Genomic DNA, 115,343 nt, shown 5'->3' on the forward strand with positions numbered 1-115,343 from the left:
ACGCCCGTCTAACGGGCGTGTTTTTACGGGCATACCTTGTGCTACACCAGTTGCTCTAATCCGCCCAGCGAGAGCCCCAGCACCATCACAGCAGCAATAATGAACGCCATCTGCACCGCCATCGAGACCCCTGCCAGTACAAGCCCGACGATCGCGTTGACACCAAAAACAAAGGTATAAACCGCCCCTGTCACGAAAAAGGAAACGACCGCGGCGATCACGCCCGCCCCTGAAAACACAATCAGTACCACACTCAATACAATGGATAATATCGTCGCCAGCACACACAGCCCCGCGCTTGGGCTATCAACGTCCAGCAGCTTTGCCGACAACTTGATCGACAACACGGTAAAAACAAGCATCGCTAATATCACTAGAATGGTATCCATACCTCACCCATCAGCCATAATTACATCAAGCTCTAGTAGAACAAAAAATACACAGATGCACATACATTAACGTGCTGATTGTTCTCAATCATGGAGGTATCCTGATGATATTTTGTACTAACATGCAACGATTACACGCCATCATGCTCTCTGCATCCCAGCATTGACCTTATATCAAATGTGATTGGCATCACATAATATCCCTGTATGATGGCTCTCTTTTTCATCCAAGAGGTTGTTACGATGAAACAACTCATTGACTTCATCCCCCTCATTATTTTCTTCGTGTTGTATAAAACCCATGACATTTTCGTTGCGACAGGCGCCTTAATTGCCGCCACCATTGTGCAAGTGATTGTGACATGGTTTTTGTATAAGAAAGTCGAGAAGATGCAACTGGTCACCCTGGTCATGGTCACCGTGTTCGGGGGATTGACGCTCTATCTGCACGACGACAATTTCATTAAATGGAAAGTCACCATCATTTATGCATTGTTTGCGATTGGGCTTTTAGTCAGCCAATACCTGGGTAAGCCGTTGATCAAACGTATGTTAAACCATGAGATACAACTGCCAGAATACGTTTGGCAGCGCATAAATACCGCTTGGGCGCTGTTTTTCATTGTATGTGCATGCGTGAATGTCTATATTGCTTTTCGCCTGCCACTCGATGTCTGGGTAAACTTCAAAGTCTTTGGCTTATTAGGTCTGACCTTGGTGTTCACCCTTGCCACTGGCGGCTATATCTACCACCATTTGCCTAAAGAATCCGATTCAGAATAAGACAGAGTCGTCCCATGACTGCAGAAAATACTATCCCGCGTGGGCAACTATTGCTACGTACCCTTGCTATGCCAGCTGATACCAACGCCAATGGTGATATTTTTGGTGGGTGGATCATGTCCCAACTCGATTTAGCCGGTGCGATTTTGGCTAAAGAAATTTCTGGCGGCCGTGTCGTCACCGTTTCCGTCGACAGCATTGCATTCAAAGCGCCTGTCAAAGTGGGTGATGTTGTGTGCTGTTACGGTGAGTGCAACCGCATCGGCAACACCTCAATGAGTGTGTCCTTGGAAGTGTGGGTAAAACCTGTTGCCATCGACGGTGTGGGTGATCGTTACCGAGTCTGTGAAGCAACCTTCAACTATGTTGCAATCGACAGCAATGGTCGTCCCCGTCCGGTTAAAAAAGACTAACAAATACAGGCCAAACGCCCTAACCGCTAGTTAGGGCGTTTTTTTTGAATTAGTATGTAACCCTTCTAATCCCTTATTGATTTTGCATTCGCAGCGCCCTTTTCTTGAACCATCATGGCCTGCGAGTACCAAGGAGACATGTCACATGTGGTACGTTATTTTTTCTCAGGATGTTGAAAATAGCCTTGAGCGCCGCTTAAGTGTCCGTGATAAACACTTGGCTCGTCTAAGTGCCCTACAAGAAGAAGGGCGTCTGTTGGTTGCCGGTCCAATGCCAGCCATCGACAGTGACAACCCAGGTGAAGCAGGTTTCACCGGTTCAACCGTGATCGCGGAGTTCAACACCTTGGCCGACGCGCAAGCTTGGGCCGATGCCGATCCGTACATCGACGCCGGTGTTTACGAGAAGGTGATCGTGAAGCCGTTCAAAAAAGTGCTGCCGTAAGCCTTGCTTCGGGAACACCTTGAACATAACACGGTCTATTCAACGACTTTTATCGTAACCATCCACTGAGATACCCGCATGCTAAAACGAACACTCGCTCTTTTGGCCGTCACCTTGTTGGCCGGCTGTGCGTCCAATGGTGACGAAGATGCTGTGCTTAACCTGGCGAAGATGCGCGCGACAGCCATTAACAGTAAAGCCCCGTATGAGAAAATCGACCAATACCAGATCATGAAAGCGAAAGCGCGTGAGAACGTGGTCGAAATCACCATTTTATACGGCGGTGGCGGAAATACCCCACCGACCACAGCGGCCAAAAATGCCGCCATCAACTACTGTAACAATGACGAACTCACCCCGCTCGTTAGCGAAGGCGTGAATTACAATATTGTGATCATGGACATGCGTGGCCGCCCAATGGTAAGCCAGCCAGTCAATACAGAAGTGTGTAGCACCCTGACAAATTGATGGTGCCTATTCCGGTTACGTGAATACATGATCGGCAACACTGAAACAGCACAAACAAAAACGCCAGCATGCATTGCTGGCGTTTTTTTATGGGTCGACAAACGACTCACTGGCGATCGAAGATCAATACCTTCAAGCCACCTTCCGGATCGATGTCTTTAAATTCAGGTGGATTATCCAGGCGGTACTGGTAATGCAGTTCTGGGGCTTCTGTGGCCATCCCTTCAATTAGGAACGACGACGATACACCCGGATCATTCACACACGCTACCACTTGCCCTTCGGCTGTCAGCAACTCAGGCAAACGACGCAGAATTTTCTGGTAGTCTTTCGTCAGCGCAAAACTGCCCTTCTGGAACGATGGCGGGTCGATAATGATCATGTCATACGGACCCAACTTGCGCACTTTGCCCCACGACTTGAACAGCTCATGGCCCAAAAAGCTCACTTTCGACAGATCATGCTGATTCAAGTGGTGGTTGTCACGGCCACGGCTCAGTGCCGCTTTTGCCATGTCCAAGTTCACCACATGCTCGGCACCACCGGCAATCGCTGCGACGGAAAAACCACAGGTGTAAGCAAACAGGTTTAAGACGCGTTTGCCTTCGGCGTGCTTCATCACCCACTCACGGCCTAAGCGCATATCCAAGAACAAACCGTTGTTTTGCTTACGGCCCAAATCCAGCTTGAACGTCAGGCCGTTTTCTACCACGTCCTGATAATCACGGCTCTCGCCCCACAACACCTCTAGCGGTGAGCCTTCACGGTCACGGTGTTGTAGCAACAACGCCGAGGCACCCGACTGTTGCCATACTTCCGATGCGGTCAGGGTGGTCAACACACGGTGCAGCTCGGCCAAAAAATCGTCTGAGGGTTCTTTAAACAAAGACACCAACACTTGACCGGATAACCAGTCAACGGTCAATTGCTCCAAACCCGGCCAACAACGACCACGGCCATGAAAAAGTCGGCGTACTTCCGTTGGCGGTGTCGCCAACGCAGCCATCAAGTGTTGCTCAAGAGTAGGTAGTGCACTAATTTCCATCACGATACTGCATTTAGTTAATGTGGATAGGATGACGCACGCATTCACGCGATCAATTTTAGCTGTTCTTGCTCAGGAAGACGGTGGCTAGCTAGCAGCACATATTCGGCTTGCATGCGCGCCTGATGCTGGCGGCGCGCACGTTGTTTAACCAGTTTACGATGTCGACGAAATGACGCCAGCCCCCAAAAACGCGTTTTATTCTTTTTTTTCTTTAATCGCATACGTAGCGATACAGAACGGGTAAGGCGCATGGTTTTCCTCGATCTAGGTGGTATCCTAGACCGGCATTATAGGTGATCTTCATCTATGGGTTAATGCCTTCTGGCCAATAAAAACGCGATTAATCAAAAATAAGTCAGAGAAAAACCACGTTTACCGCGATTATTATCAGTAAGGCTTGTTTTCACACGCTAACAACACAAAAACCGGTGTTTTTATCACCATAAAACAAACCGTGTGGTTATTTATCACCCAGCACCGTTTTGTCGGCACTGTCGCAACCCGCCTTTTATTTCTCGCTATTGGTTTAACCTTGTTTGCCCTTCCCCGGCACAGCTGGCCAATTGAGCGCCCACGGCGTTTGCCACTCGGCTAAACCGGCTTTCACTGCATCGCCTTGCCACAGTTCACCGCGTGTCGGCGGACAAACAAACTGCCACTGCTCACCCAAATACGGAAAACGCAGTGCGTAGGCATGCAAATACCCTCGATCGGCCGCTTCACAGCCGTAAATGTCATCGCCCGTGATCCCCGACCCGACACTGCGTAACGCCACGCGAATTTGGTGGGTTTTCCCCGTGTGGGGTTTACACAAGAAGAGACGGCGTCCGTCGCCACCCGTCGTCGAGAAAAACTGCGTAATGGCCGGATTGTCACGGCTCGTTTCCAGCTTCCAGCTACTGCGGCGTGAACGCGTCATGTCACCCACCACAATGCCTTGTTTTTTCTTTGGCTTCTTGGTGCCAATCGCCAAGTAATATTTTTCGACAACCCGCTGCGCGAAGTTAGCGGACAATAAGGATGCCGCCTCATGGTGCCGCCCCAGCAACAACAACCCTGAGGTCATTTTGTCTAAGCGGTGGATCAAGTACAGCTTTTCATCCCCGGTGTGACGGGCCACTTCCGCCAATAGCGGTTGTTCGTTGTCGTCTTTATGGACACTGATCCCCGGATGCTTATCGATCACGAGAAAATCAGGGTGCTGGAAAACCAAAGTAAACATAGGGGGATCTCTATTTTTCAAAAAACGTTTAGCGAAAACACGCGCAGTATATACCCAACCGTCACCTTCACAAAACGGCCAACCCAATGAGAATTCATTGGTATTCCTACCATTTCAATGCAAAATAGATAGATATGTCACCAAAATAGCAAACGTGAATGGAACAGTTTTATCAAGTACTGACTTGGGTCGGCGTGTTTCTCTACTGGTTACTGATTGCAGCGGTCACAATGCGTGTCGTGTTCAAGCGGCGAGTCGTTGGGGTCTCTCTTGCGTGGCTGATGATCATTTACATCATTCCCATCGGCGGTGTCTTCGCCTATATCTTGTTTGGTGAATTGAACCTTGGTAAGAAACGGGCCGAACGCGCCAAAGACATGTTTCAGCCCTATGAAGACTGGTTCCAAGGTCTAACGGACTGCCCGGGGCACCAACCCCACTTGATGAGCGAACATGCGCGTCCCATCAATGATCTGTGTGAAAATCGGCTCGGCATTCCTGCGCTGAGTGGTAATACCCTGTCCCTGCAAGATTCGCCACAAACCATTTTACGCGCCATGGTAGACGATATTCACGAAGCACACTCCGCTATTCATATGGAGTTTTACATTTGGCACCCTGGCGGGTTGGCCGATGAAGTGGCCACGGCCTTGATCATGGCCGCTAAACGGGGCGTCACCGTCCGCATTTTATTGGATGCGGCAGGCAGTATGCGCTTCTTTCGTTCCCACTGGCCGAAACTGATGCGCCATTCAGGTATCCATATTACGGAAGCCTTGGCGGTCAGCCCGATGCGGATGTTTTTACGCCGCCTTGATTTACGCCAGCACCGCAAAATTGTCGTGATCGACAGCCACATTGCCTACACCGGCTCCATGAACATGGTCGACCCGGCCTATTTCAAAACCGATGCCGGTGTCGGTCAATGGATTGATGTGATGGTGCGGGTGACGGGCCCGACGGTGCAAGTACTGAATGCAATCCAAGCATGGGACTGGGAAGTGGAGACTGGCGAGCGTCACCTGCCAACGATACCGGATTGCCCCTACCCTAGCGCCGTGGATGCCACCGATATGATCCAAGTGATCCCCTCTGGCCCCGGCATGCCGGATGAAATTATTCACCAAACCTTGCTGCTGAGCATTTATCAGGCGCGTGAAAGCGTGGTGATCACCACCCCGTATTTCATTCCCAGTGAGAACTTGCTGCATGCGATGAAAGGCGCAGCACAGCGTGGGGTTTTGGTCGACATCGTGATCCCCGATAAGAACGATTCCTTGATGGTGGAATGGGCCAGCCGCTCTTTCTTCTCAGAATTGCTGACTGCTGGCGTGCGTATTCACCGCTTCCAAGGGGGCTTGCTGCACACCAAATCGGTGGTGATTGATGGGAATCACTGTTTGATTGGCACGGTCAATTTGGATATGCGCAGCTTGTGGCTCAACTTTGAAGTCACGCTCGCCGTGGATAACGCCGAATTTACCCAGCAACTCAGCTGGCTTCAGCAGCAGTACATCGCCGATTCCCACCAAGTGGATGGCACCACTTGGCATGATCGTTCTATCACCAATAAACTGTTTGAACAGTTCTTCTATATGTTCAGCCCGTTGCTGTAAGTATCTATGCCTATTTTCCGGCACACCTCGAGATACACACGACGATATACACATATACACAGTGATGGATGCGCCCATCTAATGATGGGCGCACATTATCAACTCGTGACGAGATCACCTTAACGTCATAAACCATGCGCTTTACGGCAAGAAACACTGAAGCAATACGATGGAAAATAACCCTAAACTGAGCAACCGCCAGAAGGTCAGTGATGCCGTCAGGGGTCGTGGCCGAGCCGTTGCCTGCTCTCGCACGGCGGTGCTGGGGTGGGTGAAATCTGCAATACATTCTGACAACGCGATGTACCGATATTCAGCGTGAGGATGACAAGCTTTGCGCAACACCACATCCACCCACATTGGCAGATCATGCCGATAATGGCTAATAGGACAGTACTCCCGACTGTCTTTCGGCCGCTTGATCGCCGCTTTTTCTGCGGTACCGCCATACGGGTAATGCCCTGATAACATCTCGTACCATATCACTGCGATAGAAAAGAGATCCGACTGCACCGTGGCTTTCTGCCCTATGCCGCATTCGGGGGCGAGGTATTTTTTATCCCCGACCGGCACACTTTCACTGAGCAGTACACCCGCATCATCGTTAAAACTGTCGGCCTGTACCGTGCCTAAATCAATGATTATCACCGTCTCATCAGCCGTGATCATGATATTTTCTGGCTTCAAATCCCGATGGACGATGCCTTGGCGTTGCAACGCTCTGGTCGCTTTGATCATTCCTTGCGCCAACCGCTGCACTGCCGCCAAAGGCGGATCTGGGTGTGCCGCCATCCATTGGCGCAACGTGATCCCCTCGACCCACTGGCAGGCATGGTATAAAAACGCGGACGTACGCGAATACGGATAAATACGCAGAATTTGCGGGTGCCGGATCTGCGCCCCCACCCACCCCTCACGGATGAAGCCTTGCAGATACAAGTAATCCTCTGCGAAATGCAGTGAGGGGACTTTTAAGGCATACCGTTGACCATCCTTGTCACTGACTGCCTGATAAATATGGCTTCTCGCCCCGCTGTGTACTACCCCCGTGATGGTGTAATGATCTAACCGCTGCCCCACGTTCAGTACCGGCGGGATCACCCGCTGCAATAAGGCATTGAGCATTTCATCCGTCCCCCACTCAGGCAATGCCTCCACGTTCACAATCACGCAGGTGGCGTTATCCTGATCCGTCGACGGCGACTTTTTCTTCGCCGTTTTAACCGCATGTTCACTGGCATAGGCACCATCGGCTTCCCCCTTCAAGGCTGCATTCACCACGTACTGCGCCTGCTTTTCGGCTCGGTTATTTACCGCGGCGGTGTTTACTTGTGCCGCGTTTAGCACCGCGGCGAACTGCGCCTCGTTGGCGAACGCATCATGCACGCCGTCGGTGGTAAAAATCAGCTGATCACCCACGTCCAATGACAGTTGTTGATAATCCACCTCTAAATGCGAATCCATGCCTAATCCACGCGTCAGCAAGTGCTGTCCGCCGTATTGCCGACGGCGGTGATCTTGGGTTAAACAACGCAGTTGACGCTTCCCTTGCGATCCCTCTTGCCGATACAAATACACCCGACTGTCACCAGCGTGCATGATGTGGGCCGTATTGGATTTGATCACTGCTGCGCAAAATGTCGTAACCGACCCTTCATAGGCAAAATCACGCTGTTGGCCTTGGTGATAAAACCATTGATTCAGGCCATGCAAAATTTTACTGACCGATGCCCGTACCCCCCACGTTGCAGGCGCCGCGTAATAGTCTTCAATGAACTGCGTTACGGTGATCTGACTGGCTTGCTGGGCATGTTCACTCCCACTGACACCATCTGCGATACAGGCGACCACGCCTTTTTGCGTGTACTCCCGCGCTTGCCGCGGGATTTTCACTGCAAATGCATCCTGATTCACGGCGCGTTTACCCGCGCAAGAATGCCCCCCAGCCGACACCACTAAGCCATATCGATTATTGACCAGCACTTCTTCAATGATCACTGCCGTTCCCTCCTGCGTTATCGTGTTACGTCACTCTCGACAAGAACGCGATTCCCGCCTCCCCCACACACCGTAATGGTGCGAGGAGGGAGGCGTCCGCACTTAGGACTTGGCGACATCGATCAACGTGATACTGCCGTCATCATTCATTTCGGCGATTTGCCCGGTCGGCTCCTCCATCATCAGCAAGGTCATAAAGCCCAAAACGGCGGTGCCGGCGATAACATAGAAGAACGTCTGGTACTCCACCAGCGATAAAAGGGTGAGGTAACACACCGCCCCCACGTTACCGTAAGCCCCTGTCATACCCGCAATTTGTCCGGTCATACGGCGTTTAATCAGGGGGACGGTGGCAAACACCGCCCCTTCGCCGGACTGAACAAAGAACGAGCATACCATCGCCGCGACGACCGCAAGCCACACCGGCCACTGACCATCAACTTGCCCCATCAAGAAGTACCCTGCCGCCAACCCTGCCGTTAAGATCAATAGCGTCGGTTTACGGCCAAACTTATCAGACAACCAGCCGCCACCCGGACGCGACATCAGGTTCATGAACGCGTAAGCCGACGCGACCATTCCCGCCACGACAGGCGATAACGTGAAGGTTTCTGCAAAGAACAACGGCAGCATCGACACAACGGCCAATTCGGAACCAAAGGTGGCGAAATACAGCACATTTAAAATGGCCACTTGCTTGAACGAATAACGGTGGATTTTCGCCACAGGGGCAGAAAAAACCGTTTTATTCACCCGCCAGGCCTGACGCACTTCATACAAATAAACAACGACCAAGCCTGCATATAACGCCATTTCAACGGTCTCGCTGAGTAACCCCACCCCGCTCGGTGACAGCTTCCATGTCAGTAACGCCAACGCGCCGTACATCGGAATTTTCATCAAAAGCAGCAAGAAGAAATCGCCTTTTGACGTCACTTCCATCGCCCCTACTGCTTTGGGCTTGAAATACGTCGCGCCTTGTGGCGTATCTTGCACATTGCGATAAAAGATCACCGAAAACAGCAGACTCATGGCACCGGTGATCGCCATGGCATAACGCCAACCATCCTCGCCGCCTAACCACACTGCCAAAGTGGGCAAGGTAAAAGCTGCCGCTGCCGAGCCAAAGTTACCCCATCCCCCGTAAATACCTTCGGCGGTGCCCAGTTCGTTGTGCGGGAACCATTCCGAGACCAGTCGGATCCCCACCACAAACCCGGCTCCGATCAACCCCAACGCAAAACGGGCAATCGCCGCTTGAACAAAGCTGTCCGAGAAGGCGAACACCCAACACGGGATCGCACAAATCGCTAGCAGCGCCGTGTATACCAGTCTGGGGCCGTATCGGTCCGTTAGCATGCCAATCACCACCCGTGCAGGGATAGTAAAAGCTACGTTGAGGATCAACAGGGTTTTGATTTCTGCCGTGGTCAGCCCCAAGGAGGCCTTCACCGACTGCAACAAGGGCGCAAAGTTAAACCACACGAAAAAGGTAATGAAAAATGCGAACCAGCTTAAATGCAGGATTTTCATTTTCCCCGAAAAAGAAAACAGATTGAATGTGTCCTTCTCTGACACCGCACTTCTCTCTGACATAAACTTCAGCCTCCTTATTGATAGCTAACGTAGTTAATGCAGGTTACATGCCAGATTGGAGCAACCAAAAATATTCACTTTTTATCAAAGGCTTAAATGAGAGTGAGCCGTTCTTCTCTGACATTAAGTAAGGGATGAATTAACAGTGATGGTGCACGGACGCACCATCACTGTTAAGGCGCGCCAATACCTACCGACAGATCAAAAAAAGCCCTCCTTATCAGAGGGCAAATCGATCACTAATTACGAATTACGAATTACGAAGAGACAAGCTCAAAAAAACACACCAAGATACACAATGCGTCCTTAGGACATTGCGTTTATACCGCCACTTGTACCCACCCTTGCTGGCAGCGGATCGGATAGGTTTTTAGTAGGATATCCGGCTGCTCAATACACTGGCCGGTTTTCAAATTAAAATGCTGTTTAAACAAAGGGGATGCCACCACCGCGACGTCTCCCATCGAGCCAATAATGCCCCGCGATAACACGCTGGCTTTCCCTATCGGATCAAAGTTATCGACCGCATACAGCGAGTCGGTACGGGCACAGAAAAAAATCGCCACATGCTGTTCATTCAGCAGCACGCATACGCCGGCATGGGACGGCAGATCCCCCTTGGCACAAATGGTTTGCCACATACGCGTGGGCGAAGGTAAGGGAAAATCATCTAAAGGATAAGTTTTCATCGGTTCACCTCATCGGTTATATCGACCACATTGATGTGTTGAGGACGCGGATGTCGTTGCCCACGCTCAACCACATAGTGCAAATGGGTATTCGCCTGTTCACTGTTGAAGAAATGACGGAATCGCTTGAGCTTTTCGGGGGAGGCTAAGGTGGTTTGCCATTCGCACTGATACTGATCCAAGGTACGGGCGATGTCCGCTTCCAGCGCGTCAGCAATCCCCAGGCTATCTTCAATCACCACCTCTTTGAGGTAGGCCAGTCCCCCGTCCAAATTATCGAGCCACACCGACGTACGTTGCAGACGATCGGCGGTACGGATGTAATACATCAACAAACGGTCGACATACTTGATCAAGGTGGCGTCATCCAAATCCACCGCGAACAGATCCGCATGGCGAGGACGCATACCGCCATTGCCACACACATACAGATTCCACCCTTTTTCGGTGGCAATCACGCCAATGTCTTTCGACTGTGCTTCAGCGCATTCCCGCGTACAGCCTGACACCGCGAACTTCAATTTGTGCGGCGCGCGCAATCCCTTGTAACGGTTTTCAAGCGCAATAGCGAACCCAACGCTGTCCTGTACCCCATAACGACACCATGTATTGCCAACACACGATTTCACCGTCCGCACCGCTTTACCGTAGGCATGGCCGGTTTCAAACCCTGCATCAATCAGGCGTTGCCAGATCTGTGGCAGTTCATGCAATTGCGCGCCGAATAAATCGATCCGCTGCCCCCCGGTGATTTTGGTATACAAGTTAAAGTGTTTGGCCACTTCCCCCAGCACAATCAATTTATCGGGCGTGATCTCGCCGCCCGCGACCCGTGGCACCACCGAATAGGTGCCGTCTTTTTGCATGTTACCGAGGTAAATATCGTTGGTGTCTTGCAGCTCAAGGTGGGCATCATCCAAGACATAGTCATTCCAAAATGACGCCAGCATCGACCCCACGGCCGGTTTGCATATATCACACCCTAAGCCCGTGCCATACCCGTCGATCAGCGCGCCGAACGTTTTAATTTGCTTGACCCGCACAATGTCAGCCAGCGCTTGTCGGGTATAGGCGAAATGCTCACACAGGTTGTGATTCACCGTTTCACCCTGTGCTTCCAAGGTGGCATGCAGGATCTGCTGTGTCAGCGCGGCACACCCACCACACCCGGTGGAGGCTTGGGTGGCCGATTTAATGTCAGCCATGGTGCAACACCCGGCCATCACCGCTTCAGTAATATCACCTTTTGTCACGTCATAACACGAGCACACTTGTGCGCTATCGGGCAACCCTTGCGACCCCGCAGCCTCACTGCCATTCTCTGCCCATTGCGGCAAAATTAAAGCGGCGGGATTGTCAGGCAAAGACAGATCATTGCGGGTAATTTGCAACAGTTGCTCATAAGGGCTGACATCCCCCACTAACACCGCACCGATGATTTTATCCCCCTCTGGCGAGACAATCAGGCGCTTGTAGATCTGCTCAATGTCATCACTGTAGGTGTAAGACTGTGCGCCGGGGGTTTGCCCATGCACATCACCAATACTGGCCACATCGACTCCCAACAGTTTCAGTTTTGTGCTCATGTCAGCCCCAGCAAAGCGTTCTCGAACCGGCTCGTTTTGCGGTCTATCGCCCTGATTGTCGTTATGTTCGACCGCGTGAATAAACCCGTGTGCTAGCACCTTGGCCATTTGATAACCCGGCGCCACCAAACCGAAGATCTTGCCCTGCCATAACGCACACTCTCCAATGGCATACACATTGGGGTGATCGGTTTGGCAATAATCATCGATGACGATCCCACCGCGTTCGCCCACGGCAATCCCACTGTTTCGCGCCAAGCTGTCCTGTGGGCGGATCCCCGCAGAAAACACAATCATGTCCGTTTCGAGGTGCGAGCCATCGGCAAACACCATGCGATAACGGCAATGAGTACCGGATTCAATCGCGGTCGTGGCTTTGTCGGTGTGCACCTGCACGCCCAAGGCCGTAATTTGTTGCGCCAACCGCTGACCGCCACCCTCATCCAACTGCACCGCCATGAGGCGCGGTGCGAACTCCACCACATGGGTCGTTAAGCCCATCGACGTGAGGGCATTAGCCGCTTCTAAACCAAGCAAACCGCCCCCCACCACCACACCGACTTCACTGCCCATGCCGGACGCTTCAATGGCATGCAGGTCATCAATGGTACGGTACACATGGCAATGCGGCTGATCATTGCCGGGGATAGGCGGTACAAACGGGTAAGAGCCGGTCGCAAGCACCAATTTGTCATAACACACTCCCAAGCCTGACGCCGTCACCACTTGCTGATGCGCATGATCAATGTCAACCACCTTTTCATTTAGATGAAACGTCACGCCTTGCTCTTGATAAGCCAACTCGTCAGCCAGCGCCAGATCGGTCGCCGTTTTCCCGCTGAAAAATTGGCTCAATTGCACCCTGTCGTATGCCAAGCGTGGCTCTTCGCTGAACGTGACGATGTCAAACCGACGTGCTTTGTCATGCTGCAGCATATCTTGAATAAACTTATGGCCAACCATGCCATTTCCGACCACTACAATCCGCTGTTTTTGCATGCTTCTTTCCCCTTTCCCCTGAACGGCCACCCTGACGCGGCACTCTCTTTGCTATGCCGATAACGGCACGGGCTGCACGGCTGCCATCCATGATTGGCTTGTTTCTGATAGGCTCTGTTGCAATAAGCCTTGCTGCGATAACGCCACCACATCCCCCACCACAATCAGCGCCGGCGAGATCACACGGTGATGAGCGACCAGCACGGGTAAAGCCGACAAGGTGCCAGCGATCACCCGTTGATTCGGACAACAGCCATTTTCTATCACCGCAACGGGGGTCAACGCCGACATCCCTGCCGTTTGCAATTGCGTGGCAATGTCATCGGCCTTGGTCAGCCCCATATAAAACACCAAGGTATGATTAAGCTGCGCTAACGCTGTCCAGTTTAACGTCCGTTGTTTTTCAGCATTTCTTTCGGTATTTTTTTCGGCATGAGCAGTCACAAACGTACAGCCTTGCGATATCCCACGGTGGGTTAATGGAATACCCGCATAACTTGTACAACCGGCGGCGGCAGTAATGCCCGGCACCACGTCAACCGGTATGTCGTGAGCAACCAAGACCTGCAACTCTTCACTACCACGGCCGAAAATGAAGGCATCGCCGCCTTTCAATCGGCATACACGGTGCCCCTGCAGCGCTAAATCCACTAACCGTTGGTTAATCGCCTCTTGCGACAAACTCACACGGCCTTTGGCTTTGCCGACATCAATCAAACGCGCAGAAGACGGAAAAGTGGCACGAATCGCATCACTGACCAATCGGTCATACACAATCACATCGGCCTGTGCGATACATTGGGTAGCTTTCACAGTCAGCAACGCCGGATCCCCGGGTCCCGCCCCCACAAGGGCAACCTGACCGACATCTTGTTCCTGAATAGGACTCTTGCCTTGCAGCATCGACCGTACTTTCGTCTGCTGACTGACCGCTGGTTTACTCGCTTCATTCATTGCGTCACCCTGTCCTTGCGCTTTTTTGCTCATAACAAGGATTGAGCAAAGACAGTGCCAACTTCGTCAATGAGCCCTTCCCATTCACCTTCAGCCGCCGTCCTATTGGGCATGATTTATTAACCTTTCAGCCACTTATCACACGCTTTTTATTTCCCTTTCAGCACACTACCGGCCGTCATCGTCGGTACTCTCAGCGCACAGCCATCCCACACTGTCCCCACCGCTGCACAGTTATCGTGCAATGCAGCCAAGGGTTGCACCATGTTAATAACGCGGTAAACAGTAAAGGAAGACTGCCGCGTTTCATCCGGTGAACGCACCTGCTCTCTCTGGCTACGCACCCAAAAGCCAAAGACAAACAAATAACACCAATAATATCAATACGATAACTCAGGTTATCTTCGTCAAACACATCCCATCAAGCGCTCGTAAACACAGAGAACGAGCGCCTTAATGACGCCTTTTATTGCAACTGGTGCGAATATTGCTCCTCTCATTTATCAAACCGGTGAAGGAGATCGCCCTCACCAGCCCCCGTCAAGGAGCACAGATGATGACAGCGAGCAGCAATATCCAGCATCAAGACAACGAACAGGGAAAAACGCAAAACGGCTGGATAAAATCAACCTGTGCGTTCTGTGGGGTGGGCTGTGGTATTGAAGCTAAACCCAATGCACAAGGCGGATTGACGGTTCGGGGCGATCACAGCCACCCTGCCAATAAAGGGAAACTCTGCACCAAAGGCATGGCACTGGGCGATACGGTCTCTCACCAAGGCCGGTTGCTTCAACCGCAGGTGAATGGGCAACCTCAAACGTGGTCACACGCGTTGGACTACGTCGCCCAACAGTTTACGCAAATCATTGCGCAGCATGGGCGTGAAGCGATCGCGTTTTATGTTTCTGGCCAACTGCTGACAGAAGATTACTACGTCGCCAACAAGTTAATGAAAGGCTTCATTGGCAGCAGCCATATCGACACTAATTCGCGCCTGTGTATGTCATCCAGCGTAGCGGGACATACCCGTGCTTTTGGGGAAGATGTAGTGCCCAATTGCTATGAAGACATCGAACTGGCCGATATGGTGATTCTGGTGGGGAGTAATTTGGCATGGTGCCATCCAGTGTTGTATCAACGCCTGCGCGCTGCCAAAGCCAAACGCCATACCCATGTGGTGGTGATTGATCCGCGCACAACCGCCACCTGCGAATTGGCTGATCAGCATTTGGCGCTGCATCCCGACACCGACGTGGCACTGTTTAATGGCTTGTTGGCGTACCTGCATCAACATGGCCACACAGACAATACCTATATTCAGGCGCACACCGAAGGCTTTACCGAGGCCTTAGCGGCCACCGCGCCTTACGGGGATATCTCGCAAGTTGCCGCGATCACTGGCTTAGCCAAGACAGACATACTTGCGTTTTACCAGCGCGTGGCACAAACGCCCCGCACAGTGACGGTGTATTCACAAGGGGTCAATCAATCGACCGCTGGCACCGATAAGGTCAATAGCATCCTCAATACCCATCTGTCCACTGGGCGTATCGGCCTACCGGGCAGCGGCCCATTTTCAGTCACCGGCCAACCCAATGCCATGGGCGGGCGTGAAGTGGGCGGGTTAGCAACCATGCTCGCGGCCCACATGCAGTTTGATAACCCCGAACACTGCGCCCAGATCCGTGATTTTTGGCAAACCGATCACCTCGCCACCGCCCCCGGCCTCAAAGCCATAGACATGTTTGATGCCATCGGCGATGGTAAGATCAAAGCCATTTGGATCATGGCAACTAACCCTGCCGTCAGCTTGCCGGACAGTGCGCGCATTAACGCGATACTGGCGGCATGCCCACTGGTGGTGGTGTCCGATTGCATGGCAGACACTGATACGCTGCGTCACGCCCATGTCGCGCTGCCCGCCCAAGGGTGGAGTGAAAAGTCCGGCACCGTCACGAACTCTGAACGCCGAATTTCCCGTCAACGCCGCCTGTTGCCCACGCCGGGCGAAGGCAAACCCGATTGGTGGATCATATGTGAAGTAGCGAAACGCATGGGGTTTCAGCATGCATTTAATTACCGCCATGAAGCCGATATTTTCAATGAATACACCAGTATGACGACCCTCGCAAATTCGGCTGACCCTCACACAACACAACCGCATAACGAAGCACCTCGGCAATTGAACTTGGGGGGATTAACCCACCTCACCCCAACGGAATATCACCATTTGTCGCCGCAGCAATGGCCTGTGACTGTGCGAGATCAATCCACACCCCGCCTGTTTCATGATGGCCTTTTTTCCACTCCATCAGGCCGTGCGCACTGCATAGCCACGCCTTCTCATCCCCCTGCTAAGGTAAACAGCCATGCAGACAAGCATACATATAAAGACGCATATAGAAAGACATGCAGCGATGCATACCCGCTGATCCTGAATACCGGACGGGTGCGCGATCACTGGCATACCTTAACCCGTACAGGGCTGTCGCCGCGCTTATCCGCCCATACCGCCGAACCCACACTGACGGTGCATCCCAATGACGCCAACCGGTACGGACTTCAGTCACAGCACATGGTGCGGATCACCAGCCAACAGGGACACACCGATGCACGTCTGCATATCAGTACGGATTGCCAACCCGGCAGTGTGTTCGCCCCGTTTCATTGGAGCCGCAGTAACAGCAGTTTTGGCCACATCGACACCGTCATTGCCCCCCTCTGCGATGCCCTTTCCGGTCAACCGGCCTTTAAATACACGCCAGTGTACTTGTCGCCTATTTCGCTGTGCAGTGAAGCGCTGTTCATCACCCGATCCCCAATCCCGACCATGCTCTGGGCGAAGCATGGCATCGCGTATTGGGTGGAGCAAGCCATCCCCAACGGCTACCTGTATCGGCAGTATGCCACCGAACCGGCCACACTCTTAACCGGAGAAAATGAACGAATAGGTAAAACAGGACAGGTTCCATTAGCGGAACGGGCGCAGGCGTTATTCGACAGCCTGCAAGACACGACTCACACGCAATACATCACGGCGCACAGCGGCGGTACCTTACGAATGGCCATGCTGAATCAGCAACAGGTATCGGCCGCGTTGGTCTGTGCACCTCAGTTGTTACCCTTTCATCACGACACCCTGCCCGCGCTGCTCAACCGCCCCGTAACCGACTCGGCGGTACAAGCCGTCTTCGGTGATATGTCCTCTCACGCAATCACATCACACCCACCACAAGGGACGCTGCTTTGTGCCTGTCACAACATGGGACGGGCGACACTGGTTAACACAATACAGCAGCACGCCGTGACCTCTTTGCAGACACTGCGCCAGTGCACCCCGGCAGGGAGTGGTTGCGGCAGTTGCTTGCCCGAGCTACAAGGGCTAATCGATGCGCATAGTCACACTTCCTTGTAATGCGGTGTACAGTCGTCATCGTCGCGGTTCCGAGATAACATTTTTAGATCCCTGCCACACCCCCCTCGCTGGCAGCACATAAACCAGAAAAAATCTGCCAGCGTCAGCACAAAACCTGTTCTTTTCATCCTTGATGGTTGCTGTTTACCCCGCAAAATCACACGCAGCATTTCGCTCGGTACATCCAAAATTGTCGCGTAGCGGGGTTCCTCCCGCGCAAACCGACGCACTTTTCACATTCAGTGTTTTTTTATCTTCGTTATTGCGTCAATGATGGCATCGATAAGCTATTTTCTTTTTCGTTTCCATTGTTCCACGCGAACCGTTCTGGATGAACACAGGAGAGAAACCGATGAACAAAATCACGTTAATGGCCGCTTTGGTCGGGATGTCTGTCTCTGGATGGACACACGCCGCAACCGACGTCGACAAGATGTCGCAGTTGACCATTATCCCTAACCACAATCCGACCTTGGTGCGTAACTTCAACCCTTACCTGCCTGGCCGTTTGCACACGGCACGTGACTTCATCTATGAGCAATTGGTGATATTCAATGAGCTCAAAGGCAACACACCTGAGTTTCGCTTAGCCACCGATTATCACTTCAGTGACGATCTAAAACGCATCACCTTTGACATTCGTGAAGGGGTGAAGTGGTCTGATGGCAAGCCATTCAGCGCTAAAGACGTGGCGTTCACCTTTAACAACTTGAAGAAGACCCCCGCGTTGGATGACCGTGGCGTCAACAAGTTAATCGACAAAGTCACCGCTGACGGCGACACCGTCACCTTCCATCTGACGGAAATCAACACCAACGCGGCGTATGAAATTTCATTGATCCCTGTCGTGCCTGAGCACATCTGGTCAAAAGTCAAAGATCCAACAACCTTCGTCAACGAAAACCCCGTGGGTACCGGTCCATTCACCGAAGTACCGCGCTTTACGCCAAGCCTGTTCTTACAGTGTCGTAACCCGAATTACTGGGACAACGACAACCTTGACGTCGACTGCTTACGCGTACCGCAGTACAACCACAACGACCAAGTATTAGCGGCGTTAGTGAATTCAGAAGTGGATTGGGGCGGCTCATTTGTACCTGACATCGAGAGTACCTTCTTAAAAGCCTCGAAAAACCACGGCTATTGGTACACCGCAGCGGGTACGCAATCATTCATGTTCAACTTTGACAACAGCGATCCGGTGAAGCGTGAAGCACTGAATAATGTCGATTTCCGCCGCGCGTTCTCCATGGCGCTGGACCGTCAAACCGTCATTGATGTGGCCAACTACGGCAACGGCACCCTGAACGATTTTGCGTCTGGTTTGGGCTACGCGTTTGAAGCGTGGTCAGACAAAGCCGTGCACAAGCAATACAGCCCGTACATGACCTACAACCCGAAAGACGCGAAAGCCTTGCTCAAAAAAGCCGGCTTTGTGGATCGCAATGGCGATGGACTGGTTGAAACCCCATCCGGCAAGACGCTGACGCTAGAGATTCAATCGCCAGGTGGCTGGACTGACTTCAATAACGTGGTGATTTTGGCGGCGGAACAATTAGAAGAAGTTGGGATTGATATTAAAGTCCGTACCCCTGACTTTGCGGTGTACAACACCAACATGCAAAAAGCCGGTTACGACATTGCCTTCACCAACTACTTCCACGGTCCAACACCGCACAAGTACTGGAGCAGCGCTTACCACTCTAAACTTCAGAAAGGGGAAAGCATGCCGCGCTTCGCGATGCACTTCTGGAGTGATCCTAAGCTAGACACGCTATTGGATAATTTCTACAAGACGGACAAGCGCGATGAGCAAATGAAAATCGCTCACCAAATCCAGAAAATGATTGCCGAAAACCAAGTGACCGTGCCGGTAATTTCGGGCTCTAATTTCTACCAATACAACACCCAACGCTTTACGGGTTGGTGGAATAAAGACAACGCCAAAGGTCGCCCAATGCCATGGGAAGGTACTCCAGAGCGCTTGCTACACGTGTTGGATCTGAAGCCCGTTAAGAGCTAAGCGCCCCATCGCGAAAACACATCGGTTGATAAAACCAATACACTGATAAAACACAAAGCCCAGCAATCGCTGGGCTTTCATTTTTACTGCGTGTTGACGTTCACTGCCTGCTTACAGGGCGCGAATACGGGCAATTTCGTCCGCATCAATACCCAAAGATTCCAGGAACTTCTGGTGCTCTTCTGGCTCCATCGCTTCAAATTTCTGGTGCCATTTCACCATTGCCGCTTCATCAAAACCGGCTGCGATCATAATTTCTACCCAACGTGCTTTAGTAACCATTTGTGACTCCACTGATATCGGTTCTTCCAACAGGCCAATAATGGCTTTTTGCTGTTGGCGTAATTTGGCGATCTCCGCTTCTAACTGATTGAAATGATCTTTCAGTAAATCCGCTTGCGATCGTGGGGTTGTGTCATTTAACAGGTTAAGAATGTTGGCTACAGACATCCCGTAAGCCCGGTACGACACAATCTTTTCCAGCCGCTTTACTTCGGCCTCGCCATACCAGCGATAGCCGTTGTCAGCTCGCAGTGTCGGTAGCAGCAACCCTTCACGCTCGTAATACAACAAGGTGGTGCGGGAAAGTTGAAATCGTTGGGCTAATTGGGAAACGGTATATATACAAAAGACCTTCTTCTTAACGGCGGCCTGTATCAAGGTGACACTGGTAGACGGGTCAACACCCAATCAGAGAAAAAATGGAAAATTTATCACAACCTAAATTAATGCACTGTTTAATAAAGCATTTATAGCAGAAGCCATACGCATGAAACAAAAACGCCTTCACTGTGGGTATCAGGAAGGCGTTTGGCTATTTTAGCGGTTTATCGCAGGACGCGTCGAGCATTACGGGCGTTCACCCGCTGCCAGTCGACGTTCCACATCGGCCACTACCTCTGGCAAATCATTGATGGTATCAATCAGATAATGCGGCGCGCTTTTTATCAAGGTCGCACGGGCTTTTTCACGGGCAGCGTCTAATGTGGCCTCATCAGCGGCAAGGAATTCCGCTTCTGTCAGACCGGCTTCGTTGCCCGACAGCAATAAACCTACCGTCCACATGCCCGCATTATGGCCTTCATAAATCCCCGGCGCGGAATCATCCACTTTGATACACGCATTCACATTCGTCACGCCCAGTTCAATCACGTTTTTCAGGGCCATGAAAGGCGCAGGACGGCCACCTTGCGGCAAATCATCGGTCGCCACAATGTAATCCGGCTGGTAACCATAATCCGCCGCCACCGGGATCAACACATCCATCACTTCACGCGGGTAGCCCGAACAAGAGCCAATTTTGATCCCTTGTGCTTTCAGATCGTTCACCACAGCAATGGCATTCAAAATCGGCGCCGCGTAATCCGCCACTTTGGCTTTTTGCAATGGCATAAATGCCGCGTAAATCGCATCGATATCTTCCGACGTCATAGCACGGCCAAACTGGGCCAACCAACGTTTTTCGACCTCCGGCAAACGGCCGACTGCTTGGATGTGATCCCGCTTAGCCACGCCCATCGGTACGCGGGATTCTTCCAGCGAAATGTCAAAATCAAAACCTTGCTTAAAGGCTTCCACGAAAATCGTGGTCGGAGCAAACGAGCCGAAATCCACAATGGTGCCGGCCCAGTCAAAAATCACCGCTTGTACAGAAGATGTCGTCGTCATGGTATTGCTCATAGTACTGATCCCTTGTTTCGTCAATGTGTGTTATGCCAGTACGGCGGTGTCAATGTCTTGTGTCTGCCAGTACATCGCGCCACGAATCGCCACTAACAGGCGTTCAATATCAGCGGGATACACCTCACCAATGTTGCCGATACGGAAACAATCCGCACTCGAGACTTTGCCCGGATAAATGACAAAGCCTTGCGCTTTCAAACGCGCATAAAAATCACTGAACTGATAATCGCTGTCTGTCGGCGAATAAAACGAGGTAATGATCGGTGAATGTAACGCCTCATCCAGCAACGGCGTGAAACCCAATTTACGCATACCCGCCACCAAGGTGCGCTGGTTGGTTTGATAACGTGTATGACGCGCAGCAATGCCGCCTTCTTGTTCCAACTCCAACAGCGCCTGATAAAACGCGCGTACGGTATGCGTCGGTGAGGTAAAACGCCATTTGCCGTGGTTCGCTTCCATGCACGCCCACTGTGCGTACAAATCTAAACTCAATGAGCGCGCTTGGCCTTCACATGCCGCCAGCGCCTCGCGCTTGGCAATCACAAAGCCAAAACCCGGTACGCCCTGAATGCATTTGTTGGCGGAGCTGATCATAAAATCGATATCCAACTCGCCAATGTCCATCGGGATCCCACCAAAGCTCGACATCGCATCCAGAATCATCACTTTGCCGTGTTGTTTAGCCAATGCCGCTACGTCAGCGATGGGATTGAGCATGCCGGTGGTTGTTTCACAGTGCACCATCGCCACATGGGTGATGCTTGGGTCTGCCGCCAGTGCCGCAGCCACGTCCTCTACGTTCGGCTGTGCCGTTTCGCCCGAGGCCACGGTCTGGCATGGAATACGCAGGTACTGGGCTATTTCTGCCATACGCGCACCGTAAACGCCGTTATCGACCACCAGCAGTTTGCCGTTTTCGCCAATGGCACTGCCCAACGTTGCTTCCACTGACGCGGTGCCGCTGCCTTGCATTAACACGCTGGTATAACCCGGTTGCTGCGTCGCTAACGCCACCAACTTGTCGCGGATCACTTCCACAATCGCTTTGTTGTAATCGTCATCCCACGTACACCAGTCTTTCAGCATCGCACTCCGTACGGTTTCAGACGTCGATAGCGGGCCAGGCGTTAACAGCAAATAAGCATTTTTCATCATGTCATCCATCAAGAAAATTAAATTGGTCTACACCAGAGACACATTTACTCTACCAGCAGAAAATTCACGCCGTAAATGGGGGCACAGTGAAATTCACAAAAGCTTCATTTTTGGCCATCTCATGGGTTAATCGCCCACTAACACCGATTTATTCATCGTCAAATTGCCATTTTTCGTTCACGGAATCGTCACAGTCACGCTTTAGGGTAATCAGCATATTTGGTACATACCAATATGAATAATTCTGGAGAAGATGATGAAAAACCGTGTAATGAAAGGATCACTGGTAACGCTACTTTCCCTGATGACCTCGCAGGCCTTTGCGGCACAGGAAGTGACGGTTTACACCGCGTTTGAAACAGACCTTCTGGCCAAATACAAAACGGCCTTTGAGCGTGCCAATCCAGATGTCAGCATTAAATGGGTGCGTGATTCTACGGGTATCATGACCGCGAAATTACTGGCGGAAAAAAACAACCCGCGCGCGGAAGTGGTGTGGGGACTGGCCGGCTCCTCCATGGCGTTATTAAAAGAAGAAGGGGTACTGTTCCCCTACACCCCGGCAGGCGTTGAAGACTTGCGTCCTACCTTGAACGACCCGCTCACCAACCCGGCATGGTTCGGCAACGAGGCGGTGTTTAACGCGATTTGCTTTAATGAGGCCGTCGCAAAACAACGCAATCTGCCAACCCCGACCTCATGGGACGATTTGACCAACCCGATCTATCGCGGCCACATTGCGATGCCTAACCCAGCCTCTTCCGGCACTGGCTACATGCAGGTGTCTGCCTGGTTAAATACTTTTGGCGAAGCACAAGGCTGGCAATACATGGCGGAACTGGACAAGAACATGGCACATTACACCCATTCCGGTTCAAAGCCCTGTGTACAGGCCGCAATGGGTGAAGTGGCCATCGGCATTTCAATGGCAGTGCGTGGCGCGAAGCTGAAAACCCAAGGCGCACCACTGGCGATCATCACCCCGAAAGGCATTGGCTGGGAATCGGAAGCGGTCGGCTTGGTGAAAGCCTCTGACGCGGCCAAGCGCGTGGTCGATTGGTCTGTCTCACAAGCCGCCAATGAATTGTATGTCGAGTCTTACCCGGTGGTGGCTCACAAGGCGGTATCGTCGAGCGTCTCCCATTACCCGAATGTGGAAGCGGCGATGGCAACCATGGATTTTGCCAAGATGGGCACCGAACGCGCGGCGATCCTCGCGACCTGGTCTGCCAAGTTTGATGGCAAATCCGAGCCGCAATCTTGAGTGTGACTGACGTCCCTCCCCTCTTTTTTATTTCCTCTTTACTCTCTCGTTATGCTGCATCGATATCAAGGAGTGCTTCGGCGCTCCTTGTTTCGTTTTTCATGACCACCATGCTCACGGCTCACGGTTCACGCGCTTTGCTATTTGGCCCTCATTGGCGACGGAAATGTCATCGACGCGCTATAAATGTGTCATTGCGCTGAAACATAGCGACTCTACATTTGGTCTATACCATTTGGAGTATCGAACATGCACACCCCACATCCTTATTTGCACATTGAGCAAGTCGTTAAACAGTTTGGTTCATTCACCGCGTTAAAGCAGATCTCACTGGCGATCGAAAAAGGCGAGTTTGTTTGTTTTCTTGGCCCTTCCGGCTGCGGAAAAACCACCCTGTTACGTGCCATTGCCGGTTTGGATTTACCGACCTCTGGGGCGATTTACCAGAACGGACAAGAGACTACCTTCCTGCCACCGGAAAAACGCGACTTTGGCATTGTCTTTCAGTCCTATGCCCTGTTGCCCAACCTGACGGTGGAAGAGAACATTGCCATTGGCCTGAAAAACCAAGGCATGTCGACGCAAGACGCGCTGCAAAAAGTGGCACACTGGCTGGACATGATTGCCCTGCCGACCTCGGGCAACAAGTACCCGAATCAACTGTCTGGCGGTCAGCAGCAACGTGTGGCACTGGCGCGCGCCTTGGCGTTATCACCGGGACTGTTACTGCTGGACGAACCGTTGTCGGCACTGGATGCCAAAGTGCGCATCCACCTACGTAACGAGATCTGCCGCTTACAACGCCAACTGGGGATCACCACCATCATGGTGACCCACGATCAGGACGAGGCTCTGTCGATGGCCGATCGCATTGTAGTCATGAACCACGGTGTGATTGAGCAAGTCGGTACCCCGCAAGAGATTTACCAACAACCGGCAACCCGTTTTGTGGCCGAGTTTGTCGGCAGCATGAATTTCATCACCGCCTCTGCCACCAGCGATCAGCAAATCCGCATTGCCGAGTCCCTGCTACCAGCACCGACGTTAGCCAACCGTAGTATTGCTCGCGGTGACCATTTTGATTTGGCCGTCCGTCCGGAAAATCTTCGCTTTGTCGACAGCTTTAATCGCTCGCTGCCGGTACGCATTCTGGCCACCGAATTTCTGGGGGCGTTCTACCGGGTTGACTGCCAACTGCACAACGACAATCGCGCCAAGCCGATCTGTGTGGATGTCAGTATCGACACCGTACAGGCCCTAAACCTACAACCGGGCGATATCCGCTATATCCAGTTCGCCGAACAAGGCCTGCGTGGCTATGACATCCCTGCCCATGTTGCTGCCCGCGCCGCGTAAGGAAAAACCATGAATACTCGAACTGCTAACATGAGAAGTGTGATGATGTCGACAGCCCGTTTACAGCAACAGACACAGTCTCTGTTTCACCGCATCAGTCGCGATAATCTGGTGCTGTTTGTTTTGCTGACGGGGTTATCCGCCCTGATGATCCTGTTTATCGTGATGCCACTGTGGGCCATGCTCACCAAAAGTGTGCAAAACGCACAGGGGGAATTTGTCGGTCTGGCGAACTTTGCCCACTATTTTTCGTCAGCCAGTTTATGGCACTCCCTTGCTAACACGTTCACCGTGGGGCTACTGGTAACCACCGTGGTCGGTGTGCTGGCGTTTGGTTATGCCTATGCCCTTACCCGCTCCTGCATGCCGTGCAAAGGGCTGTTTCAGATCCTTGGTACCGCACCGATATTAGCGCCTTCCTTGTTGCCGGCGATCAGTTTGATCTTCCTGTTTGGGAACCAAGGGGTCGCGAAACACCTCCTCGGGGAGCAGTCTGTTTACGGAATGATGGGGATTACGCTGGGCTTGATTTTTTGGACCTTTCCACACGCGCTGATGATTCTGACGACGGCTATGCGCACCTCGGATGCCCGATTGTATGAAGCGGCACGCGCCCTGAAAACCTCGCCGATAAAGACCTTTTTTCTGGTCACACTGCCTGCCGCGAAATACGGCCTCATCAGTACCCTGATTGTGGTGTTTACTTTGGTGATCACCGATTTTGGCGTGCCTAAAGTCATTGGCGGCAGTTACAACGTACTGGCGACCGACATTTTTAAACAGGTCGTGGGGCAGCAAAACTTTGCCATGGGGGCGGTCACCAGTTTGATTCTGCTGTTCCCGGCGCTGCTGGCCTTCACCGCTAATCGCTGGGTTCAAAGCAAACAAAAAAGCCTGTTTGATACCCGCTCAGTCCCTTACCAGCCCGAACCGCACCCTGTGCGTGATGGCTTGTGTCTGCTGTACTGTTCTGTGATGTCTATTGCGGTGCTGGCGGTACTGGGCATGGCGGTGTACGGCTCGCTGGTAACGTTCTGGCCATGGAACAAAGCCCTGACCCTGAATAACTACAACTTTGCTGAAATCAGTACCTACGGCTGGCTGCCCTACGTGAACTCCCTGACCATGGCGGGCTGGACGGCTCTGATCGGTACGGTGGTGATTTTCATCGGTGCCTACAGCATGGAAAAAGGCCGTGCATTTGCCCCTATTCGCCAAGTGATGCAGGTGATCAGCGTGATCCCAATGGCCGTACCGGGCATGGTGCTGGGCTTAGGCTATATCTTCTATTTCAACGATGCCAATAACCCGCTCAATGTGCTCTATGGCACCATGGCCTTTTTGGTGGTGAACACCGTGGTGCATTACTACACTGTCGGCCACATGACGGCACTGACCGCCCTGAAACAATTGCCGGCTGAAATTGAAGCCACCGCCGCCGCCATCAAACTGCCGCAATACAAACTGTTTGTTAAAGTGACGGTACCGGTGTGTTTACCGGCTATTTTAGATATCGCTACTTATTTGTTTGTTAATGCATTAACCACCACATCTGCGGTAGTATTTCTCTATTCTACCGATACCATTCCCGCCTCAGTATCTGTCCTGAATATGGACGATGCCGGCCAGACCGGTGCCGCAGCGGCCATGGCCGTCATGATCATGATTTCGGCGGCGACCGCGAAAATAGTGCAACTGACCCTCGGCAAACTGTTAGAAAACCGTACCCAAGCGTGGCGAAAGAAATAAGGACACCGTGTGCAATACGTAAAAATTAAAGATGCGATTGTCGAGCAAATTGAATCAGGCCAATTGTCGCCACGGGAAAAGCTGCCTGCCGAACGCAAGTTAGCCGAATCGTTCGACACCACACGGGTGACGCTGCGTGAAGCCCTCTCGCTACTGGAAGCGGAAGGCCGTATTTACCGCGAAGATCGCCGGGGCTGGTTTATCTCGCCATCCCCCCTGCGGTATGACCCAAGTCAAACGTTAAATTTCACCAACATGGCCTTGGCGCAGCAGCGCACGCCAAACACCGTACTGCTGTCGGCGCAAAGCACGGTCGCCAACAAGCACGCGGCACAACTGCTGGATCTCCAGCCGTTTTCTAATGTGTATCAAGTTGATCGCGTGCGCTATTTGGAAAACCGACCGGTGGTGTACGTCACCCACTACATTCGCCCGGAATTTGTGCCGGATTTACTGCGTCACGATCTCACCACGTCGCTGACCGACATTTACCGCGAGCACTACGGCATGGTGTATCAATCCATCCGTTACCGTATCACCACCAGCACCTTACTGGGGGATACCGCCCAAGCCTTGCGCGCCACATCGGGCACACCGGCCATGGTGGTTGAGCGTATCAATTACAACCAACACGGTGAGCTGATTGACTGTGACATTGAATACTGGCGCCACGATGCCATCAGTATTGAATCGTTCGCGACGCTCGTGCGGTGATCCACGTAACGCACGCGCCACGCATGAAACTACACCAGGAATCACACCATCATCACACACAATAAGAAAAATAGGCCTCACTCAGTCAGGGATGCTGTATGACACTGTTGGCGATTGTTTTAGTGCTCCTCTCCGCCGTGATCCACGCCAGTTGGAACTTGCTCGGCAAACGTAATACGGGCTCTGGCGTGGCCTTTTCACTGGCCGCCAGTGGCTCAGCGGCGTTGCTGCTCTCGCCTTTTTTGCTGTGGTATTTGTTGACTATTGGTTGGGACACCTTATCGCCTGCGTTCTGGCAATTATTGCTGATCAGCGGTATTTGCCAGTTGATCTACTTGGTAGGGTTACTGGTCGCCTATCAACACGGAGACATCGGCTTAATCTACCCCATCGCCCGCGCATTACCGGTGTTGATGGTCGGCGGGATCACCCGCTGGCTCGGCTTGCCATTAGACGCCCTGCAATGGCTGGGGTTTATTCTGATCACGCTGGGTTGTCTCATCGTGCCCCTCAGCAGCTTTCGCCAACTCTCCCGCGCCGCCTACTGCAACTTAGGAGTCGGCTGGGCCTTGATTGCCGCGCTGGGGACGACCGGCTATTCGGTGGTCGACAAAGCGGCCATTGCGTTACTGACTGAGCAGGTACACGCCATTATGAGCGATCCCTTGTCAGCCCTGTTCTATTTGGGCATGCAGTTTTGGGCAATGGTGCTGCCCTTGCTGCTGGGTATTGCGGTTTATGCTGGTATGAAGCGGGCACGCGGCCAGCATACGGCGATACTGGCCCAAACCTGGCAACTTCGGCGCAATGCCACCCTCGCTGGCAGCATGATGGCCATGACGTACGGCTTGGTGCTCTTTGCCATGACCATGACCGACAATGTCAGCCTCATTGTGGCCCTGCGCCAATTCAGTATTGTGGTCGGCTTGGTGATGGGTACCCTGTTCCTCAAAGAAAAGTGGTACGTTACACGGGGTGTCGGTGTCGCCGCGATTCTGGGTGGCATCCTGCTGACGCTATAACGCGCTAACGTTATAACGCGCTAACGTTATAACGCACGAGTGCTATGCCCTTGATTTGCTTTCTCCTCACAAGCCGGCGGCAAGCGATTAAAGGGGATTGCCCCCGCCGTACAAGGTATCAAACGCCGGTATATAACTGTCCCATACCGGCGTATCCTGCCCGACAATCTCTTTCAGTGTGTCCAAAAACAATTTGGTTTTGATCGGCGCATCGCGATGCGGGTACACCGCGTACACCGTGCCAAAGTCATCCAGCGTCAAATCCGTCATGATCGGCACCAGTTGCCCATCCAGAATTTCATTTTGCATCATCTGTGCGGTGACCACGGCCAGCGTATTGCCCGCCACTGCACTTTTGATCACCATTTCCACATCGTTAACCTGATAGGCCGCATTGAGCTGAAACGTCTGTGGCTGATTATCGCCATCCAGATACCCGAACTTGTCGACCCGCAACCCCGGCGCGGCATAAATGGTTGCGGGCAGGGATTCCAACTGCGCCAGTGTCGTAATGTCACCATGCCGAGCAATAAACGCCGGAGACGCCACAATCAACATGCGACAACGGGCGATTTTGCGGGAAATCAGCGTCGAGTTTTTCGGCTTCCCGATGCGAAAACCGATATCGACCGCCTCTTTCACCATGTCCACCACCCGATCTTCCAGCCGCAGTTCAATCTCCACCTCCGGATAGTGCTGCTGAAAACGGGCAATGGCCGCCTGCACATACTGACGCCCGAACATGGTATGGCTGCTGATCCGCAATCTGCCTCGCGGCTCGGCATGGTAATTCTGTGCCAAGCGGTGGGTATCATTGAGCAGGGTTCGCAATTGTTGCGCCTGATGCACCATTTCTTTGCCCGCCGCCGTTAACGAAAGCGAACGCGTAGTACGGTTAAGCAAGCGCACGCCCAACTCCGCTTCCAACCGGCCAATGTGCTTGGAGATCACCGAACGATCCACATGCCGTTGCTCTGCCACTTGCGTGAACGAGCCCTGCTCTACCACGTCTAACAGCAGTAATAATCGACTGGAAAAATCCATCCCACGCCTCTCTCTTTCGTCTGTCTTTTCATTTGTTGCATTTACAGCACCAATAATGTGCCGATTCGTTCATTTATCTTAACGTATTCCACGCCTATAGTAATCACACACAACGAGGACACGGCCTTTTACTGATGTCCCATCCCATAAGGAATACGACGATGAACGCTCAATCAAACTTGCTTGCTATCACTCACCACAACGGCATTGCGACAGTGGCGATCAACAACCCACCCGTGAATGTGATCACCAGTGATTTAATCAACGCCATTAATGCCTTTGTGTTGTCACTGAAAGATGACCGTGATACCAAAGTGGTGGTCTTCAAATCCCTGCATGAGACCTTCTTCTTGGCGCATTTGGATTTGAACGTGATCAACGGGACACAAGGCGGCCAAGCGGCATCGATTGAGTTCAACCACATGATTGCCAATATCAAAGCGATGAAACAACTGTCTGTTGCGCTGGTAGACGGTGTGGCGCGTGGGGGCGGTAACGAATTTGTGATGGCGTGTGATTTGGCCTACGGCACTGAAAACGCTGCATTTGCGCAGCCAGAAATTCACGTCAACATTCCAACCGGTGGTCAGGGTGCGGTGCAATTTGCCCGTCGCATGGGGAAAAACAAAGCACTACAGGCATTGCTACTGGGCAACGACTTCACCGCACAACAAGCGGAGCAGTTGAACATCATTACCCAATTTGTGCCTAAGGCAGAGATGGAGGCTTTCCTTGCGGCCACACTGGGCGTGATCAGCACATTAGAAGTGCGCGATATCGTGATGTACAAGGAGATTGTCGCCACCTCCATCGTCGATGAAGACGCCGGTGCCGAATTAGAACTGCGTTACTTCTTAGAACGCGCTAAAGAGCAGAAGACAGCCAGCATCATTGCGGCGTTCTTAAAACACGGCGGCCAAACCGAACGTGAAGCCAAAGATATTCAAGGGATTTTTGTGGATACAGCGGCCGAATTATCAAAATAAGCGGTAGTAATAAACACGGCTAACCGCACTAAGCCAACCGAAAAAACCGCTGATAGCGATAAACGCCATCAGCGGTTTTTCTGTTTAAGAGGCCAATGTCAGCGGCTTATTGTGCGCCTGTTCGCCCTTTCATCACCCACAAATACAGCGATGGGATCACGGTCAATGTCACTACCCAGGAAATCACACATCCCCACCCGACCACAAGCGCCATCGGCGACATGTAGTTATCATAACCACCTAAGCCATACGCCAATGGGATCAGCCCCGCGACCGTGGTGATGGTTGTCAGGCTAATGGCGCGCACGCGGCTTTGCGTGCCTTTGATGACATACGCCACCCAACCTAAGGCCGCACGCTCGTGCACCGTGTCTTTCAAATGCCAGATCAGCACCAAGCTGTTGTTCACCATGATCCCGATGAGCGCAATCATGCCGATGATCGAAAAGAAACTCAGCACTTGGTTATGCAGGAACAAAATAAATAGCGCACCACCAATACCAAACGGGATCACCGCCAGCACAATCAGTGACTCCAGCACATTGTCAAACAACAACAACAGGATCAGTGCAATGCCGATCAACGCCACCGCAATCGCAACCGTAAAACCGGACTGCGCTTCTTGAGTTTCCAAAATTTGTCCCATCGGCACAATACGCGCACCCGCATAATCTTTCCCTTCGGCCAGATTGTCACGGGCAAAGGCCGTCTGCACCTGTTCAAACACCGTCAACGGATCGGTCACGCTGGCATCTAACCCTGCCGACACACGAATCACTCGCTCACCGTTAAAGTGGTCAACTTGCGCGACCGTGTCACGCCACGTCCAGCGCACCAGTTTGTTCAGGGGGACAAGTTGCCCGTCTTTCGCCCTGACGCGGATCTGATCCAACTCGGCCAGTGACTTGTCGTTCTCTTCCAAGGTGACACGGAAATGGACTTCTTCCTTACCATTGAAAATACGCGTCACACGCTGCCCTTCAATGGCGTATTGAATAATGTCACCCACTTGCGTGGCACTGATCCCGTAATACGTCAGCCAGCGATGTTGCAACGCCACTTCAATCTGCGGGGCCGGTTCATTCACATCCCGTTTGACGCGCGTGGTGCCCGGCAAGGTACGCAACGTGGCTGCGACGTCATCTGCCAGTTGTTCACGCCCCGCATCAGTCCCTCCGACAATGCGCAAGTCAATCGGACGCCCTACCGGCGGGCCACCGCCATCGATATCAAACTCGACTTGGCTTAATCCCGCCATGCCTTCCATGCGCGCTTCCCAGTCCGCCACTATCGCTTCAGCGCTGCGGGTACGATCATTAGCAGGCGTTAACGACAGCACCCATGTGCTATTGGGGGAGCCAACCTCCCCGAACCAGTACGCCACTTCTGGCGTCTGTGCAAACAGCGTTTCTAACGCTTGGGTTTGTTGCCACACATCATCCAACGCCAGCTCTGGGTTCGCCTCGGCACTGACTTCAATCAGGTACGCGCCGTCGGTGGGATAAAACAGGTAGCTGATGTTTTTCAGCGATACCGCTCCCATCGCCACCACCGCAATAATGGCGCCTGGCAACACCCATTTGTATTGCCCAATCGCAGCGGCAATGCCTCGGTTGATCAGCGTAAACTGACCGCCTTGGCCTGACTTTGAATCAGATTTTGAATCAGGCTTTGCTTTTAGGCCGTGGCCTTTTTTCAACACGCCTTTGAGATGAGCCGGAATAAAAATCAAGGCATCAATGAATGAGAAGCACAGTGCGATGATCACCGTCAGCGGGATCACGTACATCATTTTGCCGCTGTTACCCGGAAAGAACAGCAACGGAATAAAGGCCACCATGGTCGACACAATACTCGCCACCACGGCCGGGAACACGCTTTTCACCCCATCAATCACCGCACGGTCAAGTTCGTAGCCTTCTTCCACCAGCGAGACAATTTTGTCACTCACCACCACCGCATCATCAACGATGATCCCGATGATCAAAATCAGGGCAGACAAGGTAAACACATCGAGGATCTGACCAAAATGCGGCAATACTGCCAAGGTGCCAAAAATACACACCGGGATCGAAATCGCCACCCAAAACGCAATACGTTTGTTTAAGAACAAAGCCAACGTCGCCAACACCAAGACCAACCCCATCAAGCCGTTGCTCTGCACAATATTGGCTTTTTCTTGAATGTCCGCCGACAAATCAGAGCCTATGGCTAGCGTATAAGTATCCCCTAACTGGGCTTCTTGCTGTGACAATAAGGCTTTCACCGCCTTTGAGGTGGCAATCACATCGGCACTTTCATTGGTGCGCAAATCAAACAAAATGCTTTGCTTGCCGTTAATCGAACCGTAAGACGCCCCTTTTTCAAACCCTGCGGTGATCTCACCGGCGACGTCTTGCAGTTGCAGATTCGGACTGAACGCAATGAACATCTCACGCAGCGCCTGCAAGCTATTCAACTCAGCAGCGGTGATCAATTCCGGATTGTCTTTCAACGCTTCCAAGCGGCCACCACTGATCAGCGCATTGCGCTCGGCAATAATGCTGGCCACTTCATCCAGCGTAAAGCCATAACGCTTGAGTGAAATCGGTTCTAACTGGATCAAAAACTCCGGATCACGTAAATCAATCGGATGCACTTCGCCAATCCCGGGCACGCGGCGTAATGCCAACTCGAGATTTTTCGCTTTATCACGCAAGGTGGCATACGGTACATCTCCGGCGATACCCACTACCATAAAATCCAGACTGTAGGATTTTTTGATGGACAAGGTTGGCGCATCGGTCACGCCACTGGGTAGATCCGAAACGCGGGTGATGGCATCTCGCACATCCTGATAAACCGCATTCGGATCGGAAACCTGGCTGTCCAACTCAAAAGCAATATCCGAACGGCCGTTTTCCGAAGTTGAGGTAAATTGTTTGATACCGGAAATCGACAGCAGCTCTTTTTCCAGCTTACTGGTGACGTTACTTTCCACATCCAACGCCGTCGCCCCCGGATACTGGGTCACGATGTTACCTTCACGCATATCGAAACGGGGCTTTTCCGCCAATGGCAGGTGGTAAGCTGTCCAAGCACCGATACCGATAATTAACAGTGTCAGCAGCTTGGCGGCATATTTTCGGGTAAACAGTAGGTTTAATAAGGTATTCATTGACCCGCCTCTGCCGTTGGCGTGTGCTCATTCACATGCACGTAAGCTTCCATACCCGGTAGCCACTGCTGCTGGGCATTATCAATGGTCACTTCCACTAAAAAGCCCGGATCATTATCGGCCATTACCGGTGAAAACAATGAGACCGTCCCTGCCACGGTTTGCGCATCAGCTGGAATGGTCACCTGCACCGTATCGCCTTTATGGAACTGATCAAAATCACTTTCCAGTACGTGAAAACGCACTTTCAATGTATGAATGTCGGCAAGGGTATAAAGGGCATCACCCACCGAAATAAACTGCCCGACCTCCACTGCGCGCAAGGCCACCACACCGTCAAACGGCGCATTCGGCGTGGCTTTGGTGAGCGTACGCTGCGCAATCGCATACTGGGTTTGACTGCGCTGTTGTTCGGCCCGGCTGATATGAGTCAGGCGCAATTGGTTTTCATAATCCCCTTCCGAGATCCCGTGCTTTTTAAACAGGGATTGATAGCGGATTAGCTGTTTTTCCTGCATATCGCGCTCGGCCTTTTTGACCGCCAGATCATACTTGGCCAAGTCGGCTTCCAAGGTGTAATCCTGCTGTGAAATCGACAGCAATGGTGCGCCCTGTTTAATGGCATCACCACTGTCCACCTGATAGCTATCCACAATGCCGCTGACTTCACTGCGCACTTCCACCTGCTTTTCTGGCGCTAACTTGCCAACAATATAATTATCTGCAAACGCCCCTGCCGAGAGCAGGCATAACGTCAGCAGCGACAATGCTTTTTTCATTGGATATTCCTTGCTTGTGATACGTTGTTATCAGGAAAAGACGACAGGCTATTGGTGGTCAATAGGCCAGCCACCGACAACCAGTGTAAACAAGGAAAAGTGGATAAAATGTCGAAGGGAGAGAGGAGGGATACGTGGGAAATCTAAAACATAAGATAAAAAACCGCCGAGAGATCGGCGGTATATCATTCATTATCTCAAGTAGCTATTACGACTAATCAAGAAACGTTTTATCAATCTTAATGATCACTTTTTCAATCTTATCCGGCAAGACAGAAGCAATCATTGGACGGTGCCATTCCCCCGGAAAGAAGATGGCATATTGATGAGGATGAAGTGTGACAAATTGCTCATCATTCACACTGGTATTCAATTGTGCATCATTGTCAAAACGTTGATCAGACATACATGCCGCATCCGCTGGTTGAATGCCATACCCAATTGTCTCTTGGCCGGTTAAGACAATATGGACATCAATATATTGGCGATGCACCTCAGACAGTGAATCTCGCATCAGGCGCGTTTCACCACTGACTCGATTAAAAAACACAAATCGTCCTTCAATGACATGCTCACCGGTCGACAGGTGAAGAGGATCCGTCGCCATGACTTGTTGAATGATGGCGTCAATTTGCCTGTGTTGACCACAGTGCGCAATATCAGAAATAATCATATTCGTTACTCACTAAATTACCAAAACAAGGCGTGGTGATCTTCTAATCTCAACACGGCTTCAAAGAAAAAATAATCGCCATAAGGGAGCATTGCACGATCGGCACCGCGTTGAACAAAATAGGCTCCAAAATCCAACATCCCTTGCGCCTCATCGTTATCCAATAAAGAGCAATGTGTTAACAGGCCTTCCATCATGCGCACTGCCGCATCGCGGTAATATTCGCGATTAACCTCATCGCATTCCGCCAATGCCGCTAAACCTGCACAAGCAATTGCCGTTGCCGATGAATCCCAAATCACGCCTCGATCATCGATCGGCGCGGTAAAGTCCCAAGGACATAGCCCTTCTGGCGAAAGATTGTCAATGCAATATGTCGCCACTTTATTTGCAGCGATGAGAAAATCTGCGTCTTGTGTATAACGATATATTTGCGACAACCCATGAATAGCCCACGCTTGTCCTCTCGACCAACAAGACTCATCACTAAAACCTTGAAGCGTTTCTCCTCTAATTGGCTCTTGAGTCGCCGGATCGAACTTATACGTATGGTAAGTACTACCATCTTCACGAATAAGGTGTTTTACCGCTGTATTCGCATGCGCATAAGCCACATCATAAAAACTTTGTATGCCCGTTTGTTGATGGGCCCAAAACAGTAAGGCCATATTTTCAAAACTGTCAATCAACATACGTCCAGCGGCTAGTTCATTCCGGTTTTCAGTATTGATTTTTGTGAGTGGCCAAGCCTGAATAAATTCGCCCACCTGCTGATACTGTGCTCGCAGAGACTCAGCCGCCCGAAGTGCCAATTGCTTCGCTGAGGCATCCGCAGTCAACTTATATTGCGCAACCTCCGTTAAAGAAAATAGAAAACCCAAATCATGATTAATGAGTGATGGCTGATTTAACAGGTGCTCAAAAAACGGCCTCCTCATACGCGCTTGATTGGCAAATTTTTCGTCTCCGGTAAGCATGTATGCCAGCCAGAGCTCGCCGACATAAAAGCCTGCAACCCAATACCCCGACTCACACATCACCCAAGTTAAATCCTGACGCCCGATTTTCGGATTATCGTTGCCGATATTCAGAAGTTGCAGGGACAACTTCTGAATAATTTTCTGCTTAATGGCATGCATATTAAATCAACCCAAATAACCGAGGCAGCGCCAAACTGATCGCCGGCACATAGGTCACTAACATGAGAATAATGAACAGTGCGATGAAGTAAGGGATAAGTTTTTTTATTACCGGTTCAACAGATACGCCTGCCACGGCCGAGCCCGCAAAGAGCAAGGTACCCACAGGAGGTGTACAAATACCTAACGCCAAGTTCATCACCACAATCACACAAAAGTGCACAGGATCCACACCAATCGAAGTGGCAACAGGCATTAAAATAGGAGTAAAAATCAATACCGCTGGCGTTGCGTCCATGAAAGTGCCGATCACCAACAACATAATGTTGATCACTAACAGCACCATAATCGGATTTGGTATACCGCCGAGGAAGTCTTTCACTAAATCAGGAATCCCTGTAAAAGCAAACGACCAAGACATAATGCCGGAGGCCGCAATCATAAATAGCACCGGTACAGAACCGCGTACTGTCTCAATCACAACCGTCCAATATTCTTGCTTCGGTGTGCGATAAACCACGGCTAATATGATGGCATATAGCGATGCCACCGCACTGGCTTCTGTTGCAGTGAAAATACCCGATAGGATCCCCCCCATCACAATGATCACCAATAACAAAACAGGGATCGCTTCTAACGTGATACGTACCGCTTCTTTAAACGCAGGAATTTTGGTGACAGGGTACTGGTTTTTCTTGGCGTAAAACACAGCAACGACCATACAAGCGATACCCATTAAGATACCCGGCAAATACCCCGCCATGAACAGAGCCGAAATTGAACTCCCCGTTACCAGTGAAATAATAATGAAAAGACCACTAGGCGGGATCAGCATCCCTGTTGGCGCCGATGCTATATTCGTAGCAGCAATGAATGCCGGATCATACCCTTCTTTCTTCTGGGCATTCGTCAGGGTTGAACCCATTGCGGTTGCAGAGGCAATCGCCGAACCTGAAATAGCACCAAAAATCATGTTACCGAGGATATTTGTTAACGCCAGTGCACCAGGAATAAAACCGATCATCAATTGCGAAAACGCAATCAGTTTATTAGCCACACCGGAACGATTCATCATGTTACCGGCAAAGATAAAGAAAGGGAGTGCAATCAATGCAAAGCTATCCAATCCCGCAAACATTTTCTGCGTTGCAATGAAGACGGAGCTTTCTAGTGGGATAAAGGGAGCGATAGAGACTAATGCCGCCAGTACCATCGTAATACCAATGGGTACACCGGATACCAACAATAATACAAACGTCACTAACAACATGAGAACAGATAGTTGTGATATATCCATTATGCGGTCTCTCCTTGACTGAATGTTTCTTTTATTTTAATAATACTGATAATTGAACATAGAAAACCAGACACAACGAAAGCCGAATAAATAACACCAAGAGGTATCCCTAACACTGGGGATGTTTGATCCATATTGGATGATGCAGCTATATATCCACCGTAGATAAATACAGAGATATTAAACACCAATGATATAATATGATTAAACAAAACAATAAAACGTTTTTTTGTTCCTTTCAATGAATTGCTTAATAATGCCATACCAAAGTGCATATCATTTAATGTTGCATATCCTGATCCTAAAATAACCATAAGGATAATCATGAAGCGTAAAGCTTCTTCTGTAAAGGTACTTGGATCATTAAATATGAATCGTGATGCCACCTGCCAGATAGTTAATATTAACATCAATACAAACATGGAACCCAATGCGTATTCAAATATTTTATTTATTTTTTCTTTCATGATTTAAAAACTCTAAAACAGAAAAGGGCTTACGACTATATAAGCCCCTTATAGTGAGTAATTATATAGCGCTGTTGATTTGTTCAATGATCAACTTAGATTCAGGATTTGAATCGGTAACTTCTTTATAAAGCGGTTGTACTTTCGCTTGGAATAACGCTTTATCGACTTCATTAAATTGAATCTTACCTTTGGATTCAGCAATAGCCTGATCAATCGCTTTCTTGGCTAGTGTAATTTCATAGACTGTCGCATCTTTTGCTGCACGCTCAATAATATCCAGTTCTTCTTTACTTAATCGTTTTTTGGTTTTTTCTGAAATCAAGATAAATTCTGGATAATTGAAGTGCTCATCAAATGAAAAATACTTCGACACGTTACCATGACCGTGTTCGATCAGTGCTTGAGGGGCATTTTCGGCACCATCAATCACCCCTTGCTGAAGTGCTGCGTACACATCCCCCATCGGCAATGGCGTTGGCGATGCGCCTAACAGTTCCATTGTTTTAATCGCCATCTGAGAGGGCATAACGCGTACTTTCATCCCCTTGAGATCGTCAGGGGTATGGATAGGTTTGCTCTTGGTGTAGAAAGAACGAGCACCAACAACAAAATAATTCAAGGGATGAATACCGTCCTTTTCCATTTCGGTAAACAACGTTTTCCCTGCATCACCATCCATAGATCGAATAAGGTGATCGGTATTATTGAAAATATAGGGCAACGTTACAGGTTTAACAGAATCAGTAAAACTGTCAAGTGTTGCTGCACCGATACGCGCCATATCAATGACACCTTGTTTTAGGTGTTCAACATTTTCACGTTCGTTACCAAGAATACCATTTGAAAACACTTTTACCGTAAGTTCACCATTTGAATACTCTTCAACCTTATCTGCAAAATAATAAACACCATCAGAATTTGGTACACCTGTTGGCATCGTATCAGCCAAACGTAGCGTGGTGGCATTTACGCCTAATGATAGAAATGTTGCAATAATTGTAGATAGGCTAACAATACCTGTTTTCAGTTTCATTCTTATCATTCCTTAAATGAAATTCAATTTATGCCGATATATATCGGCATAATGTTTTACTATTTCGAAATTTTGCCTTTCATTAATGGGAGCATGGCTGCGCCAATAACACCACTTGAATCACCGTGTTTCGCCTTCACCACCTTTGTCGTTATTGACTTAGTGAAGGTATACATTCCAATGCTATTTTCAATTTGTTGGTAAATAATATCTTGATTAGATAGTCCCCCCCCTAATACGATAATATCGGGGTCAATAACATTAACAAGTGAGCCAATAACTCGTGCTAATTGGTCACAGAACAATTCAATATGCGCACATGCCTGCGTATCCCCGCGCTGTGCACTATCAAATATCTGTTTTGCTTTCAGTGGTGGATACTTCAGCGCATAGCTTCTTTCAAACCCAGTACCAGAAACAAAGGATTCATTACAGTTAGTTGAACCGCAATAACACGTTACCGACTCACCGTCTTTTTCTACCGAATAACCGGGTAATGGATTATGACCGATCTCACCCGCAAGCCCATGTTTCCCTTCAACGATTCCACTATTGATAATGACGCCACCGCCACACCCAGTTCCGATGATGATCGCAACACAAGAAGAAGCGGCATCACTTGCAGCACCGGTTTTAAATTCTGAAATAGCCAAACAATTTGCATCATTCGACATTTCAACAGGTACGGGATAAGTCGCCTGTATATCTCGCAGAAAAGGTTGGCCATTCAGATACAAAATATTTGCACCTTTCATCAACCCTGAATCTGACGATACCGACCCGCAGCACCCAATACCAATAGACATGATTGACGTTTCTACCAATGCATCAATCACGCCTTTCACCGCACAGAGGAAATCAGCATAATTCGTTTTAGGTGTGGGAACGCGAATCTTTTTCGCCACTTCCAGAGTGTTAGGTTCAACTAACACTCCTTCAATTTTCGTCCCACCAATATCTAAACCGATTAACATAACCCTTTCTCGATCAATGCCTCCAGTTTCGCTTTATTTTCAGCGCTGACAGCATTCATTGGGCGACGACATGTCTCATTTTGAATAATACCCTTCGCTTTCAGTACATACTTCAAAGATGGGATAACGCCACCTTCTACCAAAGTATCAATCACAATGTTAGCGTCGCGCTGTAATGCCGTTGCTGTTGCCACATCATTGTTACGAATCGCATTGTAGATATTCGAGATACGTTGAGCTTGAACGTTATAAGTAGAACCGATACCGCCCTTCGCACCAACGGCCAAACCCGACACTAAAATTTCATCAAACCCGTTGTACACCGTCATATCAGGGTTACGGCGAGTAATTTGTTCCATTTGGTATAAGTTTGCCGATGTCTGTTTAAGCGCAACTACGCCATCAATATTAAGCAATTCTTCAATTTGATCGCCAGATAAATTCACGCCAGCAAAAGCAGGGAAATTATAAACAATCATTGGCTTACCCGATGCCTGAATAATGTCTTGATAATGTTGTTTCAATTGCGCAAATCCGACTGGGTAATAGAACGGAGTAACTGCTGAAATCGCATCATAACGCAGATCGCGTACCGCTTTTGCCAACGTTTCACTCTTACGCGTTGAAATATCACCAATGTGCGCAATCAATTTTTTATCAGCAGATGCTTTATCAGCCGTAATTTCAAGTACCTGAATACGCTCTTCTGTTGAGCACATAAACGCTTCAGCGGTTGAACCGCCAACATAAAGCCCCTCTAGTTCTGATTGGCAGTTGAATTCAACCAGTTTCGCTAAATCTTCAGTGTTGATGGTTTCATCAGCATTAAAAGGCGTCAGAGTTGCTACATATAAGCCGGATAAGTTCATGGATTTATTCTCTTGTGTGTTGTTCTAAGTTGATAAGACTAGTATGCTGTCATACCAGTATACTGTCTGTGAGTATGATCACAGATGGTATAATAGGATCCTTTTCTGTATACTAGGATCATCGCCTGAACGGCAACCAAGCTCATCGTTGTGAATTGCAATAGCCTTTAACTTCATACATTTAAAATGCAACTTTGCGGCGTTACTAACGGAATCATTCGTAAATTAGAGGACGCGATGTCACCTTTTGGAAATGGCTCTTTGAAGCCTCTGAAAAAGAAGAAGCTCTCAGATCACGTCAGTGATGAGCTAGAGCGATTAATCATTAACCACACGCTAAAAGAAGGTGACACACTGCCTTCTGAGCGAGATTTAATGGAAGCCTTCAATGTGGGCAGACCTTCTGTGCGTGAAGCTTTGCAAAAGCTCGCACAAAAAGGCTTAGTCGAGATCAAAAGCGGAGAAAAGACACGAGTAACCCGCCCTTGTGTTGAAACCGTCATCAGCAATGTCTCAGGCATTGCAATCGGCGTGCTGGCCCAGCAAGCAGAACGCGTTCAATTTGAACAGATTCGTCAATTATTTGAAGTGGCCGTTGTCCGAGAGGCCGCGCGGGTACGAACAGAGAATGATTTAGAAAAACTAAAAATCGCACTCGCAAACAATAAAGCGAAGTTAGGTGATTACGAAGGCTTTGTGGAAACCGATGTGCAGTTTCATATTACGATCATCGAGTGCTTAAATAACCCTATGGCATCCAGCATGTACAGTGCATTCATCGACTGGCTGATCAAAGCGCGACAAAAAGAGAGCTTCTTTGAATTGCATGAACAAAGCTATGTGCATCACTGTAATATCTATCAAGCCATTGAAGACAGCGATCCTGACAAGGCTGAACAATGTATGCTTCAACATATACAATATGTGATAAACCAAGCAGATCAGTAACAAACAGCCATCATCAATGTAATACGCCCACATTGAATTCATCTTCGCATGTGGGTATCTGCTGGAATATCACGCCACAAAATAAAAAGCCTCTACGGGGGAACGTAGAGGCTTGTGATTCCATCACTGATTGTGACGATTAACGGTAATTAACGCGAACCGGCTGGCAGTGCATCCGTGTGTAGGAACTCACCGATACCCAAATCCGGTGGTGTGTCGGTGTCCATATTGGCACCCCAACGGTGGTTTGGCTTATCGCCCATCAAGAATTCAATGTCGCCACCCTGCATGATTTCCGCATGCGTCAGGTACGTGCGGTTGAAGTCTTTACCATTCAACGTCGCTGATTGGATAAAGATGTTTTCACGGCTCACGTTCTTCGCTTTCACAGTGAATCGCTGGCCGTTATCCACGGCGATAGAGGCCGTTTCAAACATTGGCGTACCGATTTCGTAAATGCCCGATGAAGAGTTCACCGGGAAGAAACCGAGCGCACGGAACACGAACCATGATGACAAGGTACCGAAGTCATCGTTACCACAGATACCGTCAGCGGTGTTGTCGTAACACACGTTAGTCGCGGCTGTGACTGCTGCTTGGGTTTTCCATGGCTGTGCCACGTAGTTGTACAGGTAAGGCACATGAATATCCGGCTCATTACCTTGAACGTGCTGACCGAGATTACCCGTATTAAATACCGGGAACTGGTTATCACCGGCGTTACGGTCTGGGTACGTACTGAAGTACTCATCCAAACGTGCGGCAAACAAGGCACCGCGCTCCGCCACTTCATCGCCCGCTAGCGTAGACTGTTCAAACTCGGTCATCAGATCCACCAAGCCGTTAATGTCGTGCTGAACGCTGAAGGAATACTGCCAGCCATTCGACTCAGAGAACGCCCAGTTAAACATATCTGGACGCCAGTCTTTACCGACCGCCTTGCCCGTCTTAGGGTCTACCCAACCCGCATCAATGAACTCACCATCGTTATCACGCGCTTTAAACCAACCTTGGTACTTCTCGCCACCAAAGTCGAACTGGGCCTGCCAGTTATTTGAACGGTCCGCAAACTCTTTGTATTCCGGTGCATCTTCACCCATCACAAGAGCGATGGATTTTGCGATGTTCCAGTCATTCATCGAGTACTCTAGCGAGTAAGATGCGGTCCATGAATCTTTAAACGGTGAGTGGCCGCCGTATGAGTCAGGCGGTGTATCATGCAATTGTGCTGGCACGTAGCCTTGTGCTTCATATTCCTTAATCCATGCGACACCTTGGCTAGACACGGCACGGGCATCAGTGATCATTGCGTTCACCAGACGCACTTTCACGTCTTGACGATCTGCATCAGAGAAGCCTAAGTCGATCATGCGATCATCAAGGTAGCCTTTCGACAGCGCATCATAAATGATTGGGGTGGAGTGCATCCCCATCATCATGCCCGTTTCGTTACCTTTGAAGGTCCACTCTGGTAAACGGCCGCGCTTGATTTCTCCCTTGTCGTTCGTCCACTCTTCTTCCGCATAAGAGAGCATCGACAGCACCATGTCAGCAATACGCGCAGGCTCGGTGATAGAGGCTAACGGCTGAACCGCACGGTAGGTATCCCACAGTGAGAACGTATCGTAACGGGTGTAATCGGCTTTACCGTCTTTGTTAGCATCCGCAGTACGGATCGACTCTTTTAGCGTGTCGATCTTGTCACCCCATGGGGTATTACCATCTGGGTAGGCGTTACGGCCTTGGTGTGTTTGACGGTAACGACCATCCAAATCAGACAGCATGGTTTGGCCTGAGTACGAGCGGTACAAAGCAGTATAGAAGGTTTGCTTGTAATCCAAATCGCCTTCTACACGGATTTTGCCTAACTCATCTTCCCACAACTTGGTCGCGGCCTGACGCACTTCATCGAAGTTCATGCCGGCCACTTCCGTCATGTTCAGTGACGCACCGGTCTTTCCCTCTTTACCGATTTCAACGTTGGACAACGCCAATTTCGCTTCTACCGTCAAACCGGCTTTTGCGGTATCAAACTCGACGTAGGCACGAGCGTATTGGTATTTACCCAGTGTTTCGCCACCGATTTCCAACGTGCCAGCTGGCGCATCAGTGTACTGTTTACCGTCTTTGTCATAATAAGCAAAACGGATGTTTTTGATCGGCTGGTCGAATTCCATCACAAAGAATTCTTTCTGGTTCGCTGCCCAACCATCCGAGAAGCGGTGACCTTCTAATCGGTTATTTTCTTTATCCCATTTCAGGTATGAATCTGACGTGTAGTCCCAGTTAATTTTAAAGCCGGTGTTAACGATGATTTCGGATTTATTATCACGCGGGAAGGTATAACGGTGTACACCGACACGATCAGATGCTGTCAATTCAGCAGTAATATCGTAGTCAATCAAGTCAACTTTGTAATAACCCGCAGTGGCTTGTTCATCTTTATGCTGGAAACGGGACGCTTCAAGGTTCAGCGTGGCCGAGCCTTCATTGAGCATATAATTTGAGCGGCTGTTGATTGGCATCACCAAAATATCATTCAGATCGCCTGCGCCCGCACCGGATAAATGGGTATGTGAGAAACCAGACACGCGCGCATCATGGTAATAATAACCGGAAATATATTCCCAACCGTTTGCACCGTTATTCGGTGATAATTGCACCATGCCGTGAGGAGTAGTGGCACCTGGGTAGTTATTGCCTAAGTTACCCGTACCAATAAAAGGATTCACATGGCGAGTCACATCCATATCGGCAAATTCAACTGGCGTATGCACGCCCATATCAATAACCGGCTTTTCAGTGCTTGGCTTATCGTCACACTCTTCATCACCCGTCGGCGGACAAACCGGTTTGCCCGTTTCTGGTGTGACCGTTGGCGGTGCAACATCGACATCACCATTATAATTAATCGTTTCATCATTACAGCCAGTTAAACCGACTAATCCCATAAATACAGCAATAGATAAGATGTTCTGTTTAAATTCCATTTTCTGCCTTATTTATAATTAAACGTTTTCTTGTCGATAACGTTGTACTTGTTGATAAACGTGCTTGTAGGAAAAGAGAGGAGATAAAACACCTCCTCTTTCTTATGAGTTAATAATATGGATATAAATTACTGAGCTTTTAACGCTTGCTGTTTATCGTTGGTCATTTCAAAGTGCAGCACACCACCGTCTTTTAATTCACGGTGATGGAACGATAAATTCTCCCCAAGCGGTTTGCCGTTAATCGTCGCATTTTTCACGTAGATATTTTCTTCCGAATTATTATCCGACGTGATCGTAAACTGACCGCCATCTCCCACCGGGATCACCGCTTTATCGAAGATCGGGCGACCAATGGTGTAGGTTGGCTCCCCTGGTGTGACTTGGTAGAAGCCCAGCGCCGACATGATGTACCACGCAGACATCTGGCCCACGTCTTCGTTACCGATCAAACCTTCATGGGTCGGGTGGTAGAAGTCGTTCATTGCCTGATTAACGATTTCCTGTGTTTTCCACGGCTCTGCCGTCCAGTTGTACAGGTAAGGCACGTGATGATCCGGCTCGTTACCCATCACGAACTGGCCGATGAAGCCTGACATATCATGCGATTGCGTCGTATCCGCCTTGGAATCGGCATTAAACAGTGCGTCAAGGTTCGCCAAAAATGCCGCTTTGCCCTGCGCAGTCATGACTTCTGGCGCGGAATAATCCGTCCGTTCTTGTTTATCACCACCCATGATGTTCGCCAGGCCATTGAGGTTTTGTGGCGCAAACCAGGTCCACTGCCACGCGTTACCTTCGGTGAAGTCTTCACCACGGTGCTCCGCACGGTATGGCCAGAAGTGATCGCCTTGCACCAAGTTCTTGCGGTCTTTACACCAGTTGTAATCTTTGTCACCTGGAATATCCAACTTGAAGTTGTCATCCAGACACTGGCTGCTCAGGTTATTGGCAAACTCCGGTGTTGCTGAACCTGTCACCTGATACACCGGACGCATAAAACCGGTCGCCCCTAGGCTTTCGTTATTTTTGCCCAGCAGTTTGCCGTAATAGTCCGGGTTATAGTCAAAATACGCCTTGAAGGTTTCAGAACGCTTCATGTAACGGGCGAACATTTCATCATTGCCAGCCAATTTGGCGATCTGTGCAATGGTCCAGTCGTAATACGCATTTTCCAGACCGTACGCGACCGATTCATTCACCAGTTCATCGTATTTATCTTGTTTTAGGCCTTCGACATACGCGGGCTTATTTTTATCCTCGTCTGGGTTCCATTTCACATTGGCCGGCACATAGCCCAACTCTTCCGCGTATTGGCCGTGACGGGTCATGACAGTGAAACGCTTATCTCCGTTCCATGCATCGCGGTAAGGCACCCAGCTTTCAGTAATGGACTCATCAAAGTTGGCCGAGACATCCGCCGCCTGTAAAGCCAATTCAAAATCAGTTTGGGTAAAGGCTTCAGGGTGTTTCACCATGGTATCGGCAATCACGGATACCGCTGGGTAACCCACCATTTCACCGGTGTAATCAGAGTGCAGTTCCCACTTTGGCAGTACCCCGCCGGTCTTGAATTTGTTGATCAAATCATGGACGTAATCAATCGCACGATCTTTGTCGATAATGGTTTTCAGTGGGTGAGAGGCACGGAAGGTATCCCACATGGAGTACACAGACAGGTTAGTGAAACCGTCTTCGGCTTGATGCACTTTGCCGTCCATGCCACGGTATTTACCGTCCACATCCTGGTAAACAAACGGCGCGACAAAAGTGCGGTACAGCGAGGTGTAGAACATGGTCTTGTCAGCGGTTTTTGCGCCTTCCAGCTCAAACTCACCCAAGACATCAATCCAGGCGTTGCGGTTTTTCGCCACCACCGCATCAAAGTCAAAGTCGTTGGTATCAGCGTCGAGGTTTTTCATTGCCCCTTCCACGCTGGTACCAGAAATGGCCACTTTCACCGTGATTGGCTCATCGCCCGCACCAAAGTTCAAGTGGGTCATGATATCGTTGGCACGCTTAGCTAAACGGTCGGCATCTGGCGCGGGCTCGTTCGGCATCTGCTTATGTTCAGCGTAACCACGGTAGTCGGCGAGGCCAACTTCAGTGGCATCAACCGGTGATAATTGGCTTTCAGATGCCAGCTTGGCGTAGAGGTTTTCTTCCACAATCGGCGCAGAGAATTCAGCGACGAAGAAGACGGTTTGCCACTGTCCCCATTCATTCGAGGTACGCGCACCCACTACGGTGGTATCATTAATACGCTTATAATAAATATTACGTGAGTGGTTGCCGTATTGTTCTAATAGCTCATGCTGTAAATCAATACGAACTTTACGATCGCCACCTTTATTAAACGTGAAACGTTGGAACGCAACGCGATCGGTCGCGGAGAGTTCGGCTTTAACGCCGGTCTCAATCAATTCAACAGAATAATAACCGACTTCCGCCGTTTCTGTTTCTTTGTTCATGGTTGGCGCATCGGTATTAAAATCAGAGTACGGCAGGAATGCGAAATCATTTAAATCGCCTTTACCCGCACCTGAAATATGTGTCATGGTAAAACCAGACAGGTATTTATTTGACGGATCGTATTCAGACGGTGAACCTTTGCCATTCCAACCATTAGGATCATAGTTATCAGGTGACGGTTGGATCATGCCTTCAGGCATAACAGGAGACGGGTTAACATTTCCCAGTCCTTTGGTGCCAATGAGGGTATCTACATATTTCAGAACCGTATTTTTCGACAGCCCAGGTTCTAACGTATTGCCGTCATTATTATTTGATGAATCGCTATTACAGCCCGTCAACGCCACCATGCCCAATAGCACGGCAATGGATAATACATTCCGTTTAAATGTCATTTTGATATTCCAAACAAATTAATTCTTAAAAAAGGGGCGAGCGCCCCTTTTATGCAATATTCATTACTGTGCAAGATTGGCTTTCATGGCCTGTGATTTATCGCCCGTCATGACGAAACGCAATTCACCACCGGCTTTGAACTCTTCATGCTCAAAGGTATTAAACGAGTTCAGTGGCTTATTATTGATAGTCACCGATTTCACATACATATTTTCAGGGCTGTTATTTTCTGCAATCACAGTAAATAAACCGGAACCAATATGAACCGTTGCTTTGTTGAAAATAGGACGACCGACGGTGTACGTTGGATCGGTCGGTGAAATCTGATAGAAGCCCAGTGCCGACATGATGTACCACGCTGACATCTGACCCACATCTTCATTACCGATAATGCCGTCCGGTGTTGGGGTATAGAATGTCTTGTACACCTGATCCAAATATTCCTGCGTCTTATACGCTTCTTCTGTGCGCTGGTACAAGTAAATCACGTGGTGTGACGGCTCATTCCCGTGGATGTACTGGCCAATGTAGCCCGTCATATCCTGATGCTGATCACCTTGGTCTGAGTCTGCCGTAAACAAATTGTTCAGCTTCTCATTTAAGCCACTGGTGCCGCCCATGACTTCGGTCAGCTTGTCCAGATCCTGCATGAAGGCCCATTGCCACTGCCACGCATTACCTTCGGTGAAATACAGTGGATCCGCTTTATATGGACTAAATGTCTCCGTTGAGTATTTAAATGCACATGGGTCACCGTCTTTCAATTCTGTCGGTACGAAGAAACCAACACTATCATCCCAATGCATTAAAGAGTTATAAGAGCGCGCTTTAAACTCATCATAGGTATGCATGTCACCGGCGGCTTTGGCCATTTCAGCAATGGTCCAGTCGTAGAACGAGAATTCCAGTGAGTAAGAGACGGAGTTCCAGTTTGGCGCTCGCACACACTGCTCTTTGACATGGTAATTTAACTGACCCGCCATCAGAGACGTTAAGATCCCATCATTGATTTGTGGAAAATCGTGCGGGCGGTAACGGGCCGATTTCACCGAAGCATCCAGTGCGGTTTGCGCATCCACCAGCCCTTTCGTCACCGCATCACCCAGAATCGCCGTCGACGGGTAACCAATCATGGTGCCGGTTTCAGAACCGTGGCCTTCCCACTTCGGCAGCATGCCAAACTCATCGTTCGATTTACGGATCAAATCTTTGACGTACAGCGTCGCTTGCTTCGGATCGATAATGGTCCACAGCGGGTGTACCGCACGGAACGTATCCCATGTGGAGTAAATGGAATAGTTTGGCGTATCGCCCTTCTCTAGCGTGCGCACCGTACCCAGCATGTCAACGTACTTACCATCAACATCATAGAACTCAATCGGCGCAATCATCATGTGATACAGGCCGGTGTAGAAATTGGTTTTTTCAGCGTCCGTGCCGCCTTCCACTTTCACCTTAGACAGTTTCTCTGCCCACGCGTATTCCGCCTGATCTTTCACCTTGGCAAAGTCATAGGTCATGGCTTCGGCTTCCAGGTTTTTCTGTGCGCCATGCCAGTTCACAGGCGAAATCGCTACGCGCACTTCAATGGCTTTATCACCCGGGCCAAAGTTTAGGTACGCCGTCATATCATCGCCCTGATACACGTAATTTTGGCGCATCTCCTTATCATCCGGCGCACTTTCTCCGGTACCTAATAGTGCTTTCGCTACTGGCTCATTAAATTTGGCATAGAAGAAAATATCTTGGCCCTGATGGTCTTGCCCCTGGAACCAACCGGTAGAGGTTTTACGGCCACGAATAGTGTAGTCATCCAAAATTTCGATTTTGGTCTTTAGCGTTTCGCCGTTGTTGTTCAGCAGTGTATGGCCGAGATCGAATTTAATATTACGGTCAGCGCCTTTTTCAAAGGTATAACGGTGCAAACCCACACGCTTGGTGGTGGTCAGTTCAACGTCAATGTTGCCTTCATTCAGCCTGGTTTTGTAGTAACCCACACTGGCGTGCTCGTTGGACTTATCAAAGGCATTAATCAGGGTATCTTTCATGTCGCTGTAAGGCAGGACTAAGATATCACCCAGATCCGTTGCCCCCGTCCCCGACAAGTGGGTGTGAGAGAAACCGTAAATTGGGACATCTTTATCAACGATAATGCCGTTCTCTGAGTAATCTGACGAATCCCAGTAACCTGACGCAGAGTGCCAAGGGTTTTTGTCCGATTCATGATCAATTTCAGACCCGACAAAGGTATCTGGCGACAACTGCACCATACCCGCAGGCACCACGGCACCCGGGAAGGTATGGCCGCTGGCAGCGGTACCGATCATGGGATCCACAAAGCGCGTTAATGAACGATCCACTTCAACCGGTGACACTGGTGTGCTCGGCTCCAGCGGCGTCGTTGGGATAGATGGCTCGGGTGTGATATTGGTAATATGTGTGGTCTCGTCATTACACCCCGTCAAACCAACGATACCAACAAACACCGCAAGAGAAAGTACATTACGTTGAAATTTCATTACTATACCTTTTATTGTATTTTTTAGATGGAAAGTAAAACTGCCCATAGGATAATTCGTTATTCACATTCTCAAATGCAAATAACGAATTACCATTTAAAATAACAAAAACAATATTTACAGATAGACATACCATTAATCAGACAAACATAGCATCAATATTTATCGAAGCTATTTATTGTCGTTTTTTTAATTAACGACAGGCATACCTGACACTGGGAATGGAGAAATCATAGGGATTAAATTTCCGCTTGGTAAGTTGACTTTTTTAGCATTCACTGGACTTTTGTACCTGCGCCATTAAAGTGTGACGCCAGTGACAATTGCGAACGATAAATAATCACAGCGCATCACGCAAAGCCACAAAATACAATAAAAACAATTAGTTAAACCCAAATCAAAAATCATCAAATGACATGATAAAATGTCATTTGATGTCAATTTGTGACATGCGTTCGGAAAATACAGAGAATAACAACTTCACTATTCATCCAAGCTCATAGTTTTCCCTTTGTGCAGAATTGTCCTATTGCTTGTGCATGATGCGAAACCGCACTTTCCTGTATTTCCAATAAATAGAAGCAACATCACATATTCAGCCTGTAACTATTTATGCCAAAATGTGTCAGACTGAAATATATTTCAATATTGTCATATTTACCGCCATCCACAGAGCATAAAAAATAATCAACGGCGAATCAAATACAGGTGATTTATACAAAAAACAATAAAAGGAAGATGTAAAAAATGAGAAGAGAAAGAATGATGTTAGAAAGAAAAAAGAAAAAAGAAAAAAGAAAAAAGAAAAAAGAAAAAACACATAAAAAATAGGCCTGCAGATGCAAGCCTATTTGTCATGTAAAATAGCAATATGTATTACTGGGCGCCCATCGCTTGGGTTTTATCACCCGTCATTACGAACTTCAGCTCACCGCCCGGTTTGAACTCGGTGTGATTGAAGAACAAGCCGTCATCCAGTGCTTTGCCATTAATGGTAACGGACTTGACGTACATGTTGTTGTCAGCGTTGTTTTCTGTGGTGATGGTGAACGTACCGCCATCAACCGGGATCACCGCTTTATCAAACAGTGGACGGCCAATGGTATAAGTTGGATCCGCCGCATTGACCTGATAGAAGCCCAACGCCGACATCACATACCACGCTGACATCGCACCCACATCTTCGTTACCGATCACCCCTTCCGGTGCAGCGAAGTACATGTCATCCAGAATATAGTCGACCACTTCCTGAGTCTTCCATGGCTCTGCTGTCCAGTTGTACAAGTACGGAATATGGTGGGATGGTTCATTACCGAAGGCCACCTGACCGATCAGACCGGACATATCGGCCGTTTCATCACCGGTGATCTTGGCGGTAAATGTCGCTTCCAAGTTTTTCTGGAAAGCCGTCTCACCACCCATGATGTTTTTCAAACCCGCAATGTCGTGCGGCACAAACCATGTCCACTGCCACGCATTCCCTTCGGTATAGTTACCCGTCTCATGCGCGGTGCCGTACGGATCAAACGGCGTCATGAAGCTTTCATCAATCATCACCGGACGCATAAAGCCTGTCACGCCATGCTCAGCGTACTCACTCGGGTTATGATCGAAATACTTCTGATAACCCTTCGAACGTTTCAGGTATGTCGCTTCAGCCTCGGTATCCCCAGCGGCTTTGGCAATTTGGGCAATCGCCCAGTCATAGAAAGCATTTTCTAGGCCGTATGACACGGACTCAATGGTATGGTCTGGCTCAATCGGGTCACCATCGGCATCACGTTGGATAGCAGGCGCAAAGCCATTCTTCTCAATGTAATCGATGTGCTTGGTCAGAGTACGATTCAACACAGGTACATCCCACTCAGTAGCAAGCGCGGCATAATTGTCGTACGTCGATGAATCAATTGCCGCTTTCAATGCAAGGGCTTTCTCTTCTTGGGTAAACGCATCCGGGAACTTGGTGATCGCATCGGCAATCACAGCCACAGCGGGGTAGCCCACCATGGTGCCGGTTTCATCCCCTAAGTGTTCCCACTTCGGCAACAAACCACTTTCGGTGTACTTCTGCACCAAGTTCTTCGCATACTGAACAGCACGTGTCGGCTCGGTAATGGTTTTTAGCGGGTGCAGGGCTTTGTGGGTATCCCACAATGAATACACCGAGAAGTTCGGCAGCTCTTCTGTCGCTTGGCCATACGCGATGGAATACTCGCCCTCGCCTTCACGGATTGAGCCTTTGCCCATGCCACGGAAGCTTCCATCAACATCTTGGTGAACCTGCGGCGCAATTTTGGTGTGATACAGCGCGGTATAGAAGATTTCCTTCTGCGCTTCCGTACCGCCTTCAATCGTGAAATTCAGCGCCTTGGCCCACTTCTCACGCGCTTGCGTGCGCGCGGTATCAAACGACATATCGGCTTCTGCTGCGTGGTTATTCAATGCCCCGTCGGCATCGACCGCCGACAATGCCACTTGTGCGTTCAACTGCTGTGAACCGCCATCTTCAAACTCAATGTAGGCAGTGACATCAGCCTTAATACGCTTAGTCGGTTTACCCGCGTCATCATAGATCAACGATGTAACGTGCTCGGCGGTCAGACCGTCCACCGGCTTGCCGTTTGCCAGGATATACACCTCTTTGATTTTCTTATCAAAGGTGGCATGGAAGAAGATTTTTTGGTTTTTCGCCCAACCGGAGAAATGCGCCGCATCACGTTCACCGGTCACGCTGTAACCATCCTCACTGACGGTCAGCTTGTTACGCAGTGACGTCGAACCCCAGTCGCTGTTCAAAATCGAGTTGAGGTCGATCTTCAAACGCTGCGGTTGATCTTCAGGATAGGTATAGCGGTGGAAGCCCACCCGCTCAGACGCCGTCAGTTCCGCTTTGATGCCATTATCCGTAATGTTCACCGCGTAATAGCCCGCTTCCGCCACTTCAGAGGTTTTATCCATCTTGACGGAAATCGCCTGCTTGTAATCGTCGGTATCTTCAATGTACTTGGCTTTGTCTTCGGTAAACGGCAGGAACAAAATGTCGCCTAAGCCGCCCATGCCGGTGCCTGACAAGTGAGTATGGGAGAAACCAAACAGCGTTTTCTTGTCGTAGTGATAGCCCGATGACGAGTGCCAGCCCATCAGCTCGGTATCTGGCGACAATTGCACCATGCCTTCCGGCACCACCGGTCCCGGGAAGGTATGGCCGTTAAATCCGGTACCGATAAACGGGTCGACGTATTTTAGCGTACTGGTATCCACCTGCGTTTTGCTGGTCGTATCATCATCGTTGCAACCGACCAAGCCCACTAAACCGGCGATCACTGCGGTGGTGATCATGCTTTTTGAGAAATTCATGTGATGTCCTTGTCCTGATGAGGGGAAACTGACCGCTTCCCCTTCATTGTCTGAATAAATGCGCTTATTGCGCTTGCATGGCTTCTTTCTTATCGCCGGTCATCACGAAGCGAAGCTCGCCGCCTGCTTTGATTTCACTGTGCTCAAAGGTCAACTCGTTAGAGAGTTCTTTGCCGTTGATGGTGACGGATTTCACGTACTTGTTATGTGGGCTGTTATTGTCAGCAACGATGGTGAACGTACCGCCGTCAACATCGATAGCTACTTCATCAAACAGCGGGCGACCAATGGAGTAAGACGGGTCTGCTGGCGAGACTTGATAGAAGCCCATCGCTGACATGATGTACCACGCAGACATCTGGCCGACGTCTTCGTTACCAATCAAGCCCGTCGGCTCGATGGTGTACATTTCTGCCATAATGCGATCCAAGTACTCTTGCGCTTTCCAAGGTTCATCCGTCATGTTGTACAAGTAAGGAATGTGGTGTGACGGTTCGTTACCGTGCATGTACTGGCCAATGTAACCAGTTAAGTCAGGCAGCTCTTCACCGGTGTTTGATGAACGTGCCGTAAACAACTCATCCAAATCTTCGCGGAAGGCTTTCTCTGGTGTCGTTTCTTTGTTGTTCGCCACATCTGCGTTGTAGATTTCTTGCTTCAGACGCGCAAAGTCATGCATTGGCTGGAATTTCCATTGCCATGCATTGCCTTCGGTAAAGGCAAATTCATCGACGTAATATGGGTCGAAATCAAGAAGCGGACATTCTAGAGATTCGCCGCTTGGGTGATTTGGCCACGCAACAGTCACACACTCATCTTCGCGAGATTCGTCAACAGGCTGGTTAAACGCCAATGGTGGTTTGTTTGCACTTGAACTGTTTGGATGGTTCTTCGGACGCAAGAAACCGGTTTCGCCATCCCAGTGATGTAGCCAGTTATCGGCGCGTGCAAGAAACTCCTCTTGCACCTTCACATCACCCGCCATACGTGCGATTTCAGAGACCGCCCAGTCACCGTAAGCGAATTCCAATGTGTAGGATGCAGAGTTCCAGTAACCGTGGTGAACGAAGCCATTGTCTTCATACACTTTGACTTGCACCACGTTCGCCGCACCGATGTTTTGGTCAGCCGTCCAATCAGGGAACTCGCTTTCTTCGTGGTAGCGCGCTGTAAACTCAGCCGCTTCCAACGCGTCTTGCGCGTCGACATCCAGCCCTTTCGCCATGGCATCCGCAATGATCGAAATTGCAGGGAAACCAATCATAGTACCCGTATAGTGACCTTGCAGCTCCCACTTCGGTAAGATGCCACCGTCTTTGTACTTGCGGATCAGATCGTTCGCGTATTCTTCAGCGCGATCTGGGTTAATAATGGTCTGCAAGGGATGGAATGCACGGAAGGTATCCCACATCGAATAGATGGAATAGTTTGGTATATCGCCTGCGTTTTTCAGCTCTTGAGTACGCATCGCACGGTATGTGCCGTCCACATCTTGGAATACCATCGGTGCAATATTGGCGTGATACATCGCCGTGTAGAAAATCTCTTTCTGCTCTTCCGTACCACCCTTCACAGACACTTTTGCTAGCTCGTTATGCCATGCTTGTTGCGTTTTTTTCAGTACCTTATCAAAGCCCCATTCAGTAACTTCTGCATCCAAGTTTTTCTTCGCACCACGCACACTGGTTGGAGATAAGCCAAGGGTTAGTTCGATAGGTTTATCTGAAGGTGCAAACTCTAGGTAAGCAATGCTCTTAGTCGCTTGAATCGCATCGTTTTCAAGGGCGATGTCGGTTTCCACACCGTCGATCATGCCCGTCGCTTTTACGATAGGTTGATTGAATTTAGCGTAGAAATAGATGTGCTGGTTATTCGCCCAGCCGTCAGAACTTCGTTTGCCACGCACGGTGTATTCATCAATGAATTCGATATCACCTATCGTGGTACGGTTGCCCCAGCTTTTATTCAGCGTGTGGTCTAAATCGAGTTTAAGGAACGGCGTGGTGCCTTCTTTAAAGGTATATTTGTGGTAGCCCACACGTGGCGATGTGGTTAATTCCACTTTAATGTCACCACGGTTTAATTCGACAGAATAATAACCCGCTTCCGCTTTTTCATTTTCTTTATCGAAGGTGTTATAAGTCGCATTGCCTTTTTCAGTGAATGGCAGAATAAGAATATCACCTAAATCCGTGATACCCGTTCCAGAAAGGTGGGTATGAGAAAAACCGTAAACAGGAATGTCTTCTTTTTTACCGTGGTCAAAATAACCCGCAGCAGAGCCCCAACCTTCCATTTCCGTATCAGGAGAAAGCTGCACCATGCCGCCAGGGTAGACAGCACCTGGGAAGGTGTGGCCATCAGCGCCCGTGCCAATAAATGGGTCAACATATTTAATCAGTGATTTATTCACCACTTCACCAATTTTATCTTGAGTATCATTATCGCTGTTACAGCCCGCAAGGCCTAGCATGGCAACGATCACTGCGGTTGAAATAAGGGTTCTTTTCAGATTCATTGTTATGTCCACGAATAGTTATGGTTATAAAGCGTTATTTCCCTTAAGGGGGAGGAAGGGATATAACGCCGTCTGTATTTTTTATTACGGATTTTTATTGCGTGTTTTATTGAATATTTTATTTGATGCTATATTTCATGGCAGTCATGACGTTTGAAGGTTCTGACGTCATGAAGAAATGCAGTTCGATATCGTATTTCAACGCACTACGTGAAGAAAAACAGCTTTCGCTAAGTGGCTGACCGATAAAAGTAAAAGCGTGACTATCGACAGGAATAGACAAATAATGCCGTTGAGATGTCATTGGGTGTATTCTCTTTTGTATTAATAGGGCGTTTCCCATTAATTAGCCGGGTAATATCTTGCGCTGTTAATTTTCATCACCTGTTATATTTGCCGTCAACGTATTGTCATTATGATATGACCGTGTTTATCGACAAATGTCATGCATCGCTTCAAGTGATCGGTATCAGCAAGAACGGAAAATTAACCAGGGCAAAATATATCGTTACATCAAAAAATAATAAAAAGAGAAAGTAAACAGGCCCGTAGGATAACTTTGGTATTCACATCATGAATATGAATAACGAAACCATCTTAAGGATGGGGACCTATTGGTCCCCATGTATTGCGTTAGCTATTATTTCATTTGTACTTATTGCAAGAACACTTAGGCTTTAATCAGTGTTGCTGCGTTTTTCATTGCTTCTTTCGTAGAACATTCAACTTGGCGAATGTTGGCGAAACGCTCTGATTCTTTCACTGGGATATCATGAGCAAGGATGATGAACTTCGCGTTTGCCACATCTTTTGCTGTTAGCTTATTCACTAGGCCGTTAGAACCCTGTGTTTCAACTTTAATCTTGATACCCGCTGCAACACCGGCTTTCTCTAGCGCTTTTGCTGCCATGAAAGTGTGTGCTACGCCAGAAGGACAACATGTTACTGCTAGTACATCGTACTCGCCTTCACCTGCAACAGGTGCCGCTTGAGTTTGTACTGGTGCTTCAACGGCTGCGGTATCTTCTTCAAACACGGGCTTCCAGAAGCCAACAATCACTGCTGTTGTTAGAGAACCTAGTGCAATACCAACCACGTACATTGGGATGTTGCTAGAGACTGGTGCAGTGATTAGACCGCCCCAAGGTGCATGCAGTAGTACGTCTGTTAGGAAACCGAATACACAACCTACGATACCACCCGCTACGATTGAAGGAAGTACACGCATTGGGTCGTTCGCTGCGAATGGGATAGCACCTTCAGAGATACCGATTGAACCCATGATTGCTGCTGCTTTACCCGCTTCTTGCTCTTCTTTCGAGAATTTCTTCTTAAATAGGAACGTCGCTAGTGCCATACCCAGTGGTGGTGTACAGATTGCGATACCCACGCCACCCATTAGCCATGGCTGTGTGTCTACCTGCGTTTGAGCAAACAGTGTCGCTACCTTGTTGATTGGGCCGCCCATATCGAACGCCGTCATACCACCAAGAATCGCACCCAGTACCGCTTTAGACGAACCTGCCATAGATGCTAGGAATTCATTCATGTTCACCATGAAAGAAGAGATAGCCGCACCTAGGCCCCACATAACGATACCTGCAGATACCAAGGTACCAACCAATGGGTAGATGAAGTACACACCCAGTGCACTTAGGTGAGCAGGAATCGGTAGCTTCTTAAGCTGAAGAACCACACCACCCGCGATGAAACCCGCGACGATACAGCCAAGGAAACCACCGCCCAAATCCGCCATGATGCCAGAAGCGATAAACGCAGGCGCTAGTGCAGGTTTATCCGCGATAGAGTAACCAATGAAACCACCCAGAATGATTGGGAAAAGCACAAGGCCTTTGATCGCAATCGTCGAAATATCTGCAAGCACACCCGTATCTGGTACCGCACCTTTACCGGTTGCCATTACCGCTAGGGCCAATAACACACCACCCGCTACCACGAAAGGCAACATGTGAGACGTACCGAACAACAAGTGTCCTTTCAATTTGGATAAAGTTTGTTTCCAATCACTTTGATTATGCGTAGCTGCAATCGTTGACATAAAAGTAATCCTAAAAGTTAATTAGTCAGTAGATCTAAAATTTGTTGTTCCGTGGTCGCTTTTTGCATATCGGCAATAAGGTCATCACCGAACTTTTCAAATAGCGCTTGTAGTGCATAAATATGGTGGTCGCCGCTTTCTGGTGAGGCAATCATGAAAAATACGGTTGGCTGGTCATCATCTGCGCCGTACTCGATGGCTGTTTTTGACACACCCACTGCAATAGCGGGTTCAATAACCGCCGCATTTTTAGTGTGAGGGTAAGCAATGCCCATGTCAGCAGTCACACACTGCGCTTCACGTGCATAAATACCGGCTAGAAAGTTTTCTTTATTATCGATGCGGTTATTTTTAAACAGCATTTCAGCTAGCTCAGAAAACACACCGTCTTTGGTTGTTGCTTCTAAGTTCAATTTAATAAGGTTGGTATTTACTAGTGTCGTGATCATGGTATTTCCCTTTATAAAACTTTTTGCTTAATTCAATCTTTATGAATTTGATGAGCGAATCATAGGGATTAACCGACAACTTGGTAAGTTGACATTTACGCCATTTACTGGATTTTTGTACCCATGGAATCAAAGTGTGATATCAGTGACAATTACGAAAACAAAGAGCAAAGAAAAAAGCAATCACACATGAAATTACAATAAAAACAATAATATATACACAAAGCGACAGAGTAGAAGATAAGAGAAATGAGAGGCGAAGCACATAAAATGCGACACGAAACGTCTGGATAACCCTGCCCTGCAAGCTGAACATTTCATCCAAAAACCTATTTTTTCTGTTGTCATATTTCTTTTTTACCACCTTCCTATAAGGAGCCCCCTTCGTTCCTCACTTGAAAAATAGAACCCACATCACACAAAGATCTCAGTATATTGAATCATGAGACCGTCATACTATGTGATCTTTATCGCTATAATAATTAGCCCGCCTATAATAGGCATATAAAAGCCAATGTATCGAAGGCGTACAATAAACGGTTAGGTATAACGAGATATAATATTGTGAGAGTAATAAACGCAAAAAGGAGGCGCTATTACGCCTCCTTTATTATTGCTTGTTTATCAACATTTCATGCCGAACAAGATTAGGGTGTGTCCCTCAATTATGTTGCTTCCATCGCGACCAGTACATCAATCACATCGTATACATCTGCATTATTCTGTTCAGCAATGTCGGATAACGTCTGATCGCTATTCACCGTCAACCCTGCAGCTTCTAAAGCCGTTTGTGCGTCTTGCTCTGTCACGCCAAACACGCCAGCCACCGACACCAGTTTGGCATCAACGGCCGCATCAAACATTTCACCTGCGGCGTAGTTGTCATTGAAAGACAAAGCGGATAACCCGACACCGGCCACCAAGCCCACCAGCATCGGCATTCTTAGTTTCTGGCTGAAATATTTCACAAAGACTTTCTTGTGGGTGTAGGCATGACACCCCACAGCCACCATCAATCCCATGCTCATCCATTCATGGGTCGCTCTGACGCTCCCTGTCGACAACTCGAAAAAGAGCAACAACCCAGTAAGGGCAGACACGGCGAATAAACCAATCGTGATAGACGTAGCAAACTTTTGTGTGTTCATGGGGATCATCAAGGTCATTAACGAATCGCCATGCTAGCGCAGGAAAGATCAAAAAAAGATGAAAAGGGAGGTCTGGATTTGAATGGGGATAAGGAAGGTTTGATTGAGGTAATTTCGTCATTTCACAAACGACAGACGTAAAAAAACCAATAACAGAGTAGCGGTTTCTTTGAATGTGGTGGAGCCAGAACAAGGTATAGGGGGATTTGAAATTCCATGACCACAGAAACACCAGACGTAAAAAAACCGCTAACAGAGTAGCGGTTTCTTTGAATGTGGCGGAGAGATAGGGATTTGAACCCTAGGTGGGCTATAAACCCACGCCGGTTTTCAAGACCGGTGCTTTAAACCACTCAGCCATCTCTCCTAATTTTATATCTCTTAAAGAGATATGGCGGTGAGGGGGGGATTCGAACCCCCGATACGTTGCCGTATACACACTTTCCAGGCGTGCTCCTTCAGCCACTCGGACACCTCACCACATTGTTGCTGGACGCTGTGCGTCTCAACGGCGGCTAATGTAATCATTACATCCATCAGGGTCAAGCGCTTTTCTTGAAAAACCATTCAAGTGGTGAGTAATGATCCGATTTGTGGCAATCTACATCAACCTATTGGCGTTCAGTACCCATACGGTAGCAGAAGGGTTACCCTTTCCGCTTTCATTGTTCCTCTCTTCGTTCAGCTTATTACGCCAACATCATGGAGTTTTATGATCATTCGGCTTTTACTGACCGTCTTCCTGACGCTCTTACCTTTACTGGGTCCCCCTGCTTTCGCACAAGCAACAGACAATGCAGCCCGGGCGACACAACTCACTGATCGCATTGAAGCCCTACAGGCACAAACCAATACCCCAGAGATCCTCAAACAGCTCGATCTCCTGCTCAATGCACAAGAAGAGCTCGAGAAAACCGACGAGTTCGAGCAACTCACACAACATTATCGCCAACTGGTCGAAACCTTTCCTGCACGTACCGCCGAGCTAAAACAGCGCATCGCCAATTTTGCCGTCACCACCTTTCCCGATTTCAGCCAAATGGATCACGATGCGCTCACACTGGCGATTGCCGATGAAGATCGCATCCTCAAGCAACTGGAGCAAACCCGCAGTACCAGCAAAAATGAACTGCTCGACATAGAACGCGGGATTGATGAGTTCTCCTATCTTTCCTCTCAACTGCGCGAGCGGATAAAAAAAGAAGAGCTGGCGCTACAGTTAATGAGCAATCAGCACGATGACAACGACAACGCACTGATCCATCAAATCACCCAGCAATACCTGCTCAGCCAATTGGCGATGCTGGAAGCACAGCAACTGAGCGCTGGCAACCGACGCACCTTGGTCAAACAACAGATTCAACTCAATAACCTCGAGATCGATGCGCGCCAAGCCTACCGCAATAACTTACAGCGTGAACTCGCCCGTGAGATCCGCAGTGAAACAGAAGCCACACCCGCCCCCACCTCGCCTACATCTGATGAGAGTGAGCAGCCGCAAGCCCTTCGTCAGTTAACAATAAACAATCAGCGTTACCAGTCTTTCCTCAAGGCAATCACACGCCAAACGGCGCAGGTACAGCAACAACTCAGCACCACCAAAGAGCATATTCAGGTGGTAGAGAAAACCGCCGCCGATCTCAACACCATGGCAGAATGGCTAAAACTCAGCCCAGCTTTCAGTGAAAATCTGCGCACCCGCATCAACCGCTTGCCGGCCAACCCGCCGATTACTACGTTAGATAAAGACATCGCGCAGAACCAAATCAAAAAATACGAATACCAACAACTGCACGATACCTTGCGTGAACGTGCGAGTTTGCCGCTTGATCCTTCCCTGAATGATGACGAGCAGCAACAAGCCAAAACCTTGATGACCAGCAACCTCAAGCTGCTCACGCAACTGATCGACCAAACCGATACCCTGATCTACCAACAAGCCACTTTAAAAGTGTCGTATGAACGCCTAAACAGCAACCTCAACGATCTAAAAGTACAGGCCAATAAACAGCTGTTCTGGGCGCCGGATACCAATGCGCTAAGCCTGAATCTGGCACTCTCGACATGGGAAAAACTCAAATGGTTTTTCTCGCCGTTTCAATGGGTCGGCTTTATTGCGTTCCCCTCTTCTATCGAGAAAACACCGCTGTTTGTTGCCTTGGGCGGGATTGCCATTCTTCTTGGCGGTTTACGTTTATGTCGCCGTTACTGGAAGCGTTTCCTTGACGACACCAGCAAAAAAATCGGTAAAGTCACCCAAGATAAGTTCCGCTTTAGTTACAGCAACGTCTTTTTCGCCTTCTGTCTCGCCTGGCCGATCCCGCTCATGGTGGGTCTGGCTGGGTTAATTTTTTCGGCTGCTTGGCAGTACCCCTTTGTGCACCACTTTGGCCAAGCATTAACGGTGCCCATGTCACTGCTGATGTTCTGTTTCGTCCGCGAGTTAGTACGCCCACACGGTCTATTGATCAGCCATTTTGACTGGCATCCCGACCTTGTCGCCCGTGCGTTTGGCCATTACCGCCGCTTGATGTGGGTATACTTACCCATGATGGTCATTCAGCAGTTTACCCACCTGTATAGCGACATTGATGTGAATGCCACCCTCGGCCGCTTGGCGTTTTTAATCAGCAATGTGGCGATCAGCTATTTCCTCTGGCGGATGTACAAAGAAAAGCTGCCCATGACCTATGGCAATCTTCCTGAGGGGAAAGCCCATCTGGGGCATCACCTGTTCTGGTGGGCGCTCATTGTGATCCCGCAAGGGCTGAACTACACCACCCTCAATGGTTATTTGTCATCGTCGCAAGCGGTGATGGAAAAGCTGGAATTTTCCGCCGTGATTGGGGTGGTCACTATCCTAGTCTATTACCTGACGAAACGCTTGATGCTGATCCAAAAGCGCCGTTTAGCCTTCGAGCGTGCCAAAGCCAAGCGACAAGAAATCATCGCCCAGCGGATCGCGGAAATGGAGGAAGACAAAGAATACGCAGTCGGCAGTAATGAAACCCTGATCGAGATCGAAGAGCCGGAAGTGGATCTGGATAAAATCAGCGCCCAGTCGCTGCGCTTATTGCGCTCACTGCTGTTGATCGTGTACCTGTCTTTCTTGTCTGTGGTATGGGCTGATCTTTATCAGGCCATCTCTTACCTCGGTGACATTACCCTGTGGAGTGTGCCGAGCACCATTGATGGGATTGAAGAGCTCAGTGCGATTTCGCTGAAAAACATTCTGCTGTCGATCATCGCCTTTTGGGTCACCGCCATTTTGGCGCGCGACTTACCCGGTGCGATGGAATTGCTGGTCTTGCAGCATATCGACCTCTCGCCAGGCACCGGTTATGCCATTACATCACTGACCCGCTATCTGGCCATTTTCCTCGGTATCATTATCGGTTCAGGCTTAATTGGTTTTGACTGGTCAAAGCTGCAATGGTTGGTCGCCGCACTGGGTGTCGGGTTAGGCTTTGGGATGCAGGAGATTTTCGCCAACTTCATTTCAGGCTTGATCATCTTATTTGAAAAGCCGATCCGGATTGGGGACACCGTGACCATTCGTAACCTGACGGGGATCATCGCGAAAATTCAAACCCGTGCCACCACGATTGTCGATTTCGACCGCAAAGAAGTGATTGTGCCGAACAAAGCCTTTGTCACCGAGCAGTTCGTCAACTGGTCGCTGTCTGACCCTATCACCCGTGTGACCTTGTCGATCAGCGTCCATTATGCGGCCAATGTGGATTTGGTGACGAAACTGCTGTTTGAAGCGGCCGACGAGTGCGATTTGGTGCTGGATACCCCGGATCCGGAAGTATTCTTCTTGAGCCTGACTGCCGACAGCCAAAACTTTGAAGTACGGGCTTACGCGGCCGAAACGGCGCACCGCCTAAGCCTGACCCATGATTTGCACAATCGCATTAAGCAGAAGTTCAACCACCACGGCATTGATATCGCCGCGCCACAGTTAGAAGTACAAATGAAACGTCGCCCACAAGTACGTCCTGCCTAAAACGCAAAAGCCCCTGCGTTTGCACGCAGGGGCTTTCTTTATTCTGTCACGTTGTCAGCCAGTGATAGGCGGTTGCTATTACGCTTGCTGACCTCTTATGCACCAGCCACACCCGGCACGCGGAACATACGGCGACACATTTCAAGGAACTGGCCGTATACCACGCCCAGTGCGCCAGAAACAAATGCGTTACTTGTTACGGCTGTAATGATCTGATCGATATCGGCACCGACCGCCAGCAAAATACACGCATAAGCCGGTGACTGGAACATCACATACGCCACCATATCTGACAGGCCTTTCATCCAGCGACTGTCTGACAAACGCGTCCCTTGACGGATCATCATGTCGCGGAACATCCCGTATGGCCATGCAATCGCAATGTTCACTGGAATCGATAACGTACGCGAAGCCAATGACTGCTCTAACGTCATACCCGATACAAACACTTCAATCAGCATGCCTGTAATAAAACTAAAAACCACCATGGCAAACGTATCAGCCGCAGCACTTCTTACGTTAAATGGGCCCTTAACAGACATAGCGAATACCTCGAATCACAGTAAATACAACCAAAGGGGTAGATGAAAGCAGTCAGATAAACTGGATGATTAATACTGACTAGTTAATGTGCGTATTAGAACAGCTTTCATTCGGAATTACCCACCGAAAAACAACCATGTTTGTAATATTACTACTGCTTTTAGTTCGATTTCTGGTGAAAACCGCTACCAAGGCGCACTTTTCGTGCCACAATGGAAAATCTCGACATCCCCCCGCTCTAAAAAAGGAAGGTTACTCACTTAAAAATGGCCTTATCAATAGAGTTAAGCATCCGTTTCATATAGTGAGAATCATATCCCCAGCTTACATGGGAAAATGGGCAGTTAATGAAACAAATCAATCAACACAAAGCATAAAATAAAAACAAATGCATAATAATCATTAACTTAAACCTAAACTACAATCCTGACCATATTATCCAACTCTAAAAAATAGCCATCTCATCGTCATAAAACCCTCTTTATCACACGGGTTAATATGCCTTTATGTTGATTTAGATTCAAAAGTAGGGATAGAAAGTAATAAGACAAAGAAACACCGCGCAATCCGAACACTAAAAATCGTTCATTGACGCTAAAACACCATCGAAAACAATAAACACAACAGAGCTAAACTCCACACTCGTGACTAAATCTAGTTTTAAATGCTAAAACCATCATTACCCGTTAATCTCAATACCTTTCAGGCTTTATCACCTTGCTCTCAGGGTCGTTGAGCACCACGCTCCGGTGAGATCACGCACAAAACCGGTATTACATGCCGGCACCTCTTTATCTTTCGCTGTAGATTTCGCATAGTAATCAATCACTTTACTCTACATTCTCACCTGCGAAGGAACGCATGAGCCAACATGGATAAAATCCTCGCCGTTATTGATGTTATAGAATCCCACCTAACAGAAAACGTCAGTGTGGAAACCATCGCCCAGCGGTGCGGATACAGCCGCCACTATCTGCATCGTCAGTTTAAACATGCGACAGGGTTATCGATCAGTCAGTACCAGCGTTGCCGTTTGCTCAGCTTGGCAGCCAAACAGCTGGGAGAAAGTGATCAGCGGATCTTAGATATTGCCGTTGAAGCCGGTTTTGAGTCGCAAGAAGCCTTTGCCCGCGCTTTTAAGCGTTTTGCCTTTGTCGCCCCTAAAAATCTGCGCCAACAGCCGATCTGGGCTGAACGCTTGCTTTTTTCTCGCTTAGATGCGGCACTGTTGCACCAATTAGCCGTTCTTAGAGACTGTCCTGCCGACATCCACCCGGCTCCTGCTCGTCGCTGGGCCTGCTATGCGATCCGACAAGATAATCTACACCGCACGCCACGTATGGAGCATGACGTTCAACAAGGGGTCGAGGCCTTTTTTCGCCAACCTTTTGCCCAACCCTTCATGGCTTTTCCGTACGTGATCATGGAATTGAATGAGCATCACCAATACGCCAGTTCCACCTTTCCATTAGCCATCGCTTTTGCTGTGAACGCCGATACCCCCTTGCCCAGCGCCATGTTTGAGGTTCACCAACCTGCTCGCCTGGAACTGCATATATCAATGCCCTCGATCGATTATATTCCCGCGCTGTATTATCACTTAGCCGTGCGAATGGGCACCGATCCCGCTCTTCAACGGATCGAAGCGCCCACCCTATGGCACTACAGTGATGACAAGCGTACTTTTCATGCCAACTTTGGTCTTCATGACACCGCCATACCCGCATCCCACTCTCAGCCTGAGCTCGTTCATCTTCCGCCATCAACCGTTCCCGTCCGCTGGCATACCTTGCCCCGCAGTAAATGGGCAGGCACACGCCGTCTGCATACTTTATGGTCGGATTACACCAAGCAGATTAAGAGACTAATGAAAGTGGAATGCGCATCCCGACTGATCGCCTTTGGGGATCCCGCAGCGGATCCAAACCAGCAGTATCGTGTGGCATTTAGTGGAACAGCGGAAACGAAAAACACGCAAACACCGCCCGATCATCTGAGCACTCGTCCTCTCAGCATTGGCGGGACTTATTTGCGGACGGTATGGGAAGGGAAAAACATTTTTGAATTAGAAAACGCCATAGAGCGCTTTTACGGCGCAATGCACCATGACCCGCATTTTTATTATGCGCCAGGGCCTGAATTAATCCGCAATCTGACCATTCAGAATGATCAGATTGCCTTTGAATTGTTGACCCCAGTGAAATCACGTCAAGGAGGATAAACGTCGTCTATCCGTCAATGATCATCTCACTCTAAGAGAGCGATTACTGAAAATACGCCAGCCGTAAGGTTTGTCGCTGGGCTTGCGTATGGGCAAATTTCACCTGCGGCATCGACGGTGGTCCCGACAAGATGGGATTATTCGAATACCCCATGCCTTCTTTTGGCATCCCATTGCTGTCTCTGGTCAGGGCCTGATCACCATTACTGTCTTGATAGACAAACACGGCATAGTGTCCACTGGCTAAGCCTTCAAGCATAATGCCTTCGCTCACTTGCGCGGGTGAGTAGGCCTGTTCATGCACACTGGCCGCCCCCATTAAATTATCCGTTTCGGCATACACCGCCACCACCACAGGCGCATCGGCATCACGTACCCCGTTGACTTGTATCATCAATGGATAATGTCCCTCAGCAGCATTGTGTGCCAGATTTTCAAGTTCACTCACATCATTTTTCGGCAGCACACTCATGGCGACCGCCACTGCGCACACACTAGCAGCACATATCCCCCTCTTGATATTCCGTGCCAATATCGGCTTCACATCAGGCTGCTGACGCGCGGCCAAATACCATGCCGGCAACCACAATGACGCACAACATAGTGCGACAACAGGCAAATACATCCCCTCTGCACGCAAAGAAAAGAGCATGGGGGCACAGAGATAAATTAACACGGTCTGAAAGCTGAACACCTGCAATGAATAACGGCCGATATAACTCAGTGGATGCCACACTAAGGCGCGCGGAAAGCGCTGGATCACCACGGCGAACAAATAGACCCACACACCCAGACTCAACAATCGGATCCACGCAAGCTCCGTCTTATTCCCTAACTGATAGAGTGTTTGAGGTTTCAGCCCCCAATCCCAGAATAATCCGTTTTGCGCCGCCATGATAAAGCCGGCGATAAATACGCAAAGCACCGTCAGGGCTGGATGCTGCCACCGGAACGTACGGTTCTGACAGGCAAAGCCCAACGCACTGCTCAGCACAAAGAGTAACTGCCACGCAATCGGATCAAAAAAGCCCGTTTGTACCGTCAAACTCGGCGCCATCCATGCGTATAACGGCACCAGCATGACATCACTGGCCCAATCGCTCATCAACCAACAGCCGACACTGACCGCCACCACAAGTAGCATCCAGCCCCGTCGGTACGCCGCAATCAACAACGGCAGCAACAACATAAACATCACGTACAGCGGCAATATATCGAGATAAAAAGGCTTGTTGATCAATAACACGCTCAGCAACAGCGCGGGCAACGGATCGCTGACTAACCCACTGGCATTGGCACTCAGTACACCGTATGCCATGGGGGAGAAGGCATACGCCAATGCTAACCACACCACAATCACGCCCAAACACACGAGGTGATAGCCATAGATGGTTAAGGCGCGGTGATGGGCTTTTTGCCGTAGTTCTTGATTAGAATGCGCTGGACGACTGTAAATCGCACCAGCTAACAGCCCGGAAATAAACACAAAACCTTCTGCCGCCCCAAACTGGCCGAATGGCTGTAGCGTGAAGCCTTGCAAAAAGGTCGAGCCGCCACTGATCCAAATGAGGTGGTTGAACGTCATTAATAACAGTAATACGCCTCGTAAACTGTCTAACGCAGGTATCCTTTTCATGGTGAGTTCCTTCATAACGAAATTGCCTTATTGTGGCGTAACTCACCGACCCAGATCTGACCGTATGTGCTCTCCCCCTCTCACGGGCTCAGCAAAATCAACCAACATACGGTGTGATCACTCGCAAAACACCTTTCGTCCTGACCCCTTCAACACGCCAGCCAACTGGGCAATCACTGCCCAATTAAGCCGTCAAAACTTACATTCTGTTACCCTTCTGCTATCACTAGAAAGCATTAATTGAAGCAAGATCATGCTTTGCAATTTCCTGACATTGGCCAGATTTTCCCGCTAAACACCTATGCTAATTTCTGCTTCGCCAATAGGGCAGTCTTTTAGTAATAGGCATAATAATGAAACGATACGCAATGCTTCCTCTCTTCTCTCTTGCAATGGTTGGCTGTGGCGGCGGCAGCAGCGATGGCGGTGAGACCACCTCGCCATCTACGGCTTATTCAGTAGAAGGCACGATTGAACGTGTGACAGAGACGGGCATTGTGGTCAACGGCAAAGAATATCCGGTTGATGCGGTTAACTTTCAACAGGAATCTAAACCTGTATCCTTCCTTATTGGCAAAGAAAACATGAAAGTCCGTTTGGGCAGCGACAACAATCGCCATGGCGGCATGCACGTGGAGCTGGACCCTACTTTTACTGGCCAAATCATTTTTGCTCCACCAACGCCTGAAAAACCACACCGCTTCTTGGTAAACGGCGTGGAGCTGGAGTTTGATCGCCTAACCAGCAACATTAAAGACAAAGACTGGGTCATGGTGTCAGCTTTGCCAACCGCCAATGCCGGTTACAAAGTGTTATCTGTCATTAAGTTTGAAAAGCCATATAATAAATTGGCAGAAGCGGAAGGGCCTATCCGTGAGCTAAATACCGATAACGGCACCTTCAAGATTGGCCCATCTCTATTGATACACTTCGATGTCGATAAGTTCGATAAGCTGCGTAACGGCATGTGGGTAGAAGTCATGGGCTCATTCAATGACTCAGAGCACAACCCTGAGCTAAGCGCAGAATCTATTGCCCATGAAGATTACTCACACATCACCCATGATGGTGAAATTGAAGGTATCGTCACATCCGTCGCTAATGATAAACGCAGTTTTGTCTTAAACTATCGCGCCGAAATCAAAGTGAACGGTGCCACTGATTTCGATAATGGCAGCAAAAAAGATTTAGTACCAAACGCTTGGGTTGAAGTAGAACTGCGTAACAACCAAAACAAGCTCATTGCCGAAGAAATTGAGTTTAATGTAGAATTTGAACTAGAAGGTCACGTCGAGAATTACGATTACACCGAAAAGACGTTCACTATAAATAATCACAAAATCCACACCAATTATCGTACTGACTTCGAAGATGACGCAGACTTTGACATGATTGTTAACGAATATGTTGAAGTAGAAGGCCGAGTGATTGGCGATAAATTGTTTGCCCGCTCGATTGAAATTGAAGACGATAATGACGCTCAGGACGACTGATTGTCATCTCGCGAAAAGCATTTTCATTCAACCTAAAATGTCTTTATAAAAAACGCCCTAGATCATTCAAGATCTAGGACGATTAATTTATATCAGTTATACATTATCAATTATTGCCACGTTGGACGTTCTGATAACCACACCTGTGGATCACCAAAGTGACGTTCCCACACGCCAGCAGCGAGTTCACCCACCGTCAACACTTGATAGGTATATTGCTTACTATCAATATCAAACGATAAGTACCCTTGGCTATCGGTTGTCCAAGCGGTAACCATCGTGTCACCTTGAAGCTGCCACTGGTTATCAGCCCAAAGTAATGTTTCCACTTCAAGTTGACCACTTTCACTAAAGCGCAGTTCTTGAAACGTCAACTCATCAAGATGACGAACCCAAGTCTTACTCATTGAGTTAGCAAGCAATTTTCCTGGCGCTAATCCCTGTGAATTATGCGGCTGCAACATGCCTGATGAGTAATCAAACGAGCTGCTATGCCACAACACTGGCCACTCACCGTCTGGCTGAACAATCCACCAGTCATTGTGAGTCTGGTCAACCATCCACACCTTCAACTGATTATTTCCATTCAACGAGAAGTTAGCTGAACCATCCGTATTCATTTCATATAAAACTGATACACCATTCTTATATTCAACGTTCCAAGTCCACTCATTATTTCCATAACCAGTTCTATGCTTAGGTGTTGTAATTGCGCCAAAGTTACTCAAAGAGATTTCATGGTAGGCATATTCATGCGCTCGTGAAACCCCATCATTCCAAACCACAGCTGTTCTCTCTGGCTCATAACGATAATCGATTGTATCTGGCATAGACTTTACACCAATACGTGCCAGTGAAAAATCGATTAAAGTCTTTGAAGCTGGAACTTGGGGCTTTTCACTAAATAATGTATCTCCAAGAATATCATGCTCCTCATAACCAAAATTGGCTTCTGTCTTTAAAACAGTTAGTGAACCTTTAGAACCTTTACCAAGAATTGCAAAGTAATCACTATTCGAGTAATTAACAATCATCCTATGAATTAAGCTTCTACCATTACCATACGGACGATAGTGATACAAAGATGATGACTGTATGTCCCAGCTGCCATACTCATCTTCTTTAGATGGTTGGCAACCTAACCCAGAGCAATCATCCCCCAAATATTGCCATTCATCATCACCATATGATGCTGAATAGAACTTTAAGATGGTTCCCCCACCCTGTAGCAACAACATCTCTACTAGCTCAAGTGAGCCATCAGAAAGTTCTTTAATTTTAAACCATTTCGTATCCATTAGTTGCTCTGACTTGACATATTTCCCCAGCAGCCTTGCAACAAGTGGATGAGACTTAGTTCCAAACTCTAGACTATTAAAAGATGCATAACCTAGCTTTGTTTCTGTAGACAAACTCGAATCAAAGTCGTCTGTAATATGTAATGACACTGTGGTACTTGAGTTAGATACATACTGCCCTCTCTCCAACCATCCCTCAAATCCGAAGTGTCCTGTATCTGAATTTACAGGCATAACCTGTTCGCCTTCATACGAATGCACAACCGCAATCAGATTATCAGGTATTGTAATCCATTGACCCGTGTAGTCCTGCAGCGCCGCAACACCATTGAAGCGGTAGTAAGACTTACCCATGGTTACAAGATCATCTTTGCTGTATGGAGGCTGATTGGTCTGGTCAACCGAAACTTGCTCCATTTCCATGCCATCCCATACTGGGGTGAAGATTAGTTGATTGTTGGCATCCAGTGAGACGTTACCAATCTGGTTGAAATCCCATGGTTCGCCATCCCAAGTAAACGCGATGCTGGTCAGAGTACCATCAAGTCCTTGAACACTTTTCCAAGTACCCTTAAACACGATTGCTGCCTCAGCTGGCCAAACTTCACTATCGGCAATGCCATAACGACGTTCAACACGCACTGTGCCATCGATGTTCAACACGATTGTATCTTGGTAGATCTTACCGTCTGACGTCAGCCCCATGCGATACAGTGGTTTACCCACCATCAAGAACTGCGTCTTGCCATCCGCAATCAATTGCTCAAGCGTTGGCGGTTGGTGCAATGTGTTTTCAAGCACGGTACCGTCACTAAACATCAATTCTGAATTTTCTTGACTCGTCAGATCTGAACCTGTCCACAAGTTTTCACCCGCAGGCCACTGAACGCGTAATTGACCAGACTGCGCCACATACCAATAGCCCAATACTTGGCTATCTGGCACAACCAACCACTCAGCGTCACCAACCGTTGCAACCAACTGCTGATATTTCACCGAGCCATCAGCACGGAACTGGTATTGCGATTTAGCCAACGCACCACCATTAGCTTCGCTCACCGCATCGGCATAGAATTCACCGCTGATAAGAGTCGTCGGCAAGCCTGGTTCAATCACTCCAGTACCAATGTTGCGCATGTCCCATAGGTCTCTGACACCGTTAGGGAAGTTCGGCGTATTACGAGGATTCGCCACACCATCGACTTTAAAGCAACTGCCGTTCAAACACAGTTCGGTGTTAGCAAAGCCATCACCCTCGGTATCGACTGGGTTACCGAGGTCATAGTCAAGGTAAGTCTCACCAGACTTGAAAGAGACGTCGTTATAAAATACCTCCGATTCCTCACTAGCACTTGATGGGTAGTCGAGGAAATCTACTCGCTCAAAATATGCGCTAGAGTAATAACCTATATAAGCTCGCGTAACAATAGTGTCGTGAACTTCGAATGCATCATCAATACTACCAAGTACAACACTACTACTAACAGAGCCATCAATTTTAAAATCGCTAGAACCTGCCAACATTACATTGTCAAATCTCGAATCAGAATAAATCCAGTTTGAAATCCGTTCGAATTTTACATGTTTCGCATTTATTCCATGCACGCTAGTACTTTCAGCATCAATATAGGAATCCGTTACCGATGTATTCTCCCAATTTGTATGACTGCTTGAGTTACTCAAATAGACTTCCGAACGAGTCACGTCAGAATAGTTCAGCTGTAAACCTCGACGGCCAAAATCTTTAACAATTACAAATGTCAAGTCACTATCTGAGATACTCAGAGTTGGTGATTCATTGTCTTTGTCATTGCCCAACGAGGTGATCACAACCGGATTGCCGTATTCGCCAGCAAAACGACAACTGCTAAAGCTTGGGTTCGCTTCACCCGCAATCGCAATGTGGGTACCTGCGGCGATCGTACAAGCGCTTAAGCTCGTGCCACTGCCGATAACCACTTGCCCCTCGCCGTTAGCCATGTCAGGAGTGATCACCACACCTGATGCATTGCCAACCAAAGGCTTGCTGTTAAAGTCTAGTGGGTCATAACCCAACTCAACTTCCAAGCCATCTGCAATGCCATCACCGTCACTGTCAGCCTGATAAGGATCGGTGCCCGCTTCAGCTTCATCAGCATTGCTCAAGCCATCACCATCAATGTCGTCATCCTCGTCATCAGGAATGCCATCCATATCCGTGTCTTGCTGCAGTCCATCTTTTCCTGGGTGCGAGTTTGGATCTAGCGGGTTATAGATCACTGGGCTACCAAACTCAGGATCGAACACCGAGGCACGATCTTCTTGGAAGTCTGAGTACCCATCGTTATCGTTGTCACTATCCAGATAGTCCGGCGTGCCATCCTTATCCCAGTCAGCGGTATTAAAATCCGCCCCTGTGATCACTGGATACAAGCGGTTTTCACCACCAGCACGGTAACGCGTGCGAGCCAGAATGTCGTTTAGGTCGGTACTGCCCCAATAGTTGTTATTCAGAGTCAGCGTATAGTTAGACTCACTGCTGATATTTGGCTTTAACTCACTCAGAGCATCGAAGCGACTGTTTTGAATCGTCAGATTGCTACCCGCGATTTCAGAATCCGTCACCTCTAAGTTCTTGAATGTTCTTGAATTGGAAGAGTATGAGTCTTCTGAACACTCACTAGTCCAACTGGAGTAACTAGCAGCGATACAACTCTCAACCAGTGCCGTGCCCTTAGCAACTTGGATGTTTGCAAGCGCGTGTTCAATGCGTCCGCCAATCACGTTGTTGGCGTTCAACTTCACACGATATTTTGCAATACCTGGTACTGACTCAAGATCGACGTCAGCAATGTGCATAACCTCTGAGTTGTTGAGGTTAGTAACATGGAAAGTGTTGTTTGCCGTGTTCCCAAGCATTGGAATCATCGAACAAACCCAATCGTCATAACCTGTCTCAGGATTAGGTACATACTCACAATGCTCGTGAAGTTCAACTTTGCCACTGGTTTCAATCAGCGAGCTATTCTTGACTTCATCCGCATAGAAATATTGATCATTCGCAGAATCAACCCAGCCCATGCGGACTTCGCTGTGATCTAGCTTCACCAAGCCATCTGCTGACGGAATAGCGATATTGGTTAACTGCGCATGACGCAGTTCCAAACGACGCTGGTTTGAGTCAGTTGCCTGATTGTCCCACTCAATATGCGACTTGAGCAGAGGAACGAATCGAATTGGCTGATCCTGCGTACCAAAGCCCTGCACGACACCCGCAATTTGAATATAACGCTTGTCATTTTTGCTTTGATCGCTCTGATGCGCAGCAAACTGTAGCTCAGTACCCGGTAACATCACCAAACGTACGCCCTTATCGACTTTCATGTTGTCGGTCAGTTGATAAGGCGAACGACTCTGAAGATAAACCGTATTCTGGCGTAGAATACCACCGTCGACGATCGTCGGGCCTGCCAATGAGTCAGTCGCTGTCGCGTTTACTGTCTTCGATGGCTCAGACTCATTTCCATCACGATCTACCGCCGTGACATAGTAGAAATAGCGAACGTCATTGTTGACGGCCAAATCACTGTGGTAGGTATCTGTCAGTAAGCTATCCACATTCACTTTCAAAAATGCGTCTTCAGTACCCTCACTACGATACAGGTTATAACCCACTACCTTTGTGTTTGCTGATGGCGTCCAAATCAGACCGATTTCACGATCACCAGCATACGCAGCGACATCATCGACTATGCCTGGGGCAAGTTTAGTCTTACCGGTAAATTCACCTTTATGTTTCGCTTGGTCAGTCGCCTCAAGGGTATACCAAACTTCTTGGTTGCCATTCAGTCCACTCAAAGTGACTTTATGGCTTTGGTTGTACATATCAGAAATAACCACAGCTGTGCTTTGGTTATCCGCAGACACACCATGACGAATAAGCGTCGTTGTCGGCTCATTGGTCACAAATTCAATAGTCAACTCACCACGGTCAATGTTTGAGCTAACTTCAACACCAGAAATCACTGGTTTTGAAACCAATTCAACCTTATTTGATGAAGTAACCTGACGTTCGTTGCCCGCACGGTCAACAATAGTTGCTGTCGCATACGCATCAACTTCATGACCTGAGTCAACCTTGTAGGCTCTGGTATAAATACCGTCATCTGCGATTGCGTCGCCACCAGCACCGTTATCTAACAAGATAAGCTGCTCAACTAATCCTGGAACTGTTGCGTTTACCCTCGCGCCAGTTTCATTGGTTAGGTCTAATGTAAATACCAGTGTATCGCCTAGCGTCGAAGCGCCGTGGACGACAAACTCTTTTACTGCAATTTGTCTGTCTAGTTCAATAGAATCAGACACATCATTAAGCAGCGCACCAAGGCTGTTTTTAAACGAAGCAACAACGGTTTGCTCGCCGTCGTTATCTGCCAACACAAACTCATACGGTGACTGAAGTGGAATCCAACCCGAGTCGTTAGTGCCATCAACAAGCTTAACTCGCATTGACACCGCGTCAGAGTTACCCAGCGTCAAAACAACATTTCGGCTATTGGTCACCTCGTCATCGCTATTAATTTTAAGATAGCTCTGGCGCAACGTTAGATCAGGCAGCTCATAATGATCTTGGCCCTCTTCAAGCACAACGGTTTGCGTTAGTGTTTCCCAACCTGAGTTTGAACATTGAGCCGTAACTTTGTAGGTGCCCAACGGCAAGGTGCCGAAAACGTTGCCAGTCTGATCAACGGTTAGTTGATACTTGCTGCCATCTTCAGCTACAGCAGTGGCTTTAAGTTCACCGCTACACCCACCGACTGCACCAAGTTTGAAACTAAGTTCAGCAGCACTTTGCTCAAGTTGCACGTTGGGTACGTTAAACCAACCAAACTCATTAACAACAACCGTCGATGTAACTTGCTCAGGGGTATAAAGAGGCTTGGTAAAGGTAATACCATCCGAATAACTGCCCAGCGGCAGTTTCAGGCTCCAGTTACCCGTGCTATCAGTAACTGTATGGTACTCAGTATTGTTTAAGCTAACTTGAATACCCGAACTATCAACTGTTTGCTTTAATGTCGCGACGCCACGAACCCCACCTGATAACCGCTCTAATGTCAGAGGGAAAGGCAACACATAGCTTTCAACATCCGGCATCACCAATTGAACTGAATGGGTTTTGTAGCCTGCTTTCGCCAACTGAAGTTGATAGTTACCCGCTGAGATAGCGGCAAATTTAAGCTCACCATCGGCGGTTGAAAGTGCAGAGAAGCTACCCTCATTACCAACCAAGAGTGCCGTTACGCCCTCCAGCGCCGTGCCATCCTCTACATTGTGTACTTCTGCCAACAATGTTCTTGCTCGAACGGCAATTGGGCCTGTCTCAGCGTTTTGACCTTGCACTACTTGAACGACTACCTTGGCACTTACAAATCCTGATTTTTCAATCAGCAAAACTTGCTCACCAACTGGGATCTCAGCCAGTACAAAACGACCACTAGAGTCCGTCATCGCTTGTTGAGTACCCGCTAAAGTCGATACTGTCATCCCCGCAACAGGCGTACCATCAAAAAGAACGGTTCCGCTGATGTTTCCGGTGTGGGGTTGCAAAGTTACGAGAGGTAGATTAAGGATTTTCCCTGCCTCAATAATAAGCTGGGTGCCAATTGTTTGGCTTTGGTAACCTGATTTGCTGTACTCAACACCACCATCAAGAATACCGGTAGGCAAAGATACCTGCCACGCACCGACGCTATCGGTCAGTACTGGTTCGTTAAGTGACGGGATAGAAACCAACACACCTGAGTGGTCAGAGTTACTACCTAGGTTAACTGAACCAGAGAGAACACCATAACTGCGCTCTAACTCAATATCGTACGGCAACACATAATCATCGCTCGATGGCAATGTAAGTCCTAGACTGCTTTTCCCGTAGCCTGGTTTCGAAACCACAAGTTGATAGTTGCCACCAGTCAAGCGGGCAAACGTAAAATCGCCATTTGCATCTGTATCAGAAAGTGCCTCTCCAACAAGTTGACCACCATGGATCGATACTTTGGCACCCTCAAGTGGTTGTCCAGAAGCGAGCACCTTACCTGTAAATTGATATGGTACTAACGTTAATGGTCTATCAATGACCGTTGCACCATGCTCGTCTTGATTAAGCACAACAACTTCTTGCTGAATTACACGATACCCTGGCATTTCGACCAAAATTAGGTGATTACCCATCGAAATATCGGAGAATGTAAACTTGCCGTCGCTACCAGAGGTCACCGTTTCCCCTGATGGATGGAGTCGTACAGCAACCGCAGATGCTGGACTTTGGTCACTGTGAAGCACTTTCCCCATAAGTGAACCAGCAAAACTACGCAATGTTAATGGACCAAATTGCGTCGTCACCCCTTTGAACACATCGAGTGTTTGGTTAGCCGATTGATGATCCGCATGGGTGTAGTTTAATGAATAAGTGCCAGGAACCAGACCCGATAAAACGAAAGAGCCATCACGAGCCGTCACCGCCTCTTTGTCTGTCCCCTCGACTGAGACTAAGATACCCGCGTGATCCATAGTCGCAGCACGACTTTGGAGACGAACAACCCCTGAAATAGCCCCCTCATTCAATGACGCACGTTTTAAATCAAGCGTTTCAGCAGCTACTGTCGAATTAGCAACCACTTCAATATTGTCTAACTTCTCAGGGCGGAACTCCGAAGCGATCACTTTGATGCTATATCCATCACCCACAGGAATCGATGAGAAGCGATATGTACCCGCTGAATTGGTCATCGACGTATAGACGGAACCATCCGCTGCGTGCGCATAAACCAAAATGTTCGCGTAATTTTCGATTCCTTCCGCAGTCACCTGACCAGTAACATGACCTTTGAAACCATTCAGCTCAACATGACGAAGATCGGTCAGTTTTTCGGATTCAACAAGAGCCGCAATGTACTTACCTGCGTAGTCACTGTGTTCCACGATAACGCCATATTGTCCGGCAGGAATGTCAGCAAAATGTGCAATACCATCAACGTCAGTTGTCGTTGAAATACCTAACGGTTGGATTGAAACCAAAACGTCAGAAATAGGAGTGCCTTTAGCCAGATCCATGATAGTGAGCTTAACTTCACCTGGCGGTACTAGCTCTTCTGGAAGTACCTCCGGCAAAACCACGGCCTCACCAGCGCCAACACCGATGTTGTCTCTGAAAACTGACTGTGATGATGAGTCAACGACCACCAAACCGTAATCAGAGCAAGCTGGCACTTGCATTTCAAAATAACCGGCATGATCCAACTCGACAGGAACAGGTCGATTGATTGGTGGCTCAATCGACTCATTTCGCTGCTTATTGACGCCTTGCGTATTGGGCACAGCACAAGAAGACATTAAATAAACGCCTGCTGGCATGCGTGCTTCAGTTCGTTTTGAACTAAATGTCGCAGACGAGCGAATGTCTACCACTTCAAGATTTACTTTTCCTGAAATCGTTGAAAGGTCTGATAGAGGCGGATAAGTTGGGTTTGTAATCTCCCCTCCAGCTCCATGACAAATAAAGCTCACTGACGTCACTTCATTTTCTTCAAGAACTTTATTCGCATTTAAATCAAGACCCGACTCCATTCGAAAACCACCATTTTGGCAATTTTCTCCAGATGGTTCACTCTTAACATCGATAAGGCTACTCAGGCCATTACTGCCATGACATACAGATTGGCTATCACTAACCTCGTTAGGATCTAGTTGGCCATTACCATTAGAATCAATCCCAGATTCAATTTGAATACCACCATTAGGACAGACGCTATCAGTACTCAAGATATTCTGACGAGTAATAAGGGAATGGTCTGGGGTTGGAGTAGGTGGAGGTATAGCATCATTACCATCTCCACCGCCACAAGCGGTCAGTGCAGATAGCATGATAGAAATAACCCCGAAACGTGAGGCCCATCGCTGCATTTTATTTCCTTGTTATATTGTTGTTATGAAATCAATTGTGTGGTTTTGATAATCAAACTTACTTTCATATTTCATCAATCAATGGAAGGAAAGTTGAATCCATGTATTTAGAAAGAAGGGTATTACACTCGACAATACCAAATACCTAAGCGGGTTATTTCTGTGATAACCCGCCGACATCCATACGAAAGGTACATTTAACTGAGGGATATTATGCAATGAAGTTATTATATTGTACTTATATTTTATGTAAAAAGCATACAAAACATTGACTTAAAGCAAAAACTCGAAATGATAATACCGTGTAAATCAACATTCATAGCTGTAAAGCCGCCATACAAAGCGGCTTTACTACGCGATCTCGTTGATAATTTTGACTAGCTAACCAGTATCAACGCACTCCTTGACGGTGATTGCTAACTCAATGTGTCATCAATGATTCAATACCGAAAAGACAAAGTAAATGAGGGAATCACGACAAACTCACCAACGTACACTGAACAATCTTCTTATCGATGTACGCTTCAGTGCTACCCAGCGCCACCTCAACCGTTTCATCAAACGCAATATACAAATACGCCTTCGGGGCTGGTAAATCAGGGAAAGCGCGCTGCGGCCCTTCCACCAGTTTGCATACCATGTCAGTAAAAGCAGCGTCACCCAATTGATGCGCACACGCCAATGCTTTGGTAAAAGTATGGGTACAACGGGGATGCACGTTCTCTACCCCGAAACTGTCAGAGGCAATAATGGCGTCTTTGGCAAACACCAGCTCAGCCAAATCCGCATCGGTACAGAATTGGCGGAAATACGCGCCAATGCCTTCTAATTCACGCACTACCTCGTAGTACGCTTGTTCGACAGACATCCCTTTATTCGTCGCTATCTCGTGTAATTGCAGGCCATTGTAAGCTGGAATACCGCAGGCAATCACCACATTGGCAAAGTCATACGGCGGATTCTGCTCAAGGTATGCGATCACTTCATCTTGTGTCATCTTACTCCACGAATCACTCTCCGGCAGAAACTGGCTCAGGGTGGTACAGGCAAAACTGAACGGATACACATCCCACGTTACCGGAAAATCCTGTTGCTCAATCAAAGTCTGAAACTGCGCAAAGCGATCTTTCACCTGACCGATATGGGTAGCACCGGCAAATTTCAAATGGCTGATATGGCAATGGGCTTTTGCCCCACGGTGACAGGCAAACACTTCTTCGAGGGACTCAAACACCTGCTCATTCTGATTACGAATATGGTAGTTGTACACGGTAGGAATTCTGGCCACCAGCTTACGCAGCAGTGTTTGGAACACCGCTTCTGGCAGGATTTTCAACGGATGATACGCGAGCCCCACGCTGATCCCCGCAAACGGGTATGCCTCAAACACGCTCGCTAGCGTCTCCACGTACGTATCCAGATCGGTCTGCTCAGTGACCGGATACGAAAACAGATAGGCGTTCAGCCCCAACAGCTGGGCATGCACCCTGTCAGCGTTTTCAGCCGCGGCAAACAATGCCTCAAAGCTGGTGAAAATCGAGCCTTTGGTGCCAAGGAAAGCCGCGTATTCTTCAAAGGCTTCTCGTGTGACCTGTGTTTCATCAAACACCGCGTGAAATCCACACAATCCCCCCACCTGAGCCGCCACGCCCATGTTTTTGGCAAACTGGTTAGCGGTATCGGAATCAAAATAGAAATCACTGTGGGTGTGAATATCGGTCAGTGCGGGGATCAGATAGCCGCCATCAACGAGTTCGCCAGCGAGACTCGCGCCATCCCGATCAAGACGTTCCACCTCAATGCTCTCAATATCAGTAAAGCATCGGTTAGCTGTATCAAAAAATTGTATGTTGCTGATCTTCATGTTTCAGGTCTATCCGTAGAAAAATTGCCCTCAACATACGCGATAGCCAGATAAAATACGGTGAGTGCGCTCTCAACCGTTCAATCTGCCTGAAAATAACGAATTTATCTCAATATCTTGGCATCTTGCGGGATCACTATGAGCAGAAGATAGGACACACATGATGTATGTCCTATTCTCAATAGCTATATTCAGAGGCATCTGAAATAATATTTAGTCGTAAACAACAAAACCAGCTTTGAACTGTTCAAAATCACGTCGAGCTTTATCAAGGCGCTTTTTTGCTTCAGCATACTCTGTATTGTCTTCATTGATTAGCTTTAAAGATAATTCTGAAATTTTGATTTCTTGAGATAATAACGTTCCTTCAATGTTACGTACCCAATTTTCAAAACCTATTTGTTGTATATCCCAAGAAGTATTGCCTACTTTATCAATATCTTGCTTTGAACTCAGCTTTGTCAAATCACGAAAACTGGACAGAGATTCAGAAATATATCCTAAATTATCTTTAGCCGTATCAAGAGTAAATTTTTGTTCCTCACTGGCGTATGATACAAATGAAACCAATGGTAATATTACAAACATCAAGTTAGCGAACTTCATTTTTTCCCCTACGCGCACAAGTCCCTCTGGCATCATACCTGCAGATTTTTCATACAAATATAAATTCCTTGGTACCTGGTGAATTTTTTATTATGTTCAACCGTCTATATGCTGAATTAAAAAAAACACCTTACCACCTTCATAAAACTACTTTTTTTGCTTCAATATCAATGACTTTAAACTTTTTTGATGAAAGTTTGGATTTACAGCTAATTTTTTGAAATGACATGATAAATTAAAGACACAAAAAAGCCGACGAGATCGTCGGCTTTTTATGAGAGAAAGAACAGGCAGGTTCGCTCTAAATAAATATGTGTAACGCTATGCGTTTTTCATGTTCAGCGTATTAGCCCTGAACATGCTCGATCTCTTGATCAGCAAGAATCGCTTTCGCTTTTACCATTTCTTCTGCGTCACCGTGAACAATCACAAGGAATTTATCGGCTTTAATCGCAGCGTTGTATTTCACGATGCTGTCTTTTGGAATACCGATACTAGCTAATGCACCGCCTACCGCACCCAAACCGCCGGTCACGACCGCACCTTCAATCGCACCGACAACGGTAGATACGATTGGACCTGCGACCATCATGGCACCCACACCCGGTAGCCAGAACAAACCGGCACCAAATAGTGCACCCCATACACCGCCCCACAATGCGCCGGTGGTACCCCATGTTTTAACGCGATCGCCGGTATTATAGAAACCCGCAACGTTTTCTTCGCTATGATAGCCTTTACCCAAAATTGAGATTTTAGAGACATCGAATTCCGCATTTTGTAGCGTCTTAATCACGGCCTCTGCTTCTGCATGAGTATTTACGATTGTGATTATTTTCTCTTGCTCTTTCATAATACATCCCCATTTTGAAAACTGATTTGTTTATTTTTATTCGCTGGTTTGATGTTATGCCTTCTTTTTTTTCGTGCCTACCACCAGAATTGGTTACTAGGTTTACTCTTTTGAGCGATAACAACAGGGGTAATTATCCCACCAGCAAATAACTAAGCAGATAAAGGTAAATAAAAAACTATGCAAACAGGCGCACTTAATAGCACGTGATTGCGATGAATATGAGAGAGGGTAAAGCCACATAACAGCGCATTATGAATAATCATGCAGGCGTGTTTATCCTGTTATATGCCCATTTTTGCACGATAAAAACAAACAATGTCACTCAGTTGACGATGGTGACACAGGAAAACCAACAAAAAGACCGAGTAAAATATAAGCAATTTCGCATTTAGAGAGCAAATCATGATATCAAAAACGAAAAAAGCCCAGCGGGTCGGCTGGGCTTTGTATTGAAAAAATGAGGTGTTAGGCTAACACTGGTTTTTCTTCTTAGAAGAAGAACATCCGCTACTTTGCGAACAACCCGCGCATGCCCCACCCTTGCGCTTCATCGCGACCAATTTGTAAATCGCTAAAGCGAAAATAATCAGTATACATAGCGACACCAGTATGTTCGTCATATCCACTCCTTACTGTAGGCTTAAACCCAGCTTCTGCTGCTCTTTAAGTGAACCTTTTTTCAGCAGGCTAAATAGGAAACCAATCAACGCAAGACACACAACCAGACCGTAAACAAAACCGTCGCCCAGCGCGCCTGTGGTGGCAAATGTACCCACTTGGTAGATAGCAAACGCACACACGTACGCAATACCCAACTGCAAGCTAATACCGCCCAGCAACCATTTCTTATTTTCCAACTCTGCATTCATCGCACCGATAGCGGCGAAACACGGTGGTGTAAACAAGTTAAACACCAAGTAAGCCAGCGCCGCGACAGAAGATAAGCCCATCACCGTCGCCACATCTGCACTGCCTGAGACTAACGCAAGCTCTTCGGTATCAATGAAGTTCGTGATGCCGTAAACCACCGCCAACGTACCCACCACGTTTTCTTTCGCGATAAAGCCCGTGATTGCAGCGGCAGCCAACTGCCAGACACCAAAGCCCAATGGAATAAGTACGAAGGCGAACGGTGAAGCTAGACCCGCAAGGATACTGGTGCTCTCTGCGCCTTCCGCCACAATGTCAAACTGCCATGTGAATGTCTGCATAATTTGAATCACAGCATTACACAGCAAGATGATGGTACCCGCTTTGATGATGAACGCTTTACCACGTGACAACGTTGTGTTCAGCGCCAGTTTCACGCTCGGTACGCGGTATTCAGGCAGTTCAAGAATGAAGAATGAACGCGTGCTCTTTTCACCGGTAATTCGGACGATAAGCAATGCGCCCAGAATAATCAGGCCAATACCAGCAAAGTACATGCTGGTGCCTACCCATGCTGCATCTTGGAAAAAGACGCCGGCAAACAAAGCAATAACGGGCAGTTTTGCGCCACACGGCATGAACGGTGTCAGCATCGCCGTTGTACGGCGCTGGCGCTCATTCTGGATAGTACGTGTAGCCATGATGCCAGGGATCGCACAACCGGTACCAATAATCATGGGAATAATGGATTTGCCTGACAAGCCCACTTTTTTGAAGAAACGATCCATGATGATTGCAACACGCGCCATGTAACCACTGTCTTCCAGCAATGCTAATAGGAAGAACAACACCATGATAAGCGGTAAGAAACCAACAACGGCACCCACACCACCGATAATACCGTCCAGCAACAATGCACTCAGCAGTGGTGACACATCATCCCCCATTGCGCCTTGCACCGTAGCATAGAAGCTATCAATCCAGCCTACCAATGTATCCGCAAACAGTGGACCCACATGGGTTTGAGAAATAGAGAACACGCCCCACATGATCAGGGCAAAGATCGGTAAACCGAACCACTTATGTGCCAGCACAGTATCCACCTTGTCGTGGATAGTTTGTTCTGTACTGCTGACTTGACGCGTTTCAATTTTCGCCACCAGCTGCTTCACAAAAGCAAACCGCGCGGCATCAAATGCCTGCAATGATTCCGTATCTTTGATGTCATTGTATTGCTGAGTAAATGGCGCCGTTTGTGCTTGCCCTTTCACCTCAACCGCTTTCGCGACCACTTTAGACAACGCTTCATTACGTGAATCAGCAGCGACGGTTTCCACCACAGGGCAACCCAGTAGTTGGCTCAATTGTGCCGCATCAATACTCAATTTTTTGCTCTTGTTCAAGTCACACTTGTTCAGAGCAACAACGACAGGGATACCCAATTCTAAAAGTTGTGTGGTAAAAAAGAGGCTTCGATTTAGGCTTGTCCCATCCACGACGTTGACAATCACATCGGGATTTTCGCTTTTTACGTAGTCGCGGGTGATCGTCTCTTCCAACGTAAAAGGCGACATGGAATAAGCACCGGGCAAATCAACGACGGTGGCTTCACCATGTGGGCCACTCAGTTCTTTTTTCAACGGCGCTTCTTTTTTACTGATCGTTACACCCGCCCAGTTACCGACGCGTTCTTGCTTCCCGGTTAGGGCATTAAACAGGGTGGTTTTACCACTATTGGGGTTACCCGCTAATGAAATTTTCACTGCTTTCTCTCCATGTAAATGACGCCCTCACGCACTTGAGATAACTAGAGCAATTCACCGCCAAACCAAACTACGCACGCATGGTTTACGCACTGTGGCTGACTTACTGGCAACTTTCGCTCAAAGCGGTAAAAATCTCACATCGTACCGAGGGATAAAATTTGTGATCAAAATGAATTCGGTTTAATTAAGAAGCACGGTTTTGGCCAAATCAGAATCAATGCTATAGCGTGCATCTTTGATAGAAATGACATAAGTGTCTGACAAAACAGAAACCACCGTGATCGGCTCACCCACGTAACACCCTAATGTATTAAGGAAATGCGCCATTTCCATATCATCTTCGACAATGCTTTTAATCGTGTACTCTTTATTGATTTCAGCCCCAATCAGTGAGTTACGGTCACATTGCTGAGTTTTTGTTTTTCTAAAAAATCCAAACATTCGTACATATTCCTCAAGGTATCCAGACGCGCTACCGCACATAGCGGCTCTTATTTTGCATCATGAATAATAATCATTACTGTTCCAGCATCATCAAACGGTAAAACGGAAAGCTAACCCGAGGGCAAACGCACAGGCAAACAAACTGAATGCTCACCTTGCTCAGCATTCTCGTGGTGTACTGTCGATCATGCTCGTTAAAAACAATGATTAGCACTTTTAGTGAGCGGGAATGTGAGCGTCTTCCCTCCATCCACTTAACGCATAGTCCACAGAATCTTAACGGACGCACAAAATGATAATCATTGTCATTAAGTTTTAATTTTCGCTGAATATGGCATTGCAAAAGTTGCGCAAAATCAATTTACAGCGGAAAACCAAGGAGAAATGACCATACTGCGTTGAAGTTCATGTTTTACACCATCAAACAGTTAAACACCGGCATATAAATATATTTGTTTATATCGGAACGATATATTGAAAAGAGATTTAATGGCTTGAATGAGTGGTTATTTCGAGGAAATAGCAACAATTAAACATGCTATTTATATCTATGTTCGCTTTAAACGATGTGAACGTGCCAAAGTTCGACGTGTTAACTATGCGCGTACATAATCTACACTCATTCTGGGTATGCTTTTCCGCCAATATATCTAAACACCGCGATGAGCAACACAGAAACACCAGACGTAAAAAAGCCGCTGTAAAAACAGCGGCTCTTTTGAGTATGGCGGAGCCAGAACAAGGTATAGGGGGATTTAAAATCCCGACCAGTAATCGAATAAGTTCCAGAACGAAAAAGCCCCCGTCTTTCGACGAGGGCTTAGAATGTGGTGGAGCCAGAACGAGGCATGGGGGGATTTGAAATCCCGCTGGCGCAGAAACACCAGATGTAAAAAAGCCGCTGTAAAACAGCGGCTTCTTTGAATGTGGCGGAGAGATAGGGATTTGAACCCTAGGTGGGCTATAAACCCACGCCGGTTTTCAAGACCGGTGCTTTAAACCACTCAGCCATCTCTCCTAATTTTTATATCTCTTTAAAAGAGATATGGCGGTGAGTGAGAGATTCGAACTCTCGATACGTTGCCGTATACACACTTTCCAGGCGTGCTCCTTCAGCCACTCGGACAACTCACCACATTGTTCTGCCAAGGCTATCGCCTCAACAGGGTCGCTACTATAAGGGCACTTCGCATACAGGTCAATAAAAAATCTTGAAAATCAAACCCAAACGATCACTTTTTCACCACCTTGCGATTATCCCCCACGACTACTGACACTGTTTATATCCCCCTGCTACAATAGCCACCATGATGGGTTTACCCGCAAGCTCCGGCGACGCTGGCGTCACCCTTTTCTTATACAGCCTGATAAATTCCTTAAGTGAGAGAGTCTTATGTCTTCACCCTTACGTGAGCTGCTAGCAAATCCACAACTGGCGGAGCAATTGCTCTCTGAAGCGCAAACCCGCGGCTTTGTCACCGCAATGGCGGCGGCGCCACACTTGCTTGATCCGGCAGAATGGTTAGCCTTTCTATGGGGCGGCGAAGAAACCTCACCCTTTGCTAGCCAAGAAGAACTTGAAACCTATGCCAATGCTATCGTCAATATGTGGAACGAAAGCCGTGAAGCCCTACTGACAGGCACCTGGCAATGGCCAGAAGACTGTGCATTGGATGACAAAGAATTGGTGACCGAGCAAACCCGTGAATTTTCTGAAGGTCTACTGCAAGGCTGGCAGCTATCGCGCGATGACTGGGAAACCGTGATGCCAGAAGAAAGCGAAAACAATGCCCTGCTAGGTGGTGTGCTGCTTTGCTTCAGCCTGCTGTTCGATCCAGAAAACGCCATTGATGCGTTAGCACAAGAAGGCGCTGATGGCTTGGCGCAGTTTGAAGAAATTTTCACGTCTGTACCGACCATGCTGTGTGGCCTGAGCATGCGTGCTTATGAGTTGGTAAATGCCGACTAACTGACGGTACGTTGCATACCGTGACGTGACCGCAGCAAGATCAGGAAACAATAAAAAAGCGACGGGAGATACTACCTCTCCGTCGCTTTTTTGTTTCCGGGGTTTCTATCAGGCGTTGCCTTTCACTTGCAGCTGTAACTGCGCCGCGAAATCCAGCATACGGTTCAGTGGGATCAGCGATTTTTCACGCAAACTGTCATCCACAAACACTTCATGCTGGTCACCGCCTTCTGCTAACGCGGTTTCAATGGCCAGTAAACCGTTCATCGCCATCCACGGGCAATGCGCACAGCTTCGGCATGTCGCGCCGGCACCCGCCGTTGGGGCTTCCACCAATTCTTTCTCGGGCACCATCTGCTGCATTTTAAAGAAAATGCCTTTATCGGTCGCGACAATCAGTTTTTGCTGCGGCAGGGTCTTCGCGGCTTTGATCAACTGGCTGGTTGAACCCACCGCATCTGCCAACGCCACGACACTGGCCGGTGACTCAGGGTGCACCAAAATGGCGGCATCTGGGTACAAATGCTTCATGTCTCGCAGCGCTTTGGCTGAAAACTCATCATGCACGACACACTCGCCTTGCCACAGTAGCATGTCAGCGCCTGTGTGCTTTTGAATGTACGAGCCTAAATGGCGATCAGGGCCCCAGATGATTTTTTTGTCTTCACTATCAAGATGCTCAACGATCTCAAGGGCAATACTGGACGTCACTACCCAATCGGCACGGGCTTTCACCGCCGCCGAGGTGTTGGCATACACCACGACCGTATGATCAGGGTGGGCATCGCAAAATTCGGTAAATTTATCCGCAGGACAACCAAGATCTAACGAACACTCGGCTTCCAGCGTCGGCATCAATACGTGCTTGTCGGGTGTAAGGATTTTGGCGGATTCCCCCATGAAGCGCACCCCGCAGATCACTAACGTCTCAGCAGGGTGTTGGTTACCAAATTTGGCCATTTCAAGGGAGTCACCGACAAAGCCGCCCGTTTCTTCGGCTAAGGCTTGGATCTCGGGATCGGTATAGTAGTGGGCGATCAGCACGGCATTTTTATCCTTTAATAATGCTTTGATGTTCGCTTTGTGGGCGTGCTGCTGATCCACCGTTAACGGTGCTGGCTTTGGAGGAAATGGATACACCATTTCTGAAGGGTCAAATGTTAGACTCATCGCTCGCTTGCTCTATTGCTGTCCTTGTATTGGCGCATTATACACCGCCTACCGGTAAATTTCATGACGCAATAGCCGCCGATCTTATGCCCGACGTTCTCGCACGTTACGAGCACGTTTTTACCCCTAATCACTCTTTTCCCGCCTGTTCACCCACAAATACCTATTCCGTATTATTTATTTACACATAAGTACACTCTTGAGTTTACTTATAAAATAGCCTGTGTATGATGACGCAAATTATTCATCTGAAACCATCTTTGTTGCTCATATCCCCCATGAAACGCTATTTATTATTGCTACTCGCTGCCCTATCATCGAGCGCCAACGCGACCTCGTTTACTCTGCCGATTTGGAAAGAAAAAGCCGAAGCACTGGGGTATGAATTGCCCAAGCCGATCGGTTTTAGCATCGGCTACATGAGCATGGAACAAGGGATCAATGTGGATTCGATCCAGCTGAAAGGCGCGCCAGTACTCGACTTTTTGAAAATAGGAATGGAAGCCGATAAAGGGATGCAAAAAACGGATGTCCTGTCGTTTCGTGCTGACATGTGGTTATTTCCGTTTCTAAATATCTATGCGATGGTAGGAAAACTGGATGGTTATTCCCAAGTGGCTGTCACACCAACAAGAAAAGACAAACCCTTGCCGGTGTCCTTCCCATTCAAACTAGACCTCGAAGGCTACACCAAAGGCGTAGGGATTGTACTAGCAGGCGGCCATGAGCAATGGTTTGGCTTGGTCGATGCCAGCTTCTCGCAAAGTACCTTAACCGTAATTGACGGTGAAATTAACGCATGGGTGATCTCCCCACGTGTCGGTTATGACTTTGCCACGCACGGTATGCCGTTGCGCGTCTGGGCCGGTGCCATGTACCAAGACGTAGAACAGTCACTTTCTGGCAAAATGTCTGACGTTGCTAAGTTGGATAAATTCGATTTTCTGATCCCTAAAGACGCCACGTTCCATGTAGAGCAACACCTGACCACGCCGTGGAACCCTTTGCTGGGGATGCAATATCAGGTCAGCCGAGATTGGAATCTTCTGGGTGAAGTCGGCCTTGGCGATCGCCAGAGCCTGTTTGTGTCGCTGGAACGTCGATTCTAAGGAGTACGAATTCGTATGATGCGTTCATTGTCCTTGCTGTTATCCGGTTGTGTACTGGCCTCGACTCAGGCCTTCGCCGCCTCATCCGACGCTATCACATCTGAAGCTTTCGCATCTGAAAAGGCGGGATCAGCAACAGCGGCAGAAACCGAAGTAGAAGCCCCAAAAGGTTGGGTTGACCAACTGCTGGTCTCACTGGGTTCAAGCGATACGGTCGATACCAGTAAGTTAATCGACTGGGGTGTGCTGCCCGGCCCATTTGTGAACCCTGAACAAGGGCTAGGGATTGGTGTCGCGGCGGTAGGTTTATACACCCCATACGATTGGACGCAAGGCGACCACTTCTCAACGTTAACCTTAACGTCGTATGCGTCAACATCCGGCTCGTTCGGCTTGGGAGTCGAAAACCGTACCTACCTCGCTGATGATACGATCCGTTTACTGGTGGATGGTGGGATCAGCCACACCCCTGGCTATTACTGGGGGATCGGTCGTGAGGCTGCCGACAATGAGGCCAATAAAACCCAGTATGAAGCCCAAATTATTCGCTTAGCGCCCAAAGTGGCGGTGCAAGTGTTTGACAGTACCTACATCAGTGCCGGTTGGAGCTACCAATCCGTGTCTAAATTGGATCCCGAGGCAGGTGTTTTTGCGCCACAAGATTTGCCGGACAGCCAATTAAGCGGCCTGATCACCGCACTGGAATACGACAGCCGAGATTTCGAGCCAAACCCGCAGTCTGGTAGCCTACTGAGCGTAGAGTGGATCACGTACCGCCCGCATTTGGGCAGTGATTTCGATTTTGACCGCTGGACGGTAAACGCCCGCCATTACTGGCGTGTCAGCCCACAAACGATTCTTGCCGTCGAAGGCTATGGCCAAGCGATGGAAGGCGATGTGCCCTGGTATGGCTACAGTGAAATGGGCAGTGCGCAACGTATGCGTGGTTACTATGAAGGCCAATACCGCGATCGCACACAGTTGTCGACGCAATTAGAGGTCCGACATAGCTTTACCCATCGCCACGGCATGGTGGCATGGATTGGGGCGGGTAATGTCGCCCCCGCAGTGGATGCACTTTTTGACGAAACTTGGCTGCCGACCGTGGGTGTCGGCTACCGCTTTGCCTTTAAAGCCCGCATCAATGTTCGGGTGGATCTTGGCATCGGTAAAGACAGTACCGGTTTCTATTTTCACGTTAATGAAGCATTCTGATGATCCACATGTTCCGTTTATCCGTTATTTTTACGCTGATGTTCAGCGTGGTGACCCATGCGGCCAATGCCGAAATATTGGTGAACCCTTTTTCAAAAGACTACCCGACTACGAAAACGGCAGATCTCCGTGCACCGGTCGGTGTACGCCCCTGCTGTGCGTTTGGTAAAGATCTGAAAGCACAGGTTGGCACCATTCCGGTGCCGTTTGTGTCGGTCGGTAATATTCTCGCGGCCGACGAGGTTGGTCAGCATCGCTATAACGACGGTTCTAGCCCAGTTGCCGCCAATTTCCTTGGCTTAAACGGGGAAAAAAATGGCCTGCTGTTTACCACGCAAGGCGGCTTTATTGATACCGCCCATGTCCGTGACACCGCCGACTATACCTATTACCTGTTCCAACGCATGCAGCAACATGTGGGATCGGACTATGCCATGGATTTACCGGCTGAACTGCGCCTTCGCCGCATTCAATGGTTGGCAAACACGACGCCTTTAACTCAGGCTGAACGCCTACAGTTCAGTGCTGATGCGGCCGCGTTACTGGCATTTCGCTTGGCGCAATGGCATGAAATTGCCCAATGGTTTGGCATGGTGTCAGTCAGTGGCTTTAAAGAGTTAGCCTCCGCATTTTCATCGGAAGATCTGTACTCCAATATGCTCGGCGCCAAGCTGGCGAATGGGGTTTTGTTGGCGCAGCCTGATCTCACCGTGGCCGAGTTTGGGCGAGCGATGGATAACGCATTAGATAAGCAACTCACCGTATTAGGCGTGCAACCTGCCGCCGTGGCAGATGCAAAAATTACCGCGTTAGACGGAGTATGGTGGGACAGTAGCAAGCGTTTACCGGACAAGTGGACGGTACTCTTTCGTGACTACCATTTTGGTTTAACATTAACCCCACACTACCCTGGGGCGACCACTCCCCTTACCTTGTCGGCGCAGTCCGTCAACGGTGAAGCCATTGAAAATTGGGTACGTATCGAACTGCATGCAGCAAAAGAAGAAGCCGCCTTTGCCGACTTACCAAACGCGTTGCTGCAAGACGCCGTGTGGACGGTTGAACAGTTCCAACCGTTGGCAGACTTTGCCCAACAGCAAGACCGTCAAGCATTAGCCACCATGAAGGCGCAGCGCTAGGTTCTAGGTACGAAAATGCCGCTCATTGCTAACCAAAGCAATGCGCGGCATCGTAATCTTTTAAGAACCACTTATAACTGCTTGAGGTTCTTCTGTGCTTGCTGTGAACTGGTCGACTCCGGATAGGTAGATATCACCTCTTGGTACAATTTCTTCGCCTGCTCCACATTCTTACCACGCTCAGCAATGATCCCCAGTTTGAGCAATGCATCTGCTCGCTTATTGGAATCTTTCTCGCTCGCCACGGCTTGGAAATGCACCGTTGCATCCGCCAACTGGTTCTGCGTGAAATACAGCTGACCTAACCAATAATGCGCATTGGCTTTATACACCGACTCCGGATAGGTCGTAAGGAAGCCTTTAAAGGCAGTAATGGCACCGGCGTAATTCTTCTCTTTCAAGATCAGATTCACTGCGGTTTCATAGGCTTCATTTTCGTTGACGTTAGCCGCATAACTTTCCGTTGAGGTACTGCTTGTCTCAGGTGTCGTCGCGGGGGCTTTGGGCTGACGGCTCAGCGCATCCACTTCACGGTAGAGTTCACGCTGACGCTCTAGCATCTGGCTGAGGTCATAACTATTGCGTTCGACGATCCCACGTAGATCATCCATTTCGGTTGCGAGCTGGTCCAGTTGTCGCTGCATATCCAGCTGCACCTGGTTACGGGCCTCAATCATCCTTTCCAGACGTTCTAAGCTACCGCCCTGCGCACTGCTACTTCCATTAAGTTCAGTAACAGGAGCAGGTGCGGCGACCACTTGGGTCGCCGCACCAACCAGCAACGTTAATGCGAGCTTTCGCATTGTGTTACTGTTCATAATGTTTACCTATTAATTAGTAAACTAGAACCGAACGACGGTTCTTCGCGTAGTCAGCTTCGCTGTGACCAAGCACAAGTGGCTTTTCTTCACCGTAGCTAACAATAGAGATTTGGCTTGATGATACACCCAACGCCTGTAGGTATTTAGCAACGGCATTAGCACGACGCTCACCCAGTGCGATGTTGTACTCTGGCGTGCCACGTTCGTCAGCATGACCTTCAACGATCACGTTCACGTTCGCGTTGTCACGCAGGTAAGCCGCGTGTGCTGCTAGCATGTCTTGGTAATCAGGCTGAATTTCAGCAGTATCAAACGCAAAGTAAATGGTTTGCTCTTGACGTAGCTGCTGGTTACGTAGCTCTTGCTCAGACAGTGCTGGCGCTGCAGGCTCAACCGGCGTTACCACTGTGGTTTGCTCAGTGGTTGGCGTCGTGTTGGTTTCTGTCGCCGCTGAATTTTCAGTGCTATCGCTTGAACTACATGCCGCTAGGGTAAACATTGGCAGCGCAATTGCCAGCCCCTTCAAAACTTTGTTAAGTTGCATTTATTTTTCCTTTCTAATCGCTAATATGCAGCCACGTTACAGGAAAGGTCCCCAAGAAGGAGCCCTTACTCGACCGTTAGTTGCAGGTAATCGTGCTTTAAAGCGTCCATCAATCGACACTAATGACAGCTCGTTTGATTTATTATTCACTGAGCTGTAAATCACCATGCCACCGTTTGGTGCGATGCTCGGTGACTCATCCAGAAATGTTTTGGTTAAAACCTGAACGGCACCGGTTTTTAAATCTTGCTTGGCTATGTTGTAACCTTGCTCTGATTTATTCACCATCACCAAGAATCGTCCATCTGGCGTCAATTGACCACCGAGATTCTGACTGCCCTGCCACGTCAGGCGGTTAGTCGAACCGTCAGCTAAATTTACTCGATATATCTGTGGTTTACCACCTCTGTCTGAGGTAAAGATTAAAGAGTCACCGTTAGGATCCCAAAACGCTTCGGTATTATTGGAACGGCCACGAGTAATTTGTGTCAATTTCTTGGTTTGCAAATCTTTTACATAAATTTGCAAGCTGCCACTTTTCGATAACACCATCGCAAGCTTGGTGCCATCCGGTGAAAAGCGTGGACTACCATTGTGACGTGGGAATGACGACACCATTTCACGGGTACCTTTGTAGATATCCATGATGAAAATCTGCGCTTGCTTGTTTTCAAAGCTCACATACGCCAACTTGCTACCATCGGGTGACCAAGACGGTGACATCAACGGCTGTTGTGATTTCAACACCAAACGCTCGTTGTAACCATCGTAATCGGCCACGCGCAGTTGGTAAGGAAATTTGGCTTTGTCATCAATCACGACATACGCGATACGGGTCAGGAACGCACCACGCTCACCCGTCAGTTTTTCGTACACCACATCCGAGATACGGTGTGCATACTGACGCAGACGATCCGCTTTCACGGTCGCTTGGTTGTTAATCAACAAGTGATCTTTGGTCAGCACTAACTCACCGTTCGCCAAGCCTTTGCTTTGGCCACTGGTCAACTGACCGCGCACCACATCCACCAATTGATAGTGGATCACATAATGCCCTTCAGCGTTCAACGTCACGCTGCCTGTCACCAAGGCATCGACGCCCATAGACGTCCACGCGTTGTAATCCACTTCCGTTTCGTTAAACGGCGTTTGTGGCATTTTGCTGGTCGCTACCGGTGAGAATTTACCGCTGCGGCGCAAGTCAGACGCAATGACCGACGAAATATCGCTCGGCAGTTGCCCTGGCGCTTCCCATTTAAACGGCACAACACCGATAGGACGTGCGGAGTCCACGCCTTCGGTGATCACTAATTCTAATTCGGCATGTGCAAGCTGAGTGAAACTCATCAGCGCAATACACACCCCTATTAACCACTTTTTCATTCTGACTCCTTTATTATTGTGGGCTGACAATCAGTCGAATATCACGGAGCTTTTCCACGACAGCCGGATCTTCTGGCATCGGGAACTGGCTGACTTTCACGACCGCCGCTTTCGCGGCACGGCACAAGTTGCTGTCGCCCCCATCTTCAAACGCATCCAATAACAGCCCATTGGCTGATAAGCGCATGCGGATCTGACACTCTTTACCAATAAAGCTTTGCTCAACCAGCAAGTTCTGCTCAATCATACCTTTAAAAATAGCACCGTAACGGGCGGTTTCATCGGCAATGAACTGCCCTTTCGCGCCACCTCGTTGTTCCGTTTCCGCTTCCAACCCCGCAAACATATCGTTCAATGCGGCTTCTTGTTGGCGTTGCAGTTCACGGGCTTCTGCGGCTTTACGTTCTGCTTCTTTGCGAGCCGCTTCGGCTTTACGGGCTTCGGCTTCCGCTTGTTTCTTTGCTGCCACTTTCGCTAGACGTTCTTCTTCTGCACGCTTGGCGTCTTCTTGCGCTTTACGCTTGGCCGCTTCGGCTTGGCGTTTGGCTTCTTCCGCTTTGCGCTGCTCGGCGACTTGCTTTTGACGCTCGACTTCTGCTTTACGTGCCGCCTCTTGCTTCACTTTACGATCCGCTTCCGCCTTGGCGGCTTGTTCACGCGCAACACGCGCGGCTTCATCCGCCTTGCGTTTCTCTTCTGCCGCCACTTTACGTTCTTGCGCCACGCGCTGGCGTTCTTTCTCTGCCTCACGGGTGGCTTTTTCCGCTTTCAGCTTGTCGGCTTTCAGTTGGCGTAAACGGCGTTCTTCTTCCTGACGCTGTTTTTCTAACGATTCCGCTTGGCGCTCAAGACGGCGCAGGCGATCTTGTTCGGCTTGTTTGGCCGCTTCTCGCTGCTGACGAATACGCTGCGCTTGCTGATTCACGAGGGCAGGATCCACCACCACCGCTTTGATCGTATTACCGGCCGTTGGTGATTTGTTCATGGAGAAATCCGTCCCCCACAACAACGCCGCTACCAGTAAACCATGCAACAGTAACGAAATGATGATCGCAGCGGTATAATTGTTGTTTTTCATCCTGCTCGCCACCTACTGCTCTAACGGTTCAGTCATTAAGCCTACTGAGCTCACACCGGCCTGATTCAGCGCATCCAATGTTTCAATGATATAGGCGTAAGGCGCACGCGAATCACCACCGACCATGACTGACGAGTTCGGATTCAGTTGCAGCTCGGCACGCACTCGGGTCAATAGTTCGTTCACACCCAGCCCGCGTACCATGTCTTGATTGTCGACACTCAAGCCGAGGTGACCATCTTGGCTGACTTCCACAATGATCGGTGCACGATCATTGTTTTCATTCAGCTCGGCTGCTGGCTTGGCATTGACCGTTGAAGGCAACTCAACGTCGACCCCTTGCGTCACAAACGGCGCTGTCACCATAAAGATGATGAGCAATACCAGCATGACGTCAATGTAAGGAACAACGTTAATTTCCGCCGTCATTTTGCGTTTTTTAGGTTGATAAGCCATCTGACTTACTCCTGTTCAGAAGCAAATGCCTGACGGTGCAAGATGCTTGAAAACTCTTCCATAAAGGTCGCGTAATTGTGCTCTAGCTTCGACACTTGGTTGGTCAGCTTGTTATAGAACATGACCGCAGGGATCGCGGCAAACAGACCCATCGCTGTCGCGACAAGGGCTTCTGCAATACCCGGTGCAACCATCGCCAGTGTCGCTTGCTTCACGGCACCCAGCGCAATAAAGGCGTGCATGATGCCCCATACCGTACCGAACAAACCGATATACGGCGTAATTGAACCCACTGTCGCCAAAAACGGCAGGCTGGTTTCCAGCTCTTCGACTTCACGAGACAGCGCCACACGCATGGCACGCCCTGACCCTTCCATCACCGCTGCCGGCGCCTTGCCATTGTTGCGGTGTAAACGGGCAAATTCTTTAAAGCCTGCATAGAAGATTTGCTCACTGCCTGTCAGGCTGTCTTTGCGTGCCTGCACTTCTTGGAACAACTGAGACAGATCTACACCTGACCAGAAGCGATCTTCAAAGCGGGTCGCTTTGGCTTTTGCCTGCGACAACACTTGGGAGCGTTTGATGATCATGGTCCACGAGGCCACTGACATCCCCAATAGGATCAGCATCACGATCTTAACGAGCAGGCTGGCCTGCAAAAACAGATCTAAAATGGAAAGTTCAGCGGTCACTTCGTTATCTCCGACATAATATTTTCTGGAATTTTAATGGGTTTTAGGGTGTCAGGGTGGACACAGGCTACCTGAATAACGGCTTTGCACAAGGTTTGCCCATGAGTGTTTACTAAAACCTGACAGAATTCGATAGAGGCGCGGCGCCAGCTTTGTGGCCAGGTTTTGACGATGAGTTGATCGTCCAATTTCGCGCCTTTTAGGTAGTCCGCTTCAATTCGGCGAACAACAAAGCTGACCTTATCTGCAAACAAGTCATTAAGACTGACACCGAGGCTGCGGAAGAGTTCCGTCCTCGAACGCTCAAAAAACTTAATGTAATTAGCATGATAAACCAAGCCCCCCACATCAGTATCTTCGTAATACACCGTGATCGGCCATTCAAAGGCGTTGTCTTCGGTCATGGTTTGTCCCATTTATCAATCAGTGGTCGGTATACCCGGATACCGACAGATTCTCAGGGGCTTACTATACCTAACTTGTCCACTAGATTGGAATCACACAATAAGTTCTGTTACACAAACATTCACTTTTTTGCCGCGTATCTCACTGTGCCTATGCCAAAACTTTGCTATGCGGGGTAAATTCAACCTGATCAATGAGATAACCTGCGTATAAAAAAAACCCCGAGCAGACTGCCCGGGGCTTTTTCAGTGTGTTGTCATCCTTTGGCTAATCACGTTACACGCGATAGCGGGATGTCACAGTAAGCGTAAACTCAAGATATAGACAAGGATCGGCAAGGCCACATACGGTGTCAGCAGTAACTGCGTAAACCATCGGCGAGGCACAAAGCCCACACCAAAGACCATTGACGCACAGGTTGCCCATATCATGGCTGGCGAGATAATCGGTCCGAATCCGCCAATCATCTGAGCAAAGTGTGTCGGATCCCATACCACCAGCCCGGTGGTTGCGAGTGACATTGCCAGCGCAACCCAACGGAGTAGACGGTAGTCTATCCACTGGTGAACACGCTCTACCCAGTGATTAAGCTTACTCAACGTTCTCTTTATCCATGTTCTCAGTAGCTTCTAGCCACAGCGCATTGATGATACCGAATGAGCAAGCCAGAAGCACACCCAGGATCCAAGCGAAATACCACATAGTTTGTCTCCTTAGTACAGTGAGTTCTTGTTGTCTTCGATATGTTGCGTATCAAGACGGCCAAACATCTTGTAGTAACACCAAGAGGTGTAAGCCAAGATGATAGGCACCATCACTGCTGCCACACCGGTCATGATGTTCAGCGTTAGCTCAGATGACGTTGCATCCCACATGGTCAAGCTGTGGTTCGGCACCAAGCTTGACGGCATGATGAATGGGAACAACGCAAAACCTGCCGTCAGAATCACACCCGCCATGGTCAAGCTTGATGTAATGAACGCCCATGCACCACGATCAGCACGTGAAGCCAATACGGTTAGCGCAGGCATAAATACCGCTAGCGCTGGTGCAATCCACAGTAGTGGGTACGCATCAAAGTTCGCGAACAACGCGCCCGTTTGACGAACCACTTCTTTCGTTAGTGGGTTAGACGGTGCATCTTTAATGATCTCAGACGTGATCAAGTAACCTTCGATGCTCTGAGCCCAGAAACCGGCAATCGCAAAACACACCGCTGTCGCAACTGATGTGATCATCGCAACACGACGTGAACGAACACGTAGTGCGTCTGTTGTTTTCATCTGCAAGTATGCCGCGCCCTGTGTCGTGATCATCAGGATGCTCACGATGCCACATAGCAACGCAAATGGGTTCAGCAGCGCAAAGAAAGAGCCCTTGTACGTCGGTACCAAGAACTCGTTCAGTTCAAACGGTACACCTTGTAGCAAGTTACCAAATGCCACACCGAAGATCACAGGCGGTACAAAGCTACCCACGAAGATCGCTTTATCCCATGCTTCACGCCATTGTGGGTTTTCAATTTTAGAACGGTAGTCAAAACCGATCGGACGTAACCATAGCGCAGCAAGCGTAATGATCATCGCAAAGTAAAAACCAGAAAACGCTGTTGCGTAAACCAATGGCCATGCTGCAAACAGGGCACCACCCGCGGTGATTAGCCACACTTGGTTACCGTCCCAGTGTGGGGCGATAGCATTAATCATGACGCGGCGTTCGTTGTCCGTTTTACCAATGATCTTGGTCAGGACACCAACGCCCATATCGAAACCATCTGTGACCGCAAAGCCGATGCATAGCACACCGATCAATGCCCACCAGATGAATCGCAATACTTCATATTCAAACATTGCTTAGCTCTCCCTGAATTATGCTTCAACCTGACGCGATACCACATTCTGTGGTGCATCGGTGGTTTCAAAGTGGTAGCGACCTGTCTTCAAGCTGCTTGGACCTAAACGTGCGAACTTAATCATCAGGTACATTTCAGCAATCAAGAATACCGTGTACAGCGCAATAATCGCGAGCAGTGAGGTAATGATGTCAGATGCTGCAAGGTTAGAGGCTGCCATTGATACCGGCAGTACTTCACCCACAGCCCATGGCTGACGACCGTACTCTGCCACAAACCAACCGGCTTCAATCGCGATCCACGGCAATGGAATACCGTACAGTGCCGCTTTTAGTACCCACGGTTTTTCTGTGATCTTGTGGCGGCAAGACTGAATGAAGGCCGCACCAATGATACCCAGCATCAAGAAGCCAACACCGACCATGATACGGAAGCTCCAGAACAACGGCCATACCGTTGGGATAGAGTCGTCAGTGGCTTTAGCGATATCAGCATCAGTCGCATCAACCACGTTCTCAGCATACGGTTTCACCAAGAAGCCGTAACCCAGATCTTTCTTCACTTCGTCAAACGCAGCGATGTTTTCCGGTGTTTTATCACCTGCACGCAGTTTTTCTAGCAAGCCGTAAGCAATCATACCGTTACGGATACGCGCTTCGTGCTCCACTTTCAGATCACGCAGACCGGTTACTTCCGTGTCTAGCGAACGCGTCGCAATGATACCCATCACATAAGGGATCTTAATCGCGTAATCCGTTTCCATGGTTTCCTGATTTGGCAAACCAAACAGCGTAAATGCCGCTGGTGCCTCTTCGGTGTGCCATTCTGCTTCAATTGCCGCTAGTTTGGTTTTTTGTACGTCACCTAGTTCATAACCTGATTCATCACCTAGGATGATCACAGAAATGATAGATGCCATACCGAAGGCTGCTGCAATCGCAAAAGAGCGACGTGCAAACGGCACATCACGGCCTTTCAATAGGTAGTAAGAACTGATACCCAGAACGAACATCGCACCGGTTACGTAACCTGACGCCACAGTGTGAACAAACTTCACCTGTGCAACCGGGTTAAGCACCACTTCCGCGAAGCTCACCATTTCCATACGCATGGTTTCGAAATTGAACTCAGCACCGACTGGGTTTTGCATCCAGCCATTTGCTACCAAGATCCACAGCGCCGAAAAGTTGGAACCCAAAGCCACCAGCCAAGTAACCGTCAAGTGCTGACGCTTAGACAAGCGATCCCAGCCAAAGAACATCAGGCCGACAAGGGTGGATTCAAGGAAAAAGGCAATCAAGGCTTCAATAGCCAATGGCGCGCCGAAAATGTCTCCCACGTAGTGAGAGTAATATGCCCAGTTTGTACCAAACTGGAACTCCATCGTTAGGCCTGTAGATACACCTAGCGCAAAGTTAATGGCGAAAAGCTTACCCCAGAACTTGGTCATGTCCTTGTAGATTTGCTTTCCAGTCATTACATAAACAGACTCCATGATGGCAAGCAGAAACGCCATACCTAGAGTCAGTGGGACGAACAAAAAGTGATACATCGCAGTTAATGCGAACTGTAACCGCGATAGTTCGACGATATCAGTAAACATTGAGAACTCCTTTTTTCGCCAGGCTGACTGGCGACAGCACACCGCAGTGTACTAATGGTTGGGCTTAGCAATATGTAACCAAACATTACCGCAAACTTGTCACCTTCCTGGTTACCATTACTAAAGCCAATTAATGGTATCCTTGATATGTTGCGAGACTGTACCAAATTAGTTAATTTGTTGTTAAGCTACAGCTAATAAAGTCATTGCTAATATTACTGACAATCGCCTAGAGTCACAATGGATTTATCGCACAATTTGCTTTGATAAATATCAAAAAACACTGCTCAATATTTATACCTAACGCTTTTGATTGATGTAGATCAAACAAAACCCGCCTCTTGCCCTGCTTGGCGTAGGCTACAGAAACCTGACCTTTAACACATCCTGAATCCGGCCTTTCACACCACTTCACATTCTGTTTTAAATGCTCATATCAACCGAACATTATTCGTTAGAAAAATGAGCCCTCAGATGTTTGACAAGTGCCATTTCGTGCCTTTTATCATACATAAACACCTTGATATACAGGCTGGCGGGCGTCATCCACCTAAAAATCACATTATAAAAACTAATCCGAAAAAAGAATTTATCTCGCTTTTCTGCGGGCGATAAATTCCTATAATCAGCGCCAGAAACAGATTAAGCCGCCCAGACGAGAAAAGTCATAATTTTGGCGGGTTGTAGGCTGTTTCCCCTGACCCGAATTGATCCTTGAGGAAGTAGTTATGACTCGTATTTTTGAAAAAATTATTGCACTTTACCAACCTAGCTTTGCAGAAATGTTTAAAAGCAATTGCTAAGAAGTGCTGAATAAGTCGACAAAAATGTCACTTAACACCAATGCGCACCGTCAAAAATGTCGCATTTACCGCTGAGATTGTCACCATCATGTAACGCACTGCGACATGTTCACGACACAACGCGGCTCTCCCCTTTCAAGTGGGAATAAAAAAACGAGGCATATGTGCCTCGTTTTTTTGTTTGTGCGCTTTGCGCGAAGCAAAGACCTCTCTCCGCTACGCGATACAGGTACGGTGGATTTTTACCACGACCTTTTTCAACATCCCTGCTTGCTCAACCATACACCCCGGCTTGTGCGGTTCTGTCGGGAAGAAAGCAGCAAACTGCAACGGGGCCAGTACGACCTCACAACGGTTTTCCATGGATGTCACTAAGTAGTAATCTCCCGCGGCATCGTACTCTGTCGCAGGCGGGTGGCCGCCAGGTAATGCAAATTCAATACGCTCACTGCCTGCAATCAATACTTGCAGATCAATGTACTCTTCATGCACTTCTGCCTGCTTAGTGTCTGCTGGCGCCGTTTCAAAACTCATGACATTGGCATACATACGATCACCGTCGATATCATGACGGCCTAAAGCCAATGCGGTTAAATCTTGCTGTTGTAAAAAAGTAATTGCCGTTTGAAACGCAGCGGGAAGTAGTCGGTAGCTTTCTGGTTGTTGCAAATCACCGTGGATCATCGTGTTATCTCTATATTTAAGTCAGGGGGATACCGCGTACTGCGCATTAAAATAAGCGCCGCTGTATCCCCCTTCATACTGATTATTGTTGTGACACCGTTAACGTTCGCTTATTGCTTACGCTTCACGCTGCATGATTAACGTTTTCAATTCATCGTCTGATTTATTGCTCGCAAAGAGCGGTGCCGTTAGGTAACCCACCAGTACCACTACCAAGGTGCCAATCACACCGTAGAAGAAGAAGTTCAGGTCAGTCATTGCACGCACGGCCAGTACTGCGATGATACTCATCACAACACCTGCTAACGCACTGTTCGCATTCGCACGTTTGACAAAGATACCCAGCATGAACAGACCGGTCATTGGGCCACCCATCAAGCCAATCAGGCTGTTAAAGGCATCCCACAACTCACTTTCGTTCGACATAATCAAGTACGTTGACGCCACAACACCCAACACACCAGCAATCACGGTGACGCTACGCGCCACTGACAAGGTTTTCTCTGATGACGTGTTTTTACCCAAGCGGTTATAAATGTCGCTGGTGAAACACGCTGAGATACTGTTCAAGCTACTTGAGATGCTCGATTGTGATGCCGCAAAAATCGCCGCGATGATCAGGCCGGCAATCCCTGCTGGCATCTGTGAAATCACGAAGAAAGGTAAGATACCGCCCGTGTTGAAGTTTTCAGGCAATAACTCTGGGTTCTGGCTGTAGTAAGCAAACAGTGCTGAACCAACCGCAAAGAAGAATACTGGAACAACTGCTACCAGTTTCGCGTTCGTTAGCAGGGTTTTCTTCGTTTCTTCAATAGAATCTGTCACGATGTAACGCTGTACCACGTCCTGACTTGCCGTGAACTGCTGCAGGCTCGCAAAGAAGAAACCAATCATCAGAACAGGGATGGTGCCTTCAGACCAACTCCATGCAAACTGCTCTGCAGGGAAGTATTTATCCGCTTCCGCTGACATAGTGAAGATTTCGACTACACCACCATCCACATTGAAACAAATCATCACGAAGATCATGATCGCCGCCACTGACAGCATGATGCCTTGAATAACGTCAGTCCAAATGACCCCTTCAATACCGCCCATGAAGGTATAAACGATACACAACACACCGATCAGGAACACAATTGTCAGTGGGCTCATGTCCACGAACGGCATCAACGCCAGCGCCGTCAAATACGTGATGATCGCAATACGACCAATGTGGAACAGCATGAATGAGATACTGGCAAACAGGCGCATTTTGATGTCAAAACGGGCTTCTAAGTACTCATACGCCGACGTTAGCTTCAACTTACGGAAGAACGGGATATAGAAGTAGAACACAAAAGGCAAAATCGCGATGGCGATGTATTGCCCAATCAAAAATGTCCAGTCAGAGGTATACGCTTTGGCTGGAATCGACATAAAAGTGATTGAACTGAGTGTGGTGGCAAAAACACTGATCCCTGCCGCCCAACCGGGAATACGACCACCGGCTTTGAAATAATCATCCGCCGATTTTTGACGTCGGGCGAAGTACACACCGACAAGCATGATTGCAACGAGATATACCAAAAGAACAATATAATTGAGGGTACCAAAGGCCTGCGTTTCCATGTGCTGTTCCTTGTAGTCAGTTTTTGTTAGACGTTATTTGGTTGTTATAGCAATACGTTATTGGCGGTATTCGCCCAACTCGCGGCGCCGATCAAGCCAGCATCGGCTCCGGTCTGCGCTTTCATCACCAGCGGTTGATATACCTTAGGTAAATCAGATAAAGCGTCATTCACAAGGTCGATAAAGCCCGGTGCCAAGCCCACACTGCCCCCCAGCGAAACCACTTCCACATCAAGGGAAATAGTGAGATCTGCCAGTAAGTTAGCAATGGCTTTGGCCGCGCGGTGAATGATCACCTCGGCATGCGGGTCGCCTTGTAGAAAATGTTCATAAACGGTTTGGCCCGTGCAATGTTCACCCCAATGGGCTTGTCCTGCCGTGCCAATAGCGGTACCGGACGCTATCGCTTCCACACACCCGATACGGCCACAACCACAACGCGGGCCATTCGGATCCGCTAGCATATGCCCAGCATGACCGGCAATGCCGTGTTGGCCGGTGTGCAAGGTATGATTGATCACCACCCCTGCCCCGACCCCGGTTGATACCGTCACAAATGCCATATTGGCCACGCGGTTCGGTAACGCTTGGTATTCCGCCCATGCCGCCGCTTGGGCGTCATTGATCACGGTGACCGGCAAACGGGTAATCTCGGCAATCACCGCTTGCAACGGGTACTGATCCAACCCTCCGAGGTTTTTCGGGTTCAGCGCCGTTAAGATCCCTTGATCGATGATCCCAGTTGAAGCGACTGCCACGGTATCGGCCTGCACGGCTAAACGCGGCAGAAAAGCAGCCAGTGCCGCCGTCATCTGCTCGGGGGAAGAGGATGACGGCGTACTGATCTGTTCACGTGCGCGGATCTGCCCGTTACACACCAATGCGGCAGCGATTTTGGTGCCGCCAATGTCGACAGCCAATACCGTACTCATGCCGCAACCTCGTTGTGACGTTTTGCATGTCCTTGTGCCACTTCCTCTTGGAACCAGCCACAAATGTGTTCAATGCGGGTAATGGCCGAACCGACCGTGACACAGAATGCGCCCGCTTCAATCGCTGCGCCGGCCAGTGCGGGCGTGTTGTAGCGACCCTCTGCCATCACGCGGCAACCGGCTTGCTCTAAACGTGTCACCAATGCCAAATCCGGCTCATGGGGGATCTCACCACCGGTGTAACCGGACATGGTAGAACCAATGATTTCTACACCGATTGACTGGCAATACAGGCCTTCTTCATAGGTGGCGCAGTCCGCCATCGCCATGCAGCCTGCGTCATGAATGGCTTTCACCAAGGTCGCAACATCCACAGGGCGCGTACGCGCTGTCGCGTCAATCGCAATAATGTCGGCACCCGCTGTTTTCAATGCATTCACATCATCAATAAACGGGGTAATGCGAATGGGGCTGTCCGCCAGATCACGCTTTACGATCCCGATGATCGGCACAGAAACTGTCGGACGAACCGCTTTCAGGTTTTCGATCCCTTCAATGCGCACACCAACTGCCCCACCGGCAACAGCCGCTTGCGCCATCGCAGCCACAATCAACGGAGCATCCATCGGCCCATCGTCTACAGGTTGGCAAGAAGCCACAAACCCCTGACTAAGCTGAGCAAGGCAATCTTTTTGTTCGTTCGTCATAATGAGTGTCACTCCAGAAAAAATGACCAAGTGAAGTTTGGCTCCAATCTATATGGCGTGAAGTTTCACTTCAAACTCAAAGACGCAAAACAGAGATCATGCCCTCATTTTTCTGCCAAACAATCTCATCAGAGTGATTCACATCACTGTTTACAGGCATCCTTCACACACGCTAACAGGAGTCAAACTCCATTTACGTGCGTTATTTTGGCAGTCAGGTGGTGTGTTCATTCCTGCGACTCGCCTTGGTACTTTATAAAATCAAAGTGGGGATTAGTGGGAGATGAAGTTTAACTCCAAGCATAAGGGAGAGGATTACTCAATACTCGGTTCTAGGCACTTAAATAAAAAAACGCCCGACAGAATCGCTTCTGTCGGGCGTTTTTATGGTAACTGTGCTATCTCAGCACGAAACCATGACTCAGGAATAATCCAACGCACTCATGGTCTTGATCTTATTCGCTTGCGTGCCGACCAAGTCTTGCTTCACTAACAGGGCGTAAATCAAATCCAACACAAACAGCTGGGAGATCTTGGTACCGATGGAGTCCCCCTGCAATTTCCCCTGACGGTTGCCGTTCACCAAGACATAGTCGGCATACTCCGCAATCGGTGAACGCGGATTGTGGGTGATCGCCGCCGTGCACGCCCCGGCTTCTTTCGCCAGCCTTAAGGCTTTGGTGGTTTCTTCTGACGTACCAGAATGACTGATGCCAATCGCCACATCACCCGGGTGTAGTAACGAGGCTTTCATGTACATGAAATGGTTATTGGACAACGCATCCACATTGAAACCAATACGCATCAATTTGTTTTTGGCGTCTTCGGCCGTCACTCCGGACGAGCCAACGCCAAAGAAGTACACCGAGCGACACGCTTGGATCTTACTGGCTATTTGTTCCAGCATGGCGAAATCCAGCAAGTTATAGGTTTCGGCCAACACATTGTTGATAGTGTTGTGTAGTTTCTGGCCAATCAATTCCGCCGTATCGTCAGGCGTGACATCCGTATCCAAAATCGATTTTTCATTTTGATTGGCGTTAGACAACTCGATGGCTAACTCCATTTTAAAATCTTGGAAACCTTTAAAACCCAACGTACGACAAAAGCGAATGATGGTCGCTTCACCGGCATTGACCGCTTGCGACAATTCTGCAATCGATAATTTCGTGACCTCAGCTGGATTGGCTAACACAAAATCGGCAATCCGTTTTGCTGATGGCGTTAAGCTTTCATGCAAACAGCCCATCATATCGAGCACTTTGCCTGCTTTTGCCAACACATTATTCGTCGCCATCGCCACTCCCCTTTCTCTCTTTTCTATCAGCCATAATTTTCACATTTTGTTCATCCATTGTGAAGGGAAACTCCATTTATTACATGACTTAATGTCTGATGATACCAGAACCACAGCCCATTTTACTGAATATCACTCACTTTCAACAATGTTGCCACCATCACAGATTTGCATTCTTGCTAGCGTTGTCACTCGATTCCCCGTTGCAGGATGAAATTTTACTCCATAGAATAAACCCAACTCCACAGGATGATAAATTTCTGAAGTTTGACTTCATTTTCTAATTTCACCAACATTGGGATGATGCACAATGGAAAAATTAACCGGTCTAATCGCAGCTCCTCACACGCCATTTGATGCAAATGGCGACGTTAACTTTGCAGCGATTGATCAGATTGCAGCCCACCTGATCAAAGACGGTGTGAAAGGCGTTTACATCTGTGGCACCACAGGTGAAGGTATCCACTGCTCTGTTGAAGAACGTAAAGCCATTGCTGAGCGTTGGGTAACGGCTTCTCAAGGCCAGTTGAAAATCACGGTTCACACCGGTGCATTGAGCATTGTCGATACCCTAGAACTGACGCGTCACGCTGACACATTGGACATCTTCGCGACATCGGCGATTGGTCCATGTTTCTTCAAGCCCGGCTCTGTTGATGCGTTAGTTGAGTACTGTGCAACGGTGGCAGCCGCTGCCCCATCAAAAGGTTTCTACTACTACCACTCAGGTATGTCTGGCGTGAACTTGGACATGGAACAATTCCTGATCCAAGCGGATTCTCGCATTCCTAACCTGTACGGCTTGAAGTTTAACAGCGGTGATTTGTACGAATACCAGCGCTGCCTACGTGCATGCGATGGCAAGTTTGATATTCCATTTGGTGTGGATGAGCACCTACCTGGTGCATTGGCCGTGGGCGCAATCGGTGCGGTAGGCAGTACCTACAACTACGCAGCACCACACTTCAACCAAATGATTGAAGACTTCCACAACGGCAACCACGACGCGGTAATCAAAGGTATGGATAACGTCATCGCACTCATCCGTGTACTGGTTGATTTCGGTGGTGTGGCAGCCGGTAAAGCCGCAATGGCACTGCACGACATTGATGCGGGTGACCCTCGCCTGCCACTAAAAGCCCTAACGGCAGAACAAAAAGAGATCGTTGCCACTCGCATGCGTGAAGCGGGTTTCTTGAAAGCGTAATTTGCGCTGATATTAAGGTTGTATCTAAAAAAACCACTAAAAAACGAGGCCTTGCGCCTAATGCATGTAAGTTAAGATAACTTACGTTTCTTCAGAGGCCGAGTCGCATAGCGACTCGGCCTTTTCTTTACTGCTCTCGGATAACTCCGCTCTTTTCTATCGGGCAAAACAAAGCTTTCCGCCATATCCAGTATGTAATTCATCACTTCTGGTATACGACCCGGTGCTACTGCGGGCAGGAGTTGAAGTTGGCTGAGTAAGAAGATTGATGCTTGTTTAAAACCTATTTGGTACGGCATTACTGATTTCAGTGAGTAGGCCATTTGGCACATCATGAACCGTAATAGGTTGTAAGCTAATAACATTCCCCATAGCTCTTGGGTCACTAACTCTGGAGTCTTGCTTCTCAGTGTTAGGTTGTTTTGCAGCATATATTGCTTCATTTCCCGATAACCCAACTCTATTTCCCAACGGTGACTGTATAGCTCAGCGATATCAGCCCCCGGATACCGCATCGGATCAGTCATTGAGGTCAACAGTTTTACCTCTTTTCCTTTAATTTTTTTTGTTATTAAACGAGCTTGCAGTGTCTCAGGTGCATCCGCCCATTTCTTTCTCGCTTGAGGGGAAAGTCTCAACTCCACAAGTTCCTGGCCTTTACCTAGCTTGCCTATCGTTGTGTATTGTGCACCTTTGCGTAACGGGATTAACCAATGCTTTTCTTCACCACTACTTTGCCAACGGTGAAGTAATCCTAAGGCATAAAAACCTCGGTCAAATACGGTAAGGCTGTGGGATGGAGATTGGTCAACAAGTTGAGCAGTCAGGTCAACTTCACTCACTGATACGGAGTCAAAAGCAGCACTATTGAGAAGGTGACTCGTGAGTTCCATATGGCAAACCATACGAACTTGGGGGTAATCCGAAATGGTCGTCTTGTTACCTGTTCGACCAAAATGCGCGTCATTACCAGCCGTGTCCGGTGTTCGCCACACTACGCCATCTACAGCATGTAATGTTAAGCCGTGCCAGTCTGGATGCGGTGTTTTCTCATGCCAAAGTTGTTGTGTCTTGTTAAATACGGCTTCAACCGGTTCATGACCCAGCCGTTTTCGAGCCTGAATGACAGCACTCGGTGCGACAAATGGCTTCTTACCCGGCAAGAGAATATCGAGTTGAGAAACAACTTTTTCCATAGAAAGATGCCGATACAACGACATCCCAACGACACTCCACACCATTAGCTCCATTGGTAGGCGTCGTTTTCGAATTGTGGCAACGCCGGTATCGTTTAAGCACTGTTCAATGATGTCTGGAGACAGGAGATCTGATAACCCTGATAGTTCTGTTGCTGAAAATGAGTGGACTTCATGAAGTGCTTGTCTGAGGAACATAAAAAAATCCGAGTGCAGTGAATACACTCGGATTTTGACATGCTGTAAGGATCGTTCAACTGATTATTTTTTCGTTAACTGATCAGCATTAGGCCTTGCGCCTCGTTTTTTAGTGACTTCAACTTATCTTCTTTACGTAAATACACCACGCTGAATACACAGTGTGAATAGATAACTCCGAAAACTCTCTACACGCCCACATCACGTTGTATCAAATCATTCGTGGTTGCATAAAAATCAACAATAAATCCAAATTTTAAAATATAACCATTAATGACGTAGAAATCCGTCAATTATGACGTTTTAATAGAATATTATTTTTTTATTGAAAATAATACCTTTACAATTATTTTAATCAAACGGATTTATATAGATGATTACTGCAACAGAAAAGTCGAAACTAATAAAAAAAACTAGAAGAGTATGAAGGTAAGCATAATTATATGTATCTTGATACAGAAGGACATGTGACTATTGGTGTTGGTCATCTAATTAAAGATATAGAAAGTGCCATGAACCTAAACTTCAAAATAGCAATAAGTAATATTCATGCAAAAAGAGATGAAGTAAAATCTGCCTTTGAATCTGTAAAAAAACAAAAGAAAGGTAACTACGCTATATATTATAAGAAATTTTAAAACCTAACAATCTCAGAACCTGACATTGATTTTCTGACAAAAAAACATATAGACACATTTGAAGGTGAATTAAAAAGATTATTCCCTAAATTCAACTCATATCCCATCGAAGTGAAATTTGCATTATTTGATATAATATTTAATGTTGGAATGACCGATCTTAACAACAAGTGGCCTAAATTCAAAAAAGCAATAAAAAACAATGAGTGGGCAGTAGCAGCAAAAGAATCAAATAGAAAGCCACCAATAAATGCAGAAAGAAATAAATATGTCAGGGATCTACTAAATAAAGCTGAAAGTAATAAATCAAAATATAAAGGCCGAATATTATGAATATTACACAAAAAAAATTAATTGCTTCGTTTTTACTCTTAGCCTCGCAAGGTTGTACTTCGTCCGTAGGCCATGACAATATTAACAACAACACTGTCACATGGAGTTCCGGATTCACTCTTTCTAATCTGTTAATATCTCCTATCACTTTAAATAGTATTAACGACATACCAAACCTTATAACGGCCAATTGGTATGGTTATTTTACTGTTAAAAACAAAAATAACGATGTAATAAAAATTGATTCGTGCCAGGACTATTTGGAAAGAAAGCCGCTTACTACTGTTAATTACTATGACATAAATCCTTTTCTCAATATTACAGTGATGTGTGAAGCTGCAAAATACCTCATTGATGCTCAACCCTCTCAGGAAACCTATTTACCCCTCTCTCCTTTAGACAAGGATTTACCTCTCGCTTTACCAAAAGAAATAGCACTGCAAACGTCAACGAATGAATATAAAAGAACCATGAGCGATGAAACATTGACGTTTTGGGGTGACATAAGACCCATCATTCGCTTTGAATCCATATCGGACAGTAAAGCCATTTATCATTTTGACGGTGGATATCAAGAAATAGAAATCGTCGGTCGTGGGGATGTCAATCATGACAAGGTTGAAGATCTTATCATTGTCATTCGTGATAGTTTGGAGGGGGGCAGTTACTTCAATCTCCGATTATTCATACTCTCATTCAATAAGAATCGTGAATGGTCTGTCATCGAAGAGCGTTAAAATACCCTATAACTATCAAATAACACCACCGTAATACACAACCATAAAAAAAACGAGGCACATGGCCTCGTTTTTATTATCAAATAAATAGCTTAATGCTTATGCCTTTGTCTCTGGCACATCAAAACCAAAGTGCAGGTACGCGCGGTGCGTAGCAATACGGCCACGCGGAGTACGCTGCAAATAGCCTTGCTGGATCAAGTACGGCTCCAACACATCTTCAATGGTATCCCTTTCTTCACCGATCGCGGCAGCAAGGTTATCAAGGCCCACAGGGCCGCCCATGAATTTATCGATAATCGCCATCAGCAATTTACGGTCCATGTAATCGAAACCGCTGCTGTCAACGTCAAGCATATCCAAGGCTTTCGCGGCAGTTTCTGGACAGATATGCCCGTCACCCACCACTTCCGCATAGTCACGCACACGGCGCAGCAAGCGGTTGGCGATACGCGGCGTACCGCGGGCGCGCATGGCCATTTCCATAGCACCGGCTTCATCCATCGATAAACCCAGGCAATTGGCACTGCGCTTCACGATGCCACTCAAGTCTTCCACCTTGTAATACTCAAGGCGTTGGGTGATACCGAAACGGTCACGCAGCGGAGACGTCAATGAACCCGCGCGGGTTGTCGCACCGATCAGCGTGAACGGCGGCAAATCAATTTTGATGGAACGGGCCGCGGGGCCTTCACCGATCATGATATCCAGCTGGTAATCTTCCATCGCGGGATACAAGACTTCTTCCACTTGCGGGCTTAAGCGGTGGATCTCATCGATGAACAATACATCGTTTTCTTCTAAGTTTGTCAGCAGCGCGGCCAAGTCACCGGCTTTTTCCAACACAGGCCCTGATGTGGTGCGAATGCTTACGCCCATTTCATTGGCCACAATGTTGGCCAGCGTGGTTTTACCCAATCCCGGCGGACCAAAGATCAACAGGTGATCCAAGGCTTCATGGCGTAGCTTAGCGGCCTTGATGAAGATTTCCATCTGGCTGCGCACATGATCTTGCCCTTTGTAATCGTCCAGCATCTTCGGGCGAATAGCACGATCAATGATGTCCTCTTCGCGGGTCGAGGGAAAATCACTGGCAATTAAGCGATCTGCTTCAATCATTTTGTTTTACCTATCACACCGACACGTTAGACCATAGAGCGCAGCGCATCACGGATGATGGCTTCACTGGTCATGTCTGGCTTGGCGATTTGCGAGACCACTTTCGCGGCTTGTTGTGGTTTGTAGCCCAAAGAAATCAAGGCACTCACCGCTTCGTCTTCGGCGCGCGCTAAGGCCGCAGTGTCTTGCACAGGGGCATTTGATGCCGCGGTATCCAGAGCAGGGGTGAACAAGTCGCCTTCTCCCCAGCCTTTCAGGCGATCTTTCATTTCGACCACCAAGCGTTCAGCGGTTTTCTTGCCCACGCCCGGGATTTTCACCAGTGTAGTGATATCGCCGTTTTCTACACTCAGCACAAACTGGCTGGCGGTCATGGCAGACAAAATGGCCAAGCCTAATTTTGGCCCGACACCGTTGGCTTTGATCACTTCACGGAACAATTCGCGTTCGCTTTTCTTGTTGAAACCGTACAGCAATTGGGCGTCTTCACGCACCACAAAGTGCGTAGAGATAATCGCTTCCTGACCAACTTCAGGCAATTCATAAAAACAGCTCATTGGCATTTGGACTTCATAGCCCACGCCACCCACCTCTAACACGATCTCTGGCGGTTGTTTCTCGATAATGATTCCACGTAGTCGGCCTATCACAGCAACATCTCTTTATTGATTGACGAAATTGGCTCTAGGATAGTCAAGTGCTGGATGTATATCCAGCTATTTTTGCTGAAAAAAAAGCAGCCCGAAGGCTGCTTTAATAAAGGGAAACACTAGCGGTAACGTCCGCGTCGTGCACCGCGTGCCTGTCCGGCCATCGCGATCAAGGTTTTATGTGTGTGCGCATGGCAAATGGCGACAGCAAGGGCATCGGCGGCATCCGCCTGCGGTTTGCCCGGTAATTTCAATACCGAGCAGACCATGTGCTGCACTTGGGCTTTATCTGCTGCACCCGTACCCACGACCGCTTGCTTAATCAAACGGGCCGCGTATTCACTGACCGGCAAGTCAGCATTCACTGCCGCCACAATGGCACTGCCACGAGCCTGACCCAGTTTAATGGCCGAACTGGCGTTTTTGCCCATGAAGACTTCTTCAATGGCAAACGCATCAGGCTGAAACTGGGTGATCACTTCTGAAACGCCCGCATAAATCTGCTTAAGGCGCCCGGGGATTGCCGCTTCTGAGGTGCGAATACAACCGCTCCCCAGATATTCAAGATGGCGGCCCACCTGTCGGATCACGCCATAACCGGTGATCCGTGAACCAGGGTCAATCCCTAAAATTATCGTCATATCAACAACACTTACAGCTGTGCGGCAACCTCATCAGAGATCTCGCCATTGTGATACACTTCTTGCACGTCATCCAAGTCTTCCAACGCGTCAATCAAACGCAATAACTTCGGTGCCGTATCCGCATCCAACTCTGCACGCGTAGAAGGCACCAATGTCACTTCTGCGTTCACCGCTTCAAAACCCGCGGCATCAAGGGCATCTTTTACCGCGCCAAACTCTGCTGGCGAAGTGTACACGTCCATCGAGCCGTCATCGTTAGTTTCAACGTCATCCGCACCGCCTTCCAGTGCTGCTTCCATCACCGCGTCTTCATCAAGACCCGGCGCGTAAGAAATCACGCCTTTTTTATCGAACAAGTAGTTCACGCTGCCATCGGTACCCAAGTTACCACCGGCTTTTGAAAACGCATGGCGCACGCCTGACACCGTACGATTACGGTTGTCGGTCATACATTCCACCATCACGGCAGTGCCTGCAGGGCCGTAACCTTCATAGATCACGGTTTCCATGTTCTCATCGCCTTCACCACCCGCACCACGGCTAACCGCACGGTTAACGGTGTCGCGTGTCATGTTGTTCGACAAGGCTTTATCAATCGCAGCGCGAAGGCGTGGGTTATTCTCTGGCTCTGCGCCGCCTTCTTTGGCTGCGACGACGATTTCACGGATCAACTTTGTGAAAATTTTTCCACGCTTGGCATCTTGCGCGGCTTTACGGTGTTTAATATTAGCGAATTTACTGTGGCCAGCCATGACATACTCCAGTTAATTAATACCCATCTGCATCATCATTCAAACATGCAATTCATCGGATAAAAAGGCACAAGGAGAAAAACAATGAAGAAGGGAGTATTCGCCTAAATCGGCAAAAAATATTTCAGAATGGAAAAACCGGCTAGCGGCCGGTACACGCTTGTACTTTTCGCTAGCCAGTCAACAAAATAAGAGGCTTATTCTGCGTTTGTTTCTTTCTTGGCAATTGCAACAGCAATTGACAATTCTTCTAGCGATGCAGGGTTAGCAAGGCTAGGTGCATTCGTCAGTAGACATGACGCCGCTGTTGTTTTCGGGAACGCAATAACATCACGGATGTTATCAGTACCACACAGTAGCATCACTAGACGGTCTAGACCGAATGCAAGGCCTGCGTGCGGTGGTGTACCGAACTTCAGTGCGTCAAGTAGGAAGCCAAACTTCGCTTTCTGCTCATCTTCTTCGATACCAAGAATGCTGAATACCGCTGACTGCATTTCTGCGTTGTGAATACGTACAGAACCGCCGCCCACTTCGTAGCCGTTGATAACCATATCGTAAGCATTTGAGTTTGCTGCTGCAGGGTTAGCCGCTAGCTCTTCTGCCGTTAGGCCCAAAGGCGACGTGAATGGGTGGTGCATCGCGTGCAGGTTGCCTTCTTCGTCTTCTTCAAACATTGGGAAGTCGATAACCCATAGCGGTTTCCATGCTGACTTATCAGTCAGATCAAGGTCAGTACCCAGCTTCAGACGCAGTGCGCCCATCGCTTCAGTCACAACACGCTTGCTGTCTGCGCCGAACAGGATGATGTCGCCAGTTTGTGCGCCAGTACGCGCAAGTAGCTGTGCAACCACGTCTTCGTTCAGGAACTTAGCCACTGGAGACTGTACGCCTTCAAAGCCTGCAGCCAGATCGTTCACCTTCATCCATGCTAGGCCTTTCGCGCCGTAGATGCTCACGAAGTTGGTGTATTCGTCGATCTGCT

The 115,343-nt window shown here is 48.6% G+C and carries 87 protein-coding genes and 4 tRNA genes (1 of these 91 running past the window's edge); 25 read left to right on the forward strand and 66 right to left on the reverse strand.

Features of this window, described 5'->3' with window-relative positions:
* Positions 1–41: 41 nt before the first annotated feature.
* Entirely contained in the window at positions 42–389 is a 348-nt protein-coding gene (locus ACSF8W_RS09540; RefSeq protein WP_500847068.1) for a hypothetical protein, read from the reverse strand.
* Positions 390–632: 243 nt separating this feature from the next.
* Between ACSF8W_RS09540 and ACSF8W_RS09545 the strand changes: the two genes are divergently transcribed.
* From ACSF8W_RS09545 to gspS2, 4 genes are all read left to right on the forward strand, one after another.
* The gene (locus tag ACSF8W_RS09545; protein WP_500847070.1) at positions 633–1,172 is read left to right on the forward strand and encodes a septation protein A; all 540 of its coding nucleotides are present in this window, start codon (positions 633–635) and stop codon (positions 1,170–1,172) included.
* A 14-nt stretch (positions 1,173–1,186) separates the two neighbouring features.
* Positions 1,187–1,585, forward strand: coding sequence for an acyl-CoA thioester hydrolase YciA (yciA, locus tag ACSF8W_RS09550; RefSeq protein WP_500847072.1), 399 nt, complete (start codon positions 1,187–1,189; stop codon positions 1,583–1,585).
* A 145-nt stretch (positions 1,586–1,730) separates the two neighbouring features.
* Positions 1,731–2,030 (forward strand): YciI family protein, encoded by a 300-nt coding sequence (locus ACSF8W_RS09555; RefSeq protein ID WP_500847074.1) that lies wholly within the window; start codon positions 1,731–1,733, stop codon positions 2,028–2,030.
* Positions 2,031–2,108: 78 nt separating this feature from the next.
* Entirely contained in the window at positions 2,109–2,498 is a 390-nt protein-coding gene (gene gspS2 / locus ACSF8W_RS09560) for a type II secretion system pilot lipoprotein GspS-beta (protein WP_500847076.1), read from the forward strand.
* 106 nt (positions 2,499–2,604) lie between these two features.
* Here gspS2 and ACSF8W_RS09565 read toward each other — a convergent pair whose 3' ends face one another.
* The 3 genes from ACSF8W_RS09565 to ACSF8W_RS09575 all read right to left on the reverse strand — a co-directional run bounded on the left by ACSF8W_RS09565 (position 2,605) and on the right by ACSF8W_RS09575 (position 4,768).
* Positions 2,605–3,543, reverse strand: coding sequence for a class I SAM-dependent methyltransferase (locus ACSF8W_RS09565; RefSeq protein ID WP_500847078.1), 939 nt, complete (start codon positions 3,541–3,543; stop codon positions 2,605–2,607).
* Between the two features lie 44 nt (positions 3,544–3,587).
* The gene (locus ACSF8W_RS09570) at positions 3,588–3,797 is read right to left on the reverse strand and encodes a hypothetical protein (protein ID WP_428477117.1); all 210 of its coding nucleotides are present in this window, start codon (positions 3,795–3,797) and stop codon (positions 3,588–3,590) included.
* 275 nt (positions 3,798–4,072) lie between these two features.
* Positions 4,073–4,768 (reverse strand): TIGR01621 family pseudouridine synthase, encoded by a 696-nt coding sequence (locus ACSF8W_RS09575; protein ID WP_500847080.1) that lies wholly within the window; start codon positions 4,766–4,768, stop codon positions 4,073–4,075.
* A gap of 158 nt (positions 4,769–4,926) precedes the next feature.
* Between ACSF8W_RS09575 and cls the strand changes: the two genes are divergently transcribed.
* Positions 4,927–6,384 carry a cardiolipin synthase gene (gene cls, locus ACSF8W_RS09580; RefSeq protein ID WP_500847082.1) on the forward strand — a complete coding sequence of 486 codons (1,458 nt, stop codon included), beginning with the start codon at positions 4,927–4,929 and terminating at the stop codon, positions 6,382–6,384.
* 141 nt (positions 6,385–6,525) lie between these two features.
* On the opposite strand, the gene ACSF8W_RS09585 is transcribed toward cls, so the two are convergent.
* From ACSF8W_RS09585 to ACSF8W_RS09610, 6 genes are all read right to left on the reverse strand, one after another.
* Positions 6,526–8,382, reverse strand: coding sequence for a bifunctional protein-serine/threonine kinase/phosphatase (locus tag ACSF8W_RS09585; RefSeq protein WP_500847083.1), 1,857 nt, complete (start codon positions 8,380–8,382; stop codon positions 6,526–6,528).
* 102 nt (positions 8,383–8,484) lie between these two features.
* Positions 8,485–9,978, reverse strand: coding sequence for a NarK family nitrate/nitrite MFS transporter (locus ACSF8W_RS09590; RefSeq protein WP_500847085.1), 1,494 nt, complete (start codon positions 9,976–9,978; stop codon positions 8,485–8,487).
* Between the two features lie 320 nt (positions 9,979–10,298).
* Complete coding sequence (gene nirD / locus ACSF8W_RS09595; protein WP_428477122.1) at positions 10,299–10,667, reverse strand: nitrite reductase small subunit NirD; 369 nt, start codon at positions 10,665–10,667, stop codon at positions 10,299–10,301.
* Positions 10,664–13,252, reverse strand: coding sequence for a nitrite reductase large subunit NirB (nirB, locus tag ACSF8W_RS09600; RefSeq protein WP_500847087.1), 2,589 nt, complete (start codon positions 13,250–13,252; stop codon positions 10,664–10,666). Before nirB ends, nirD begins: the two co-directional genes overlap by 4 nt.
* A 51-nt stretch (positions 13,253–13,303) precedes the next feature.
* Complete coding sequence (gene cobA, locus ACSF8W_RS09605) at positions 13,304–14,155, reverse strand: uroporphyrinogen-III C-methyltransferase (protein ID WP_500847299.1); 852 nt, start codon at positions 14,153–14,155, stop codon at positions 13,304–13,306.
* A 200-nt stretch (positions 14,156–14,355) separates the two neighbouring features.
* A complete protein-coding gene (locus ACSF8W_RS09610; protein WP_500847088.1) occupies positions 14,356–14,550 on the reverse strand; it encodes a hypothetical protein in 195 nt (64 codons plus the stop codon).
* A gap of 209 nt (positions 14,551–14,759) precedes the next feature.
* On the opposite strand from ACSF8W_RS09610, the gene ACSF8W_RS09615 reads away from it, so the two are divergent.
* Together ACSF8W_RS09615 and ACSF8W_RS09620 are read left to right on the forward strand one after the other, a co-directional pair.
* Positions 14,760–17,621 carry a molybdopterin-dependent oxidoreductase gene (locus ACSF8W_RS09615; RefSeq protein ID WP_500847089.1) on the forward strand — a complete coding sequence of 954 codons (2,862 nt, stop codon included), beginning with the start codon at positions 14,760–14,762 and terminating at the stop codon, positions 17,619–17,621.
* 352 nt (positions 17,622–17,973) lie between these two features.
* The gene (locus ACSF8W_RS09620) at positions 17,974–19,644 is read left to right on the forward strand and encodes an ABC transporter substrate-binding protein (RefSeq protein WP_500847091.1); all 1,671 of its coding nucleotides are present in this window, start codon (positions 17,974–17,976) and stop codon (positions 19,642–19,644) included.
* Between the two features lie 111 nt (positions 19,645–19,755).
* Here ACSF8W_RS09620 and ACSF8W_RS09625 read toward each other — a convergent pair whose 3' ends face one another.
* The 3 genes from ACSF8W_RS09625 to phnW form a co-directional block, all read right to left on the reverse strand.
* Positions 19,756–20,268, reverse strand: a complete 513-nt coding sequence (locus ACSF8W_RS09625) for a MerR family transcriptional regulator (protein ID WP_500847300.1) — start codon at positions 20,266–20,268, stop codon at positions 19,756–19,758.
* A gap of 225 nt (positions 20,269–20,493) precedes the next feature.
* Positions 20,494–21,312: a phosphonoacetaldehyde hydrolase gene (phnX, locus tag ACSF8W_RS09630; RefSeq protein WP_500847301.1), complete on the reverse strand. Its 819-nt coding sequence runs from the start codon at positions 21,310–21,312 to the stop codon at positions 20,494–20,496.
* 42 nt (positions 21,313–21,354) lie between these two features.
* On the reverse strand, positions 21,355–22,482 hold the full coding sequence (gene phnW / locus ACSF8W_RS09635; RefSeq protein ID WP_500847302.1) for a 2-aminoethylphosphonate--pyruvate transaminase: 1,128 nt from the start codon (positions 22,480–22,482) through the stop codon (positions 21,355–21,357).
* Between the two features lie 256 nt (positions 22,483–22,738).
* Here phnW and ACSF8W_RS09640 point away from each other — a divergent pair, with 256 nt between their 5' ends.
* The 5 genes from ACSF8W_RS09640 (at position 22,739) to ACSF8W_RS09660 (ending at position 28,590) form a co-directional block, all read left to right on the forward strand.
* Positions 22,739–23,749 (forward strand): putative 2-aminoethylphosphonate ABC transporter substrate-binding protein, encoded by a 1,011-nt coding sequence (locus ACSF8W_RS09640; protein WP_500847092.1) that lies wholly within the window; start codon positions 22,739–22,741, stop codon positions 23,747–23,749.
* 249 nt (positions 23,750–23,998) lie between these two features.
* Positions 23,999–25,105 (forward strand): putative 2-aminoethylphosphonate ABC transporter ATP-binding protein, encoded by a 1,107-nt coding sequence (locus ACSF8W_RS09645; protein ID WP_500847094.1) that lies wholly within the window; start codon positions 23,999–24,001, stop codon positions 25,103–25,105.
* Between the two features lie 30 nt (positions 25,106–25,135).
* Positions 25,136–26,854: a putative 2-aminoethylphosphonate ABC transporter permease subunit gene (locus ACSF8W_RS09650; protein WP_500847303.1), complete on the forward strand. Its 1,719-nt coding sequence runs from the start codon at positions 25,136–25,138 to the stop codon at positions 26,852–26,854.
* Between the two features lie 9 nt (positions 26,855–26,863).
* On the forward strand, positions 26,864–27,568 hold the full coding sequence (gene phnR / locus ACSF8W_RS09655) for a phosphonate utilization transcriptional regulator PhnR (RefSeq protein WP_500847095.1): 705 nt from the start codon (positions 26,864–26,866) through the stop codon (positions 27,566–27,568).
* A gap of 98 nt (positions 27,569–27,666) precedes the next feature.
* Complete coding sequence (locus ACSF8W_RS09660; RefSeq protein WP_500847096.1) at positions 27,667–28,590, forward strand: EamA family transporter; 924 nt, start codon at positions 27,667–27,669, stop codon at positions 28,588–28,590.
* A gap of 87 nt (positions 28,591–28,677) precedes the next feature.
* On the opposite strand, the gene ACSF8W_RS09665 is transcribed toward ACSF8W_RS09660, so the two are convergent.
* The gene (locus ACSF8W_RS09665; protein ID WP_500847098.1) at positions 28,678–29,634 is read right to left on the reverse strand and encodes a LysR family transcriptional regulator; all 957 of its coding nucleotides are present in this window, start codon (positions 29,632–29,634) and stop codon (positions 28,678–28,680) included.
* Positions 29,635–29,795: 161 nt separating this feature from the next.
* Between ACSF8W_RS09665 and ACSF8W_RS09670 the strand changes: the two genes are divergently transcribed.
* Positions 29,796–30,620 (forward strand): enoyl-CoA hydratase/isomerase family protein, encoded by an 825-nt coding sequence (locus tag ACSF8W_RS09670; protein ID WP_500847099.1) that lies wholly within the window; start codon positions 29,796–29,798, stop codon positions 30,618–30,620.
* A gap of 106 nt (positions 30,621–30,726) precedes the next feature.
* Here ACSF8W_RS09670 and ACSF8W_RS09675 read toward each other — a convergent pair whose 3' ends face one another.
* The 9 genes from ACSF8W_RS09675 to ACSF8W_RS09715 all read right to left on the reverse strand — a co-directional run bounded on the left by ACSF8W_RS09675 (position 30,727) and on the right by ACSF8W_RS09715 (position 41,011).
* Complete coding sequence (locus ACSF8W_RS09675; RefSeq protein WP_500847100.1) at positions 30,727–33,777, reverse strand: efflux RND transporter permease subunit; 3,051 nt, start codon at positions 33,775–33,777, stop codon at positions 30,727–30,729.
* On the reverse strand, positions 33,774–34,556 hold the full coding sequence (locus ACSF8W_RS09680) for an efflux RND transporter periplasmic adaptor subunit (RefSeq protein WP_500847102.1): 783 nt from the start codon (positions 34,554–34,556) through the stop codon (positions 33,774–33,776). The genes ACSF8W_RS09675 and ACSF8W_RS09680 overlap by 4 nt, the downstream gene beginning before the upstream one ends.
* A 214-nt stretch (positions 34,557–34,770) precedes the next feature.
* Positions 34,771–35,229: a NanQ anomerase/TabA/YiaL family protein gene (locus ACSF8W_RS09685; protein ID WP_500847104.1), complete on the reverse strand. Its 459-nt coding sequence runs from the start codon at positions 35,227–35,229 to the stop codon at positions 34,771–34,773.
* 17 nt (positions 35,230–35,246) lie between these two features.
* Positions 35,247–36,368 carry a glycoside hydrolase family 88 protein gene (locus ACSF8W_RS09690; RefSeq protein ID WP_500847105.1) on the reverse strand — a complete coding sequence of 374 codons (1,122 nt, stop codon included), beginning with the start codon at positions 36,366–36,368 and terminating at the stop codon, positions 35,247–35,249.
* 1 nt (position 36,369) lies between these two features.
* Complete coding sequence (locus tag ACSF8W_RS09695) at positions 36,370–37,665, reverse strand: TRAP transporter large permease (protein ID WP_500847107.1); 1,296 nt, start codon at positions 37,663–37,665, stop codon at positions 36,370–36,372.
* Complete coding sequence (locus ACSF8W_RS09700; RefSeq protein WP_500847108.1) at positions 37,665–38,132, reverse strand: TRAP transporter small permease; 468 nt, start codon at positions 38,130–38,132, stop codon at positions 37,665–37,667. The genes ACSF8W_RS09695 and ACSF8W_RS09700 overlap by 1 nt, the downstream gene beginning before the upstream one ends.
* Positions 38,133–38,193: 61 nt before the next feature.
* A complete protein-coding gene (locus ACSF8W_RS09705; RefSeq protein ID WP_500847109.1) occupies positions 38,194–39,168 on the reverse strand; it encodes a TRAP transporter substrate-binding protein in 975 nt (324 codons plus the stop codon).
* 59 nt (positions 39,169–39,227) lie between these two features.
* Positions 39,228–40,142 (reverse strand): ROK family protein, encoded by a 915-nt coding sequence (locus tag ACSF8W_RS09710; protein WP_500847111.1) that lies wholly within the window; start codon positions 40,140–40,142, stop codon positions 39,228–39,230.
* Positions 40,136–41,011 (reverse strand): N-acetylneuraminate lyase, encoded by an 876-nt coding sequence (locus tag ACSF8W_RS09715; RefSeq protein ID WP_500847112.1) that lies wholly within the window; start codon positions 41,009–41,011, stop codon positions 40,136–40,138. Before ACSF8W_RS09715 ends, ACSF8W_RS09710 begins: the two co-directional genes overlap by 7 nt.
* 186 nt (positions 41,012–41,197) lie before the next feature.
* Here ACSF8W_RS09715 and ACSF8W_RS09720 point away from each other — a divergent pair, with 186 nt between their 5' ends.
* Complete coding sequence (locus tag ACSF8W_RS09720; RefSeq protein WP_500847113.1) at positions 41,198–41,959, forward strand: FCD domain-containing protein; 762 nt, start codon at positions 41,198–41,200, stop codon at positions 41,957–41,959.
* 149 nt (positions 41,960–42,108) lie between these two features.
* Here the strand turns inward: ACSF8W_RS09720 and ACSF8W_RS09725 are convergent, their stop codons facing one another.
* From ACSF8W_RS09725 to ACSF8W_RS09770, 10 genes are all read right to left on the reverse strand, one after another.
* Complete coding sequence (locus tag ACSF8W_RS09725) at positions 42,109–44,949, reverse strand: GH92 family glycosyl hydrolase (RefSeq protein WP_500847115.1); 2,841 nt, start codon at positions 44,947–44,949, stop codon at positions 42,109–42,111.
* A 128-nt stretch (positions 44,950–45,077) separates the two neighbouring features.
* Positions 45,078–47,816 carry a GH92 family glycosyl hydrolase gene (locus ACSF8W_RS09730; RefSeq protein ID WP_500847116.1) on the reverse strand — a complete coding sequence of 913 codons (2,739 nt, stop codon included), beginning with the start codon at positions 47,814–47,816 and terminating at the stop codon, positions 45,078–45,080.
* A gap of 63 nt (positions 47,817–47,879) precedes the next feature.
* Positions 47,880–50,336, reverse strand: a complete 2,457-nt coding sequence (locus tag ACSF8W_RS09735; protein ID WP_500847118.1) for a GH92 family glycosyl hydrolase — start codon at positions 50,334–50,336, stop codon at positions 47,880–47,882.
* An 876-nt stretch (positions 50,337–51,212) separates the two neighbouring features.
* Positions 51,213–53,693, reverse strand: a complete 2,481-nt coding sequence (locus tag ACSF8W_RS09740; RefSeq protein ID WP_500847119.1) for a GH92 family glycosyl hydrolase — start codon at positions 53,691–53,693, stop codon at positions 51,213–51,215.
* A gap of 64 nt (positions 53,694–53,757) precedes the next feature.
* Entirely contained in the window at positions 53,758–56,211 is a 2,454-nt protein-coding gene (locus ACSF8W_RS09745) for a GH92 family glycosyl hydrolase (protein ID WP_500847120.1), read from the reverse strand.
* 670 nt (positions 56,212–56,881) lie between these two features.
* Positions 56,882–58,270, reverse strand: a complete 1,389-nt coding sequence (locus ACSF8W_RS09750) for a PTS fructose transporter subunit IIBC (RefSeq protein WP_500847122.1) — start codon at positions 58,268–58,270, stop codon at positions 56,882–56,884.
* A gap of 17 nt (positions 58,271–58,287) precedes the next feature.
* A complete protein-coding gene (locus ACSF8W_RS09755) occupies positions 58,288–58,719 on the reverse strand; it encodes a PTS sugar transporter subunit IIA (RefSeq protein WP_500847124.1) in 432 nt (143 codons plus the stop codon).
* Between the two features lie 665 nt (positions 58,720–59,384).
* Entirely contained in the window at positions 59,385–59,867 is a 483-nt protein-coding gene (locus tag ACSF8W_RS09760; protein WP_500847125.1) for a hypothetical protein, read from the reverse strand.
* A gap of 276 nt (positions 59,868–60,143) precedes the next feature.
* Positions 60,144–60,234: transfer RNA gene (locus tag ACSF8W_RS09765), tRNA-Ser, on the reverse strand.
* Between the two features lie 25 nt (positions 60,235–60,259).
* Positions 60,260–60,347, reverse strand: a tRNA-Ser gene (locus ACSF8W_RS09770).
* 232 nt (positions 60,348–60,579) lie between these two features.
* Between ACSF8W_RS09770 and mscM the strand changes: the two genes are divergently transcribed.
* Entirely contained in the window at positions 60,580–63,876 is a 3,297-nt protein-coding gene (mscM, locus tag ACSF8W_RS09775) for a miniconductance mechanosensitive channel MscM (protein ID WP_500847127.1), read from the forward strand.
* Positions 63,877–63,971: 95 nt separating this feature from the next.
* Here mscM and ACSF8W_RS09780 read toward each other — a convergent pair whose 3' ends face one another.
* Positions 63,972–64,418, reverse strand: a complete 447-nt coding sequence (locus ACSF8W_RS09780) for an L-alanine exporter AlaE (protein WP_500847128.1) — start codon at positions 64,416–64,418, stop codon at positions 63,972–63,974.
* Between the two features lie 872 nt (positions 64,419–65,290).
* On the opposite strand from ACSF8W_RS09780, the gene ACSF8W_RS09785 reads away from it, so the two are divergent.
* Positions 65,291–66,640 (forward strand): AraC family transcriptional regulator, encoded by a 1,350-nt coding sequence (locus tag ACSF8W_RS09785; protein WP_500847129.1) that lies wholly within the window; start codon positions 65,291–65,293, stop codon positions 66,638–66,640.
* A 43-nt stretch (positions 66,641–66,683) separates the two neighbouring features.
* Here the strand turns inward: ACSF8W_RS09785 and opgC are convergent, their stop codons facing one another.
* Positions 66,684–68,276 carry an OpgC domain-containing protein gene (opgC, locus tag ACSF8W_RS09790; protein WP_500847131.1) on the reverse strand — a complete coding sequence of 531 codons (1,593 nt, stop codon included), beginning with the start codon at positions 68,274–68,276 and terminating at the stop codon, positions 66,684–66,686.
* A 353-nt stretch (positions 68,277–68,629) separates the two neighbouring features.
* On the opposite strand from opgC, the gene ACSF8W_RS09795 reads away from it, so the two are divergent.
* Complete coding sequence (locus ACSF8W_RS09795; RefSeq protein WP_500847132.1) at positions 68,630–69,769, forward strand: DUF5666 domain-containing protein; 1,140 nt, start codon at positions 68,630–68,632, stop codon at positions 69,767–69,769.
* A gap of 110 nt (positions 69,770–69,879) precedes the next feature.
* Here the strand turns inward: ACSF8W_RS09795 and ACSF8W_RS09800 are convergent, their stop codons facing one another.
* The 8 genes from ACSF8W_RS09800 to ACSF8W_RS09835 all read right to left on the reverse strand — a co-directional run bounded on the left by ACSF8W_RS09800 (position 69,880) and on the right by ACSF8W_RS09835 (position 86,548).
* On the reverse strand, positions 69,880–79,008 hold the full coding sequence (locus tag ACSF8W_RS09800) for a carboxypeptidase regulatory-like domain-containing protein (RefSeq protein ID WP_500847134.1): 9,129 nt from the start codon (positions 79,006–79,008) through the stop codon (positions 69,880–69,882).
* Between the two features lie 472 nt (positions 79,009–79,480).
* Complete coding sequence (locus ACSF8W_RS09805) at positions 79,481–80,872, reverse strand: hypothetical protein (protein ID WP_500847136.1); 1,392 nt, start codon at positions 80,870–80,872, stop codon at positions 79,481–79,483.
* Positions 80,873–81,085: 213 nt separating this feature from the next.
* Positions 81,086–81,535, reverse strand: a complete 450-nt coding sequence (locus ACSF8W_RS09810; protein WP_500847138.1) for a hypothetical protein — start codon at positions 81,533–81,535, stop codon at positions 81,086–81,088.
* Between the two features lie 289 nt (positions 81,536–81,824).
* The gene (locus ACSF8W_RS09815) at positions 81,825–82,331 is read right to left on the reverse strand and encodes a general stress protein (protein ID WP_500847139.1); all 507 of its coding nucleotides are present in this window, start codon (positions 82,329–82,331) and stop codon (positions 81,825–81,827) included.
* Between the two features lie 632 nt (positions 82,332–82,963).
* The gene (gene feoB, locus ACSF8W_RS09820) at positions 82,964–84,967 is read right to left on the reverse strand and encodes a ferrous iron transport protein B (protein ID WP_500847141.1); all 2,004 of its coding nucleotides are present in this window, start codon (positions 84,965–84,967) and stop codon (positions 82,964–82,966) included.
* Positions 84,968–85,150: 183 nt separating this feature from the next.
* Positions 85,151–85,411, reverse strand: coding sequence for a FeoA family protein (locus ACSF8W_RS09825; protein ID WP_500847142.1), 261 nt, complete (start codon positions 85,409–85,411; stop codon positions 85,151–85,153).
* A 930-nt stretch (positions 85,412–86,341) separates the two neighbouring features.
* Positions 86,342–86,432: transfer RNA gene (locus ACSF8W_RS09830), tRNA-Ser, on the reverse strand.
* A 28-nt stretch (positions 86,433–86,460) separates the two neighbouring features.
* Positions 86,461–86,548: transfer RNA gene (locus ACSF8W_RS09835), tRNA-Ser, on the reverse strand.
* Positions 86,549–86,807: 259 nt separating this feature from the next.
* On the opposite strand from ACSF8W_RS09835, the gene ACSF8W_RS09840 reads away from it, so the two are divergent.
* On the forward strand, positions 86,808–87,383 hold the full coding sequence (locus tag ACSF8W_RS09840) for a UPF0149 family protein (protein ID WP_500847143.1): 576 nt from the start codon (positions 86,808–86,810) through the stop codon (positions 87,381–87,383).
* A gap of 108 nt (positions 87,384–87,491) precedes the next feature.
* On the opposite strand, the gene nadA is transcribed toward ACSF8W_RS09840, so the two are convergent.
* Positions 87,492–88,553, reverse strand: a complete 1,062-nt coding sequence (nadA, locus tag ACSF8W_RS09845; protein WP_500847145.1) for a quinolinate synthase NadA — start codon at positions 88,551–88,553, stop codon at positions 87,492–87,494.
* 278 nt (positions 88,554–88,831) lie between these two features.
* On the opposite strand from nadA, the gene ACSF8W_RS09850 reads away from it, so the two are divergent.
* The 3 genes from ACSF8W_RS09850 to ACSF8W_RS09860 are packed head-to-tail and all read left to right on the forward strand — an operon-like array spanning position 88,832 to position 92,016.
* On the forward strand, positions 88,832–89,662 hold the full coding sequence (locus ACSF8W_RS09850; protein ID WP_500847147.1) for a TonB-dependent receptor: 831 nt from the start codon (positions 88,832–88,834) through the stop codon (positions 89,660–89,662).
* A gap of 54 nt (positions 89,663–89,716) precedes the next feature.
* Positions 89,717–90,877: a BamA/TamA family outer membrane protein gene (locus tag ACSF8W_RS09855; protein WP_500847304.1), complete on the forward strand. Its 1,161-nt coding sequence runs from the start codon at positions 89,717–89,719 to the stop codon at positions 90,875–90,877.
* Positions 90,877–92,016, forward strand: a complete 1,140-nt coding sequence (locus ACSF8W_RS09860; RefSeq protein ID WP_500847148.1) for a DUF4056 domain-containing protein — start codon at positions 90,877–90,879, stop codon at positions 92,014–92,016. Before ACSF8W_RS09855 ends, ACSF8W_RS09860 begins: the two co-directional genes overlap by 1 nt.
* Positions 92,017–92,087: 71 nt before the next feature.
* On the opposite strand, the gene ybgF is transcribed toward ACSF8W_RS09860, so the two are convergent.
* The 16 genes from ybgF to ACSF8W_RS09940 form a co-directional block, all read right to left on the reverse strand.
* Entirely contained in the window at positions 92,088–92,834 is a 747-nt protein-coding gene (ybgF, locus tag ACSF8W_RS09865; RefSeq protein ID WP_500847150.1) for a tol-pal system protein YbgF, read from the reverse strand.
* Positions 92,835–92,850: 16 nt separating this feature from the next.
* Positions 92,851–93,381 carry a peptidoglycan-associated lipoprotein Pal gene (pal, locus tag ACSF8W_RS09870; RefSeq protein WP_500847151.1) on the reverse strand — a complete coding sequence of 177 codons (531 nt, stop codon included), beginning with the start codon at positions 93,379–93,381 and terminating at the stop codon, positions 92,851–92,853.
* A 36-nt stretch (positions 93,382–93,417) separates the two neighbouring features.
* A complete protein-coding gene (tolB, locus tag ACSF8W_RS09875; protein ID WP_500847153.1) occupies positions 93,418–94,764 on the reverse strand; it encodes a Tol-Pal system beta propeller repeat protein TolB in 1,347 nt (448 codons plus the stop codon).
* A gap of 13 nt (positions 94,765–94,777) precedes the next feature.
* Positions 94,778–95,842: a cell envelope integrity protein TolA gene (gene tolA, locus ACSF8W_RS09880; protein WP_500847155.1), complete on the reverse strand. Its 1,065-nt coding sequence runs from the start codon at positions 95,840–95,842 to the stop codon at positions 94,778–94,780.
* 12 nt (positions 95,843–95,854) lie between these two features.
* Entirely contained in the window at positions 95,855–96,298 is a 444-nt protein-coding gene (tolR, locus tag ACSF8W_RS09885; protein WP_428477280.1) for a protein TolR, read from the reverse strand.
* Between the two features lie 5 nt (positions 96,299–96,303).
* Positions 96,304–96,990: a protein TolQ gene (tolQ, locus tag ACSF8W_RS09890; RefSeq protein WP_428477281.1), complete on the reverse strand. Its 687-nt coding sequence runs from the start codon at positions 96,988–96,990 to the stop codon at positions 96,304–96,306.
* The gene (ybgC, locus tag ACSF8W_RS09895; protein WP_428477357.1) at positions 96,987–97,394 is read right to left on the reverse strand and encodes a tol-pal system-associated acyl-CoA thioesterase; all 408 of its coding nucleotides are present in this window, start codon (positions 97,392–97,394) and stop codon (positions 96,987–96,989) included. The genes tolQ and ybgC overlap by 4 nt, the downstream gene beginning before the upstream one ends.
* Before the next feature lie 297 nt (positions 97,395–97,691).
* Positions 97,692–97,994, reverse strand: coding sequence for a cyd operon YbgE family protein (locus ACSF8W_RS09900; RefSeq protein ID WP_428477282.1), 303 nt, complete (start codon positions 97,992–97,994; stop codon positions 97,692–97,694).
* Entirely contained in the window at positions 97,987–98,097 is a 111-nt protein-coding gene (cydX, locus tag ACSF8W_RS09905; protein ID WP_428477283.1) for a cytochrome bd-I oxidase subunit CydX, read from the reverse strand. The genes ACSF8W_RS09900 and cydX overlap by 8 nt, the downstream gene beginning before the upstream one ends.
* An 11-nt stretch (positions 98,098–98,108) precedes the next feature.
* Complete coding sequence (cydB, locus tag ACSF8W_RS09910) at positions 98,109–99,245, reverse strand: cytochrome d ubiquinol oxidase subunit II (RefSeq protein ID WP_428477284.1); 1,137 nt, start codon at positions 99,243–99,245, stop codon at positions 98,109–98,111.
* Positions 99,246–99,263: 18 nt separating this feature from the next.
* Positions 99,264–100,850: a cytochrome ubiquinol oxidase subunit I gene (gene cydA / locus ACSF8W_RS09915; protein WP_500847159.1), complete on the reverse strand. Its 1,587-nt coding sequence runs from the start codon at positions 100,848–100,850 to the stop codon at positions 99,264–99,266.
* A gap of 1,019 nt (positions 100,851–101,869) precedes the next feature.
* On the reverse strand, positions 101,870–102,337 hold the full coding sequence (gene nanQ / locus ACSF8W_RS09920; protein ID WP_500847161.1) for an N-acetylneuraminate anomerase: 468 nt from the start codon (positions 102,335–102,337) through the stop codon (positions 101,870–101,872).
* A 117-nt stretch (positions 102,338–102,454) separates the two neighbouring features.
* Positions 102,455–103,948, reverse strand: coding sequence for a sodium:solute symporter family protein (locus ACSF8W_RS09925; protein WP_500847163.1), 1,494 nt, complete (start codon positions 103,946–103,948; stop codon positions 102,455–102,457).
* Between the two features lie 44 nt (positions 103,949–103,992).
* Positions 103,993–104,880, reverse strand: a complete 888-nt coding sequence (locus ACSF8W_RS09930; RefSeq protein ID WP_500847165.1) for an N-acetylmannosamine kinase — start codon at positions 104,878–104,880, stop codon at positions 103,993–103,995.
* On the reverse strand, positions 104,877–105,587 hold the full coding sequence (locus tag ACSF8W_RS09935) for an N-acetylmannosamine-6-phosphate 2-epimerase (RefSeq protein ID WP_500847167.1): 711 nt from the start codon (positions 105,585–105,587) through the stop codon (positions 104,877–104,879). The genes ACSF8W_RS09930 and ACSF8W_RS09935 overlap by 4 nt, the downstream gene beginning before the upstream one ends.
* Before the next feature lie 421 nt (positions 105,588–106,008).
* Positions 106,009–106,884, reverse strand: coding sequence for a MurR/RpiR family transcriptional regulator (locus tag ACSF8W_RS09940; RefSeq protein ID WP_500847169.1), 876 nt, complete (start codon positions 106,882–106,884; stop codon positions 106,009–106,011).
* Positions 106,885–107,194: 310 nt separating this feature from the next.
* Here ACSF8W_RS09940 and ACSF8W_RS09945 point away from each other — a divergent pair, with 310 nt between their 5' ends.
* Positions 107,195–108,091, forward strand: coding sequence for a dihydrodipicolinate synthase family protein (locus ACSF8W_RS09945; protein WP_500847171.1), 897 nt, complete (start codon positions 107,195–107,197; stop codon positions 108,089–108,091).
* A gap of 71 nt (positions 108,092–108,162) precedes the next feature.
* Here ACSF8W_RS09945 and ACSF8W_RS09950 read toward each other — a convergent pair whose 3' ends face one another.
* Positions 108,163–109,485 (reverse strand): IS4 family transposase, encoded by a 1,323-nt coding sequence (locus tag ACSF8W_RS09950; protein ID WP_500847173.1) that lies wholly within the window; start codon positions 109,483–109,485, stop codon positions 108,163–108,165.
* 443 nt (positions 109,486–109,928) lie between these two features.
* Between ACSF8W_RS09950 and ACSF8W_RS09955 the strand changes: the two genes are divergently transcribed.
* From ACSF8W_RS09955 to ACSF8W_RS09965, 3 genes are all read left to right on the forward strand, one after another.
* On the forward strand, positions 109,929–110,123 hold the full coding sequence (locus ACSF8W_RS09955) for a hypothetical protein (RefSeq protein ID WP_500847175.1): 195 nt from the start codon (positions 109,929–109,931) through the stop codon (positions 110,121–110,123).
* 111 nt (positions 110,124–110,234) lie between these two features.
* Complete coding sequence (locus ACSF8W_RS09960; RefSeq protein ID WP_500847177.1) at positions 110,235–110,456, forward strand: hypothetical protein; 222 nt, start codon at positions 110,235–110,237, stop codon at positions 110,454–110,456.
* Complete coding sequence (locus ACSF8W_RS09965) at positions 110,453–111,193, forward strand: hypothetical protein (protein ID WP_500847178.1); 741 nt, start codon at positions 110,453–110,455, stop codon at positions 111,191–111,193. Before ACSF8W_RS09960 ends, ACSF8W_RS09965 begins: the two co-directional genes overlap by 4 nt.
* Before the next feature lie 99 nt (positions 111,194–111,292).
* Here ACSF8W_RS09965 and ruvB read toward each other — a convergent pair whose 3' ends face one another.
* From ruvB to aspS, 5 genes are all read right to left on the reverse strand, one after another.
* Positions 111,293–112,312, reverse strand: coding sequence for a Holliday junction branch migration DNA helicase RuvB (gene ruvB / locus ACSF8W_RS09970; protein ID WP_500847180.1), 1,020 nt, complete (start codon positions 112,310–112,312; stop codon positions 111,293–111,295).
* Between the two features lie 26 nt (positions 112,313–112,338).
* Complete coding sequence (gene ruvA, locus ACSF8W_RS09975; RefSeq protein ID WP_500847182.1) at positions 112,339–112,962, reverse strand: Holliday junction branch migration protein RuvA; 624 nt, start codon at positions 112,960–112,962, stop codon at positions 112,339–112,341.
* A gap of 119 nt (positions 112,963–113,081) precedes the next feature.
* The gene (gene ruvC / locus ACSF8W_RS09980; protein ID WP_500847184.1) at positions 113,082–113,603 is read right to left on the reverse strand and encodes a crossover junction endodeoxyribonuclease RuvC; all 522 of its coding nucleotides are present in this window, start codon (positions 113,601–113,603) and stop codon (positions 113,082–113,084) included.
* A gap of 11 nt (positions 113,604–113,614) precedes the next feature.
* The gene (locus ACSF8W_RS09985; RefSeq protein WP_500847185.1) at positions 113,615–114,358 is read right to left on the reverse strand and encodes a YebC/PmpR family DNA-binding transcriptional regulator; all 744 of its coding nucleotides are present in this window, start codon (positions 114,356–114,358) and stop codon (positions 113,615–113,617) included.
* A 197-nt stretch (positions 114,359–114,555) separates the two neighbouring features.
* Positions 114,556–115,343, reverse strand: the 3' portion of a protein-coding gene (gene aspS, locus ACSF8W_RS09990; RefSeq protein ID WP_500847186.1) for an aspartate--tRNA ligase. The gene runs 994 nt beyond the window's last position; 788 of the gene's 1,782 nt are visible here — the last part of the coding sequence; its start codon lies off the right edge, out of view; the stop codon is at positions 114,556–114,558.

It is taken from the genome of Photobacterium sp. 270122K, assembly GCF_059941365.1.

Coding starts and splice junctions, on each gene's coding strand:
- nirD (WP_428477122.1), bottom strand. CDS start 10,667: ATGAAAACTTATCCTTTAGATGATTTTCCCTTACCTTCGCCCACGCGT.
- ACSF8W_RS09730 (WP_500847116.1), bottom strand. CDS start 47,816: ATGACATTTAAACGGAATGTATTATCCATTGCCGTGCTATTGGGCATG.
- ACSF8W_RS09930 (WP_500847165.1), bottom strand. CDS start 104,880: ATGAGTACGGTATTGGCTGTCGACATTGGCGGCACCAAAATCGCTGCC.
- ACSF8W_RS09985 (WP_500847185.1), bottom strand. CDS start 114,358: ATGGCTGGCCACAGTAAATTCGCTAATATTAAACACCGTAAAGCCGCG.
- ACSF8W_RS09750 (WP_500847122.1), bottom strand. CDS start 58,270: ATGTCAACGATTGCAGCTACGCATAATCAAAGTGATTGGAAACAAACT.
- ACSF8W_RS09965 (WP_500847178.1), top strand. CDS start 110,453: ATGAATATTACACAAAAAAAATTAATTGCTTCGTTTTTACTCTTAGCC.
- tolB (WP_500847153.1), bottom strand. CDS start 94,764: ATGAAAAAGTGGTTAATAGGGGTGTGTATTGCGCTGATGAGTTTCACT.
- ACSF8W_RS09805 (WP_500847136.1), bottom strand. CDS start 80,872: ATGAAGATCAGCAACATACAATTTTTTGATACAGCTAACCGATGCTTT.
- ACSF8W_RS09800 (WP_500847134.1), bottom strand. CDS start 79,008: ATGCAGCGATGGGCCTCACGTTTCGGGGTTATTTCTATCATGCTATCT.
- ACSF8W_RS09565 (WP_500847078.1), bottom strand. CDS start 3,543: ATGGAAATTAGTGCACTACCTACTCTTGAGCAACACTTGATGGCTGCG.
- ACSF8W_RS09680 (WP_500847102.1), bottom strand. CDS start 34,556: ATGAAAAAAGCATTGTCGCTGCTGACGTTATGCCTGCTCTCGGCAGGG.
- ACSF8W_RS09690 (WP_500847105.1), bottom strand. CDS start 36,368: ATGCATGCCATTAAGCAGAAAATTATTCAGAAGTTGTCCCTGCAACTT.
- ACSF8W_RS09850 (WP_500847147.1), top strand. CDS start 88,832: ATGAAACGCTATTTATTATTGCTACTCGCTGCCCTATCATCGAGCGCC.
- gspS2 (WP_500847076.1), top strand. CDS start 2,109: ATGCTAAAACGAACACTCGCTCTTTTGGCCGTCACCTTGTTGGCCGGC.
- ACSF8W_RS09675 (WP_500847100.1), bottom strand. CDS start 33,777: ATGAATACCTTATTAAACCTACTGTTTACCCGAAAATATGCCGCCAAG.
- ACSF8W_RS09840 (WP_500847143.1), top strand. CDS start 86,808: ATGTCTTCACCCTTACGTGAGCTGCTAGCAAATCCACAACTGGCGGAG.
- mscM (WP_500847127.1), top strand. CDS start 60,580: ATGATCATTCGGCTTTTACTGACCGTCTTCCTGACGCTCTTACCTTTA.
- ACSF8W_RS09795 (WP_500847132.1), top strand. CDS start 68,630: ATGAAACGATACGCAATGCTTCCTCTCTTCTCTCTTGCAATGGTTGGC.
- ACSF8W_RS09755 (WP_500847124.1), bottom strand. CDS start 58,719: ATGATCACGACACTAGTAAATACCAACCTTATTAAATTGAACTTAGAA.
- ACSF8W_RS09640 (WP_500847092.1), top strand. CDS start 22,739: ATGATGAAAAACCGTGTAATGAAAGGATCACTGGTAACGCTACTTTCC.
- cydB (WP_428477284.1), bottom strand. CDS start 99,245: ATGTTTGAATATGAAGTATTGCGATTCATCTGGTGGGCATTGATCGGT.
- ACSF8W_RS09540 (WP_500847068.1), bottom strand. CDS start 389: ATGGATACCATTCTAGTGATATTAGCGATGCTTGTTTTTACCGTGTTG.
- ACSF8W_RS09745 (WP_500847120.1), bottom strand. CDS start 56,211: ATGAATCTGAAAAGAACCCTTATTTCAACCGCAGTGATCGTTGCCATG.
- ACSF8W_RS09860 (WP_500847148.1), top strand. CDS start 90,877: ATGATCCACATGTTCCGTTTATCCGTTATTTTTACGCTGATGTTCAGC.
- ACSF8W_RS09715 (WP_500847112.1), bottom strand. CDS start 41,011: ATGAACTTATCCGGCTTATATGTAGCAACTCTGACGCCTTTTAATGCT.
- ACSF8W_RS09720 (WP_500847113.1), top strand. CDS start 41,198: ATGCAACTTTGCGGCGTTACTAACGGAATCATTCGTAAATTAGAGGAC.
- phnW (WP_500847302.1), bottom strand. CDS start 22,482: ATGAAAAATGCTTATTTGCTGTTAACGCCTGGCCCGCTATCGACGTCT.
- cydA (WP_500847159.1), bottom strand. CDS start 100,850: ATGTTTACTGATATCGTCGAACTATCGCGGTTACAGTTCGCATTAACT.
- ACSF8W_RS09785 (WP_500847129.1), top strand. CDS start 65,291: ATGGATAAAATCCTCGCCGTTATTGATGTTATAGAATCCCACCTAACA.
- ruvC (WP_500847184.1), bottom strand. CDS start 113,603: ATGACGATAATTTTAGGGATTGACCCTGGTTCACGGATCACCGGTTAT.
- pal (WP_500847151.1), bottom strand. CDS start 93,381: ATGCAACTTAACAAAGTTTTGAAGGGGCTGGCAATTGCGCTGCCAATG.
- ACSF8W_RS09615 (WP_500847089.1), top strand. CDS start 14,760: ATGATGACAGCGAGCAGCAATATCCAGCATCAAGACAACGAACAGGGA.
- ACSF8W_RS09700 (WP_500847108.1), bottom strand. CDS start 38,132: ATGAAAGAAAAAATAAATAAAATATTTGAATACGCATTGGGTTCCATG.
- ACSF8W_RS09945 (WP_500847171.1), top strand. CDS start 107,195: ATGGAAAAATTAACCGGTCTAATCGCAGCTCCTCACACGCCATTTGAT.
- ACSF8W_RS09650 (WP_500847303.1), top strand. CDS start 25,136: ATGAGAAGTGTGATGATGTCGACAGCCCGTTTACAGCAACAGACACAG.
- nanQ (WP_500847161.1), bottom strand. CDS start 102,337: ATGATCCACGGTGATTTGCAACAACCAGAAAGCTACCGACTACTTCCC.
- ACSF8W_RS09620 (WP_500847091.1), top strand. CDS start 17,974: ATGAACAAAATCACGTTAATGGCCGCTTTGGTCGGGATGTCTGTCTCT.
- tolR (WP_428477280.1), bottom strand. CDS start 96,298: ATGGCTTATCAACCTAAAAAACGCAAAATGACGGCGGAAATTAACGTT.
- ACSF8W_RS09825 (WP_500847142.1), bottom strand. CDS start 85,411: ATGTTTGGATTTTTTAGAAAAACAAAAACTCAGCAATGTGACCGTAAC.
- ACSF8W_RS09725 (WP_500847115.1), bottom strand. CDS start 44,949: ATGGAATTTAAACAGAACATCTTATCTATTGCTGTATTTATGGGATTA.
- ACSF8W_RS09570 (WP_428477117.1), bottom strand. CDS start 3,797: ATGCGCCTTACCCGTTCTGTATCGCTACGTATGCGATTAAAGAAAAAA.
- ACSF8W_RS09935 (WP_500847167.1), bottom strand. CDS start 105,587: ATGACGAACGAACAAAAAGATTGCCTTGCTCAGCTTAGTCAGGGGTTT.
- nirB (WP_500847087.1), bottom strand. CDS start 13,252: ATGCAAAAACAGCGGATTGTAGTGGTCGGAAATGGCATGGTTGGCCAT.
- opgC (WP_500847131.1), bottom strand. CDS start 68,276: ATGAAAAGGATACCTGCGTTAGACAGTTTACGAGGCGTATTACTGTTA.
- nadA (WP_500847145.1), bottom strand. CDS start 88,553: ATGAGTCTAACATTTGACCCTTCAGAAATGGTGTATCCATTTCCTCCA.
- cobA (WP_500847299.1), bottom strand. CDS start 14,155: ATGCTGCAAGGCAAGAGTCCTATTCAGGAACAAGATGTCGGTCAGGTT.
- cydX (WP_428477283.1), bottom strand. CDS start 98,097: ATGTGGTATTTCGCTTGGATCCTGGGTGTGCTTCTGGCTTGCTCATTC.
- ACSF8W_RS09685 (WP_500847104.1), bottom strand. CDS start 35,229: ATGATTATTTCTGATATTGCGCACTGTGGTCAACACAGGCAAATTGAC.
- ybgC (WP_428477357.1), bottom strand. CDS start 97,394: ATGACCGAAGACAACGCCTTTGAATGGCCGATCACGGTGTATTACGAA.
- ACSF8W_RS09740 (WP_500847119.1), bottom strand. CDS start 53,693: ATGAATTTCTCAAAAAGCATGATCACCACCGCAGTGATCGCCGGTTTA.
- ACSF8W_RS09545 (WP_500847070.1), top strand. CDS start 633: ATGAAACAACTCATTGACTTCATCCCCCTCATTATTTTCTTCGTGTTG.
- ACSF8W_RS09555 (WP_500847074.1), top strand. CDS start 1,731: ATGTGGTACGTTATTTTTTCTCAGGATGTTGAAAATAGCCTTGAGCGC.
- ACSF8W_RS09645 (WP_500847094.1), top strand. CDS start 23,999: ATGCACACCCCACATCCTTATTTGCACATTGAGCAAGTCGTTAAACAG.
- phnX (WP_500847301.1), bottom strand. CDS start 21,312: ATGACGACGACATCTTCTGTACAAGCGGTGATTTTTGACTGGGCCGGC.
- ACSF8W_RS09950 (WP_500847173.1), bottom strand. CDS start 109,485: ATGTTCCTCAGACAAGCACTTCATGAAGTCCACTCATTTTCAGCAACA.
- ACSF8W_RS09955 (WP_500847175.1), top strand. CDS start 109,929: ATGTATCTTGATACAGAAGGACATGTGACTATTGGTGTTGGTCATCTA.
- ACSF8W_RS09670 (WP_500847099.1), top strand. CDS start 29,796: ATGAACGCTCAATCAAACTTGCTTGCTATCACTCACCACAACGGCATT.
- yciA (WP_500847072.1), top strand. CDS start 1,187: ATGACTGCAGAAAATACTATCCCGCGTGGGCAACTATTGCTACGTACC.
- ruvB (WP_500847180.1), bottom strand. CDS start 112,312: ATGATTGAAGCAGATCGCTTAATTGCCAGTGATTTTCCCTCGACCCGC.
- ACSF8W_RS09590 (WP_500847085.1), bottom strand. CDS start 9,978: ATGTCAGAGAGAAGTGCGGTGTCAGAGAAGGACACATTCAATCTGTTT.
- ACSF8W_RS09940 (WP_500847169.1), bottom strand. CDS start 106,884: ATGGCGACGAATAATGTGTTGGCAAAAGCAGGCAAAGTGCTCGATATG.
- ACSF8W_RS09735 (WP_500847118.1), bottom strand. CDS start 50,336: ATGAAATTTCAACGTAATGTACTTTCTCTTGCGGTGTTTGTTGGTATC.
- ACSF8W_RS09815 (WP_500847139.1), bottom strand. CDS start 82,331: ATGAAAGAGCAAGAGAAAATAATCACAATCGTAAATACTCATGCAGAA.
- ACSF8W_RS09925 (WP_500847163.1), bottom strand. CDS start 103,948: ATGGAAACGCAGGCCTTTGGTACCCTCAATTATATTGTTCTTTTGGTA.
- ACSF8W_RS09710 (WP_500847111.1), bottom strand. CDS start 40,142: ATGTTAATCGGTTTAGATATTGGTGGGACGAAAATTGAAGGAGTGTTA.
- cls (WP_500847082.1), top strand. CDS start 4,927: ATGGAACAGTTTTATCAAGTACTGACTTGGGTCGGCGTGTTTCTCTAC.
- ACSF8W_RS09760 (WP_500847125.1), bottom strand. CDS start 59,867: ATGAACACACAAAAGTTTGCTACGTCTATCACGATTGGTTTATTCGCC.
- ACSF8W_RS09705 (WP_500847109.1), bottom strand. CDS start 39,168: ATGAAACTGAAAACAGGTATTGTTAGCCTATCTACAATTATTGCAACA.
- ACSF8W_RS09665 (WP_500847098.1), bottom strand. CDS start 29,634: ATGGATTTTTCCAGTCGATTATTACTGCTGTTAGACGTGGTAGAGCAG.
- ACSF8W_RS09660 (WP_500847096.1), top strand. CDS start 27,667: ATGACACTGTTGGCGATTGTTTTAGTGCTCCTCTCCGCCGTGATCCAC.
- ybgF (WP_500847150.1), bottom strand. CDS start 92,834: ATGAACAGTAACACAATGCGAAAGCTCGCATTAACGTTGCTGGTTGGT.
- ACSF8W_RS09780 (WP_500847128.1), bottom strand. CDS start 64,418: ATGTCTGTTAAGGGCCCATTTAACGTAAGAAGTGCTGCGGCTGATACG.
- tolA (WP_500847155.1), bottom strand. CDS start 95,842: ATGAAAAACAACAATTATACCGCTGCGATCATCATTTCGTTACTGTTG.
- ACSF8W_RS09575 (WP_500847080.1), bottom strand. CDS start 4,768: ATGTTTACTTTGGTTTTCCAGCACCCTGATTTTCTCGTGATCGATAAG.
- ACSF8W_RS09695 (WP_500847107.1), bottom strand. CDS start 37,665: ATGGATATATCACAACTATCTGTTCTCATGTTGTTAGTGACGTTTGTA.